Origin of the sequence: Pseudomonas sp. NLJ1, assembly GCF_049486705.1 — a bacterium.
Classification (GTDB): Bacteria; Pseudomonadota; Gammaproteobacteria; order Pseudomonadales; family Pseudomonadaceae; genus Aquipseudomonas; species Aquipseudomonas inefficax.
Genome location: NZ_CP137735.1, coordinates 56008 through 168887 on the forward strand (window position 1 = coordinate 56008; position 112880 = coordinate 168887).

A 112880-nucleotide genomic window follows, 5' to 3' on the forward strand; every position below is an offset into this window, starting at 1 on the left:
CCTGCCATTGGGCACCCTGCCCGAAGGCCTGGACCGCAGCGGCCTGCTGCAACTGCTGCAAGGCCACGCGCTAGGGGCGCAGAGCCTGGTCGGGCGCTATGGCCATTGAACCAAGCGGTACAGGAACAATTGATCACCGCCATAGCATTTATCCATTGAATGGCTCAGCCGAACTGAAGTAAGCTCGGGCTCATTCACTGGAGAGCAACATGCCGAAACACACCCGCAACCACGCCAACCACACCGGTCGCACCCTGCGCCCTGTGCTGGCCGTTGCCGGCTGCGTGGCACCTGCCAGCTATTACTTCGGGTATTGGTTTAGCCACTAGGCGCCGATACCCACACGGCGCCCACCTTCGAGGGGCCGCCGAACATGAGAATACTCAAACCCCCGGTCGGCTCCCCGACCGGGGGTTTTGCTTTTCAGGCCTTTGAACAACACCGATTCACATTGAGGACAGATTCATGAACTACGCCACCTATTACTACGCCAACACCTTCGCCTGGCGATTTAGCCAATCCCGTTCGGGCCAGCCTGCCGCCTCCGTTCGGTCTTGCACAGGTGGCAATGCAGCAACCAATACGAATTCAACGATCTGTCGAACACCTCGATAGGGCCGACCACGCGGGCCAGAACCCGCCGTCCGCCCAGGGAAAAACGCCATGCAAGCTTCCAGCCTCGCCCTGACCCAGCCGCAAGCAGCCAACACCACCGTCAGCCAGCGCCTGCCCAGCCCGCACCTGCTCAAGCAGCAAATGCCGCTGTCGAGCGAACTTACCCAGCAAGTCCATGCCCACCGCCAGGCCATCCGCGACATCCTCGAAGGCCGCGACCAGCGCCTGCTGGTGATCGTTGGCCCGTGCTCGATCCACGACCCGCGCTCGGCCCTGGAATACGCCGACCGCCTGGCCGCCCTCAGCCGCGAAGTCGACGACAAGCTGCTGTTGGTGATGCGCGCCTACGTCGAAAAACCCCGCACCACGGTCGGCTGGAAAGGCCTGGCCTACGACCCGCACCTCGATGGCAGCGACGACATGCACGCCGGCATCGCCCTGTCCCGCGGGCTGATGCTGAACATGATCGAACGCGGCCTGCCGGTCGCCACCGAATTGCTGCAGCCAATGGCCGCCGGCTACTTCGATGACCTTCTGGCCTGGGCCGCGATTGGTGCGCGCACTACCGAGTCGCAAATCCACCGCGAAATGGTCAGTGGCCTGGAGTTGCCGGTCGGCTTCAAGAACGGCACCGACGGTGGCATCGCCATCGCCAGCGACGCCATGCGCAGCGCCGCCCATCCGCACCGCCACTTCGGCATGGATGCGCAAGGCTACCCGGCCATCATCGAGACCTTGGGCAACGCGGACACCCACCTGGTGCTGCGCGGCGGCCACAAGGGCCCGAACTTTGACGCCGACAGCATCGCCATGGCCCGGCAGGCGCTGGCCAAGGCCGGGTTGCAGGCGCGGATCATGGTCGATTGCAGCCATGCCAACAGCGGCAAGGACCCGGCGCGCCAGCCGGCGGTATTCAACGATGTGCTGGAGCAGCGCCTGGCTGGCGACCGCTCGATCGTCGGGGTGATGATCGAAGGGCACCTGTTCGACGGCTGCCAGGTGCTGGGCAAGGGCGCGCTGAAATACGGCGTGTCGATCACCGACGGTTGCCTGGGCTGGGCCTCGACCGAAACCCTGTTGCGCGAGGCGGCACAAAAACTCTAGGCAGCGGGTTGCAAGCCTGGCGAGACATACCCCGGACAAGTGCGCTAGGCTTGCCTTTTTTACCCCAAGGAGCAGTATCCATGGCCCGTGCAACCGCCCGCCACATCCTGGTCAGCAGCGAAGACAAATGCAACGAACTGAAAGCCCAGATCGAAGCAGGCGCCGACTTCGCTGAAATCGCCAAAGCCAACTCCACCTGCCCGTCCAGCCGCCAGGGCGGTGACCTGGGCTCGTTCGGCCCAGGCCAGATGGTCAAGGAATTCGATACCGTGGTGTTCAGCGCCCCGGTCAATACCGTGCAAGGCCCGGTGAAGACCCAGTTCGGCTACCACTTGCTGGAAGTGACCAGCCGCCAGGACTAAGTCCGCGCAGCCGATGAAATCCCTTGTGGGAGCGGGTTTACCCGCGAATGCGCCTGATCAGGCAACGGCGTTGCATGGACGGACGCATTCGCGGGTAAACCCGCTCCCACAGGTCTTGTGTTGGCTGTTTTTGCTTTGCATTGGCGTCAACGCCGACGCCGCCTCCACCCACGCCCTCACAGTCTACGGCGAAGCCCCCCGCTACAACGCCAGCTTCCAGCATTTCGACTACGTCAACCCCGACGCCCCCAAAGGTGGCATCCTGCGCCGTTCGGCCATCGAGATCGGCCAGTTCGACCATATTCTGCCGTACATCGACAAAGGCATCGGTGTCAGCGAGGTCGATGGCCTGCTGTACGCACCACTGGCGGTGCGCTCGTTCGATGAACCCTACACCGTCTACGGCCTGATCGCCCGGCGCATGGAGCGCGGTCCGGAGGATGCCTGGTTGCGGTTCGAGATCGACCCGCGCGCCACATTCGCCGATGGCAAGCCAGTGCGCGCCGAGGACGTACGCTTTACCTTCGAGCTGCTGATGAGCAAGGGCAGCCTCAAGTACCGCACCCAGTTCGCCGATGTTGCCGCCGTTATCGTGGAAAGCCCGCACAGCGTGCGCTTCGACTTCAAGCCCGACCACGGCCGCACCCTGCCGCTGGACCTCGCCAGCCTGCCGGTACTGCCCGAGCACGACTGGCAGCAGCGCGATTTCGCCAACGGCGCCGGCTTCGACAAGCCGGTCGGCAGCGGGCCGTACCGTATCGGGCGCATCGACAACGGCCGCAGCATCACCTTCGAGCGCGACGCCAACTGGTGGGCGCGCAATCTTCCGGTCAGCCGTGGCCGCTACAATTTCGCCAAGCTGCGCATCGAGTACTTCGGTGATACCGAAGTGGCGCGACAGGTGCTCAAGGGCGGCGGCTACGATTACAACCGCGAATTCTCCGCCACCGCCTACACCCTGGGCTACAACGGCGCGCAACTGGACGACGGGCGCCTGCAGCGCGCCCACCTGGGCCCGGCCAAACCGCAGGTGGCCCAGGGCTTCGTGTTCAACCTCGACCGGCCGCAGTTCAAGGACCGCCGCGTGCGCCAGGCGCTGGGCATGCTGTGGGACTACGAATGGAGCAACCGGCAGATGATGCGCAACATGTACATCCGCCAGCAGAGCGTGTTCTCCAATACCCCGCTGGCTGCCCGCCAACTGCCGGATGCCGGCGAGTTGAAACTGCTCGAACCTTTGCGCGGCAAGGTGCCGGACGAAGTCTTCAGTACCGTGTTCACCGCCCCGGTCACCGATGGCTCGGGGATCGTCCGCAAGCAACAGCTGGAGGCACTGGCGCTGCTCGAACAAGCCGGCTGGCGCCCCGAGGGCGACCGCCTGGTAAACAGCCAGGGCACGCCGCTGGCGTTCACCTTCCTCAACGGCCAGGCAGGCATGGAGCGCCTGTTGCTGCCGTGGAAGCGCAACCTGGCACAGATTGGCGTGACACTGGACATCCGCAACGTCGATTCGGCCCAGTACGTCAACCGCCTGATGGCACGTGACTACGACATGATCGTGACCGGCTACCCGGTCACCCTGTCGCCCGGCGCCGAGCTGTACAACTATTTTGGCTCGGCAGCAGCCCACGACCCTGGTTCGAACAACCTGATGGTGCTGCAGGACCCCGCCGTGGACCACCTGATCGACGGCCTGGTGCGCGCCGACAGCCAGGCCGACATGCTGCACCACGCCCATGCCCTGGACCGGGTGCTGCAATGGAACTACTACTGGATCCCCAACTACTACCCACCCGGCAGCTCCACCGCCTGGTGGAACCGCTTCGGCCTGCCCAAGGTCCAGGCTGCCTATGACGAAGGCCTGGACACCTGGTGGGAAGTCAGCCCCACCGCGCTGACCAACGCGCAAATGGCCGAACGCCGGAAGTCCTCGCCATGACCACCTACATCCTGCGCCGCCTGTTGCTGATCATCCCGACCCTGCTGGCGATCCTGCTGGTCAACTTCGCCATAGTCCAGGCTGCACCGGGCGGCCCGGTGGAACAGGCGGTGGCACGCCTGCAAGGCATCGGCGGCGGCGCTCCTGGTGCCCGGGCCGAGGTGGTGCACGGCGAGTCACGAGCCACCCGTGGCCTGGACCCGAAACTGATCGAGGAAATCAAGCGCCAGTACGGCTTCGACAAGTCCGCCCCCGAGCGCCTGTGGTTGATGCTGGGCCAGTACGCCCGGCTGGACTTCGGCAACAGCTTCTTCCGCGGCGCCAAGGTCACCGACCTGATCCTCGACAAGTTGCCGGTCACCCTGTCGCTGGGCTTCTGGGCCACGCTGATCACCTACCTGGTGTCGATCCCGCTGGGCATCCGCAAGGCGGTGCGCCATGGCAGCCGCTTCGATGCCTGGAGCAGCGCGCTGATCGTGGTCGGCTATGCCCTGCCCTCGTTCCTGTTCGCCCTGTTGCTGATCGTGCTGTTCGCCGGCGGCACCTCGCTCAGCTGGTTCCCGGTGCGCGGCCTGGTCTCGGACAACTTCGACGAGCTCAGCCTGCTGGGCAAGGTCGCCGACTACTTCTGGCACCTGGTGCTGCCGGTCGGCGCCCTGGTGATCGGCGGCTTCGCCACCCTGACGCTGCTGACCAAGAACGCCTTCCTCGACGAGATTTCCCGGCAATACGTGGTTACCGCCCGCGCCAAGGGCCTGAGCGAGCGCCGGGTGCTGTATGGCCACGTGCTGCGCAATGCCATGCTGCTGGTGGTGGCCGGGTTGCCGCAGGCGTTGATCACGGTGTTCTTCGCCGGCTCGTTGCTGATCGAGGTGATCTTCTCGCTCGATGGCCTGGGCCGCATGAGTTACGAGGCGGCCGTGTCGCGGGATTACCCGGTGGTGTTCGGCACGCTGTTCATCTTCACCCTGGCGGGCCTGCTGATCCGCCTGATCGGTGACCTGTCGTACACCCTGCTCGACCCGCGTATCGACTTCGACACGAGGGCACACTGATGCTTTCGCCGATCTCGCGTCGCCGCCTGCAACGCTTTCGCCGCAACCGCCTTGGCTGGGTTTCGCTGTGGCTGTTCGCCGCCCTGCTGCTGCTGAGCCTGTGTGCCGAGCTGGTGGCCAACGACAAACCGCTGCTGCTGGGCTACAAGGGCGACCTGTACGTGCCGGCGCTCAAGCGCTACACCGAGCAGCAGTTCGGCGGCCAGCTGCCGTTCCAGCCTGATTACCGCAGCGCCTACGTACGCCAGCTGATCGAGCAGCAAGATGGCTGGATGCTGTTCGCACCGATCCCGTTCAGCGCCGATACCCCCAACTACGACCTGCAGGTGCCCACCCCCAGCCCGCCGAGCGCAAGCAACTGGCTGGGCACCGACGACCAGGGCCGCGACGTGCTGGCCCGGGTGCTGTATGGCATGCGGGTATCCTTGCTGTTCGCCTTCGCCCTGACCGTGGTCAGCGTGCTGATCGGGGTGGTGGCCGGTGCCCTGCAAGGCTATCACGGCGGCTGGGTCGATCTGGTCGGCCAGCGCCTGCTGGAAGTGTGGTCGGGGTTGCCGGTGCTGTACCTGCTGATCATCCTCAGCGGCTTCGTCGAGCCGGACTTCTGGTGGCTGCTGGGGATCATGGCGCTGTTCTCCTGGCTGACCCTGGTCGATGTGGTACGCGCCGAGTTCCTGCGCGGTCGCAACCTGGAGTACGTGAAGGCCGCAAGGGCGCTGGGGTTGCCAGACAGCCAGGTGATGCTGCGGCACATCCTGCCCAATGCCATGAACGCAACGCTGACCTATGTGCCGTTCATGCTGACCGGGGCGATCACCACCCTGACTGCACTGGATTTTCTCGGTTTCGGCATGCCGGCCGGGAGTGCTTCGCTGGGTGAGCTGGTGACCCAGGGCAAACAGCACCTGGAGGCGCCATGGCTGGGCTTTACCGCGTTCTTTGCGCTGGCGGTGATCCTGTCGCTGCTGGTGTTTATCGGGGATGCCTTGCGCGAGGCGTTCGACCCCAGGGGATAGGTTTTCAGGTCTGGCCTCTTCGCGGGCTTGCCCGCTCCCACAGGTACCCCGCAGTCCTCAGGATTTGTGGTGACCCTGTGGGAGCGGGCAAGCCCGCGAAGAGGCCGGCCCTGCTTTTACAGATTTCAGGATTTCTACCCATGCACGACAGCGACAGCCTCAAGGACTACCCCCAGGTACGGCAACTGGCCATTCGCTCGCTGTTCGAGATCATCGAACAGTCCAGCGAAGGCACGGTGATCGTCGACCGCCAGGCGCGCATCGTCTGGATGAACGAACGCTACGCCCGGCGCTTTGGCCTGGCCGACGCCGCCAGTGCCATCGGCCAGCCGTGCGAGGCGGTGATCCCGGGCAGCCTGATGCGCGAGGTGGTGAGCAATGGTCGGCCGATCCTGCTGGACATGCTCGACACCCCGAACGAGCCGCTGGTGGTAATGCGCCTGCCCATCCACGACGACCAGGGTGCGCTGATCGGCGCCATCGGCTTTGCCCTGTTCGATGAGTTGCGCAGCCTGTCGCCGCTGCTCAAGCGCTACTCCAGCATGCAGCAGGAACTGGCCTCGACCCGCTCGCAGTTGCGCGCCCGCCAGGCCAAGTACAGCTTCGCCCAGTTTGTCGGCAGTAGCGCCACCAGCCTGGAGGCCAAGCGCCGCGCCCGGCGTGGTGCAAGCAGTGATTCGCCGGTGTTGCTGCTGGGCGAAACCGGCACCGGCAAGGAGCTGCTGGCCCATGCCATCCATGCGGCGTCGGCGCGGGCCCACAAGGCGTTTGTCAGCATCAACAGTGCGGCAATTCCCGAGACACTGCTGGAAGCCGAGTTCTTCGGCACCGCCCCCGGCGCCTTTACCGGCGCCGACCGCAAGGGCCGCAGCGGCAAGCTGCAGCTGGCCGAAGGCGGCACGCTGTTCCTCGACGAGATCGGCGACATGCCGCTGGCCCTGCAGAGCAAGCTGCTGCGGGTGTTGCAGGAGAAGGAGTACGAGCCGGTAGGCTCGAACCAGATGCTGCGCAGTGATGTGCGCATCATTGCCGCCACCTCCATGGACCTGCAGGCGGCCATCGCCCGCGGGGCATTCCGCGCCGACCTGTATTACCGGCTGAATGTGCTGCCGATCGAGGTGCCGCCCCTGCGGCAGCGGCTGGAAGACCTGCCGGCGCTGTGCGAGGCCATCCTGGGCGAACTGGGCAGCCAGTATGAGCTTGAGGCCGAAGCGCAGCAGCTATTGGCGCGGCATGCATGGCCGGGGAACATTCGCGAACTGCGCAATGTGCTGGAGCGGGCCACGCTGCTGGCGGATCAGCCGCGGCTGGGGGTGGCGGATCTACGGGCGGCATTGGGGCCGTTAAGCCCGGTGGCGGGTGAACCTGTGCGGCAGACTTACCGTGAGGCCTGTGAGGCATTTGAGCGCGAGCTGATTGCCGGGGCACTGGCCGAACATGGGGGAAATGTGCCGGAAGCTGCATCGGCGTTAGGCCTCGGGCGCTCGACGCTGTACAAGAAGATGGTAGCGCTCGGTCTCTAATTGGAGACTTATGTTTCCGTTTTGAGATTGCCGCGAGGGCTTCGCCCTCGATCGCGACACAAGGCCGCTCCTACAGGAGATCGCGGTGCACTTGTAGGAGCGGCCTTGTGTCGCGATGGGCCGCAAAGCGGCCCCGAAATCTCAAAACAGAGACAAAAAATCAGAAAAAAACAAAATACCCATATAAATCAACAAGTTAAAAACTGGCACGATTCCCGCTATCTCCTGCTCACCGATAAAAACAAGACTCACCCAGGAGACCCACCCGATGACCGTGCTCATCGCCCTCGCCGCTCTGGCCCTGCTGATGCTGGCTGCCTACCGCGGCTACAGCGTAATCCTCTTCGCCCCCATCGCCGCCCTCGGTGCGGTACTGCTCACCGACCCGTCCGCCGTGGCCCCCGCATTCACCGGGGTGTTCATGGAGAAAATGGTCGGTTTCATCAAGCTCTACTTCCCGGTGTTCCTGCTGGGGGCCGTGTTCGGCAAACTGATCGAACTGTCCGGCTTCTCGCGCTCGATCGTCGCTGCCGCCATTCGCGTGCTCGGCACCCGCCAGGCGATGCTGGTTATCGTGCTGGTCTGTGCCCTGCTCACCTACGGCGGCGTGTCGCTGTTCGTGGTGGTGTTCGCGGTGTACCCGTTCGCCGCCGAAATGTTCCGCCAGAGCAACATCCCCAAGCGCCTGATCCCGGCAACCATTGCCCTGGGCGCCTTCTCGTTCACCATGGACGCCTTGCCCGGCACACCGCAGATCCAGAACATCATCCCCAGCACCTTCTTCAACACCACCGCCTGGGCCGCGCCCTGGCTGGGCCTGATCGGCACGCTGTTCGTGTTCTGCGCCGGCATGGCCTACCTGCAGCGCCAGCGCAACAAGGCCCAGCGCGCCGGCGAAGGCTATGGCAGCGACTTGCGCAACGAACCGGAAACCGCTGCCGACCTGGCGCTGCCCAACCCGTGGCTGGCCCTGTCGCCGCTGCTGCTGGTGGGGGTGATGAACTTGCTGTTCACCCACTGGATCCCGCAATGGTATGGCCCCAGCCACAGCCTGCAACTGCCCGGCATGAGCACGCCGGTGCAAAGCGATGTGGCCAAGCTCACGGCCATCTGGGCTGTGCAGGCGGCGTTGCTGGTGGGCATCCTGATGGTGCTGGTGTGTGCCTTCGGCGCCATCCGTACCCGCCTGGCCGAAGGCACCAAGAGCGCCGTGGGCGGTGCCTTGCTGGCGGCCATGAACACCGCCTCGGAATACGGTTTTGGCGCGGTGATCGCATCGCTGCCGGGCTTTCTGGTATTGGCCGACGCCCTGCGCGGCATCCCCAACCCACTGGTCAACGAAGCCATCACTGTGACCCTGCTGGCTGGTATCACCGGCTCGGCCTCGGGCGGCATGAGCATCGCCCTGGCGGCCATGGGCGACAGCTTCATCGCCGCCGCCAACGCCGCCAACATCCCGCTCGAAGTGCTGCACCGGGTGGCCGCGATGGCCAGCGGTGGCATGGACACCCTGCCACACAACGGTGCGGTCATCACCCTGCTGGCCGTGACCGGGCTGACCCACCGCGAGGCCTACAAGGACATTTTCGGTATTACCCTGATCAAGACCCTGGCGGTGTTCGTGGTCATTGCCACGTTCTACGCCACCGGCATCGTCTAAGGAGCTTTGCATGACCCTCAAAGGCAAGACCGCACTCGTCACCGGTTCCACCAGCGGCATTGGCCTGGGCATTGCCCAGGTGCTGGCCCGCGCAGGCGCCAACATCGTGCTCAACGGCTTCGGCGACCCAGCCCCGGCGCTGGCCGAGATCGCCCGGCACGGGGGGAAGGCAGTCCATCACCCGGCCGACCTGTCGGACGTGGCCCAGATCGAAGCGCTGTTCGCCCTGGCCGAGCGCGAGTTCGGCGGCGTCGACATCCTGGTCAACAACGCCGGGATCCAGCACGTGGCGCCGGTGGAGCAGTTTCCGCTGGAGAGCTGGGACAAGATCATCGCCCTCAACCTGTCGGCCGTGTTCCACGGTACGCGCCTGGCCCTGCCCGGCATGCGCGCGCGCAACTGGGGGCGCATCATCAACATCGCCTCGGTGCATGGCCTGGTCGGCTCCACCGGCAAGGCGGCCTATGTGGCGGCCAAGCACGGCGTGGTCGGCCTGACCAAGGTGGTAGGCCTGGAAACCGCCACCAGCAACGTCACCTGCAATGCCATCTGCCCTGGCTGGGTGTTGACCCCGCTGGTGCAGAAGCAGATCGACGATCGTGCTGCCAACGGTGGCGATCCGCTGCAAGCACAGCACGATCTGCTGGCAGAAAAACAGCCATCGCTGGCCTTCGTCACCCCCGAACACCTGGGTGAGCTGGTACTATTCCTGTGCAGCGAGGCCGGTAGCCAGGTTCGCGGTGCCGCCTGGAACGTCGATGGTGGCTGGTTGGCCCAGTGACGGGCGGCCTGGGCCTGGCGACGGTCTTGCATTCGTTTATCTGCAAGGAGGCCCTATGCGCCCAACCCCGATGACCGCGATCCTGGCCCTGACCCTGGCTGCCGCCGCACCCGCGATGGCAGCCAGCCTGAAGGACGTCGCGCCCTACCCCGAGGCGGAAAAAGGCTTCATCCGGCAGGTCATCCACCTGCCGGCCCAGGCTGATGAATCGGCCTATCAACTGGAAATCCTCGCCGGCAAGACCCTGAAGGTGGACTGCAATCGCCAGCGCCTGGGCGGCAGCCTGGAGGAACGTACCCTGGAAGGCTGGGGCTACAGCTACTACCGCCTGGACAAGGTCAGCGGCCCGGCCAGCACACTGATGGCCTGCCCCGATGGCAAGAAGACCGAGGCCTTCGTGCCGGTGGTCGGTGAAGGCTTCATGCTGCGCTACAACAGCAAGCTGCCGGTGGTGGTGTATGTGCCCAAGGATGTCGAAGTGCGCTATCGCGTCTGGACCGCGTCGCAGGACGTGCAAAAGGCTAAAGTAGAGTAAACGGCGCGGCATTCTGTGCCGCGCAGAGCCGTTCGCGATTCTTGTAGGAGCGGCCTTGTGTCGCGATAGGGCCGCAGCGCGGCCCCAGGATTTCAGCGTTACAGCAGAAATTGCCGGGGCTGCTTTGCAGCCCGATCGCGACACAAGGCCGCTCCTACAGAGGAAGGCCTACATCCGGCAGCAACAGGAGGTTCGGCATGAACGATGTGCTCTGGCGCCCCTCCACGGCGCAGATCGAGGCCAGCCGGATGGATGCCTTCCGCCGCCGGGTCAACCTGCGCTACAACCTGCAACTCGACGACTACCAGGCGCTGCACCGCTGGAGCATCGAGCAGCGCCCTGCCTTTTGGCAAACCCTTGCCGACTATTTCCACGTTCACTGGCATACCCCGCCGAGCCAGGTGCTCAGCGAAGGGCCGCAGATGCCCGATGCCCGGTGGTTCACCAACGCCACCCTCAACTTCGCCGAACACCTGCTGCGCCGCCGCGACGACCGCCCGGCCCTGGTCGCAGTGCGCGAAGACGGCCAACGCCAGCTGTTCACCCATGCCCAGCTGGCCGCCCAGGTAGCTGGCCTGCAAACAGCCTTCAAGGCCGCCGGCATCGTCCCCGGCGACCGGGTAGCCGCCGTCATGCCCAATACCTGGCAGACGCTGGTGGCCATGCTTGCCTGCACCAGCCTCGGTGCGGTGTGGTCCAGCTCCTCGCCCGAGTTTGGCGTACATGGCATCATCGACCGCTTCGGTCAGATCGAGCCCAAGCTGCTGATCGCCTGCGCCGGATACCAGTACGCCGGCAAGGCCATCGACCAGGTGGAAAAGGTCAACCAGGTGTGCGCGCAACTGCCCGGGCTGGAACGGCTGATCGTGGTGCCCCATACCCGCAGCGGGACGCGCGCCGACGAGTTCCAGGCCGCCAACGTCAGCCTGTGGGACGAGTTCTTTCAGCCCGGCGGTGAACCCCGCTTCACCCCGCTGCCCTTCGATCACCCGCTGTACATCCTGTATTCCAGTGGCACCACCGGCGTACCCAAGTGCATCGTCCACCGCGCTGGCGGCGTGTTGTTGCAACACCTGAAGGAACATGGCCTGCACAACGACCTGAAGGCCGATGACGTGCTGTTCTACTACACCACCTGCGGCTGGATGATGTGGAACTGGCTGGCCAGCGGCCTGGCGGTGGGCGCCACGCTGGTACTGTACGACGGCTCGCCCTTCCATCCCGGCCCCGAGCGGCTGCTGGACCTGATCGACGCCGAAGGCATCCAGGCCTTCGGCACCAGCGCCAAGTACCTGGCGGCGCTGGAGCAGGCGGGCCTGGAGCCTGCGGCAAGCCATCGCCTGGCGCGCTTGCGCCTGCTACTGTCCACCGGCTCGCCGCTGTCGCCACACAGCTACGACTACGTGTACCGCAAGATCAAGGCCGACCTGTGCCTGGCGTCGATGTCCGGCGGCACCGATATCGTCTCCTGCTTCGTGCTGGGCAACCCGACCCTACCAGTGCGCCGTGGCGAGATCCAGTGCAAGGGCCTGGGCATGGCGGTGGAAGTGTGGGACGAGCATGGCCAGCCGGTGCAGGGCGAAAAAGGCGAGCTGGTGTGTACGCGCAACTTCCCGTCCATGCCGCTGGGGTTCTGGAAGGATGCGGACGGCAGTCGATACCACGATGCCTACTTCAGCCAGTTCCCGGGGGTATGGGCCCAGGGCGACTATGCCGAACAGCGTGCCGATGGCGGGCTGGTGATTCATGGCCGCTCCGACGCCGTGCTCAACCCCGGCGGGGTGCGCATTGGCACGGCGGAGATCTACCGCCAGGTAGAAAAGGTCGAGCAGGTGCTGGAAAGCGTGGCCATCGGCCAGGACTGGCAAGGCGATGTGCGGGTGGTGCTGTTCGTTCGCCTGCGTGACGGCCTGCAGCTGGATGAGGCCCTGCGCCAGCACATCCGCCAGGTGATCCGCCAGTACACCACGCCCCGCCATGTACCGGCGGTGATCGCCCAGGTCGATGACATCCCGCGTACCATCAGCGGCAAGCTGGTGGAATTGGCGATTCGCAATGTGGTGCATGGCTTGCCGGTGAAGAATACCGATGCCCTGGCCAACCCCGAGGCGCTGGAGCAGTTCCGGGATCGTGTCGAATTGCGCGGGCCAGCGTAGTCGCAAGGGGCCACTTTGTGGCCCATCGCCGGCAAGCCAGCTCCCACAGGTACAGCGCAGATTTCGAGATTTTCGCCGTCCATGTGGGAGCCGGCTTGCCGGCGATGGGCTGCATAGCAGCCCCAAGTGCTTATTTGGCAGGCATTGGGCATAATGCCGCCATTTTCTCTCCCGAAGCACAGGTACCCCATGAAAGCCCAAGCCCGCCACATCCTGGTCAAGACCGCTGACGAAGCCGAAAAGCTCAAGCAGCGCATCGCCAATGGCGAGGCTTTCGACGTGCTCGCAAAAAAGTTCTCGATCTGCCCTTCGGGCAAGCGCGGCGGCGACCTGGGTGAAATCCGCCCCGGCCAGATGGTCGGCGCCATCGACCAGGTGATCTTCAAGAAACCTCTGCGCGTGGTTCACGGGCCGATCAAGAGCAAGTTCGGCTATCACCTGGTGCAGACCTTCTACCGCGACTAAGCGCGGCGCGCAGCCAGCAGCCCGAGGCCGGCGCAGCCCAGTAGGGAGGCGCTGACCCGGTTGAACAGCCGGCGTGGGCCGGGCTGGCTGAACCAGCGCTGCAGGTACGCCCCCAGGCCGGCGTAGATGGCGATGGCGGCCCATTCCAGCAAAATGAACAGCACACCCAGCCAGAGGAACTGCTCGCTCACCGGGGTGGCGCTGCCGACCGAGACGAACTGCGGCAGGAAGGCGGTGAAGATCAGGATCGCCTTCGGGTTGCCGGCAGCCACCCAGAACTCCTGGCGTACCAGGCGCCAGGTGCCGCGGGGGTGATCACTTGCCACCACCGCCTCGCCCACCGGTGCCCGCCACAGTTGCCAGGCGATATAGAATAGATACGCCGCCCCCACTACCTTGATGGCCAGGAACAGGTATTCGCTGGTGTGCAGCACCACTGCCAGGCCCATGGCCGCCAGGGCGATCATGCCGCTGAAGGCGACGATACGCCCGCCACCGGCCACGCAGGCCGTGCGCAGGCCGTAACGGCTGGCATTGTGCAGCGACAGCAGGTTGTTCGGCCCCGGTGCCATGTTCAGGGCGAAACAGGCGGGGATGAAAAGCAGCAGGCTTGAAAGGTCCATTATTGTTTTCCTTTGGCAACAGGCGTCTATTTCGGCGGGTAGCGGGCCTTGCGGTCAAGTTACAGCCAGCGGAAAAAACTGTATGGTTGCGCGGCGCCTGATAAGCTGCCGGGCATATCGAGGACCCTGTGATGCCCCGTTCCCATGCCGCGCTGTGGCGCGACCCGGCCCTGCCGCATGTCGAAAGCCGCCGCGCCTGCCATAGCCGCGCCTGCTACAAGGCCCACAGCCACCCGACGTTTTCAATCGGTGTGGTGGACGCCGGCCACAGTCATTTCACCGGTGCCGGCAACGGCCAGCAACGCTTGACACCCGGCTCGCTGGTACTGGTCCCGGCCCGCCGGGTACATGCCTGCAACCCCGAGCCCGGGCAAGCGTGGAGCTACCAGATGTTGCATGTGAATGCCGACTGGCTGGCACAGCTGCACCTGGAGTCCGGGCTGGAGGGTGCCGGGCCCGGCGAGCCGGCACGCATCTGCCAGGTGCCGGAGGTGTATCGGCAGTTCTGCGAACTGAACAGTCTGCTGTTCTCCAACGCCAGCAGTGGTGAGAAGGATGCGGCGCTGATTGCCTTTCTGGGTGACCTGGACTTTGCCAGGCACGCGCCGCTGGCACCGGCACCGGCCCTGGGGGCGACCGCGTTGAGTGGGCTGATCGCCCACATCGAAGGCCAGGACCCGGCGCAGTTGAGCCTGGCGGTACTGGCCCGGCAGGCCGGGCTTGGGCGCTACCAGTTGATTCGCGCATTTCGCGCGGCCACCGGGTTTACGCCGCATGCCTACCTGCTCAATGCCCGGGTCAACCGTGGGCGCCAGTTGCTGGGGGAAGGGCAGGCCCTGGCGGAGGTGGCCTATAAGCTCGGGTTTGCCGACCAAAGCCATTTCCAGCGGGTGTTCAAGGCCCACGTGGGGGTGACGCCGGGGCAGTATCGGGGAGATTGAAGGCCTGCGCGGCCTCTGTAGGAGCGGCCTTGTGTCGCGAAAGGGCTGCGCAGCAGCCCCGGCAATCTGTGCTGCGGAGCTGAAAACCTGGGGCCGCTTCGCGCCCCATCGCGACACAAGGCCGCTCCTACAGGGGCCTGCAATATTGTTCAATACGGCATGAGCGCCGAGGGGCAGAGTCAGGCTTTACGCCAGAGCAACCTCACCCAATGCAACAATTCCTGATCATCGCCCTCGCCCACTTCCTTGCCCTGCTCTCTCCCGGCCCGGACTTCTTCCTGGTCGCACGCACCTCGGTCAACGCCGGCTGGCGCATCGCGAGCGGTGCCTGCCTGGGTATCGCCCTGGCCAATGGCGTGTTCATCGCCATGGCTTTCACCGGCCTCTCAGTACTGCAGGAAGGCAGTCTGCTGTTCACCATCCTGCAACTGGCCGGCGCCGGCTACCTGCTGTACATCGGCACCCTGTTCCTGCGCCATGCCGGGCAAACCAGCTTGGGCGCAGTCGCTGGCAAGCAAACAGTTCAAGGGTGGTGGCGGGGATTGGGCATGGGGTTCCTGTCCGGCATTCTCAATCCCAAGAATGCGCTGTTCTATGCCAGCCTGGTCAGCATGGTGGCCACTGCCAGCGTTGCCTGGAAAGCAACCTGTGCCCTGTGGATGTTCGGCATCGTGCTGCTATGGGACCTGCTGGTTGCGATAGCCATCGGCAACCCGCTGGTGCTGCGGCGCTTCGCCCGCTGCCTGCCGAGGCTGGAGCGGGCCTCCGGGGTCATGCTGGTGCTATTGGCTGTGGCACTGTTGTTTCATCTGGCCTGGGGCTGACCAGTTGCAGGGTCCGCATGTCCATCAAGGTGAAATGGCCACTGGCCCAGCCCCCGGTGTCCAGGTGCCAGACGTTGCCCAGCAGCTTGGCCTCCAGTACCGGCGTGTGGCCCACCAACAAGGCACGCAGCCCCTGCACGGGCTGGGTATCGCCTACCTTCAGCCGCCGCCGTGACCATTGGCATACTTCCCGTACCTTGGGGTCGTCATCCAGCTCCAGCCAAGTCCTCAGCACCGTCCAATCGGCATACGGGCTGTCGGCATGCAGCAGGCCTACCAGGCCCGCCGCACTTTCAACTTCTATCGCAATCGGCAGTTGCTCGAAGCGCTCCACGAAACCCAACTGCCGGGCCCGCGGCAGGTCCAGAAACCAGCCGCCGCCAGCGGCGCGATACATTTCCAGGTCGAGCCGCCCGCCGCGAACGCGGGTGATTGCCAGGGCCTCGTGGTTACCTTGCACGGCATGGAACCAGGGCTGCGCCAGCCATTCCAGCGCCGCCTCGCTGTCTGGGCCACGGTCGACCAGGTCACCCACGCTGAACAGCCGGTCCACGGCCGGATCGAACCCCACCGCATCCAGGCATTGCTGCAGGCGCTGGAAATGACCATGGATATCGCCAACCGCAAGGTCACGCCCCCGCAGGTTGGCAATCAGACGCCGAAACCGTGCCATTACAATCTTCCTCTGCCGTAGCGCCATGCCAAGGGTAAAATGGAGGCATGCGCAATCTGCCCCGGAGGTGCATCATGCGTACCACCCTAGTGTGTGCCGTGCTCATGGCGCTGTCACTGGACAGCATGGCACAAGGTACCCCGGCCGCGCAGGTCGAGGTACGTTTCGACCATCCGGAAAAATTCCGCGATGCCAGCCTCGACAGCCACGGGTACGAGCGTGGGGCCGATGCCTATGTGATGAAAACCCTGACCCAGTACCTGCAGAAGCTTGGCCAACGCTACCTGCAACCCGGCCAGCAACTGGTCATCGATATCCGCGACATCGACCTGGCCGGGCGTTTCGAGCCCTGGCACGGCCAGGCCTACGATGTGCGTTTCATGCGTGAAATCACCTGGCCGACCATCGACCTCAGCTACACCCTCAGCCAACCGGGCAAACCCGACCAGCAGGCGCAGGAGCGGGTCAGCGACAAGATGTATCTCAGCCGCCCGGGCCGGGTCACGAGCAGCAGCGACTGGTTGTATGCCGAAAAGGCCATGCTCGACGACTGGTTCCGCCAGCGCTTCGCCGTCCACTCGGCTTCCTGAATATCCCTTCACTGGAACAGGCGATGGTGCCGGTAGTATGCTCGGCCCTTCAACCTGTACCAGGGAAGGGTCATTCATGAAGTCGTGTGCCGTGCAACTGGCATCGCTCAAGGGCGATGTGCAAGCCAACCTCGAACGCCACCTGGCCTGCATCGAACAGGCCGCAGCCCTTGGCGCCGAACTGGTAGTGTTTCCCGAACTGTCGCTGACCGGCTATGAGCCAACCCTCGCGCGCCAGGCCGCCCTGCCAGTCGGTGCGGCGCGGCTGGACCCGCTGCAGGCAGCCTGCGACCGGCTTGGTATCACTGTCGCCGTGGGCCTGCCACTGCCGACACCTGACGGCATCCGTATCGGCATGCCAATTCTCAGCCCTGGGGCACCGCGCCAGGCCTATGCCAAGCAGCGCCTGCATGATGATGAACTGCCCTGGTTCACCCCAGGCGATCAAGCCTTGCTGCTGCAGGTGGGTGCGCACCGGGTAGCGCCTGCGATCTGCTACGAATCGATGTTCATGGCCCATGCCGCAGCCGCGCGGGGACATGGCGCCGACCTGTACTTGATCAGCGTGGCGAAAACCGCCAAGGGCATCCGTGAGGGTTACCAGCACTACTCCGAGGTGGCTCGTGAGCTGGGCATGATGGTGTTGCTGGCCAACTGCGTGGGGCCGGCTGACACCTTCATCGGCGCCGGAGGTTCGGCGGCCTGGGACAGCCAGGGGCGCTTGCTCGCCAGCCTGGACGACCACAGCGAAGGGCTGATCGTGCTGGATACCGCCAACGGCACTGCCATGGCGGTGCCGTTGGCCCTGCAGCCGGCATGATCTATCTGTTTCTGGCGTTGCTGAGCTATGCCTGTACCTACTACCTGACGGGGCTGCTCATCCAGGGGCAACTGGCCGATGTGGCCGAGGGATTGCGCCACCGGCCTGATGCGCCGACACCCGGCGAATACCTGCGCACAGTGAGGCCCCATGCACGCCGGGCCCATCGGCAGTACGCCCTGCTGGCTGGCTCGGCGTTGGCCGTGCTGGTCTGCCTGGCTGCCAGCTGGTTCTGTTGACGCTTACAGGTCCAGTGCCAGGCTTTGCCGGCCCTCCAGCGCCAGCAGGTACTGCTTTGCCGCCAGGCCGCCGGCAAAGCCGGTCAGGCTGCCCGAAGCACCGATCACCCGATGACACGGGGCGATGATCGAGATCGGGTTGCGGCCATTGGCGGCGCCTACCGCACGCACTGCACTGGGGTTGCCGATCTGCCGGGCAATGTCGCTGTAGCTGCGGGTTTCACCGAACGGTATCGCCAACAGCGCGGCCCACACCTGACGCTGGAACTCGGTGCCGGCAAAATCCAGCGCCAGGTCGAAGCACTGGCGTTTGCCAGCAAAGTACTCGCCGAGCTGGCTGGCGGCTTCCCGCAGTACCGGGCACTGGTCATCACGGTGCAGGGCGCCAAGGCGCACACGGTTTTCCCGCTCCTCTTCCCAGAGTACGGCGGCCAGGCATTCGCCACGTGCCACCAGGGTCAAGGTGCCGACGGGCGACTGCATGAAAGTGAATGCGCTGGACATAAGCAGGCTCCTGCCAGGTTGCGATCAACCTACTGTACGCATCCACAGCCCCGCTTGCATCCGCTTTCTTGCTCAGGCAATTGTGCGTAGCCGGTGCCAACCAACGCGTCGCCTGCTTCGCGGGTGAACCCGCTCCCACAGGGAACCCCTCCCGCCGAAAGAATGCGCAATACCTGTGGGAGCGGGCGCGCCCGCGAACACCGGCGTAGCCGGTGCCAGCCACCGTGTCGCCTGCTTCGCGGGCATGCTCGCTCCCACAGGGTGCCCATCAGCCCCAAAAGAGCCTCAATAATAGGTCCGGGGTTGCTCATCAGCCTTGTTCAATACCGTCCCCACCAGGTTCACCCTTGCCAGGTGATGAAGGCAATCCTCAATTTCCTTCCTGTTGTTCATACCGTTGGCCACCACCAGCAGCACACAGTCGAACTTGGGTATCACAGTGATCGCATCGTCAGAACTGAGCAACGGCGGCAAATCGAATATGCAGATGCGCGACTCGTAGCGGTTGCGCAGTTCGCTTATCAGGTTGTTCACTTTGGGCGACGACAGCATTTCGGTAGACAACGGCACCGGTACCCGCGTGGGCAGCACCACGAACCGAGGCAAGGTCGGGTTGACCAGGCAGTCCTGCAGCTCGGCCTTGTCCGTCAGAAACTCGTTCAACGCCTGGTCCATTGGCAGGCCCAGGCTGCTCCCGACCTTGGGCCGACGCAGGTCGAAGTCCACCAGCAACGCGGTCTTGGTGGTGTGGTGGGCGATGCTCATGGCCAGGTTGATCGACAGCACCGTCTTGCCCGCTTCAGGGGTTGGCGAGGTAATGGCCAAGGTTCGCCAGCCATTCTCGTCCATGGTTCTGAGCACTTGCGTGCGCAGCAGGTCGATCGGCCCGTTCATGTTGGAGTTCTTGTTGTAGGCGACGATACGGTGACACTCCAGGTGCTCCGCGCGCAGCGGCACCACCTTGGTGTTCACGTAATCGAACTGGCCAGGCACTTCCGCCAGCGCCGTACCTGGGGCGGGTGACAAGGCCTGCGGAGTACCCGGGGTGACCTGGTGAAGATTATTGCCAACAGCCGACGTGGTCCTGTCCATCACTGCTTACCTATGCAAACCGAGACATGACTTTGAACAACAGCACATCCAGTGGCATGTAGAACACGTGCACCAGCACCACCATGATAGCCGCCAGCGCCAGTGCCGCCAGGATCAGCCAGTTGCGCCAACGCTTGCGCCTGGCCACATCGGCCTTGGTATCGATGTATGGCAGCGCCACCAGCACCCGCCTGCCCAGCAGGTTTTCCAGGGCACCGACGCCGCGAATGCGCTGGTTGAACATTTCCATCAGCATCACCAGCGCACCGCCACCTGCCGGTGCCAGCACCAGGCCCAGCGCCGCGATTTTCTTGCGGTTGGGCTTGATCGGTTTCTCGGGCATCAGCGGTGGCTCCAGCAGTACGAAGCGCTCGGCCTTGTTCTCCTGCTCCAGGCTCTCGGTAATCTTCGCGCCCATTTCCTTGGCGCGGATTTCCTCGTACTTCTTGCGCGCGTTGTCGTGGTCACGCATCAAGGTCACCAGGCCACGCTCGACCTGCGGCGCCTCGAGGATCTCGGCCTCGTAGCCTTCCATCTTGCGGGTCAACTCGCGCTTCTGCTCGGCCAGCGAAGCGATGCGCTCCTGCGTCGCGCTCATCTTGGCGCGCACGCGAGCGACATCGAGGCCGACCGTGGAAGCCGCCGCCGTGCGGTTGCCACTGGCTTCGAGCGCCTGAATCCTGCGCTTGACCGCCACCACATCAGGGTGGGCTTCCTTGTAGCGGCTCAGCAGCCGGGCATACTCGGCCTTCAAGCTGGGCAGGTCCTGGGGCTGGTCGGCACTGGCCGCCCTGGGCCCTTCGCCGACCTTGGTGGCCAGCCCGGCACTGGCCGCGGACAGTTCCAGCTCAAGGTAACGCAATTCTTCCTGGGCGGCCTTGTAGTCACGGTCAACCTCGCGGAACTCCAGCTCCGAGCGTGACAGCATGTTCATGCGCAGGGTCTGGTGCTCGGGCAAGGCATTGGCGTGGGCCTGCTTGAAATCCGCCAGCTGGTTTTCCAGGCTGGCAAGCTCCGCCCCCAGTTTGTTCGCCTCCTGGGTGAGGAACTCGGTGGTTTCATTGGCCCGCTCGGTACGCTGCTTGAGGTTCTCGTTGAGGAACAGCGTCACCAACTCGTCGGCGACTTCCTTGGCCACCTCTGGCTGCTTGTGCTCGAAGGACACATTGAACGCCACGGTCGCCTCGCCGCGCCCGCGTACATAGGTGGTGAGGGTCTCGACCACGACGGCACTGCGCATGTGGTCGATCTTGTCACTATCGCTGAAACGCTTGTCGGGGAACAGGTTGTACTTGTCGATGATGCGCAGCAGGTTCTCGCGGGTCATCACCCGCTGGCGAATCACTTCGATGCGTTCATCGGCAAAGCTGGTGTTGTTGGTCGATACCAGTTCGGGGGAAATCTGCTGCGACTCCACCAGGATGGTACCGGTCGACTGGTAGATCGGCGGCACCATCACTGCGACTGCGACGGTCGCGGCCAGGATGACTACGATGCTCACCCCCAATAACAGGGCCCGGTCCTTGATTATGGCGATGTAATCTCTGAGGGAGAGCTCGTAGTCGGACTTCATGGGGCCACCTGCCTGAAGTTCAGATGTCGGGGTACCTGTACGTCAACGTCAAACCCACGATAGTAGCGTTCGCATCGGCTTCGTGATCCTGCTGCCGTTCTTTGTACATCAGCGACAGGCGCAGGTCCCAGTACGGCGAAAACTGGCGGCTGGCCCACACGCTGTAGGTCTGCAGGGTGTTGGGGGTCTGCCCTTTGCTGTCTTGCCAGGCAGCGTCCGTACCCACCCGGGTCAGTTCGCTGACGGCGTAACTCCACACACCGCGCACCTGGTCCAGCTCGGCGAAGCCGCCCTCGGCGCTGGCCACAGTGCTGCGTTCGGCGGTGAAGCTGGCGTCGGCACGCGCACCGGTGTACAGCAGCGCAACTCCACCCTCCCCGCGTCGGCCACCCTCGTCGCCGGAAACCTCGGTAACCCCCACATGCGCATCGGCGCTGAGGCGTTCGGAGAACTGGTACTTGACCCCGACCGCCGGGCTGTAGCTGTTGGACGCCGTCGCCGTCTGGTCCTGCTCGGGCTCATAACGCCGGGCGCCGAAGCGGCTGTACAGATCAGCCCGCTCGCTCCAGGCGTAGGTCCAGGTGAACACGTTGCCCAGTTCTTCGTAACCCGTCAGCGTACTGATGTCATAACGGGCACGGTTGTAGGTGGTTTCGTTGCTCAAGGTGCTGCGTTCGGAAACCGCCTGGCTCCAGTTGCCGGTCAGCGTATACAGCTTTTGCGTGCCATCGGTGGTAACCACGCCGGTATCCAGCACCGTTCCCGACAACGTCGAACTTTCGTTGTAACGCGCCAGCAGGCCAAACCGCCCGCGCTCTGTCTGGCGCTGCCAGCCCAGGCTTACGTCGGGGTCCTCACGGTTGTCGACCACCGCGGTGTCGGACGAGCGCAATACATTCATGCCCAGCCCCAACCTCAGTTCGTCCCGGTCGAAGGTACCGATCAGGGTGTAATCCGGCGCGATGATCGTGCGCGTTATGCCCTTTTCACCCGACGACAACAGCAAGGGATTGCTGTCATGTTCGACGGAAGTCGGTACTACCACCGTAGACTGCCAATTTGCTGCCAGGACTGTGTCCGCAAACGGCAACACCAAGATTGCCGTTGCAATGCTAGTTGTTCTGAGAAGAGGCATTAAGTGTTCTTATTAAAGGCAAGATCAAGGAACGACCAGCGTATCGCCAGCCTGCAGTTGGATGTTGGTGGACATATCCCGGCCAGACACCAGGTCTCTATATCGCACGGGCAGGATTTTTTGGGAAGCGCCGGTGCCACGCACCACTTTGATTTCGCTTTCATCGGCAAACTTGTCCAGGCCGCCCGACATGCTCAGGGCCTGCAGCACTGCGGTGGGGCCTGCCATCTGTACCGGCCCGGGCTTGATCACTTTGCCTTGTACATAGACCAGGTTGCCGGCGATGCTCTTGACGACAACGCTGACGTTCGGGTCGGGGAGAAACTTCTCGAGTTTGGCAGCTACCTGTTTTTCAACGGCCGTTACATCCAGCCCGGCAACATCTATGCGCCCGGCCAGGGGGAAAGTGATACTGCCATCGGGAAGTACGGTAGCTTCCTGGCGCAGGCTATCTTCCTGCCACACCGAAACCATCACTACATCGCCGGGGCTGAGCAGGTAGGTAGCACTGTTCGGGTCGGCCTTACCGGCACCAGACCACACCATCAGCATGCAGAACGCGGCAAACATTGAACGCACCATGAGGGTCCCTCCGGCCGAAAAGGCCCGACAAAGAGCACTGAATGAGAACAGCACACCAACTCTCGCTCCGCTTCGCGGCATACGCCAACCGCGCTGGCCTCGATCTTCCGAAGGCCTTGCCTTGACGCTTTGCAGCCTGGGTTGTGCTGCCTGCAACCGTGGACCTGCACGGGCTACTGGCAATATAGCAACGGCTGGGGAATTGACAAGCCAGGCCCCGGGCCGCTGGCGTCAAGGGTAAAAACCCAGGCTGGCGGACTTAGATATTTCTCCTGTTGGCGACTGCCACAAAGCCAACCACAGCAAATGCAAAAAACCACCCTGCGGTTGAAACAGGGATGATACTGTTCTGATTGATATACAAATCCGCCGCACGCGCCGCGCCACTCAACAGCGCCAGCAAAGTCATCGACTTGATAATCAGAGCCGTGCGCATACGCCCTCCTTTAAAGAGGAAGATCAACTATTTGTTGGCGTGGTGTTCGGGAGTTGTTTCACTGTTGAATTGAGCTTATGAACACAATGACATCGCGTCAATGATTCGACACTATAATAAAATTCAATGAGCATCGGGCAGCATCGTCAAAATATCGACGCACATGTCGAGCATAGCCCGCTGCCTTGGTGGCGCCAAAGTTTCATCGCTGAGAAAAGCAAGGCTGCGGGGCACTTCAGCGCCCCGGCGCCTTATTCGTCTGCGTGGTGTACCACGACCAGCAACTGCGCCGGCAGCGGCCCCACCGACCTTAGCCGGTGTGGTGTCTGGGCATTGAAATGCAAGGCATCACCTTGCTCCAGCAGCACCCGCTCGCTCATGAAGTCCACTTCCACCTGGCCGACATGGACGAACAGGAATTCTTCACCCAGGTGTTCCTTGAATGTGGGGTCGCTGAATTCGGTGGGCGGCTGGATCAGGAACGGCAGCAGGCTGCGCTGCCCGACCTGGCTGGTGAGGGCAGCGTACCCCGGCCCTGCCCCATCCCCCACCAGGGCCTGGCGCTCGCCATGGCGCACCAGGCTGTAGCGGCTCTTGCCGGTCTGCTCTTCGGCGAACAGTTCTTCGACATTGACATTCAGTGCCCGCGCCAGCTTCAGCGCGGCGGCGATCGAGGGGGTATTCAGGCCGCGTTCGACCTTGGACAGGTAACTCTTGGTCATGCCGGTCTTGTCGGCCAGCAGCTCCAGGGTCATCCCCAGTTTCTTTCGCAGCAGTTTCAATCGGATAGACATGTGACGCGGGTTTCCCAGGCGAAGGCAGCCTGGTAATGATACGTGGACTGCTCAGGAAATGCTGGGGCTGCTGCGCTGAGTCTTGTAGGAGCGGCCTTGTGTCGCGATAGGGCTGCAGAGCAGCCCCGGCAATTTGTGCACTATTGCTGAAATCCTGGGGCCGCTTTGCGGCCCTATCGCGACACAAGGCCGCTCCTACAAAAAAAACCAGGCAGGCCCAGGGTTACGGCATCACCGGTGGCAGGTACTGCAACGTCGTACCCAATGCCCACAGCAACACCAGCACCAGCGGCACGTGCACCAGCAACTGCACGAACGAGAAGCCGATCAGGTCGCGCGCCTTGAGCCCCAGCACCCCCAGCAGCGGCAGCATGTAGAACGGGTTGATCAGGTTCGGCAAGGCTTCGGCGGCGTTGTAGATCTGCACGGCCCAGCCCAGGTGGTATTGCAGGTCATTGGCCACCAGCATCACGTAAGGTGCCTCGATGATCCACTTGCCACCACCCGACGGGATGAAGAAGCCCAGCACCGCCGAATACACGCCCATCAGCACGGCATAGGTGTCATGAGTGGCGATCTGGGTGAAGAACAGTGAAATGTGGTGGGCCAGGGTCTGCTCGTCGACGCCCTTAACCTGGGTGAGAATGGCAGCGATCGAACCATACAGCGGGAACTGGATCAGCACCCCGGTGGTGGTCGGAACCGCGCGCGCCACTGCATCGAGGAAGCTGCGCGGGCGCCAGTGCAGCAAGGCACCGAGCATGATGAACAACAGGTTGTAAGTGTTCAGCCCGGAAATGGCAGTAATCGCCGGTTTGGTGGCGAACTCCTGGTACAGCCAGCCGGCGGCCAGGGCCACCAGCAGCAGGATCAGGATGGGGCTGTGTTCCAGCCACTCGCCCGGGCGGGTGCGCTGGGGTGCCGGTGGCGCGGTGAAGCTGGGGTCTACCCCGCAGTCCTGGGCGCTGCGCGCGCTGTTCGGGCCCGGGGCCGTGGCGTAGGCGATCACCAGCGAGACCACTACCAATGCCGCCAGCATCACGCCGGACTGCCAGAGAAAGATGGTTTCGGTGAACGGGATTACCCCGGTAATCGACAGGATCGACGGTGGCAGGCTCGCCGGGTTGGCCTGCAGTTGCGCGGCCGATGAAGACAGGCCCAGCGCCCACACCGCGCCCAGGCCCAGGTAGGCGGCAGCGCCGGCTGCGCGGTAGTCCATCTTCAGTTCGGTGCGCCGAGCCAGGGCCCGCACCAGCAGGCCGCCAAACACCAGCGACAAGCCCCAGTTGAGCAGCGATGCCAGCATCGAGATCAGCGCCACCCAGCACACTGCCGAACGGCCATTGCCGGGGATGCGCGCCAGGCGGTCGATCAGACGCGCGGCAGGCGGCGAGCTGGCCACCACATAGCCGCCGATGACCACGAAGGCCATCTGCATGGTGAACGGGATCAGGCTCCAGAAGCCATCGCCAAAGGCCTTGGCAGTGTCGGTCGGCTTGGCGCCCATGGCCAGGGCGCCGATGCACACCAGCAGCACCGCCAGGGCGGCAAACACCCAGGAATCGGGGAACCAGCGTTCGGCCCAGTTGGAGCAGCGCAAGGCAAAGCGGGCGGAGCGGCTGTCTTGGATTTCAGCGGCCACAGTTCAATTCCTTTTATTGGTTTTATGGGGGGAAGCAGTACTGCCAGATAACGCAAAAACCCTGTGGGAGCGGGTTTACCCGCGAATGCGGCGGTGAATGTACCGACGCATTCGCGGGTGAACCCGCTCCCACAGGGATTGTGGTAATGCCTTAGAAAGTCATTTCCTTCACATCATCCGGCACGATCAGTTTGCCGGCGGTTTTCTCGATGATTTCCTCGACGCTCACCCCGGGCGCGGTCTCGCGCAGGATGAAGGCGCCGTCTTCGATTTCCAGGTAGGCCAGGTCGGTCAGCACCTTGCGGATGCAGCCAGCGCCGGTCAATGGCAGGCTGCACTGTGGCAGCAGCTTGGACTCGCCATCCTTGGACGCGTGGGTCATGGTAACGATGATGTTCTCGGCGCCGGCCACCAGGTCCATGGCACCACCCATCCCCTTCACCAGCTTGCCCGGGATCATCCACGAGGCGATGTTGCCTTGCACATCCACTTCGAATGCGCCGAGCACGGTCAGGTCGACATGGCCGCCACGGATCATGCCGAACGACTGTGCCGAATCGAAGATAGAAGCACCGCGGCGGGCGGTGACGGTCTGCTTGCCGGCGTTGATCATGTCGGCATCGATGGTGCTTTCGGTGGGGAATTCGCCCATGCCGAGCAGGCCGTTTTCCGATTGCAGCATCACATCCATGTCGGCGGGTACGTAGTTGGCCACCAGGGTCGGAATGCCGATACCCAGGTTGACGTAGTAGCCGTCCTTCAGTTCACGGGCAACGCGTTGTGCCATCTGTTCGCGGGTCAGTGCCATGGTCAGGATCTCTTTGTTGTTCTGGTAGATGGCGCTCAGGCCTTGACGGTGCGCTTTTCGATACGCTTTTCGAAGGTGCCGACGATGACGCGGTCCACATAGATGCCCGGGGTATGGATCTCGCTGGGCAGCAGCACACCAGGTTCGACGATCTCTTCCACTTCGACCACGGTGATCTTGCCGGCGGTGGCCGCCAGCGGGTTGAAGTTTTGCGCGGTGTTGCGGTACACCACGTTGCCGTAGTGGTCGGCCTTCCAGCCCTTGACGATGGCGAAGTCGCCGGTGATGGATTCTTCGAGGATGTACTTGCGGCCGTTGAATTCGCGCACTTCCTTGCCGTCGGCAACCGGGGTGCCGTAGCCGGTGGCCGTGTAGAAGGCCGGGATGCCGGCGCCACCGGCGCGCATTTTCTCGGCGAGGGTGCCTTGCGGGGTCAGTTCCACTTCCAGCTCGCCGCTCAGCAACTGGCGTTCGAACTCGGCGTTCTCGCCCACGTAGGAAGCGACCATCTTGCGAATCTGCCGGTCTTCCAGCAGCACGCCCAGGCCAAAGCCATCGACACCGCAGTTGTTGGAAACCACGGTCAGGCCCTTGACGCCACGGCGCTTGATTTCGCTGATAAGGTTTTCAGGGATGCCGCACAGGCCGAAACCACCAGCCAGTACCGTCATGTTGTCGGTCAGGCCTTCGAGGGCCTGTTCATAGGTTGCAACGCGCTTGTCCAGTCCGGCCATGCTGATCCGCCTTTTGTAGTTGTTGAACCGACGAGGCTGTCGGTGAGCGTGTGGGGACATCTTCACCGCAAGCGACTGATTTGTTAATTTTGTTTTCATCATCGATTGATAACTTTTGCAAAACAACCAGAAGGCCTGTCATGAACGTCAAGCAACTGCGCGCCTTTGTCGCTGTGGCCAAGTACCAGAGCTTCGCCCAGGCCGGTGAACACCTGCATGTCTCGCAACCGGCCCTGAGCCTGACCATCAAGGCCCTGGAAGAAAACCTTGGCGGCGCCCTGCTGAGCCGCACCACGCGCAGCGTCAGCCTGACTGCCGAGGGCGAGGTGCTGCTGCCGCTGGCGCGGCGCCTGCTGGCCGACTGGGACGACACCGAAGAAATGCTGCGCCAGCGTTTCACCCTGCAACTGGGCCGGGTTTCGGTGGCGGCCATGCCGGCCTTTGCCGGCAACCTGCTGCCCCATTCGCTGAAGGTCTTTCGCCAGCGTTACCCGAAGGTCAACGTCACGGTGCACGATGTGATCAACGAACAGGTACAGGAACTGGTGCGCCATCGCCGCGTCGAACTGGGCATCGGCTTCGAACCGGACAACATCGATGGCCTGGATTTCCACCCGTTGTACATGGACCGCTTCGTCGCCGTGGTGCCCGCCGATTCGTCCTTGGCTCAGCTGCCCCAGGTCAGCTGGGCCCAGTTGCTGGCCGAAGACTTCGTGGCCCTGCAGCGGCCTTCGGCGGTGCGCCTGCTGATGGAGCAGAACGTGGCCGCCCGCCACGGCAAACTGGCGGTGGCTTTCGAGAGCCACCAGCTGACGACCATCGGCCGCATGGTTGCCAGTGGCCTGGGGGTCAGTGCCGTGCCTGCGCTGTGCATCAACCAGATGCAAGAGCTGGGCGCTCGCTGCGTAACCCTGGTCGAGCCCACGGTCGAGCGCCGCATCGGCGTGATCGCCCTCAGCGAACACAAGCTGTCCACGGCGGCGCAAGCGCTGCTTGAGGTTCTGCTTTCCAATACCCGCATCCCGGAGGTGACATGCGTTACGTGAAACTGGCAGGTTCGAGCGTTCCGGCCATTGGCCAGGGCACCTGGTACATGGGGGAGGATCCGGCCCGCAAGGCGGCCGAGGTGGCGGCCCTGCAACAAGGCATCGAACTTGGCCTGAACTTGATCGATACCGCCGAGATGTATGGCGAAGGTGGTGCCGAACAAGTGGTCGGCCAGGCCATTGCGGGGCGCCGCGACCAGGTGTTCCTGGTCAGCAAGGTGTACCCGCACAATGCCAGCCGGCGCGGTATGGCGACGGCCTGCGAGCGCAGCCTCGCTCGCCTGGGCACCGACTGTATCGACCTGTACCTGCTGCACTGGCGTGGCCAGCACCCACTGGAGGAAACCGTCGAGGCCTTCGAGCGCTTGCGCGAGCAAGGCAAGATCAAGCGCTGGGGTGTTTCCAATTTCGACGTCGACGACCTGCGCGAACTGCACAACCCCGATTGCGACACCAATCAGGTGCTGTACAACCCGGCCCAGCGTGGCATCGAATTCGACCTGTTGCCGTGGTGCGAAAAGCGCGCGCTGCCGACCATGGCCTACTGCCCGCTGGCCCAGGCCGGGCGCCTGCTGCAGCACCCGGTGCTGGCGGAAATCGCCGAGCGCCATGGCGCCACGGCGGCTCAGGTCTGCCTGGCCTGGGTGACCCGTGATGACGGGGTGATAGCCATCCCCAAGGCCGTGACGCCCGAGCATGTGCGGTTGAATGCGGCTGCAGGTTCGCTGACCTTGACCAGCGAAGACCTGCGGGCAATCGACCGGGCGTTCCCGGCGCCGACACGCAAGCAGCGGTTGGCGATGGTGTAGCGACTGGCACGAAATCGCTTTTTTGTGGGAGCGGGCGTGCCCGCGAACACCGGCAAAGCCGGTGCCATGCACCGCGTGGGCTGCTTCGCGGGCTTGCCCGCTCCCACAAGGGCCCGCGCAAAAACCAGGATTTTGCGTGAGGTGCCAGTGATCAATGGAAATCCCGGCTGCGTACGTCCAGCCCTTGCAACAACGGGCTCACATCCTCCAGCCGCCGTGCTATCAGATGACGCACGCCCTTCTCCTGCTCCAGCCGCCCGCTGACCTTTAGCAACTGCGATCCCACCAGCGCCCGCCGCTGCCGTTCGGCAAGCTCCCGCCACACCACTACATTGACCATACCGTGCTCGTCCTCCAGGGTGACGAAGGTCACCCCACTGGCGGTCTGAGGCCGCTGGCGGCCCACCACCAGCCCGGCCACGGCAATGTTGTCACCATGCCCGACATCCTGCAGCTCGCGCGAACTGCGACAGCCCAGCGCCCGCAGGCGTGGGCGCAACAAGGTCAAGGGATGCGGCCCAAGCGTGGTACCCAAGGTCTGGTAATCGGCCATCAGGTCCTCGGCCACGCTGGGGACAGGCAGTGCAACGGTGCTTTCCGGCAAGGCATCCACGTCGGCGAACAAAGGCAGTTGCGGCTGCACCGCCGCCACCTGCCAGCGCGCCTGGTGCCGGTCGCTGGCCAAGGCGCGCAGCGCGCCGGCATCGGCCAGGTGGGCGCGGGCACGTGGATCGAGCCCGGCACGCAGGCACAGGTCTTCGACATCGCGCCATGGCCGCTGCGCCCTCGCCTGCTCCAGGCGCCTGACGTCGGCCTCAGCAAGGCCGCGCACCAGGCGCAAGCCCATGCGAATGGCCAGGGCCTCTCCAGGCTCAGGCTCGAGCGTGCAGTCCCAGTCACTGTGGCATACATCGACCGGCCTGACCTCGATGCCCTGGCGTCGGGCCTCTTGCAGCAACTGGTCAGGGCTATAGAAGCCCATGGGCCAGCTGTTGACCAGCGCGCAGGTGAAAATCGCCGGTTCATGGCACTTGAGCCAGCTGCTGGCATAACACAACAAGGCAAAGCTGGCCGCGTGCGATTCCGGAAAGCCATAGCTGCCAAAGCCCTTGATCTGCTCGAAGATACGCTCGGCAAACGCCAGGTCGTAACCATTGCGCAACATGCCCTGCACCAGCCGCTCGCGGTGCGGCTCCAGGCCGCCGTGGCGCTTCCAGGCGGCCATGCTGCGACGCAACTGGTCGGCCTCGCCCGGGGTGTAGTCGGCCGCGACCATTGCCAGTTCCATCACTTGCTCCTGGAACAGCGGCACGCCCAAAGTGCGCTCGAACACTGCCTTCAGTTGCGGCGAGGGGTACGTCACCGGCTCCTGCTTCAGCCGCCGGCGCAGGTAAGGGTGGACCATGTCGCCCTGGATCGGCCCGGGGCGGACGATGGCCACCTCGATGACCAGGTCGTAGAATTTTGTGGGCTGCAGCCGCGGCAACATGGCCATTTGCGCGCGGGACTCGATCTGGAACACGCCCATGGTCTCGGCACGGCTGATCATTTCGTAGGTGGCCCGGTCTTCGCCGGGAATGGTTGCCAGGGTCAGGTGACGACCACGGTGGCGTTGCAGCAGGTCGAAGCAACGGCGCAAGGCGCTGAGCATGCCCAGCGCCAGTACATCGACCTTGAGCAGGCCGAGCATGTCCAGGTCGTCCTTGTCCCACTGGATCACCGTGCGCTCCGGCATCGCGGCATTCTCCACCGGTACCAGTTCGTCCAGGGGTTGCTGCGAGATGACGAAACCGCCCGGGTGCTGTGACAGGTGCCGAGGGAAGCCGATCAGTTCACCGGCCAGCACCAGCACCCGGCGCAGCGAAGGGCTGCCCGCCTCGAAACCGGCCTCGGCCAGGCGCTGGTCATCGGGTATGCGATCGCTCCAGCGGCCACAGCATTTGGCCAGGGCGTCCACCTGGTCGGCGGGCAGCCCCAGCACCCGTGCCACATCCCGCACCGCACCGGCGGCATGGTAGGTATTGACCACCGCCGTGAGCGCCGCCCGGTGCCGGCCATAGCGACGGAATACATACTGGATCACCTCCTCGCGCCGGTCGTGCTCGAAGTCCACATCGATGTCCGGCGGCTCGTTGCGCTCGCGCGACAGGAAGCGCTCGAACAACAGGTGGTGTTCCATGGGGTCGAGCTCGGTGATGCCCAGCACGAAGCACACCACCGAGTTGGCAGCCGACCCCCGCCCCTGGCACAGAATGCGCTGGCTGCGGGCGAAGGCGACGATGTCATGCACCGTCAGGAAGTAGCTTTCGTAGCCCAGCTCCTCGATCAGCGCCAGCTCCCTGGCCAGCGCATCCCGCACCTTGCTGCTCGGCCCGCCTGGCCAGCGCAACGGCAAACCCTGCTGGCACAATTCGCGCAACCAGCTTGCCGGGGTATGCCCCTGGGGCACCAGTTCGCATGGATACTGATATTTCAATTCGCTCAGTTCGAACTGGCAGCGTGCAGCGATGGCCAGGGTCTCGGCCAGCAGGTCGGCGGGATAGAGTTCGCCCAGTTGCGCCTGGCTGCGCAGGTGCCGCTCGCCATTGGCAAACAGGAAACGCCCGGCCTCGGCCACCCGGCAGTGCTGGCGAATGGCGGTCATGCAATCCTGCAAGGCGCGGCGACCGCGCACGTGCATGTGCACGTCGCCACAGGCCACGGCGCGGATGCCGACCCTGGCCGCCAGGCCGCGCAAGCGTTCAAGGCGCAAGGTATCGTCACTGCCGCGGTGCAGGTGCACGGCCAGCCACAGGCGCTCGCCGAACAGGCCATGCAGCCATTGCCCGGGGGTGGCATCACCGCTGTCATCGGCCACCCACAATGCCAGCAGGCCCTGATGGTGCTGCTGCAGGTCATCGCGAAACAGTTGGTAGTCGCCCTTCTGCGCCCGCCGCCGGGCCCGGGTGATCAGCGCGCACAGGTTCTGGTAGCCGGCCAGGTCCTGCACCAGCAGCACCAGCCTGGGGCCGTCCTGCAACTGCACTTCACTGCCCACGATCAGCCGCAGCTGGTGTTCCTTTGCCGCCTGCCAGGCACGGACGATGCCGGCCAGGGTGCATTCGTCGGTGATCGCCAGAGCCTGGTAGCCCTGTTCCCGCGCGCGCCGGAACAGCTCGTCGGCGCTCGACGCGCCGCGCTGGAAGCTGAAGTTGGACAGGCAATGCAGCTCGGCATAACCCGGGGTATTCATGCGAACCAGCCCTGCAGCCACAACGGGCCGGCCTTGCCAAGGTCGCGGTAGGCCCAGCCGCGCAGGCCGTCACGGGTTTCGATGCGGTAATAGTCGCGGCGCACATCGCCGCCATCCCACCAGCCCGATTCGATGCGCTCGGCATGGCCCTGCACGCGATAGCCGGTCTCGTCCAGTGCCACAGGGGCCGACAGCAGCCAGCCAGGGCGGCTGCCTGGGGCGACCGGCATGTTGCCCTGGGCGCCCTGCTCTCCCGCTTGCCAGGCATGTTCGGGACGATGATCGGCTGCCGCGCTCAGGCCCTTGACCGCCTCATCGCCCAAGCGGGCGCGCAGCCGTTCGCGCAATTGTTCCCAAGGTTGCGCCTGTTGCGCACGCGGGTCGAACAATGCCTGGTGTTGCGGCACGAAGGGTGGCAGGTCCTCGGCAACCAGCCGCAGGTTGCGCACCGGTGCGGCAATGCGCAGCGGCTCCAGGCGCCCGCGCGCCAGTTCGAACAGCATCGCGGCATCGCGTTCGGCGGCCAGCAGGCCTACCTTCAGCACGGTATCCGGCCCTTCGGCGTGCTCCAGGTGCAGGCAGAAACGCTGCACGCCACAGTCACGCCCGGCGAGGAACGCGGCAAGGTCGTTGAGCATGCGCCGCAGCGGGAACAGCAGGGCCTGGTGTGATTCGACATCGAAATTCAGCTCCAGCCGGGTCTCGAACCGGTCCGGTGGCTGGTAGAAGCCCAGCCCCAGGTTGCGCAGGCCGAGCAACTGGTCAAGGTGCAGCTGCACCTGGGCCGCAAAGCGCCTGGCCAGGCTGTCGCGGGGCAAGGCCAGCACCTGGCCCAACTGGCGCAGGCCCATGCGGGCAAAGGCCTCGGCAGCCTGCGCAGGCAGGCCGATACGCTCGATGGGCATGCCCAGCAGCGCCGCACGGGTGGCATCGGCGTCACTCACGGCCAGGCCATCGTGAGCGTTGGCAAGCATGCGCGCCGCCACCGGGTTGCTGGCCAGGACGATGCGTTGGCGCAAGCCCAGTTCCGCCAGTTCCTGGCGCAGGCGTGCCTCGAACAGCGGCCAGGGGCCGAACAGTTGCAGGCTGGAGCCCACCTCCAGCAACAGCGCCCGTGGATAGTGCAGGCTGACCTGGGCACTGAAGCGGTAGGCCCAGGCTGCCAGCAACTGTTGCACCTGGTCGATGCGCCTGGGGTCGGCTTCGACGCAGCTGAAGCCATCGGCCAGCGCACGCGCCGCTGTCAGGGTTTGCCCGGCCCGCAGGCCGAGCGCGGCCGCCGCCGGGTTGACCGCCTGCAGTACGCGTCGCTGGGTCGGCCCGGCAAGCAGCACCAGAGGGCTATCGGGGTCGTCACGCTCACGCAGGACCGTGTCCAGCGCCAGCTGAGGGAACAGGATGCAGGCCCAGAGCATGTTGCATCAACCCCGCCCCGGGCAGGCGATGGGCAGCGCCGGTGGCATGCCGCCACGGCTTTTCAGCACGCGCCATTGTGCCGGACGGGTGTCGACGGCAATGCGCAAGGCTGCGGGTGAAGGGTTGTGCGCCGCCTGTTGCGGACGGCAGGCGAAGGCCAGCGCCTGGCCGGTTTCGGCAGCCACCTGCAGGCGCCGCAGGGCGCGGTCATCGGCACGTTCCGGCCAGCACAGCACCGCCGCACAACTGCCGGAGCGCAGGCACTGCTCGGCGGCCCACAGGGCATCGGCAGGTTCGGCGTCCACCTGTACCAGCCAGCGCAGGTCCACCCCCGCGGCCTGCCAGGCCGGGGCGTAAGGAATGAATGGCGGTGCCACCAGCACGATTCGACTGGTTTCAGCGCTCAAGCGGGCCAGGGTTGGCCACAGCAATTGCAATTCGCCACAGCCGGGGCTGGCCAGCAACAGTTCGCTGAGGGCCGCCGCCGGCCAGCCGCCTTCCGGCAGGCATTGATCAAGGGCTGCATGGCCGGTGGGCTGCAGGCCGAGCGGCCGCGCCTGGGCCTGCCGACCGCGCCATACCCGGCGCTGGTCGAGCAACCTGTCGAGGTCGACCACCGCGCCCATCAGTCACGCCTCAGCAAGCCGCAGAACACGCCTTCGATGAAGAACTCCTGTTCAGGCCGCACATCGATGGGCGCATAGGCCGGGTTGCGTGGCAACAGCCGGTAATTGCCACCTTGGCGCTGCAGGCGCTTGATGGTCACCTCGCCGTCCAGGCGCGCGACCACGATCTGGCCATCGCGAGCGTCGGCCTGCTGGAGGATGCCGACCAGGTCGCCGTCGAAAATGCCATCGTCGATCATCGAGTCGCCACGCACCTTCAGCAGGTAGTCGGGGGTACGACGGAACAGGCTGGGGTCGAGCAGCAACTGCTCGTGAATGTCGAGGTCCGGGCCGATGGGGGCGCCTGCCGCCACCTGGCCCAGCACCGGCACTTCGAGGATTTCCGGGCGGCGCAGCGGCTCGGCCAGGCGAATGCCGCGCGCCTGGTTCGGCGTGACATCGATGTAGCCGGCCTGGCACAGGGCGGTGATGTGCTTGCGCGCCACGCTGCGCGAGGCAAACCCGAAGCGCGTGGCGATATCGGCCAGGCTCGGCGGCTGGCCTTGGTCGGCGATGCGCTCACGGATGAACTCGAAGATGGCGCGACGTTTTGGGGTGAGATTGTCCATGGGGTACATTTGTACTCTTTTCGGAGCACGCTGAACAGCCCCCTTCGTCGTCGGCTATAAGGCGAAGTGACAGGCAGCGATTAAAGGTCCAGGGCACCACCGAGCAAGGCGCCGAGCATGGCTGCAGCATCAGCGCGTTGCTCGTCCAGCAGACACAGCGGGAGGCCTTGCCAGGCCAGCTGCGATGCGGTCAGCCCCTCGCCCATCAAGGCCAGCGGACACGTGATGCCCATCTGCAACAAACGCAGGCGCTTGGCCAAGGCGGGGCTCACCTGCGCCTGAACCTTGATCACCAGTGCCGCAGGCTGCATCGCCGCACACAGTATGGGCAGCTCTTCCAGCGGCTGCCCGCAACCAAGCACTTCGATGCGTTGCTGCTCGCCGCTCAACAGCAGGCCGGCGCACAACAGCTGCAGTTCGGCTTGCCCCTCGCTGCCCGCCAGCAGTACGCGCGGAGCATCGGCCTGGTTCATCTGCAGGCGCAGCAGCAGGCGGGCGCGCAGGAACATGTCCAGAAACAACCATTGGCTCCGCTGGCCTGGCGCAGTGCCTGCAGCCAGGTCATGCCAGACCGGCATCAACACTTCACGCAGCGCGGTGCCCTTGGGCAAGATCGTGAACAACTGCCCATGGATGCTTTCCAGCGCTTGCGTATCAAATGCCTTGGTTGCGCGCACCACGGCGGCGCGCCAATCGTCAAAGGCCGAGTGCTGCTGCCCGGATGCCTCTGGCTGGCCTGCGAGAATATCGCCCACCTTGCTGATGGGCACGCCGCTGGCGGTCCAGCGCAGGATGTCGCGTATGCGCTGGACATCCCAGGCCGTATACAGGCGATGGCCACCCTCGGTGCGCTGCGGGCTGATCAACCCATGGCGCCGCTCCCAGGCACGCAAGGTCACCGGATTGATGCCGGTCAGGCTGACCACATCGCGCATGGGGAGCAAATCGGCTGGGGTGGCGTCAGTCATAACAAGGGTTTATCCAGGTGGTTGCACATTCTAAACCCATCGGCACCTTCTGCGGCGAGCCTGCTTGGTTCATCATGCAACAAACGGCGCCGAAACCTTCTGCCCGGAGGCCAAGCTGCGCACATCGCATACGAAATGCCTGTAGGTGGCCCTATGATCAACGCAAAACTCCTGCAACTGATGGTCGAGCATTCCAACGAGGGCATCGTCGTCGCCGAGCAGGAAGGCAATGACAGCATCCTTATCTACGTCAACCCTGCCTTCGAGCGACTGACTGGCTACAGCGCCGAGGACATCCTCTATCAGGACTGCCGTTTTCTCCAGGGCGAGGATCATGACCAAGCAGCCCTCGCAACCATCCGCGAGGCGATCCGTGAAGGCCGCCCTTGCTGCCAGGTGCTGCGCAACTACCGCAAGGACGGCAGCCTGTTCTGGAACGAGTTATCCATTACGCCGGTGCGTAACGAGGCCGACCAGCTGACCTACTACATCGGTATCCAGCGCGACGTCACAGCGCAGGTCTTTGCCGAAGAAAAGGTCCGCGAGCTGGAGGCCGAAGTGGCGGAACTGCGCCGGCAACTGGGCCAGGCCGGGCGCTGAAAAAACCTGTACAAGAATGTTGACTTGTATAGATTTACGCTTAGGCTTCAGTTATACCTGTACAGCAAGTCATTTTTGTACAGGATTTTCTGGAGCTCAGCATGTCCGCGTACTTACAGCAATTCGCCGAATGCTTCGCCAGCCTCGACGGGAGTAACCTCGACACCCTTGAAAAGCTGTACAGCGAGGACATCACGTTCCGCGATCCGCTGCACCAGATACAGGGGCTGCCAGCCCTGCGGGCGTACTTCGCGCAGTTGTACGCCAACTCACACGATATCCGCTATGCCTTCTCCAGCATCGACGAAGTGATGCCTGGCCAGGGTTACCTGCGTTGGACCCTGCAGTTCCGGCACCCACGCCTGTCCCGCGGCCAGCAGCTCACCCTGCAAGGGTGCAGTTACTTGCAATGGCATGACCGGGTCCATTTTCACCAGGACTATTTCGACGCTGCAGCCCTGCTTTACGAACATGTCCCGCTCATGGGCGGTGCCATCCGCTGGCTCAAAGGCAGGCTCGCATGAGCCGCTGCTGGCTGACTGGCGCAAGCAGCGGTATCGGCGCCGCACTTGCGCAACACCTGCTGGAACAAGGCCATCAGGTTGCTCTGGGCGCAAGGCATGCCGATCGTCTTGCGCCGCTGGCTGAGCGCTTTCCCGGGCAGGTAATGCTGGCCGTTGGCGATCTTGACGACCCTGTGCAGGTAGCCGCCATCGCAACCCGTATCGAGCAGGCCTGGGGAGCACTGGACAGGGTGATTCTAAATGCGGGCACCTGCGAGTACCTGGAGCCTGGCCATTTCGACCCGGCCTTGGTCGAGCGCGTGATCCGTACCAACGTCCTGAGTGTCAGCCACTGCATGGCCGCCGCCCTGCCCTTGCTCCGCGCCGGCCATCGCCCGCATCTTGTGGTGATGGGCAGTTCGGTGACCTGGCTGGCCTTGCCCCGCGCCGGCGCCTATGGCGCATCCAAGGCAGCCCTGCGTTACCTGGTGGAGTCACAGCGCATCGACCTGGCCCGCGAGGGCATCGCTGTCACCCTCGTCAACCCAGGCTTTGTCGACACACCACTGACCCGCCGCAACGATTTCCCCATGCCACAGCTCTGGTCGGCGCAGCGCGCCGCCAGGCACATTGCCAAGCGCCTGCCCGAACGCCCGCTGGAAATCAGTTTCCCTTGGCTTTTCACCCTGGTACTGCGCCTGCTCGGCGCACTGCCGGCGCGATTTCGCCTGGCGCTGGGGCAACGCCTTGCCCGTCATGAACAGGAATGATGACCCATGCGCATAGCCATTATCGGCAGCGGCATCGCAGGTCTGTCCTGCGCTCACCTGCTGTCACGCAAGCACGAAATCACAGTGTTCGAGGCCGAGCAATGGATTGGCGGCCATACGCATACCGTCGATGTGGCCTGGCAGGGCGAACACCATGCGATAGACACCGGCTTCATCGTTTTCAACGACTGGACCTACCCACACTTCATCCGCTTGCTCGACCAACTGCAGGTCGCCTCGCGGCCGACCGAGATGAGTTTCTCCGTGCATGACCCGGTCACTGGCCTGGAATACAACGGTCACGACCTGAACACGCTGTTCGCGCAACGTCGCAACCTGGTGTCCCCAGGCTTCTGGGGCATGCTTCGGGACATTCTGCGTTTCAATCGCCAGGTGCTCACCGACCTGGATAACCAGCGTATCGATGCCAACGCTACCTTGGGTGCCTACCTTCAGGCGCAGCGCTATGGGCAGCGCTTCATCGACCATTACATCGTGCCGATGGGGTCAGCGATCTGGTCGATGTCGCGCGCCGACATGCTCGGTTTCCCCCTCGCGTTCTTTGTGCGGTTCTGTCGTAACCACGGTTTGTTGTCGGTCAACCAGCGCCCACAGTGGCGCGTGCTTGAAGGCGGTTCGCGCAGCTATGTCGGGCCGCTGTGCCGACCATTCGTTGAACGCATCCGCCTCAACTGCAAGGTTTACCAGGTCCGCCGCGACGAAGGTGGCGTCACCCTGGTGAGTGCTGCCGGCACCGAACGTTTCGACAATGTAGTGTTCGCCTGCCACAGCGACCAGGCCCTGGCACTGCTGGAAAGCCCGAGCATGCAGGAGCGGGCCGTGCTTGGCGCCATCGGCTATGCCAGCAACGACGTGGTGCTGCATACCGATACCCGTCTGCTACCCCGCCGCAGGAACGCCTGGGCCAGCTGGAACTACCGCCTCGGCGGCCCGGAGCAGGCCCCTGCCGCGCTGACCTACAACATGAACATCCTGCAAGGTATCCAGTCGTCGACAACCTTCTGCGTGAGCCTCAACCAGACCGCGCTGGTGGATCCGGCGCAGGTCATCGCCCGCTTCCGCTACGACCACCCGCAGTACAGCCTTGCCGCGTCCGCTGCGCAGGCGCGTCAGGCGCAACTGCAAGGCCGTCAACACAGTTACTTCTGTGGCGCCTATTGGGGCAATGGCTTCCACGAGGACGGGGTGGTCAGTGCGCTGAAGGTGGCCGCGCATTTCGGAGAACGACTGTGAACAGCAGCCTGTGCCTGGGCTGGGTCAGCCACCGGCGCGTGGCGCCGCGGCCCCACGCGTTCCGCTACCGCATCGGTATGTTCTACCTGGACCTGGACGAGCAAACGTGGCTGATGGGCCTGTCACGCTGGCTGGGGCGCTGGCGCCTGGCGCCGCTGAGCTGGCGCCAGACCGACTACCTGCCAGCGCAGACCCGCCGGGGCGAGACGCTGGCCCAGGCTGCACGCTTGCTGGTGCGCAAGGCCACGGGCCAGTTACCTGAAGGCCCGGTGCACCTGCTCACGCAACTGCGCTGCTGGGGGCTGTCGTTCAACCCGGTGAGCTTCTATTTCTGCCATGACCGCGACGGCCACCTGACGGCGATTCTCCTGGAGGTGCGAAACACCCCGTGGCGTGAGCGCTACCACTACGTGCTGCCGGTACAAGGGAACCTGGCCAGGCCCTTCAGCGTCGCCAAGGCCTTCCATGTATCGCCGTTCATGCCACTGAACATGGACTACCGCCTGAGTTTCTGCCTGGACGCGGACCATGTACGCATCCACATGGAGAACTGGCAAGGCGGTCGCAAGCTGTTCGAGGCCAACCTGGCCTTGCACCGCCGGCCGCTGAACAGAGCGGCCCTGAACCGATACATCCTGGCCTTCCCCTGGATGAGCCTGCGCACCCTCTCGGCCATTTACTGGCAAGCGCTACGCCTGTTGTGCAAACGCACCCCCATTCATGACCACACCGCCAGCCAGGGGAACCTGGCGCTCGGCCAAACCTGCGAGGATCTTGATGATGCCGAATCCCACCTTGAGCGTTAGCAAGTTCGCAGGCCTTGCGCCATTGCTTGGCGGGCTGGCGCGAAGCGCTGTGCTTGCCCAGCTGGGCAAGCTGCGCCAGGGCCATCTGCGCCTGCTCAGCCACGGGCAGCAATGGAGTTTCGGCGATGCCGACAGCCCCTTGCAGGCCGAGATGGAGATCCTCGATGACGCCGCCTGGGGCCTGATCGCCGGCAACGGCTCGATCGGTGCTGGCGAAGCTTACATCCACGGCTATTGGCGAAGCCCCGAGCTGGCGTTGGTGACTCGCCTGTTCGCTGCCAACCTTGAAGCACTCGATGCGCTTGAAGGTGGCCTGGCCCGCTTCGGCCGGCCTGCCCTGCGCCTGCTGCACCGGCTCAACAGGAACAGCCGGCGCGGCGCCCGGCGCAATATCCTGGCGCATTACGACTTGGGCAATGCCCTGTTCGAACGGCTGCTGGACCCGACCATGATGTATTCGGCAGCGCAATTCGAGCACCCCGGGCAGAGCCTGGAGCAGGCCCAGTTGCACAAGCTGGAGCGCATCTGCCAGAAGCTCGAACTGCGCCCTGACGACCACTTGCTGGAGGTTGGCTGCGGATGGGGCAGCCTGGCAATCCACGCCGCTACCCAGTATGGCTGCAGGGTCACCACTACGACGCTCTCGGCGGCGCAGTACTGCCATACCCTGGAACGCGTTCAGGCCCTGGGGCTGGAGCACCGTGTGAAAGTGCTTCGCGAAGACTACCGCGACCTTCGCGGCAGCTTCGACAAACTGGTTTCGATCGAGATGATCGAAGCTGTCGGCCATCGTTACCTGCCAGTGTACTTCCGCCGGTGTGCCTCGCTACTCAAGCCCGAAGGCCTGATGCTGTTGCAAGCGATCACCATCCGTGACCAGCGCTATGCCCAGGCACGGCGGTCAGTCGACTTCATTCAGCGCTACATTTTCCCGGGTGGCGCCCTGCCTTCGCTGAGCGTATTGCTCGACACCGCCAGCCGGCACACCGCACTCAATCTCATGCACATGGAAGATTTTGGCCTGGACTATGCCCACACCCTGCGGCACTGGCGAAAAAACCTGCGCCAGGCACGCTCAGAGCTGGCCGACCTTGGCTATGACGACAGGTTCCAGCGCTTGTGGGAATTCTACCTGTGTTACTGCCAAGGTGGTTTCGAGGAGCGCACCATCGGCGTTGCCCACCTGCTCTGGGCAGCGCCCCAGGCACGGCGCTCGCCCTTGCCTGACAGTGCCTGATGCCCGGCCGCTGGCTGGTCGCCAATGCCCTCTGGTTACAGGCCGGCTGGTGGGCCTGCGTGCTGGGCGCCGAACGCCCCTGGCTGTTGCTGCTGGTGATTCCGGGCCTGGCCATGCACCTGCACCTGTGCCCGGACGCCAATACCGAGGCCAAGGCGCTGTTGCGGGTAACGTTGGCTGGATGCGTGCTCGATAGCGTGCTGGGCACGCTGGGCGTGTTCGGCTTCGGCACCTGGCCACTGCCGCCTTGGCTCGCACTGCTGTGGCTGGTGCTGGCCAGCGGCATGCGCCACAGCCTGGCATGGGCCGGCAGGCATTGGCGCCGTGGTGCACTGCTGGGCGCCCTGGGCGGACCACTGGCCTATATAGGCGGCGCCAGGCTGACGGATGTCGCCTTGCCTTTGGGCCCGATGGAAACCGGCCTGCTACTGGTGCCGATTTGGGCCTGCGCCCTGCCGCTGCTTGTGCGCCTGGCGGCAAAAGGCTGATGCCTGCCAGATAGTGAACGGGGGCGGCTGCGCAGCCCATCGCCGGCAAGCCTGGCTCCCACCTCGACCGCGCCGGCCTCAAGCCATGTGCAAATATCTGTAGGAGCGGCCTTGTGTCGCGATGGGGCGCGAAGTGGCCCCAGGTTTTCAGCTTTGCACCAAAGATTGTCGGGGCCGCTGCGCGGCCCATCGCGACACAAGGCCGCTCCTACAAGGGCCAGTACTGGCTGAAGAGATATTCAAGACAGCTGCTCTCCCACTTCCACCGCGCCGGCCGCAAACCATGCCAGCGATGAGGCCCTGGCTGGCAGCACACGGCTGCCACAGGGACAGCGAAGACGTGAGGACGATGCGGTCGAGGTGGGAGCCTGGCTTGCCGGCGATGGCCGCGAAGCTGCCCCAGCACTGGCAAACGGTTTTTTATACCTCCTGCGCCGCATCGAGCAGTGCCAGAAGTGACTGGCCACGCTGCCATACCGCATCGCGACGGCTGGCCGACATGCTGTCGAGACTACGATAGACCAGCGCCAGACGCGGGTTGGCCGAAAGCAGGGTGCGATGGCGAATGAGAAAATGCCAGTACAAGGCATTGAACGGGCAGGCATTCTCCTCGACCAGCTGATCGACCCTGTAACTGCAAGCCTTGCAGTGATCGGACATGCGCTGGATGTAACGACCACTGGCGCAATAGGGTTTGGAGCCCAGATAGCCGCCATCGGCGTGCATCACCATGCCAAGCGTGTTGGGCAACTCGACCCAGTCGAAGGCATCCATGTACACCGCCAGGTACCACTCGCAAATCGCCGAAGGCACGACGCCGGCGAGCAAGGCGAAGTTGCCGGTAACCATCAGTCGCTGGATATGGTGCGCATAGCCCAGTCGCAGGGTCTGTCCGATGGCTTGTTCCATGCAGCGCATGCGGGTGCGCCCGGTCCAGTAGAACGCCGGCAACGCCCGCTCGTTGCCCAGATGATTGAGCCCGGCGTACGCCGGCATGCGCAACCAATAGATGCCTCGCACATACTCGCGCCAGCCGATCAACTGGCGGATGAAGCCCTCCGCAGCATTGAGCGGCACCCGCCCCTCGCGCCAGGCCTGGTCGACCTCATTGCACAGACAACGCACGTCCAGAAGGCCGATATTGAGTGCCGCACTGATACGCGCATGGAACAGATACGGCTCGCCCTCCGCCATCGCGTCCTGGTAGTCACCAAAAGCCGCCAGGCCGAAATCCAGAAAATGCTGCCAGAGTTGTTGCGCCTCGGCATGCGTCACGGGGTAGTCGAAGCCGTCGATGGCCCCGTAGTGGTCGCGAAAGCGCTGGCGCACCAGGGCTACCACCGCTGCGGTGATCCCGTCCTGCGCGAAATGCGCAGCAAACGGCCCACGCAGCTTGCGGGGTAACGCCTTGCGATTGTCGCCATCAAAATTCCAGGCGCCACCCGCCGGCCGGCCGTCAGTTTCCATAAGCAGGCCGGTTCGCTTGCGCATGCCACGGTAGAAGTGCTCCATACGCAGCTGGCGACGCTCCCGAGCCCAGCGCGCGAAGGCTTCGCGAGAGCACAGAAAACGTGTGTCCCGATGCCATACAAGCGGTAATGCAGCATCGCGCAACGCCTGCTCCAGGCGCCACTCACCGCACTCGGTGAGGTGGATGTGCGTGGCCCCCAAGGCGTGATGCCAGCGCTGCAATTCGCCAACGATGCTACCGCTGTTGCCGTCAGCGTCGAGCTCCACATAATGCACTCGCCAACCGCGCTCACGCAGTGCCTGGGCGAAGTGACGCATGGCGCTGAATATCAGTACGATCTTCAGCGGATGATGCGGCACATACCGGGCTTCCTCCTGAACTTCCGCCATCAGCACCGCATCGCGGGCAGGGTCGAGAGCGGCCAGGCTTGCCAGGTCGAACGACAGCTGGTCACCCAGCACCAGGCCCAGGCGCATCGCTCGTGCTACCAATCGCGAGTCAGCGTCACACGCAGCGGCGCATCAGGGCCGTCACGGTGCACGCATATTTCATCCTGCACCACCTGCGGTACCAGCCGTTCAGGTTCCTTTGCTTCGCCGGTCGAGACCAGTTGGACACGCGCGATCAGATTCATGGTTTACCCTCTAGCAGACGCTGGCGCAGTTGTGGATCCCTGGCTCGCGGATCAAGCCAGATGGCAAAGAATGCCCGGGCAAACACCGGGTCGGCGATTGCGCGGCTGAGTTTGCCATCGACATAGAAGCGGCAGCCCTGCCCCGGCAGGTACAAGCCGGTGATGTGCATGCCAGGACGCACATCCACAAATGCCTGCTCCATTGCCGCGCTCCACGCCGCGCGCCGCTGCGGCGTCACGCTATCGGCATCCAGGCGGCGCATTTCCTCGAGGCTGGTCTGTACCAGCATGTCCTTGGACAATGCCCGGTGATAGACGAGCTCCAAGGCAAAAGGTCGGTTCCAGTCCTGAACCGGGCCCGCTGCCCATAACTGGGCGGTGTAAAGCCGCAGGCCAAACCAGGTGAACTCACCGACACCCAGCCGTTGTGCCCCCGGCAGCTCGGTTCGCCAGCCCGCCGTGGTCGACAGGGCAGTCAGTAGCAGGCATAGGCCGGTCCAACGAGCAAGACGCGCCATACAGACCCTCAAGCGCCGCTAAATACTGTACGATATTATCATTATGTACAGATATTTGATGGCATTGCATAGATTTTGAGGTGTGCATCTGGATGACTGAATGGTGACCACGCCTGCAAGTGTGAATCTTGTGGTTCAGCATCTCGCCAACAGTGCGGCGTAAATGCGCCCTCACAGCAGGCGCCTGCCGCCAATCAAGCGCGATCTCGTATCTAATGATCTTGCACAACCTGATCAGGCTGCATGCCCATACTCGCGAGAAAAACATCGGTATCCTGATTGGTCCGCAGGCAGACCACGCGACAGCCCGATGGGGCCGTCGCCACGAGTCGCTTCATCGCCTCGCGAGACGAGGTTTTCGTCCGCCACATGAACCTGAAAAACTCCGGCAAGTTGGCCAGTAATTCCGGGCAGTTGTCCGGCAAGTCAGGCCGGGGTCGACCGCGGTTCAACATCGTTCTGAGGAGAACGCGCCAGAAGCGAAGCGGCGCCGAGCGATCAATCCATATCAACATGTCAGCGCGGGCGAGCCGGTTGTTCCAGGTCGTCGAATGCCCGCCTTCGAAGATCCAGCGCTCACGGGCCTCAATCTCATGACAAAGACGCGTTTTCTCGTCCCGGCTCCGCTCCACCCACCCTGGCTGCCAATGAATCGTGTCGATATGCACAACTGGCAGGCCTGTGCGCTCGCCAAGCTTGCGCGCCAGGGTACTTTTCCCAGACCCTGGCTGACCAATGATCATCACCCGTTGCATTGAAGCTCCCTCTAGCCATGCCTGCTGAATTTCGGGCGCGCGATTCTACGGCAATGGGCAACGCGGTCAACTGCAAGTGTGCTATGGCCGGGCATCAGACTACATGGCGCTAACGTCCGCCATGGGGCGTTAGCAGCCATTCGCGACTGACCGCTAACGACCCATTGCGGACGTCCGTCAGAGACTGCTTTCGGCTCATACCCGTCGTTCAGAAGGGGCCGCAAAGGCCTGAAACAGACTGTAGGCAATACTAGGGCGGTCTCTGAAGTACTGCGTTTGCATGTTGAGTCATAGGTCATCACGTTTTAGCGGCAGGTTTGAGTCGGAAGCTGACGCCCATACGGTTAAAAGCGTTCATTGCGGCAATGGCCGCTGTCAGGTCGACAAGGTCCTTTTCGGCAAACATTGCCGATGCTGCTGCGTAAGCTTCGTCGGATACATGTGTCTCGCTTACCCGCGTGACTTCTTCTGCCCAGGCCAATGCTGAGCGCTCCTGATCCGAGAACAAATAGTGCGCTTCATGCCATACTGGTACTAACAGCACTTTGTCCACTGAAATACCTGCTTTGATCAGATCGCGTGAGTGCAGATCGATGCAATGGGCGCAGCCGTTGATTTGAGACACCCTGAGAAACACGAGGTGAATCAACGGGGCTGGCAAATTTGTCGCGGTGGTCACGAAATGATGCAGCCCGCCAAGGGCCTTGGCTGCACCAGGCGAAGCTTCAAACCAATTGAGTCGACTCATGATTTCTTTTCCTGTCTTTGAGCAATGAAGAGGGTGACATGCGGATTGCCGCTTGACGGCACACCGCCCAGCTAATGTGCAAACCTATACGCTTGAATTCGATGATGTTCTTAAAGCGGGCTGCAGACTTGATCCACTCCATGGCTATCCCTACCAAAGAACGTCTGCACCTCACCGTACCCTGTTTCCCTCCCAGTATTCAGTGACTCCACACCCTTGGCGGTACCTTCAACGGTGAAGTAGTACACGTGATTGAGACCGATGGTGGCGAGGACGGCGGACAGGTAGGGTCGCAGAAAGTCGGGTTGACGGGCATGCTGGCCGCTGATGTAGCCCCCGCAAGCTATTGCGACGTAAACCGGACGATCCGTCAGCGATCCGACTTTGCCTTTGGCGGTGCCCAGAAACGTTTTGCCCACGCGTACCACCTGGTCGATCCACATCTTGAGTGGGGCGGGCACGCTGTAGTTGTGCATCGGCGTGGCAATCAGCAGTACGTCGCATGCCTGCAGTTGGTCGATCAACTCGTCGGAACGGCTCAACGTACCCTCCTGACCGCTTGCTATGACTACGCGCTGATTGGCTAACGCCTGGGCGTAAGGCGCATCGACTGGGGCCAAGGAGTTGAGGTCTAAATCGGTCAACTGGATACCCCTTCTGCCGGCCTGACTGGCCAAGGCAAACAGGATCTGCTGGGACAGTTTCAGACTTTCCGAATCCTCTGCATTGGGGCTGGCGACCAGGCGAAGAATGCGCAAAGGAGCAAGTGGCTGTTGTGACGATGTCATGAGGTTCGCCTCCTTGGATGTGCGTGCGGGTTATGGCGTATCGAACTGTTTCTGAAAGCGCAGTGCACCCGTCAACAGGCCTTCACGGAAGTAGAAGCGTTGCGCGCGGGCGTTGGCCAAACCCGTGTCGAGCACCAGGCGTGCACAACCGCTGGCGCGGGCCAGTCGCTCCAAGGCTTGCAATAAGCGCGAGCCCCACTGACCTCCCCGCTGAGCCTCGGCGGTTACAAGGTCATCGACATACAGGAATGCGCCGTAGACCAGGTTTTCCTGTAAGCGGTAACCAGCCAGTGCCACAAGAACGCCTAAGTCATAAGCACCAATCAGGCGATAGCCTTCAACGCGCATACGCTCGATGCGGCTGACGAAGTCAGCTTCGCTCGTCAGATGAGGGCGCAATTGCTGCATTACCGGGAATGCGCTGCAGAGGTCATGGGTGCTGTCCAGGGGGCGCAGGGACGTGTCGGCCAGGTCGAGCACGCTGGGTATGAAGTTGTGCAAAGGGGATGTCATGGGAGTTGCCCTCATGAGTAGGTGATGGCGCTATATTGGACTACCATTGACCCACTTGATTGAGCCAAGAAATGGGATATGAACTAGGCCATGATGACCTCCCCCAAGCCGCCTTTTGCTCCCTTGGAAGAGCAGTCTGCCTTGCCTCTGTATCGTCAACTGTACGACCGCGTACTGGCCGCCGTTGCCGCAGGCACGTTGTCCCCCGGTGACCGCTTGCCGTCGGCGCGCGCCATGGCCAAGGAGCTGGGGGTGGCCCGTGGCACCGTCGAATTGGCCTATTCGCTGCTGGCCAGCGAGGGTTACCTCCTGGCGCTCGGGCAGAAAGGCACCGTAATCAATCCTGAACTGCAGAAGCCCGTGTCGGAGGCCACCGCATTACCAGTCAGCAGCCAAGTGATCGAAGACGCACCTGATTCGCTCTGGCGTCCACCGCAGCTGTTGCCGTTCCAGATGGGGGTACCGGCGCTGGATGCATTTCCGCGCAAGATATGGGCGCGTCTCGGTGCTCGGTATCTCCGTGGGATGCGTCTTGGAGATCTGGACTATCCGGCACCCCACGGCCTGGCAGCGTTGCGCAGCGCCATTGCTTCGTATCTGCAGGTGTCCCGAGGTATCGATTGCGGTGCCCATCAGGTGTTTATCACCAGCGGTTGGCGCAATAGCCTGTCCTTAGTCGCACATACCCTGTTGCAGCCAGGCGAGTGCGCCTGGGTGGAAGACCCGGGCTATCCCACTACGCGCCAGGTGCTTCGCCAGTTCGGCCTGGACCTGGAAGCGGTGCCGGTTGATGCCGAAGGCATGAACGTAGAACACGCCATCGCGGGTTCTCGGACTGCTCAGGTCGTCATGGTGACACCAGGGCATCAGAGCCCGCTGTCGATGGCACTGTCGCTGCCACGCCGGCAACTGCTACTCGATTGGGCTGCCCGCACCGGTGGCTGGATTGTCGAGGACGATTACGACGGCGAGTACCGCTACGTCAGCCGTCCACTTCCAGCGCTGGCCAGCTTGGATCGCCATGGGCGCGTGCTGTATGCCGGCACCTTCAGCAAGGTGCTGTTTCCCGGTATTCGCCTGGCTTATCTGGTGGTGCCGCAGGCGCAGGTGGCAGCGTTCGAGCGCGTCGGCCGGGCCTTGTTTGCTGCCGGGTCACCGTCAATTACCCAGGCTTTGGTGGCGGAGTTCGTTGCCGAGGGACACTTCGCTCGGCATATCCAACGCATGCGCCGCCTCTACAACGAGCGACGGGCATTGACCATCGAAGCACTGGACCGGAGTTTGCCGAAGGGTCTGCAGGTGGAACGCTCGCCAGGCGGCATGCACTTAGTACTGCGTTTGCCGGAGGACGTAAGCGACACCGCCCTGGCCGAGCAGGTGCTGGCCAGGGGTATGTCGGTACAAGCGTTGTCGCGCTGGGCTGCGTCATCGCAGCGTCAGTCAGGTCTGCTCCTGAGTTTTACCAACTGCGCCACGACGGCTCCAGGCGAGCAGCTTGGCGCGTTGATCAGCAAGTTACTCAGTTGAGGTTGGCCTTGTTCAGGCCGAACAGCTCATCGGACGAGCCGGGGATCGCCTGGAAGGCCACATTGAGGCGATTCCAGCCATTGATGGCGACGATTAGGAACGACAAATCCGACAGCTCCTGCTCGGAAAACTGCTCAAGCGCACTCGCATACAGGCTGTTGGAGATACCATGAGGCGGCAGTTGGGTTAGGGCTTCAGTCCACTCCAGCGCCGCCCGCTCTACTGGCGAAAACAGCCCTGACTCACGCCATACGGCCACGTGGTGAAGACGCAGCTCGCGCTCGCCATGGATCTTGGCCTCTTTCACATGCATATCCACGCAGAACGCACAGCCGTTGAGCTGCGAAGCGCGCAACATGATCAGGTGGGCAAGATCGGCCAGTGGCGGTTTCTTGCTCAGTTGTAGGGTGAGTTCCACCAGTTTGTTGGACGCTTGGGGAGACAGCTTGAAGTAATCAAGGCGGTTGTTCATGGGTAGTTGCTCGCAGTGGGTGGAGTTTGTTGGAGCCCACTGTAGCAACGCTTGGAATAGCCCCACAGGGCCAAGATGGTAGCTTCGAACTAGGCCATGTCTGTATCGAAGTACGCCATGAACACCCATCGAGCGGTATGGTCGAAGGGGCGCTATAGGCCGTTCATTGCCCTCCGCGAATGGCCGCAATGGGTCGAAAGCAGCCCGTCGCGAATGACTGCTTGCGCCCTTGCGGCCCCTCAGGAAAGATAGCAATCGGCCACTAGTTGACGCTGCCCCTTGCTGGCTCACTGCGAAGTGCGGTCCAGGCCAGAGCGGCGATCCAGGCGACGGAAACGCCGTAATTGAGTCGCTGGTACAGGCCAAACCCGTGACCGTCACTGAATGCCTTGGCCATCAATGCAACAGTCGCGAGAGCAAGGATTACACAGAGTGCCGAGAACCATTTGAACCCGGTCGATGACAGCAGTCTCTTGCTCAAGAAAAACCACAGACCGCTAGCCATCGTCAGCGAAAGAAACATCACCATTCCGGCAATGTTGTGTAGCTGTTGAGAAGGTGAAGGCTGCGCAGGTACGCATCCCGCATCACAGGAGAAGAAACCTGTGGCGAAACTAGCCAAGCCGTGGAGCAATATGAACGCGGCGCTGACCAGAGCCAAACGCGAACCTGCGTACCGCCGCGCCAGACCCAAAGCGAAAAGCCCGAACAGTACCCCCAAGGGAAAATTGTTCACCCATGCAGAATAGCTGTGGGTGGGAGCCCCAACCGCTCCTAGCTGGCTCATCGCCTGTTCGAAGTGGCTGTAACCGGGGTAGCCAAACGAGGTAAGCAACACTCCAGCGAAGAGCCAGAATGGAATCAGTAGCCCCAAGCTCAGCAATCTCTGGTCAGTGGTATCCACGGCACAGCTCTCCTTGGTCATGGCAGTGATCGATCCGTCTCTCACGAAATGCCTGATTCTAGAGGGGCCGCCGGCCGATGCGCCATCGATTTTCTTGCAAAACAGCTTGCGCATGCGTCACCTGTAGCCGCCTTGATCCATGGATGCCATCCAGGCCCCGACGCCTGCCCAGAACCTCCGTGCTGCTTGCCTCGAAACAGCCGCACGCCATCAGTGCTTTGCCGAAGCGGCCCAGGAGTGTCTGGTGCTGAAACGAGTTTTACTCCAGCCTCACCCAACCACAGGCGCATGCTCGGCAATCAACTCGATTATCCAGTCGATAAACACCCGCACCTTTGCACTGACATGGCGATTCGGCGGGAATGCCAGATACATCGGCATTGGCGCCATCCGCCAGTCTTCAAACAGCGGCAGCAGCTCGCCGTTGGCCAGGTGCGGCTTGGCCATGTATTGCGGTAGCCAGATTACACCCAGGCCAGCCAGGCCGGCGGCAAGGTACGCATTACCGTCGTCGACCGTCAGCTGCGAGCGGCCCTGGGCTTCCATGCGCTCCTCACCCCGCTGCATCGCGTAGGGCAAGGCCTTGCCTGTACGGAACCAGAGGAAGCCGACGGTGGTGTGTCGGCTTTCCTCGAGCTCACGGGGGTGCAGCGGCGTACCGAAGCGGTGCAAATAGCCGGGCGCGGCATAGATGCCAAGCTCCAGATCGCCCACATGCCTTGCCACCAGGGATTGATCGGTGATCTCGCCGCCACGCACCACGCAGTCGACGTTCTCACCAATGATGTCGACAATGCGATCGCTGGCGCCCACGGTCAGCTGAATTTCTGGATAACGTGCAAAGAACCCCGGCAAGGCCGGTATGAGCAGCATCCGCGCCAGTGGGCTGGGTACATCCACTCGCAGCCGCCCGCGCGGTGCCATCGACGCGCTGGACAAGCTGGTCTCGGCGTCGTCAATGTCGCCAAGTAGCCGGACGACGCGTTCGTAATAGGCCGCACCGTCGGCAGTGACATTGACCTTGCGTGTGGTGCGGTTGAGCAACCGCACACGCAGCCTCGCTTCAAGTTGCTGAACGAGCTGCGTCACGGTGGTCTTGCTCATGTGCAGTGTGGCTGCCGCCTTGGTGAAGCTGCCTGTTTCCACCACGCGGACAAATGCCTGCATTGCATCGAAACGGTCCATCCCACGCCTCGCTCGTGCCTGGATTGTCTGGATTATACAAACAGTCATGACCAGCGCTGCCCGTTTATTCAGGTCGGTGGCCTTTCTTATAGTGGCTTCACCATAAACACCGGGCCGCCAGGGCCCCGAACGAGGTATGCAATGTCCAGCAAACGTGATGTCGTTTTCCCGCCTGACCGCCATGCATTGTATGAGCTCCACCGCTACTCGCCGGCGATTCGCTCCAACGGTTTTCTGTTCGTATCCGGCCAAGTCGGTAGCCGCAAGGACGGCTCGGCCGAGCCGGACCTCGCGGCGCAGGTTCGCATGGCCTTCGCCAACCTCAACGCGATCCTGGCCGAAGCCGGCAGTAGTTTCGAGGATGTGGTTGACACGACCATCTTCATGGTCGACCCCGACTCGAAATTCGAAACCATCTGGGAGGTGGCAGCCGAATATTGGGGCGAGGCGCCCTATCCGACGGTAACCGCCATCGGCGTGACCTGGCTGTCCGGCTTCGACTTCGAGATCAAGGTGATCGCGAAACTACCGCAATGATGCCGAAGGCTATATGGCGCGCAGGCGCCTATTCCGAGTTCGAGTACAGCTCTGCCAAGGCTGCCGTACTCCAGTACACTTGGGAGGTCGCGAAGTTCACGTGACGCCAACGGCAAAAGAATCTTCCTTCTGGCCCGCCCACGATTTCTGGACCTGGATACCCAATGCTGACTGCCCTGCTGTTCGACCTGGACGGAACCCTCACCGACACTGACACCTTGCACCTGCAGGCCTTTCGCCAACTGCTGCACGAGCATGACGGCCGCGAGCTGAGCCAGGCGCAGTTCGATGCCCAGGTCAGCGGCCGCGCCAATGGCGAGCTGTTCGCAGAGCTGTTTGCCGGTGCCAGCGCCGAGCAGTGCCAGGTGCTGGCCGACCGCAAGGAGGCGCTGTTCCGCGACATGTCGCCGTCTCTGGAGCCAATGCCGGGCCTTGTGCGCCTGCTGGAACATGCCCGGGCTCGCAACATCGGCATGTGCGTGGTGACCAATGCGCCACGGCTGAACGCCGAGCACATGTTGAACGCCATGGGCCTGGGCCAGCGCTTCGCGCATGTGCTGGTGGCCGAGGAACTGGCACGGCCCAAGCCAGACCCGTTGCCCTACCTGACCGGGTTGCAGCGGCTAGGTGCCGAGGCCGGGCAGGCACTGGCCTTCGAGGATTCGCTGCCGGGGGTGACGGCAGCGCGTGGCGCGGGGATCTTTACCGTGGGCGTGGCCACTACGCAGACGCCGGAGCGGTTGCTGGCGGCGGGGGCCGGGTTGGTGATCGATGATTTCAACGACCCAGCGTTGTGGACGTTGATCGGATCCATGCAATGAGCATACGGGGCCGCTTCGCGCCCCATCGCCGGCAAGCCAGCTCCCACCTCGACCGCATCGGCCTCAAGCCATGCGCCATCCCTGTGGGAGCTGGCTTGCCGGCTATGGGCTGCGAAGCGGCCCCAAAATTTCAAGGCAATATGCATGCCCCTGCCATTGTGCACACCCAGGTAACCCATGCTGATCGACGAAGAACTGACCCTCAAGAAGCTGGAAACCTTCCTCGCCTTCATGCGCACCGGCAACCTCGGCCGCGCCGCTGTCGAGCTGGCCACCAGCGCCGTCAGCGTGCACCGCGCCATCCACTCGCTGGAAAGCGCACTACGCTGCCCGCTATTCAAGCATGAAGGCCGCCAGCTGATCCCGCTGGAAAGCGCCTACGTGCTGGAAAAGAAAGCCCGCCAGCTGATCCAGGACGCCGAGCAGATGGTCCGTCAGACCCGCGAGGCAGCTGGTTTCTATGCCGAACGCTTCCGCCTGGGCGCGCTCTACTCACTGACGGTGAAAACCGTACCCAAGCTGGTCATGGGCCTGAAGCTGCGTCGCAGCGAACTCAACATCGACCTGACCCTGGGCTCCAACGTCGACTTGCTGCAGCGCCTGAAGAACCACGAGCTGGAGGCCATCCTCGTGTCGCTCGACGAAAGCGTCAGCGACCCAGCCTGCGAGCAGCTGCCGCTGTTCTCCGACGACATCTTCCTCGCCGCGCCCATCGATTCGCCCTTCGCCGAGCAGGCCGAGGTGGATCTGGCCGACCTGGCCGACTCCACCTTCATCACCCTGACCCAGGGCTTCGCCACCCACCGCGATGGCGCACGGGTGTTCCAGCAGGCCGGCTTCGAACCCAAGGTGGCCATGCAGGTGAACGATATCTTCACCCTGCTGAGCATGGTCAGCTCGGGCGTGGGCTTTGCCCTGCTGCCAGGGCGTATCGCGGCGGTGTACGAAAACCGGGTCAGGCTGATTGCCCTGAAGCCGCAATATCGCTTGCAGCAGCATATCGGTGTGGTGTTCCTCAAGGCGCGGGAGCGGGAACCGAATTTGCTGGCGTTGCTGGCAGAGTGCCGGATGTACAGCCTGGAGCGTTGAGGGGCCTCGGAACACAGCCTCTTTTGTTGTTTGCTGCACTGGCCTCTTCGCGGGTAAACCCGCTCCCACAGGTACCGAGCCAGCCTCGGGCAATCCACTTTCACTGTGGGAGCGGGTTCACCCGCGAAGAGGCCGGTACAGTCTGACTCAAACCACCAAGGCCCGCTGCACCTCCCCCACCGTGGTCGCCAGGCTGTTCAGGTGCAGGTTCAACACCCGTTCCACCGGTGCCTGGTCCAGCGGCCAGTGCAAGGCAATGCTCCCGGCCAGGCGCCCTTCGGCATGCACCGGCAGGGCAATCGCGCGGATCAGGAACGGCAAGCGCACCGGGTACTCCCAGTGCCCTTCGGTGCGCTGGCCGAATCCCTGGTTCGCTTCCGCCTCGATGTCGCGCAGCACCGTCTCGTCGCCCACCCGCTCATGGGCCGCCAGGCGCTGCACTTCATCGACCGCCAACTCACCCAGGCACGCCCGCCCCATCGCCGAATGGAACAGGCTGGCATGATGGCCGACGATCTGACAGGTGTGCGGGTAGCGCTTGCGCAATACCTGGGGAATGGCGCTTTCCATCACCTCCAGCCGTTCGCCGTCGAAACACGACAGGTCGGCCACCAGCCCGGTGCGCTCGCTCAACTCCAGCAACATGGGCGCGGCATGTTCCACCAGGCGCCGCTTGAAACGCAGCTGGCGGTCACCGAACAGGCGCCGCGCGCACAGCCGGTAACGCCGGTCGCTGAGGCCGCGGTAGACCCAGCCCTGCTCCTGCAAGGTGGCGAGCATGCGCGACACCGTGGCCTTGGGCAGCGCCGTCAGGTAATGCAGCTCTTCCAGGCCCAGCGCCTGGTGTTCTCCCAGCAGGTCGACGATGGCCAGCGCCCGCTCCACCGAACGCACGCCGCCACTGTCTGCCGTGATGCCCATGAGTGTGACCTCCCTGTAGCTGGATGGTCAGGATAGCCAGCAAGATCCGCGCCTGCCCAGCAGTTTCATGGCGCTTGCAGGCTCCCGGGTGGGCGCCGCGCTACCCAACGGGTGAGCTGTTCATGGGCATGGGCCAGCTGCAGCACCGCATGGTCGGCCTGGGCCGGGCCGATGATCTGCAGGCCCGTGGGCAACCCTGCAGCATTGAAACCGACCGGTACGCTGATGCTCGGCAAGCCGGCCAGGGTCGGCCCTATCACCACTTCCATCCAGCGGTGATAGGTGTCCATCGTCCGCCCCCCGACCACCGTTGGCCAAGGTTGCCGTGCATCGAAAGGGAACACCTGGGCCGATGGCAACAGCAGGTAATCGTAACGCTCGAACAGCTTGCCCAGCGCCCGGTACCAGTCGCTGCGTACCACTGATGCCTGGTACACCGCCGCCGCGCTCAGTTGCAGGCCACCCTCCACCTCCCACTGCGCCTCGGGCTTGAGCAGCGCGCGCTTGCCGGGGTCGGCATAGGCCGCAGCGAGGTTGCCGTGCACCAGGAAGTGGCGATGGGTCAGCCAGCACTGCCACAAACGCGCCATGTCGAACGCCGGCTGGCAGGCCTCGACCCGGCAGCCCAATTCGATGAAGTCCGCCAGGGCCGCTTCGCACAGGCTCAGCACCCCGTCATCCATCGCCAGGTAACCGTCGTAGTCGCCCAACCAGCCGACCCGCACGCCGCGGAAATCGCGCTGCAAACCGGCGGCAAAATCGCGCCGGCCCTCGCTCAGCGACAGCGGCGCCCGCGCATCGAAGCCTGCCTGGGTCGACAATAACCGCGCCACATCCACCACGCTGCGGCCCATCGGCCCCTCGGTGGCCAGTTGCTGCACGAACAGTTCCGGCGCCGGCCCGTGTGGTACGCGGCCCTGCGACGGGCGCAGGCCATACACGTTGTTGAACGCCGCCGGGTTGCGTAGCGAGCCCATCATGTCGCTGCCGTCGGCGACCGGCAGCAGGCGCATGGCCAGCGCCGCCGCCGCTCCGCCGCTGCTGCCTCCGGCCACCTTGCCCGGGTCGTAGGCATTGGTGGTGGTGCCGAACAGGGTGTTGTAGGTCTGCGAACCAAGGCCGAATTCCGGCACATTGCTCTTGCCCACGATCAGCGCACCACTGGCCCGCACACGCGCCACACTGATCGCATCCTGCTCGGGCACCTGCTCGGCGAACAGCGGCGAGCCCAAGGTGGTGCGCAGCCCGGCAGTGGCGGCCAGGTCCTTGATAGCCTGGGGCATGCCATGCATCCAGCCGCGCGAGTGGCCACGGCCCAGCTCGCGGTCACGCTCATCGGCCTCGGCCAGCAACGCCTCGGCCGGGCGCAGCGACACCAGCGCATTGACCTGCGGGTTGAAGCGTTCGATATGCGTCAGATAAGCCTGCATCACCTCCCGGCACGACATCTGGCGCGCATGGATGGCCCGGGACAATGCCTCGGCATCGAGGGCAACGATGGGGTCGATGGCTAGCGGCATCACGGTTTCACTCCAAGGTTGAAAGCGGCAGGCTTGCCCGCACGTGGGGCTTCTTTCAGGCAATAGGTGCCCAGCAGTGTCAGCAGGCAGGCGAACAGCACATAGAACGATGGCGCCACCGGGGTACCGAGCACCTTGCTCAGCCAGGTGACAATCAACGGGGCGAAGCCGCCGAACACCATCACCGCCACGTTGTAGGCCACCGACACACCGGTGGAACGCACCTCGACCGGGAACTGCTCGGCCAAGGCCGTGGGCGCCGGCCCGAAGAAGCCACCGATGGCGGTGCACAGCAGCAGTTGCATCACCAGCAGCCGCTCCAGCGACGGCGCGGCAGCCACCCACACATACAACGGGTAGACCATGACGAAGAACGCCAGGGTGAAGGCCATCAGCACCGGGCGCCGCCCCAGCCGGTCAGACAACGCCCCGGACAGTGGAATCACCACGGTCATCAACCCCACGGCAAGCATCTGCACCAGCAGCACCTGGTCCAGCGGCAGCCCCAGGTTCTTGTGAGCGAAGGTCGGCATGTTCACCAGCACCACATAGAACGACACCGTCGCGCCACAGGCCAGGCCCATCGATACCAACAGGCTGCGCCGATGCTCACGCAGCACCTGCCACAGGCTGGGCGACTGGCCCTTGGCCTGGCGGCGCGCCTCGATGAATTCCTCGGGCTCCTCCATGTGCTTGCGAATCCACAGCCCCACCGGGCCGATCAGCAGGCCAAGCACGAACGGGATACGCCAGCCCCAGCTGTCCAGCGCCGCAGGCGTGCACAGGTGGGTGACCAGGGCCACCATCGCCGCCCCGGAGAACACCGCCAGGCACTGCCCCACCAACTGCCACGAGCCATACAGGCCCTTGCGGTGGGCCGGCGCGCTCTCCACCAGGAAGGCCGTGGCGCTGGCGTACTCGCCGCCAGTGGCAAAACCCTGCAGCATGCGCGCCACCACGATCAGCATCGGCGCGGCCATGCCGATGGCCAGGTAGTCGGGGGCAAAGGCGATCATGGCAATGGACACGGTCATCAGCCGGATGATCATCTGCATCGCCGCCTTGCGGCCCTTGCGGTCGGAATACATGCCCAGCAGCACGCCGCCCACCGGGCGCATGAAAAAGCCGACGCCGAAGGTGGCCAGGGCCATCAGCAGCGAGGCGTATTCGTCGTCGGAGGGGAAGAACTGCCGGGCGATGATGCTGGCCAGAAAGCCGTAGACGATGAAGTCATACCACTCCAGGGCGTTGCCGATGACGGCGGCGACCACTTGCCGGGTACGCGACACGCCGGTGCTCGAAGTCTGCATAGGAAACACTCCACACAATGATTGGGTGATCGCCCAGGCGCGGTCGCGCCCGGGTTCCAGCGGCAGTCGTCAAAAGGAAAGGTCAGGCGGGCGCGAGCCAGCGCTCTGCCAGCGCGCCCCAGTAGGCGGCGCCGGTCAGCAGGATGTCGTCGTTGAAGTCGTAGGCCGGGTTGTGCACCATCGGCCGCGATACGCCATTGCCGATGAACAGGTAGGCGCCCGGGCAGCGTTGCAGCATCCAGGCGAAGTCTTCGCTGCCCATCAGCTTGCGGGTGTTGCCATCTACTGCCTCGGCACCGAGCAACTCCACCCCCACCTGCCGGGCGAAGGCGTTTTCCGCAGCGTGGTTGACCAACACCGGATAGGCCGGGCGGTGTTCGATGGTGGCGCGGCAGCCAAAGCTCTCGGCCTGGCCGACGATAATGTCCCGTACCCGCTCCAGGGTCTGCGCCCGTACCTCGGCGTTCAGCGCGCGCAGGCTCAGGCGCAGCAGCGCCTGCTGCGGGATCACGTTGGCCGCTTCGCCGGCCTGCAAGGCGCCGACGGTGACCACGGCCGCCTCCTGCGCATCGATATTGCGCGCCACCACGGTTTGCAGGGCCATCACCACACTGGCCGCCGCCACCAGCGGGTCGACAGTCAGGTGCGGCATCGAGCCATGGCCGCCAACCCCGTCCAGGGTCACCGTGAGCAGGTCTTGCGAAGCCATCATCGGCCCCTCGCGAAAGCCCAGGTGCCCGGCCGGCAGCCCGGGCATGTTGTGCATGCCGAACAGTGCATCGCAAGGGAAGCGCTCCAGCAAACCTTCGGCCAGCATCGCCTCGGCGCCACCCTGGCCCTCCTCGGCCGGCTGGAAGATCAGCGTCAGCGTGCCGTCGAACTGCCGGGTCGCCGCCAGGTAGCGCGCTGCGCCGAGCAGCATGGTGGTATGCCCGTCATGGCCGCAGGCGTGCATGCAGCCTTGGTGCTGGCTGCTGTAGGCGGCGCCGGTGGCCTCGTGTATGGGCAGCGCGTCCATGTCGGCGCGCAGGCCCAGGCGGCGTGGGCTGTTGCCATTGCGCAGTACGCCGACCACGCCGGTCTTGCCGATACCGGTGTGCACTTCATAGCCCCACGTTTCGAGCAGTTGGGCAACCAGTGCCGAAGTGCGGCTTTCTTCGAAACCCAGTTCCGGGTGAGCGTGGATATCGTGACGGATTGCGTGCAGGTCGCTGGCCACATCGTTCAGCCAGGCCAGGATGTGCTGATGTCGGGACATGTAGAGTCTCCTCGCGCGGGTGGTTTCCCGTTCTTGTTGTTCGCCTTGAGGTCACGACGGGTGAGGCAGGTCGTGCTTGGCTGACAGATAAGCGCGAGTGACGGGGGAGCACAATTGAATGTGGTTCCGCTGGGTGGAACTAGTGCAGGGTTTGGAAGCTCCAGTGCTGTGAGATCGAGCACCAAAAAACCCAAACCATACCCTGGCGCCCCCACAGCGCTTTACTGCTACCTTCATCACCGACCCCAGCCAAGGACCGCCCAATGCCTCCACGCCATACGCCCCCAGCCGGCTTCGTCCGCGTCCGTGGCGCCCGCGAGCACAACCTCAAGAACATCGATGTCGATATTCCTCGTGACGCACTGGTGGTGTTCACCGGCGTGTCCGGCTCGGGCAAGTCCTCGCTGGCCTTCTCCACCCTCTACGCCGAAGCCCAGCGGCGTTATTTCGAGTCGGTCGCGCCCTATGCCCGGCGCCTGATCGACCAGGTCGGGGTGCCGGACGTCGACGCCATCGAAGGCCTGCCCCCAGCCGTGGCCCTGCAGCAGCAACGCGGCACGCCGAGTGCACGTTCCTCGGTGGGCAGCGTGACCACCCTGTCCAGTTCCATTCGCATGCTCTACTCCCGCGCCGGCCACTACCCGGCCGGCCAGCCGATGCTGTATGCCGAAGACTTCTCGCCCAACACGCCCCAGGGCGCCTGCCCGGAATGCCATGGCATGGGCCGGGTCTACGAAGTGAACGAAGCGACCATGGTCCCCGACCCGTCGCTGACCATCCGCGAGCGCGCCGTGGCGGCGTGGCCGATGGCCTGGCAGGGGCAGAACCTGCGCGACATCCTGGTGACGCTAGGCTATGACGTCGATACTCCCTGGCGCGACCTGCCACAGGCGCAGCGCGACTGGATCCTGTTCACCGAAGAAACACCCACCGCGCCGGTATACGCCGGGCTGACCCCGGCGCAGACCCGCACCGCCCTCAAGCGCAAGCAGGAGCCCAGCTACCAGGGCACGTTCATGGGTGCCCGGCGTTACGTGCTGCACACCTTCATGCACTCGCAAAGCGCACAGATGCGCAAGCGCGTTGCCCAGTTCATGCGCCCAAGCCCGTGCCCGCTGTGCCAGGGCAAGCGCCTGAAGCGCGAGGCCCTGGGGGTGACCTTCGCCGGGCTGGATATCGCCGAGCTGTCGCACCTGTCGCTGCAGGCGCTGGCCGAGGTATTGCGCAAGGTGGTGGCAGCAGACTACCTGGCACAACAGCAGGACGACCTGACCCTGGAAAAGCGCCTGGCTGCCCAACGCATCGCCAACGAGCTGCTCGAACGCATCGACACCCTGCTGGACCTGGGCCTGGGCTACCTGGCCTTGGAGCGCAGCACCCCGACCCTGTCCTCCGGCGAGCTGCAGCGCCTGCGCCTGGCCACCCAACTGAACTCGCAACTGTTCGGCGTGATCTACGTGCTCGACGAACCTTCGGCCGGTTTGCACCCGGCCGACAGCGAAGCCCTGTTCGAGGCGCTGCAGCGCCTGAAGCATGCTGGCAACTCGGTCTATGTGGTGGAACACGACCTGGACACCATGCGCCGCGCCGACTGGCTGGTGGATGTTGGGCCTGCCGCTGGCGAGCATGGTGGCACCATCCTCTACAGCGGGCCGCCCGAGGGCCTGGCCCAGGTCGAGCAGTCGAGCACCCGGGCCTACCTGTTCAGTGCCCCGGCCCAGACCACGCGCACGCCACGCCAGGCCCACGACTGGCTGAAGCTCGAAGGCATCAGCCGCAACAACCTGAACAACCTGAGTGCCGAATTCCCGCTGGGCTGCTTTACCGCCGTTACCGGCATTTCCGGTTCGGGCAAGTCGAGCCTGGTCAGCCAGGCGCTGCTGGACCTGGTGGGTGCACACCTGGGCCATGCCGCACAGCGCAACGAGCCCGAAGAACAGAGCCTGGAAGATGAGCCAGAACAGGCCAGCGGCGGGCATGTGAGCGCTGGCCTTGGCAGCATCAGGCGCCTGGTGCAGGTCGACCAGAAGCCGATCGGCCGAACACCACGCTCCAACCTGGCCACCTACACCGGCCTGTTCGACCATGTGCGCAAGCTGTTCGCCGCCACCGAACAGGCCAAGGCACAAGGCTTCGATGCCGGGCGTTTCTCCTTCAACGTTGCCAAGGGGCGCTGCGAGAACTGCGAGGGCGAAGGCTTCGTCAGTGTCGAGTTGCTGTTCATGCCCAGCGTCTATGCGCCCTGCCCGACCTGCCATGGCGCCCGCTACAACCCGGCAACCCTGGCGGTGACCTGGCAAGGCATGAACATTGCGCAGGTGCTGCAGTTGACGGTCGACCAGGCCCTGAAGGTGTTCGCCGAACAGCCAGCGGCGCGGCGCTGCCTGCAGGTACTGCAAGACATCGGCCTGGGCTATCTGCGTCTGGGCCAGCCGGCCACCGAACTGTCCGGCGGCGAGGCGCAGCGCATCAAGCTGGCCACCGAGCTGCAGCGCATGGCCCGCGGGGCAACACTGTATGTACTGGACGAGCCTACCAACGGCTTGCACCCGCAGGACATCGACCGGCTGCTGGTGCAGCTCAACCGCCTGGTCGATGGCGGGCACAGCGTGGTGGTGGTCGAGCATGACATGCGAGTGGTCGCGCAGAGCGACTGGGTGATCGACATCGGGCCTGGGGCCGGGGATGCCGGGGGCCAGGTGGTGGTCAGCGGGACGCCGCAGGTGGTGGCCGGGTGTGCGGAAAGCCGCACTGCGGAGTTTCTGGCGAAGGCCTTGTAGCGCCTGCACTGGCCCCTTCGCGGGTAAACCCGCTCCCACAGGTATTGCACAGCTGCAAGATCAGTGGTGAACCTCTGGCAACCACAGGTACTGCACAGCCTGCAAGATCTGTGGTGACGCTGTGGGAGCGGGTTTACCCGCGAAGAGGCCGGTGCAGGCTGTAAATTGTTTTTTTGCAATGGCCGCTGAAGTACAGTCTGCCCCATGGACAAATACGCCCCACGCCAGTGGCTCCCCCACGAAAAACCCAGCCTGCCGGGCTCCCCCTCCACGCCCCTGCACACGCCCGCCAAACGCCTGGCCTACGGCATGGTCGGGCTGCTGGTGGCTATCACCGGTGGCCTGGGCAACGCGCTGGTCACCGCCAACCTTGTGTTCCTGCAAGGTGCGTTGGGCGCAACCACGGCGGAGATGGCCTGGCTGCCGGCCGCCTACGTAATGACCAATGTGTCCATCAACCTGCTGCTGGTGAAGTTTCGCCAGCAGTTCGGCCTGCGCGCGTTCACCGAGGTGTTCCTGGTGCTCTATGCCCTGGTCACCTTCGCCCACCTGCTGGTCAACGACCTCAACTCGGCCATCGCCGTACGGGCGGCCCACGGCATGGTCGGCGCCGCGCTCAGCTCGCTGGGGCTGTACTACATGATCCAGGCGTTCCCGGCGCAATGGCGGCTGAAGGCGATGGTGCTTGGCCTGGGCGCCTCGCAACTGGCGTTGCCGCTGGCGCGGATCTTCTCCGAAGACCTGCTGCAGATCGCCGAATGGCGCGGCCTGTACCTGTTCGAACTGGGCCTGGCGCTGGCCGCGTTGGGCTGCGTGCTGCTGCTCAAGCTGCCCCCCGGTGACCGCTTCAAGACCTTCGAGCCGCTGGACTTCCTCACCTTCTCGCTGATGGCCAGCGGCACTGCACTGCTTTGCGCCGTGCTGTCACTCGGGCGTATCGACTGGTGGCTGGAGGCGCCCTGGATCGGCATGGCCCTGGCGGCCTCGATCGGGCTGATCTTCAGCGGCCTGGCCATCGAGCACAACCGCCAGAACCCGTTGCTGATGACCCGCTGGCTGGGTAGCGGAGCGATCATTCGCCTGGCCCTGTGCGTGGTGCTGATCCGCATGGTCACCTCGGAGCAGTCCACCGGGGCGGTCGGCTTCCTGCAGGCGCTTAACCTGGGCAGCGAGCAGATGCGTACGCTGTACGCGGTCATGCTGCTGGGCGCGGTGGCCGGCCTGGCCAGCAGTGCCCTCACCATCAACCCCAATCATCTGGTGATTCCGCTGTTGATCTCGCTGCTGGCCATGGCCACAGGCGCCTTCATGGACAGCAGTTCGAGCAACCTCACCCGCCCGGCGCAGATGTACCTCAGCCAGTTCCTGCTGGCGTTCGGCAGCACCTTCTTCCTCGGCCCGTCCATGGCCCTTGGCATCAGCCATGTGCGCGCCAACCCGCGCAACCTGGTGAGTTTCTCGGTGCTGTTCGGCATCTGCAACAACCTCGGCGGCCTGATTGGCGCGGCGCTGCTGGGCACCTTCCAGACCTGGCGGGAAAAATTCCATTCCAGTCACCTGATGGACCGCCTCAGCTACCTGGAACCGTTGGTCACGGCCCGCGTGCAAAGTGGCGGTGCCGGCTACGGCGGCATCATTGCCGACCCAGCCCTGCGCAGCGAAGCCGGCATGCGCCTGCTGGCCAGTGCCGCCACCCGCGAGGCGAATATCATGGCCTACAACGATGTGTTCGTACTGATCGGCAGCATCGCTATCCTGACCATGGTCTGGATCTGCATCCGCAGCACCTGGCTCTGGCACACCAGACGCCGGGCCGTTTCCCCTGAATCCAACCCCGGCGCGCCCACCCGATGACCGACGACACCCGCACCACGACCACCACTGCCATCGCCGAAACCCCGGAAGGCGCCACGCCGCCCAGCGAGCCGACCAGCCCGGTGCGCTCGCGGCGGGTGCGTATCCTGTCGTCGATCAGCTTCGCCTGCGTAGCCCTGGCCGGCATCCTGCTGGTGCTGTATGCCTGGCGCCTGCCGCCATTCGGCAGTGCCATCGAAAGCACCGAAAACGCCCTGGTGCGCGGCCAGGTGACCATCATCGGGCCGCAGCTGAGCGGCTATATTGTCGATGTGCCGGTGCATGACTTCCAGTTCGTCAAGGCCGGCGACCTGCTGGTGCAACTGGACGACCGCATCTACAAGCAACGCCTGGCCCAGGCCATCGCCCAACTGCAGCAACAACAGGCGGCCCTGGCCAACAACCTGCAACAGCGTAAAAGTGCCGAAGCCACCATTGCCCAGCGCCAGGCCGCCATTGGCGATGCCACTGCCCAGGCAGCCAAGGCCAGGGCCGACTTCAGCCGCAACCAGGCGCTGGTCAGCGATGGCTCGGTGTCGCGCCGCGACCTGGACCTGGCCCGAGCCAGCGAAGCCGCAGCGGTCGCCAGCCTGGCCCAGGCCAAGGCGGCGCTGGAAATCGCCCGCCAGGACCGCGAAACCGTGGTGGTCAACCGGGCCGCGCTGGAGGCCTCGGTGGAAAACGCCAAGGCCGCCGTGGAGCTGGCCCGCATCGACCTCGACAACACCCGCGTCACCGCCCCGCGCGACGGCCAGCTGGGGCAGATCGGCACGCGCCTTGGGGCCTATGTCAATTCTGGCGCGCAGTTGATGGCGCTGGTGCCCGACACCCTGTGGGTGATCGCCAACATGAAGGAAACCCAGATGGCGAATGTGCGCATTGGCCAACCGGCAAGTTTCACCGTGGATGCGCTGAACCACCTGAAGCTACATGGGCACGTGCAGCAGATCTCGCCGGCCACCGGCTCGGAGTTCGCCTTGCTGCAGGCGGACAACGCCACCGGCAACTTCGTCAAGATTGCCCAGCGCATACCGGTGCGGATCACCGTGGATGCCGGGCAGCCAGAGGCCAAGCACTTGCGGCCAGGGATGTCGGTGGTGGTCAGTATCGATACGCACAGCCAGGATTGATGTTGTTGCCACTGGCCTCTTCGCGGGTAAACCCGCTCCCACAGGTTCAGCACAGGTCTTGAAAGCTGTGCATGCCTGTGAGAGCGGGTTTACCCGCGAAGAGGCCAGCGAAGCACATGCAGAGATGCCGTCTTGCCATGATTGCGCCGCTCTAGCCCGTAGGTTCTAATCGCGCACGACCCCGTTTGCCTTTGCCACTCAAGGAAGTGTCACCATGTACAGGAAGATCGTGCCGCTGGCGCTGTTGGCAACCCTGGCCGGTTGCTCGAACAGCGAGGACATCAGCGAGGCCAGTTTCCAGAAGGCCGCCCAGGCCTACCTCGATACCCAGTACCCGCACTGCTTCGTCATCAGTTCATTCCCCACCAGAACCCAGGACTTCGACGTCCATGGCACCAACAAGGCGTTGCATGCCCTGGCCCAGGTAGGTGTGGTCAGCGAAAAGGAGATCTCGCGTACCGAAGTGCCCGCCCGCCTGTGGCAAGCGGCACGCACGGACATCTATTACGCCTATGACCTCACCGACGAAGGCCGAAAGTATTACAAGGCAGATAACGGGCTGTGCTTCGGCAAGGCTCAGGTCACCGCGATCGAGCAGTTCAGTGAGCCGAGCGAGGTGACCGGGCAGAAGATGTCGAATGTGACCTATGCCTACAAGATCACCGGGTTACCGGCGTGGGCGGCCAATGAACAAGTGAAGGCCAGCATTGCCGAACTGGGCAAGGCGGTGGCCAGCAATGACGCGCCGCTCAAGGAAACCCGAGCGATGGTGCTGACCAGCCAGGGGTGGCGGTTGCAGGAGAAATAGCCGTTTGCCGGGCATGCCTCCCCACCGGGTTGGTTGATGCTGGACCTTGTAGATACTCTGTTGGCGGTCAAGCTTTTCTGAGGTGTTCAGAGCTGAAAAGCTTGGCCGTATCAAATGGCTCATCCCCGCGCATGCATGCCCAGATGCCTGTCAGGTACTTGCGCATGACAGCAGCGATAGCCTGCATTTTCTTCTTGCCCCTGTTGACCAACGACTCGTAAAAAGCCTTCGCATAAGGGTCGCAGCGCACTGCGGTCAAGGCAGGCATGTACATGGCTGCCCGTAGATAAGCATTCCCACTTTTGCCGAGTCTGCCGGGCTTATCAATGCTCGTTCCCGATTGGGTCTGTCGAACATCGAGACCCGCGTGGCGAGCTACCTGCGAGGACTTGAGTATTTGAGGAAGGATGGTCAGTTCAGCCAATGCCGCAAGTGCCGAGACTTCTCCCATCCCAGGCCCTGCGAGCAGCTGCTTGTACTGCCGAGTAAGCGTCGGACACTGGGCGACCAGCTCGCGGCCCGCCTTACGAAAGCGCTCAATTCGATTATCCAGTGAAGCAATCGCTTCCTCCTGATCCTCGATCAGCATCGACACGGTTGTAGCGGTCGCCTGCAATGCATGCAGTTCGTTCTTCGCCCTTGTACGATGCCCCACCAAACGATTGATGTGTCGCCCCAGAGCCCTCAGCTCAAGCTGCACAAGGCTTGGAGGTGTCCACAAGCGCGGTGTCATACGCTCGCCGTACTCGGACAGCAGTTGAGCATCTATTGCATCGGTCTTGCTGTTCACCAGCATTAGTTTGGCGAAATTGTGGAAGCTCTTGGGGTTGATCACGGATACAGGGAGGTCAGCCGCATGTAGCTCAAGGGCCAAGTCCAGGTAATAGATTCCGGTCGCCTCCATCACGATCGACTTGGGTTTGAGTGCCAGCAGCTTTTTCACCGCAGCCTTACGGCCTGCAGGGGTTTGAGCGATATCCCACTGTCCGGCCGGACGCCCATCTTTACGCACCCCAACGACCGAAGTACGTGAGCCGATATCGACGCCAACCCAGACACTCATTTCTTCCCTCTCCAAGCGAGTTAGGTAACAATGGCCTCCGGTTCCCCGACCTCGAACTTCATGCTGCTGCAACCTTGTAATGCGAAGTCCGACTTGTCGGCTTCTCGATACTCTTCGCAGTGGGCAATGAGGCGGGGGGCCTCTCTACATACAAGGTCAGGGGCAATGCCTGCCTTCAGGAGCGATCGGCCTCCCCGGAAGTGCTTCTTCAGCCCGACGAGAATAACCTCTCCCGCTAGGCCAGACACAACATACAAGGAGCGGCCTTGTGTCGCGAAAGGGCTGCAAGGCAGCCCCAGCAATTTGTGCATCTGTGCTGATGCCTTGGGGCTGCTTTGCAGCCCTTTCGCGACACAAGGCCGCTCCTACACTAGTCCGCGCAGGTCAGAAGTTGATGCAAGGAGGCTGGCAATGGCTTACATCCACCAGGCGAGCACCACCGGCAACCAGGCAAACGACAGCACCGTGGAACACATCACCAGGTTCGCCACTTGCTCCGGCTCGCGGTTGGCGCGCACCGCCATCAGGTAGTTGAACACCGCCACCGGCATCGCCGACTGCACCACCAGCACCGCACGCTCCAGGCTGGCCATGCCCAGCGCCGCCCCCACAGCCCAGCCCACGGCAGCGCCCAGGCCAATGCGCAAACCGCCCAGCAGCATGCCGCTGCCCACATGGCGCAGGCGAATGCTGGCCAGCGACACGCCCAGTGTCAGCAACATCAGCGGGATGGTCATGCCGCCCAGCAGGTCTGCCGTATTGGCCAGCCAGCGCGGCAACTCGAAATCGAGAAAGATGATCGGCATGGCGCCGGCCAGGCTGATCACGATGGGGTTGCGCAGCAGTGCCTTGAACGAAGCCGCAGTACCGGAAATGGCCATGCCGAGGGTGAACTGCACGATCGACAGGGTCAGGAAGAACGCCACCGCCAGGGCCAGGCCGTGTTCGCCAAAGGCATACAGGCTGATTGGCAGGCCCATGTTGCCGGTGTTGGGGAACATGAACGCCGGCAGCAGCACACGCCAGTGCAGGCCCGAGGCGCGGCACACCAGCAAGCCGGCCAGGGCCATGCCCAGGGTGCACAACAGGCAGGCCATGGCCATGCTGGTGAAGGCGTTCGGGTCCAGTTCGGTGCGGCTGAGCGTGGACAGCACCAGCGACGGGGTGCCGACGGTCATCACCACCCGGGCGATGAATTCGGTGGGGTAGTCCAGGCCCTTGCGGGCCCAGGCATAGCCAATGCCGGCGACGATGAAAACCGGGGCCAGGACGGCGAACAGCGAAGCGAACATGGTGGCCTTCCTTGGAAGTGGGCCCCGCATTATGCCGCAGACTGCGGCGTCTCGTCGCACACCCAGGCCCCTTGGGCAAAACCGCGCAAGCCCGTAGAATCGCGCTTCCTTTTCGCCCGTCGCCTTGAACGGTGGCAACCGGCAGCGTCGCATCCAGCCCAGGCACATCCGTGCAGCCCCTCGGCCCCGTTCGGGTCGAGCCGGCGTGCGCGTCCGAAAAGGCGCTCATTCCGCTCATCCAACTAGAGGTACATATGTCTCCGCGTTTGCTGGCCATGGCGCTGGCGCCCCTGCTCGGGCTGTTCATCATTGCCTTGGGCAACGGCTTCATGTCTTCCCTTACCACCCTGCGCCTGGGCGCTGCCGGCGAGTCAGCCACCACCATCGGTGTGGTCTCCTCGACCTACTTCATCGGCCTGACCCTGGGTGCCATCTTCAACGACCGGCTGATCCTGCGCATCGGCCATATCCGCGCCTACACCAGCTTCGCCTCGCTGATCGCCGTGACCATCCTGCTGCAAGGCCTGTTCTACGACGTCACCTGGTGGTCGGTGCTGCGCCTGATCAACGGCTGGGCGGCGGTGGGCGTGTTCCTGGTGATCGAAAGCTGGCTGCTGCTGGCCGGTGACGCCAAGATCCGCGGCCGCCTGCTGGCGCTGTACATGATCGCCTTCTATGGCGCCGGGGTCATCGCCCAGGCCGGCCTTGGCGAAATCACCCACATGGGTGACACCGCACCGTTCATGCTGGCCGGCGTGCTCGCCGCCCTGTCGGTACTGCCCATCGTGATCCTGCCACGGGTGTCACCGCTGCTGGATCAGGTCGAACCGCTCAAGCCGCGCCAGTTGCTGGGCGTTGCGCCATCAGGCCTGGTCGGCTGCTTCGGTTCGGGTGTGGCCATTGCCGGCATCTACGCCCTGTTGCCGCTGTACCTGCAGCGCATCGGCCTGGATGTGGGTGAGGTCGGCAACATGATGGCCTGGGTGATTCTGGGTGCCATGCTGCTGCAATACCCGGTCGGGCGCTGGTCCGACCGCAAGGACCGCCAGGATGTGCTGATCGCCCTGGCCGCGCTGTGCGTGCTTCTGTCGCTGGTCACGGTGTTCCTGCCGTCGGACTCGATCCTGCTGCCGGCGATGCTGTTCCTGCTGGGCGGTGGCGTGTTCACCCTGTACCCGGTGGCGGTCAGCCATGCTGCCGATCGGGCACCATCGGATGCACTGGTGCCAATGATCCAGGGCCTGCTGCTGATCAACTCGCTGGGTTCGGCCATGGCGCCGGTGGCGATTTCGCCGATGATGACCGAGTTTGGCGAGGCCGGGTTGTTCTGGGCCTTTGCCGTGGTCAATCTGGCCATGGTGTGCTTCTTCATGTGGCGCCGTGGCAAGCGCCCGGCGGCAGAACACCCGGCGCCGTTCACCGCTTCGACCACCTTCTCGCCGACTGGTGCCGAGCTGCGTGTGACCGAAGACCTGATGCATGCGGCGCAGGAGCACCCGCCGCTGGAGCCGCTGGAGGCTGCTGCGCCAGTGCAGGCGCAGCGTTCAGAATCGCATTGACTCCGGGGGCTGCCTTGCAGCCCTTTCCGACCGGTCCGGCGCCCCGGCAAGGCCGCTCCCACAGCGCCCCCACCATCTGAAGAAATGCACCGTGCCTGTGGGAGCGGGCGCGCCCGCGAACACCGGCGCAGCCGGTGTCTACCGCGTCGCCTGCTTCGCGGGCATGCCCGCTCCCACAGAGCTCCCCCATCAGCTGAAGGAATGCGCCGTATCTGTGGGAGCGGCTTTAGCCGCGAACACCGGCGCAGCCGGTGCCATCTACCGCGTCGCCTGCTTCGCGGGCATGCCCGCTCCCACAGAGCTCCCCCGTCAGCTGAAGGGATGCACCGTACCTGTGGGAGCGGCTTTAGCCGCGAACACCGGCGCAGCCGGTGTCTACCGCGTCGCCTGCTTCGCGGGCATGCCCGCTCCCACAGAGCTCCCCCATCAGCTGAAGGAATGCGCCGTATCTGTGGGAGCGGCTTTAGCCGCGAACACCGGCGCAGCCGGTGCCATGCGCCGTGTTGGATTCTTCGCGGGTAAACCCGCTCCCACAGAGTCCCCCGTCAGCTGAAGGGATGCACCGTACCTGTGGGAGCGGCTTTAGCCGCGAACACCGGCGCAGCCGGTGCCATCCACCGCGTCGCCTGCTTCGCGGGCATGCCCACTCCCACAGAGCTCCCCCATCAGCTGAAGGAATGCGCCGTATCTGTGGGAGCGGCTTTAGCCGCGAACACCGGCGCAGCCGGTGCCATGCGCCGTGTTGGATTCTTCGCGGGTAAACCCGCTCCCACAGAGCTCCCCCATCAGCTGAAGGAATGCGCCGTATCTGTGGGAGCGGCTTTAGCCGCGAACACCGGCGCAGCCGGTGCCATGCGCCGTGTTGGATTCTTCGCGGGTAAACCCGCTCCCACAGAGCTCCCCCATCAGCTGAAGGAATGCGCCGTATCTGTGGGAGCGGCTTTAGCCGCGAACACCGGCGCAGCCGGTGCCATCCACCGCGTCGCCTGCTTCGCGGGCATGCCCACTCCCCACAGGGGCCCCGCAGGCCTGTGAATCTGGCGTCAGCCATTCACCAGGTTGGCCGGGCGCTCACCAGCCAGGGCACTGAGCAGGTTGTCCACCGCACAGCGCGCCATGGCCTGGCGGGTTTCTTCGGTCGCAGAGCCGATATGCGGGGTCGCCACCACGTTGTCCAGTTGCAACAACGGCGATTGCGCCGACAACGGCTCCTGCGTGAATACATCCAGGCCGGCGCCGCGTATGCGTCGGGCACGCAACGCTTCGATCAGCGCCGGCTCATCCACCACGCGCCCACGGGAAATGTTCACCAGGATTGCCTGTGGTTTCATCAGCGCCAGCTCCCGCGCGCCGATCAGGCCTTCGGTGCTGGCACTGAGCGGCACGGTCAGGCAAACGAAATCTGCCTGCTGCAACAGCTCGTCCAGGCTGCACTGACGCGCAGCATGGCGCGCCTCCACCTCAGGCTTGGCACGCTGGCTGTGATACAGCACACGCATGCCGAAGCCAGCCGCGGCGCGCCGGGCCAGGGCCTCGCCGATGCGGCCCATGCCGACGATGCCCAGTGTCTTGCCGTGCACATCGCTACCGAAATGCGCTGGGCCAAGGTTGGCCTGCCAGTGGCCGTCTCGCACCCAGTTCGCCAGTTCCACAACCCGTCTGGCGGTGGCCAGGATCAAGGCAAAGCCGGTATCGGCGGTGGTTTCGGTCAGCACATCCGGCGTGTTGGTCAACATCACGCCGCGCCGGCTGAGTTCGGCGATGTCGTAGTTGTCCACCCCGACCGAAACGCTGGACACCACTTCAAGCTGTGGCGCCAGGTCGAGCAGGCTGGCGTCCAGGCGCAGGCTGGCCCCCAGCAGCCCGTGCGCGCCGGGCAAAGCATCGCGCAGGCGGGCCAGGCCATCGGGCCCGGAGGTATCCACCCAGGTCACCTCGACGCGTTCTTGCAGGCGTGCCATCAAGTCGTCGGACAGGCGTTTGTACAGCACGATTCGCTTCTTCATTGCACAGGCTCCTAATGGTTCATGGCCAGACGCGAGTTGCCGCGCTTGGCCCGGCCAGATGTCTGGGAAGTATTGAGTGCGGCGGTAAGCGCCACTGCGGTCAGCAGCGCACCGCACATGAACAGGTAGGAGGCACCGGGCCCGCCGGTGACGCCATTGAGGTAACCCACCAGCCACGAGCCACCGAACGAGCCCAGCGCACCCATGCTGTTGATCAGCGCCATGGCACCGCCCGCGACGTTGGCCGGCAGGATCTCGGGCACGATCGCGAAGAACGGGCCATAGGGTGCGTACATGCAGGCGCCGGCGACCACCAGCAACGCGTACGACAGCCAGAAGTGCTCGCTGCCCAGGGCGTAGGAGCCATAGAACGCCACGGCGGCGATCAACAGTGGCGGCCAGACGAAGCGCTTGCGCTTCTGCAGCCGGTCAGATGCCCACGACACACCGACCATGCCCAGCACCGCCGCCAGGTAAGGGACCGACGACAGCCAGCCGGCCTGCACGATGTCGAGGTTGGCCGCCTGCTTGAGAATCGACGGCAACCACAGCACGAAGCCATACACACCAATGCTCCAGCAGAAATACTGCAGCGAAAGGATGATCACCTGCGGCGAGCGGAACGCCTCGCGGTAGTTCTTCACTGGCTTTATGCCTTGCTGCTCGGCAGCCAGCGCCTGCTCCAGGGCGGCCTTTTCCTGCTCGCTCAGCCAGTTCACCTGGGCCGGGCGGTCATCCACCAGGCGCCACCAGAAGAACGCCCAGATGACGGCGGGCAGGCCTTCGATGATGAACATCCAGCGCCAGTCGTAATGCTTGACGAGGTAACCCGACACCACCGACATCCACAGGATGGTCACCGGGTTGCCGAGGATCAGGAAGGTATTGGCGCGCGAACGTTCGGCGCGGGTGAACCAGTGGCACAGGTACACCAGCATGGCCGGCATCACCGCCGCCTCCACCACCCCGAGCAGGAAGCGGATGCCGATCAGCATGTAGACGTTGCTGACCACGCCAGTGAGCGTGGCAAGGCCACCCCAGAGGATCAGGCAGACAAAGATCAGCTTCTTCACGCTGCGCTTTTCGGCGTAGATGGCGCCAGGCACCTGGAAGAAGAAGTAACCAAGGAAGAACAGTGCCCCCAGCAGCGAAGACAGTGCGGGGGTGATGTGCAGGTCTTCAGCCATGCCGGAAGCGGCGGCGAACCCGTAGTTGGCGCGGTCCAGGTACGCCAGGCTATAGGTGAAGAACACGATCGGGATGATGTACCACCAGCGGCGAGGTGCCAGGCCTTGGCTTTGCATGGTTCGTTTCTCCTGAGCTTGTTGTTTTTGTTGCAACAGGTGTTTCGGGATCAAGTTTTCACGCGCTTCTGCGCAGGTCGTGGGCTTGCAGCTCATGGCGCAGCGGCAGCCCTTCCATGTCGCCACGCGACTGCACGGCGCGGCTGCCGCACCAGTTGCCACGCGCCACTGCCTCGGCTACCGGGTGGCCCTCCAGCAGCGCACTGAGCACGCCGACGGCAAAGGCATCGCCGGCGCCAACGGTGTCTACTACCCGGCTGACCGGTACTGATGCCACCTGGCCCTCGCCCTTGGCGCTGCGGAAGTAGGCACCGGCGTCGCCCAGCTTGATCACCACCAGTTCCACCCCTTGGTCGAGGTAGAACGCGGCGATGTCTGCCGGGGTGTGCTGGCCGGTCAGCAGGCGGCCCTCTTCCAGGCCTGGCAGCACCCAGTCGGCCTTGGCCGCCAGGGCATTGACTTCGCGCACCATGCTGCTTTGGTCAGGCCACAGCGAGGGGCGCAGGTTGGGGTCGAAGGAGATGCTGCGCCCGGCGGCACGCATTGCATCCATCAACGCATGGGACAGCGCCCGGCAGCCCTCCGACAGCGCCGGCGGGATGCCGGTGGCGTGCAAGTGGCGGGCTTGCACAAAGCCCGGGCGCAGCAGCGCCGGCGACAGCTGGCTGGCTGCCGAACCACGGCGGAAGTACTCCACCGCCGGGTCGCTGCCGTCATCGCAGCGGGCCTTGAGCTGGAAGCCGGTGGGGTAGCTGGCATCCACCTCGACACCGGAGCAGTCCAGGCCTTCGCGGCGCAGGCTATCGAGCACGAAACGGCCCAGCGAATCGTCGCCCACCCGGCTCAGCCAGCGAACCTTGAAGCCCAGCCGCGCCAAGCCGATGGCCACGTTACTGTCGGCGCCGGCAATGCGCTTGCCGAACTGGCCGACACTGGCCAGGTCGCCGGCCTGCTCGGCGACGAACATGGCCATGGTCTCGCCGAAACACAACACGTCATGTTCATGCATGGCTCAGCTCCTCACTCGATACGCCCTGCCCCAGCGCCGCCAGGTCGCGCACCTGGTCACGGGTCAGCGCCAGCAGATCGTCGCTCACCAACGGGTACTCGACAGCACGCGCCACGCCGGGGGTGAACTCGGCCATCAGCTCAGCCCATTCCTGCAGGTCCGCGGTCGCTGGCGGGACGGCTACCAGGCGGCCATCGGGCCGGCGCTGCACGGCCTTGCAGTGCACATAGCGCACCCAGCGGCCAAGCTGGCGTGCGGCGTGCCGGGCAGGCTCGCCCTGCCACTGCCAGTTACCGATGTCGAAGGTCATGCCCAGGGTCAGCCCGAGCTCGTCGGCGCGCTGGAAAAACTGCTGCAGGGGTTCAATTCGCCCACCTTGGGTGGTCTGGTCGTTCTCCACCAGCAGCAACGGCCCGTGCACCGGTAACAGCGTCGCCAAGGCCGCGACGTCACAGCCGGCGTGGTAGTGGCCCAGGGAAACCTTGAGCGCTACCGCGCCAAGGGCTCGGGCGGTTTGCAGTTTGTGCGCCAATTGCGGGTCAGGCACGCCTTGTGCGGTCCACAATTCGAGGGGCGTGGAGTACAGGCACTCCAGTCCCTGTGCGGCAATGGCTGCAGCCAGCACCGCGGTGTCCGGCGCCTGGGTGAACAGCTCTTCGCGCAGTTCCACGCGGGTGACGCCGGCGGCAGCCAGCAGGCCAAGGAAGTGCTCCTGGCCACGCTGCCGGACAAAGTCGGCGCCGTAGCTGGAGAGGCTGATGGAAACGGGGTTCGAGTGCATTGTTGTTGTCCTTTTGAAACCGGTTTCATTTTTGCTGACAACAGGCAGGCAGGGAGGTGCCTGCCTGTGATTACTGTGGCTGGGTTGAACCTCGGATGATCAGCTCGGCCTTGAAGTCGATGCGCCGGGCTGCCCCGCTGTCGCCGCGCAGGCGGCCAAGCAGGCTCTCGAATGCTGCCACGCCGATTCGCTCGGTGGGCTGGGCCAGTGCAGTGATGCCAGTGCCGACCAAGGGGTACCAGTCGAGGTCGTCGAGGGCGATCAGCCCGACGTCCGCGAACAGATTGCACCCTGTCTGGTGCAGGGCCCGGCTCACGGCCAGGGTGGCGACACCGTTGAAGGTGAAGATGGCCTGCGGGCCATGGCCCCTGCCGGCGAGGAACGAAGCCAGCTGGTCATCCAGCCCGGGGCCGACTTCCAGCACCTGCTGGCGCATGCCATGGCGACGGCTGACCGACGTGCCGAACGCCTGTACCCGCTCCAGGCGCGAGCTGGTGCCATCGAGCGGCTCGGTGACCGCCATGATGTCGCGGTAGCCTTGCGCCTGCAGGTGGTCCAGGGCCTGCTCGACCGCGTCGGCATTGTCCAGGCCCACCAGGTCGACATTCAGTTCGGGCAACTGGCGATCGACCAGCACCATGGGAATGTCGCGCTGCAGGTGGAGCAATTCGCCGGGGTGATGGCCAAGCGTGTTCACGATCAGCCCTTCGACGTTGTAGGACTGCAGGGCCACCAGGTGGTGACGCTCCTGCTCGTCGTCGCGGTTGGTGTTGCAAACCACCAGGCTGTAGCCGTGCTGGCGGCAGGCAGTTTCCACGCCATGCATCACGGCCACTGAATAGGGGTTGAGGATATCGGCTACCAGCATGCCGATCAGGCGCGTCTGGCCGCGCTTCAGACCACGGGCCATCTGGTTGGGGCGGTAACCGAGGCGCTCGATGACCTCTTCCAGGCGCTTGGCTGTGGCTTCGGCGAGCAACTGGCGATCACCCCCGATGTAACGGGAGACGGTGGCCTTGGAAACGCCAGCGACACGCGCTACTTCGCTGATGGTGACCCGTTCGCGGGCATGGGCAGGCGCGTCGGTCATGGGCTGTCCTTATGATTGTTGTGATAGCGATGAAACCGGTTTCAATACAGCAAAATCACACGCGTTCGTCAACATGCCGTTGGTCGGGAGTGCGATATTCATGCGTAGTAAATGCAGTAAAAATACGCTTTAACTAACTGATAAATATAGAAAGTAAACGAGAAACCCTGTGGGAGCGGGTTCACCCGCGAATGCGATGGCGAATGTGCCGACGCATTCGCGGGTAAACCCGCTCCCACAGTGGATTGGGGGTTGCAGACAGAGGGATGCAGTTAACGGAGGGATTTCACATCATCGGCGGTGACGGCATCCCCTTGGTTACCCCAACTGGTGCGAATGAAGTTCACCACCTCGGCAACCTCTTGGTCACTCAGCCGCCAGCCGAACGCCGGCATGGTGAAGTTCGACGGTGCCGCGTGCGTCGCCGGCACTGTGCCCCCCGCCAATACCACGTGGATAAGCGATGTGGCATTCGTCGTCTGCACCACCGGGTTACCGGCCAGGGCCGGGAACACGCGGGTATAGCCCTGGCCATCGGTACGGTGGCAGGCTGCGCAGTTGTCGATGTACACCGCCGCCCCGGGCTTGCTGTCGTCGCCCTTCCACAGGGCATCCGCCACCTGTTTGTCGTACACGTGCGGCCGGTCGTCAGGGTTGCTTGGCGGCAGCGTCTTCAAATAGCGGGCGATAGCAGTCAGGTCGGCATCGCTCAGGTGTTGCATGCTGTGCTCGACCACGTCGCTCATGCCACCAAACACGGCGCTGCGGTCGCTACGACCAGTCTTCAGAAACTGCACCAGCTGCTCTTCGCTCCAGCTACCGAGGCCGTCCTTGTGGTCACCACGCAGGTTCTTGGCAATCCAGCCTTCCAGCGGTGCACTGCCAGCCAGAAACTGCTCGCCATCCTGTGGGCTCAGTGCCTTTTCCTGCATGGTCAGCGCCCGCGGCGTATGGCACGCACCACAGTGCCCCAGGCCCTCGACCAGGTAGGCACCGCGGTTGACCACCGGGTCGGCCGCCGCCGATGCCTGCCAGGGCTTGGCCTCTGGCGCGAACAACCCGCGCCAGATCGCCAGCGGCCAGCGCATGCTCAATGGCCAGGGGATGTCGCTGGCCTTGTTCGGCTGTTCGACCGGTTCCACGCCCTTCATGAAGTAGGCATACAGCGCCTGCATGTCCTGCTCGCTGACACGCGCATAGGACGGGTATGGCATGGCCGGATACAGGGTGCTGCCGTCCTTGCCGATGCCCTTGCGCACCGCCTGGTCGAAGTCTTCGAAGCTGTACTGGCCGATACCACTGGCCGCCGGCGTAATGTTGGTTGAGTACACCGTGCCGATCGGTGTTTCCATCGGCAGCCCACCGGCGAATGGCTTGCCGCCTTCGGCGGTATGGCAGGCGACGCAGTCGCCGGCGCGGGCCAGGTACTCGCCCTGACGCACCTGCGCATCGTCATTTGGCGCAGCCTGTGCAGCCACGCTGGCACCCAGCAGGGTTGCGATCAACATTGTCTTCATGCGCATCGCTCCTCAAGCCTGAACCAGCGGACCAGGGTTTTTCAGGTATTGCTCGCGGATGGCGCGGGCCGACCAGTAAGTCAGCGCAGCCACCAGCCCGGTCGGGTTGTAACCCAGCCCCTGAGGGAACGCCGAAGCCCCTGGAACGAACACGTTGTGCACGTCCCAGCTCTGCAGATAGCGGTTCAACGCACTGGTTTTCGGGTCGGTGCCCATGATCGCGCCACCGTTCAGGTGGGTGGTCTGGTAGCTGGCAGTGTTGAAGTGGTCCTTGACCTTCTTGCCCAGCACGGCAATAGCCTTGGGGTTCATCGCCTGGGCGATCTTGCTGAGCTTGTCGACCATGAACTGGTTCATCCTGATGTCGTTTTCCTGCCAGTCGAAGGTCATGCGCAACAGCGGCTGGCCGTAGGCGTCGCGGTAGGTCGGGTCGAGGTCCAGGTAGTTGCCGCGGTAGGACTGGTGAGCGCCGTGGGCGTCCATCGACACCTGGTGGGTGTAGTAGTCGGCGGTGGCCTTCTTCCAGGCGCTGCCCCAGGCCGGTGTGCCCGGCGGGGTCGCGCCACCGGCAATCGGCCGCGTGCCGGCCTGGTTCACCCACATCGGCGAACCGCCGACGAAACCGTGCGGGCCATGGTCGAAGTTGTCGGCGTTGAAATCATCGATGGCGATACCGTTGCCACCGGCGCCGATGAAGTTGTTGGTGTAGGTGTCCTTGTCGAAGAACGCCTTGACCGTGCCCATGTTCTGGTAGGCGAAGTTACGCCCGACCACACCTTCGTTCTTGATGGGGTCGTAGGGTTTGCCGATGCCGGACAGCAGCATCAGGCGCACGTTGTTGAACTGGAACGCCGCCAGGATCACCAGGTCCGCCGGCTGCTCCACTTCCCGCCCCTGGGCGTCGATGTAGGTCACCCCGGTGGCCTTGCGCTTGCTGTCATCCAGGTTCACCCGCAGCACATGGGCGTTGGGCCGCAATTCGAAGTTCGGCACCTGGCGCAGCGCCGGCAGGATGTTCACGTTGGGCGAGGCCTTGGAATACATGTAACACACGTAGCCACTGCAGAAGCCGCAGAAGTTGCACGGCCCCATCTGCGCCCCGTAGGGGTTGGTGTAAGAGCCGGAGGTGTTGGCCGAGGGCAAGTTGTAGGGCTTGTAGCCCAGGCTGGCCGCCGCCTTTTCGAACAGCCTGGCCGACACCACGTTTTTCTGCGAAGGCAGCGGGAACGGGCTGGAACGGTCCGGCGCATAGGGGTTGCCGCCCTTCCCTTCGCCAACGACCTGGCCATTGACGGTCCACGCCTGGCCAGAGGTACCGAATACCTTTTCGGCGAAGTCGAAATGCGGTTCCAGTTCTTCGTAGCTGACCCCGAAGTCCTGGATAGTCATGTCTTCAGGGATGAACTTGCGCCCGTAGCGTTCTTCGTAGTGGCTGCGCATGCGCAGCTCCATCGGGTCCACCCGGAAGTGCACGCCAGACCAGTGCAGGCCTGCGCCACCTACACCTTTGCCCGGCAGGAAGGCACCGAGCTGGCGATTGGGCAGTGCCACGTCGTTCATGCCATGGCGGATGGTGACGGTTTCCTTCGACACATCGACGAACAGCTTCTTGCGCACGCTGTAGGTCAGCTCGTCGATCACCTGCGGGTAGCTGCCTTCCGGGTAGGTGTCCTGCATCGGCCCCCGCTCCAGGGCCACTACCTGTAGCCCGGCTTCGGTCAGTTCCTTGGCCATGATCGCCCCGGCCCAGCCAAAGCCCACGATTACCGCGTCCACTTTCTTCATCACGGTCGCCATGCCTCAGGCCCTCTCGCCACGGATCGAAACAGCCGGGAACGGGTAAGGCTCGTTGCGCTCGACCCAATCCATGAAATCGGCGCGGGCGCCGGGGAAGCCGATCTGGGTCCAGCCGACCATGCCTTTGTTGCCGCCATGGATCGGGTCGCAGAAGAACCCTTCACGGGTGTTCTGCACCAGCAAGCTGAAGAACACCTTGGCCGGCACGGTGTCGAAAACCAGCTCTCCAGACTCGACCTTGCTGAGAACGTGGTCCCGGGTAGCGCTATCTTGCGCAGCAAAAACTTGCCCGGAATTGGCCTTGCACCAGCCGTCCACGGCGGCGATGCCCAGGCGGTAGATCTGTTGCGGGCTGAGTTGCAGCTGGTAACCCAGTTCAGGCGCGGCGTCGGCCTTGAACGGGCCTTGCATGTACCACTGCGCGCCGGTTGCGTAGGGGGTATTCATCTGCCGGTCGATGAATTCCGCAGCGCCGGCTTCAAGTGCGCCAGGGCCAAGCTCGTCGGCCGGGATGATGCGCGAGACGGCTGCCTGCACGAAAGCCCACTCCTCGGCAGTGAAGAATGTCGGCTGGTAGTTGCCCGCTGGTGGCGTTGCCGGCACTTTGGGTTCATGTTGCGGGGCCGCAAGCAGCTGACCGGCACCCACGCCAAGCCCCGTGCTGGCCACGGTGACCACGGGGATCAGGGTCAAGGTCTTGCGCAGAAAATCCCTGCGCGGGTTGTCTGGGGCATGCTCAGGCATTGCGAATCCTCATCGGCTGTGTGCGGCCTTGAAAAGCGCCATCTGGTTTTCAATACGGGGGTGGTCTTGATGGGCCATCAAGAAAACAGCCGGATAATCTAGCGTGTTCAGAAATGTTTTGAAACCGGTTTCATGCCGTACTTGCCTGTCATTAAGGATGCCCCTAAGCCTTTGCATCCAGCCAAGGTATTTTTCACACTCAGCACGCCTTGAGCTGCATCTTCAGATTCTAAATGCACAAAAGAAGAAAATTCCTACGATCGCATCGGACGTTTCGGGATTCCCGATAGATTGATTCCTGGTTTAGGTTCGGGCTTCAGCCAAATGCCTGCGACATCCGCATGGATACTTCATGCCACTACGCAGCAATGGCGCGCCGACAAACGAGGATTACGGATGTCCAATGAGCCCGATGTATCTGTAAAAGCAGTACACAGGAAGAAAAAACCGGTCCTGCTGGAGGATATCCAAGGGAGCCAGCAACCTCGCTCCAGCACCGGACCTGGGCACGCTATGGATCTTCCTGGCTACCCGGCCGACCCCGGCTTCCAGCTTCGCGGCGGCTTCGCCAACCTGATGCTTGACGCGGCCAACCCGCTGTTCGGCCTGGCCATTCGCCTGCAAACGCTGGATGACCTACCCAACATCGAACAGGTGCACAAGGCCCTGCAGATCCAGGTCAGCGCCATCCGCGACGAAATACAGCAGCACGGTTACTCCACTGTGCACCTCGAAGCTTTTTCCTATGCCTTGTGTCTTTATCTGGACGAGACCGTGATGAGCCGCCCCTGGGGGAACAATTCATGCTGGAGCCACGAACCGCTGCTCAGCATCTTCCATGACGAAACCCAGGGTGGCGAGAAGATCTTCGTGTTGCTGGAGCGCTTGATGCAGTCGCCCAAGGAGTTCCAGGATGTGCTGGAGTTCCTGTACTTCTGCTTTTGCCTGGGCCTGAAGGGCAAGTACGCCCTGGACCCGAAGTGCGATGAAATCATCAATGCCCTGATCTCGCGAATGCACAAGGTCATTCGTGAACTGCGCGGCCCCACGCCGCAATTCGCGGGCGATCCGTATACCAACGTGGTCCACCGTCCCCACCGCATGCTGCGCCGGGAATGGCCCTGGTGGAGCCCGTTGGTGATCTCCGCCATCGCCATGGTCTGCGCCTACTGCTACTACAGCTACCGCCTGAGCTTGATTACCGCCGAAGTGCTGGAGTCGCTCAACGGCATTCTGCAGCAGTAGCAGGGGGGATCCGCATGCCTGGCCAATCCGATTTGCGCTTCACCTTCCAGCCGCTGGCTGGCCAGAGTGACTTCGAAGTGGTTTCGTTCGAACTCGACGAAATGATCAGCTCACCGTTCCAGCTGAAGCTGGAATTGATCAGTTTTGAAGACGAGGTCGACTTCGGCCAGTTGCTCGACAAACCGGTGCTGTTCACGATCTGGCGCGGTGAGCGCCCCCTGCGCTACGTGCATGGCCTGGTCAGCAGCTTCAGCCAGGGCGAGACGGGGTTTTATCGCACCCGTTACCGCGCCCTGGTCGAGCCCGTGCTGGCCCGTGCCGGCTTGCGCTCGAACTGGCGCATCTTCCAGCAGAAAACCGTACCGCAGATTCTCGAACTGATGCTCAGGCGCCAGGGCATTGCCCGTTTCGAAATCAAGAGCATGGGCGAGCACCAGGTGCGCGAGTTCTGCGTACAGGCCGGTGAAACGGACCTCGACTTCATCGCCCGCCTGGCGGGTGAAGAGGGTTTTGTCTATCGCTTCGAGCACACACCGAAACACCACCTGCTGGTCATCACCGACCGGCTGCTGGCGCTGGGGCAGATCAGCCGAGGCGCGATCAAGGCCGACGACGAGGATGAAGACTTCTTCGATGAAGACGACATCGGCCCCGACCAGGTGCTGTACCGCGCCAACAGCGGTGGTGACCAGGCCAGGCCTTGCCTGCGCCGCCTGCGTTACAGCGAACAGGTGCGCACCGCACGCCAGGTGCAGCGGGACTACACCTTCACCAACCCGCAATACCGGCAGGAACACCGCGCAAGTGACAGTGGCATCACCCATCAGTCCCGGGACTATGAGCGCTTCGACTACCCCGGCCGCTACAAGCGCGATGCGGTCGGTGTGCCCTTCACCGCTACCCGCCTGACGGCCCTGCGCCATGACGCCCGTATTGCCGAAGTCGAGGGTGACGATGTACGCCTGCAACCGGGGCTGAGCTTTACCCTCATCGAGCATCCGCGCAAAGACCTAAACGCCCATTGGCGTGTAATGCGTGTTCATCACGAGGGCAGCCAGTTCACCAGCCTGCAAGAAGAAGCTGCCGGGGCCGAACAAGGAACGCGCTACTCACAGGAAGCCGTGCTGGTGCCCGGTCGGATCGAATGGCGTCCGGCGCCATTGCCCAAACCACGCATCGACGGCCCGCACATGGCCACGGTCGTCGGGCCGCCCGGGGAAGAGATCTACTGCGACGAGTGGGGCCGGGTCAAGGTGAGCTTCCCCTGGGACCGGGAGAGCGAGAACAACGAGTTCAGCTCCTGCTGGGTGCGTGTGTCACAGGGCTGGGCCGGCGGTAGCTGGGGCTCGATGGCTATCCCACGCATCGGCCAGGACGTGATCATCCAGTACGTCAACGCCGACCCCGACCAGCCGATGATCACCGGGCGTACCTATTGCGGAAACCAGCTGCCGCCGTACGACCTGCCCGAACACAAGACCCGCATGACCATCAAGAGCCAGACCCACAAGGGCGATGGCTTCAACGAGCTGCGCTTCGAGGACGAACTGGGACGACAGGAAGTCTTCATCCACGCAGAAAGAGACCAGAACAACATCGTCAAACACGATGAAACCACGCAAGTCGGGAACGACCGCACCGAGCGTGTCGAGAAGGATGAGACCCTTTCGATTGGCCAGGACCGTCGGGAAGAGATTGCCCGGGACGAGTCCGTCAATATCGGCCAGGACCGGGCCCACGAAATCGGCAATGACGATACCCTGACCATTGGCCGGAACCATACCATTATCACTGGCCAGGACCGCATCGAACAGGTCGGCAACCACCGCCAGGACGTCACCAAAGCCAATCACACGATAGAAATCGGTGGTCACTTGGAACAGAGCGTGGCCGGTCACAATACCTTGCAGGCCGGGGAAGCCATCCGCCACACAACCAAGGTCTATGACATCCAGGTCAGCGAAAGCCTGACTATCAGGAGTCCGGCCGGGTTGCTGCGCATAGATGGTGCCGGTATCACGTTGGACGGACTAGCACTGGCCTTAAAGGGTCCTGTCAGTCAGCAGGCCAAATGCAGCCAGCGCATGACATCGACCTTCGGCGTACCAGAGCCTGGCGAGCCCATTTGCTTGAGCTGCTTGCTGAAAGCGATTGCGGACGGCCACAACATGATTCGCATGGAAGGAACAAGCTGATGCCAAGCCCATTTATCAGGACTGTGGTGGAGGTGCTGCGCACCTCCGACCGCTATCGTCTGAGCGCGATCGTGGAAATGGCCAGCCTGTCACCCGGCGTGCAGGAAAAGTTGACCCGGCACTATGAGGACCGCTGCTGGCCGCTGCTGCAACAAACCCAGCTCCACAATCTGCGAACAGCAGGCCCTTGGCTATTCGGATCGCGGCCAGGCTCCGATGTGTCGGCCCAGTACGATTTTCAATGGCAACTCGAACAGCTTGCTTCGGGCGCGGTTTGCGGCTGGATCGTCAGCGCGTTACCAACTGCCCAACTTGCCCGGCATCTGAGCCACGCCAACATCGTGACGGGAGCTGACGGCCATTTGTACCTCCTGCGCTTCCACAACGCTGCAGCTTTGCGAGTGCTGGATACATATCGTGAGCTGCCAGGGATAAGCGAATGGTTGGCTCCCATCCATCACTGGTGGTCACCTGTAGCGCACCCGAACAAGCGGTTGTGGCTACAAGTATCCGGTGCTGATCAGCCTCCGTCCCTGCACCTCCCACAAATCACGCTAAACGAAGACTGTTGGGCTGAATTGGCGGGAGACCCGCTGAGCTATCAACTTGCCGAGCTGATCAAGGACGAGCCGTCCTGTGCAGCCTTGGCCACTGCTTGCCATGGAACACGGGTTGGTCTCATCCAGCACTACCTAGATCAGGCGCGCGAGCAAGGTTTGGACCGTGAGGAAGACCTCATCAGCTATGTGCTCATACTGGCTCGCCACGGCGAACAACTCAGTAGCTCACAAGCCTGGCAGGACGCGATTGTTGCAACGCGCGAACAGCAGACATCCCTGATGGACAACGTGCAGCGACGCCTGCACGCCAATAATTGAGGTACACAGCCATGGACTCGGTCACCGAAACCCTCGAACTTTGCAGACGCATCACCACCGGCTACCGCCCTGCACTGCGCAACAGCCCTGTCGCGGATTGCACCCGCCGTTTCGAACTGCTGCCCCTGCGCTACGCCGCCGTCGGTGGCAACCCGGCACAACGCGCCCGCTTGCCCAAATTGCCGGGCTACCTCAGCCCCTTTCAAGATGTCGGCGAGCTGACCCATTCTGACTATGCCATCCGCCCTTTGCGCGAAGGCTTTCTCTACCTGCTGATCAAGCGTCACAGCGAACCGGCCTATCAATGGCACAGCCAGTACCGCGTTGCACCCAACGGCTCGCTGCTGTACATCCGCGCCGACGCGCCTTGGGAATCCGCTCCCAACGCCGCCAACCTAGAGGAGATCATTCGCGGCTTTGGCTGGACTATCACTCTTTACGATCTGGATGACATCCAAGAACTGCGCCCTTTGTTCAGCCCTTCCCCACTGACCCCACGCATGCTCGACAACTATCGCCTACTTGAGGACGAGTATCGCAGTAGTCTACCGGCCATCGATATCGCCCAATTCATCCAGCCCTCCGATGCGCCGCCGCAAAACCATGTACTCAAGCACGATCAGCTTGGTTGGGTCGCCGACTTCAAAGCCCAGGAGGATTCAGACCTGAAAGCGCTGCTGGACATGCAGCCCTTCAACAACGATCAGATCGTCTCGCCACACGCGTCACGACAAGCCTTGGCACCGTTGGTTAACCAAACCAAACCCCGCGGCGCCGCAATCGTCATCGAAGACGCCATCGGTATCACCCAGGAGCTCAATGCCTGGCGCAATGCTGCCGTCGACGACGTAAAGACCAAGTGGCTGCGGCACTCCGTAGAACCAGGCGTGGACAACGAGCGAAGACTGCTAATCGCACAATCGTTCCTGGAGATCGAAAAGCTCTACCCGCAGATGATGGCCGACCGGATCGTCAAGCGCGAAGTCATGGCCGAGACCATTCGCAACCAGCCGGCTACGCCGGTGGAGTTCTATGCATTTTCTGATCGGGCTAGGCAACAGGCCGATGCGCATGATGAGAGGATGAGACCACAGCTTGAGAAGTTCGAGCGCGACGTCCGCGCCAAGGTCCAGTCCCGTCAGGATAGCGGTGAATTCAGCAAGAAGTTCGACCAGAAATACGGCCATCTGGTCGATCGGCAGGCGATGCACGATCAGCTGGAAAGTTTCGAGCAGGCCATGCAACAGGCCCAACAGGAGACAGAGGATCGGGCCAAGGATCATGCCCGCTGGTTGATCAGTGAACGCCTGCTACAGGCCTTGGACCGTTACGACAATGCCGACCTGATCAATGGCCTAGCCTTTGCCGAACAGACCGGCCAGTGCGTGATCGGCATGGAGCTCAGTGAATGGGGAACGACCGTGCTGGACCACTGGTGGCGCAGTGACGTTGCTGATCGGAGCAACCTGGCGATACGGGGTATCACGTACAACCAGGATGACATTCGTGATGCGCTCGCGACGCTGCGGGAAGCGGCCATGGCCAAACCACCGTCGGAATCATGGTTTGTGCTGCGTGAGTCACTTGTCCGGCAAGCACACATTGCGGCGAATGCTTTCGGGCGCGCCAACGCTTTATATGAAGAACTGCAGAACAGAAACAGCCACGCTAGCATCGGTCTATACGCCTGGTACGTGGCACTGGGCCGACAGGTACTGCGTACCGGAGCCCCCAACAGTATGGACCGTGCCCTGCACCATGGCCTGCGCCTGACGCTGTTTGCTTCGGTACATGAGACAGCTGTCGACATACGCCTAAGTGATGCGGCTCGTAGCGGGCAGCCATTGAATCCGCAGCGCAGCGCTGGCCAGGCAGGACGTTACTTGGACCAGGCCTGGGCCGAAGGATTGATGCAAGCCAATAAGAGCGACTTCTACAAAGTACGTGTCTCCAGTCTTGTATGCCTGCTGGAAGGGATGCTGATGGCGTTCAAGGCCCGCGAACTGCCTGGCAGTGATGTACGGATTAAGACCGAACTCATGGCAGCCGCCATGACCACGGCTGCGGCGGGTTTCGAGATTGGGGCCAGCTATGTGGAACAGGTGGTGACGCGTTACGGCGCAAATAGCGTGACCGGTAGAGGTGCAGTTGCGACCTTGGGGAGGCTGAAACTCTGGGGCGCCGGATTAGCGGGGATGGGTGGGTTCGTACTGGCTTGGTGGGACTTCGCCGACGGGGTAAAAAGTCACACTCAACCTAGTGCCTCAACGAAATCGTGGACATTGAGTGGGGCCTATTTTACGCGCGCACTGGCTACACTCGCTTTATCTGTCGGAGAATTGGGAACTGCCATAGGAATAGCTAAGCCCCTCTTCGATCGCCTCACGATCAATAACCAGAGCAAACTCATACGTCTTGTAGGGCGATCATTAAGCAGCCTGGCTACTAGACTGGGCACGCAGGCGGCTCGTTTGCTGTTAACCAAATTAATTTTAGGAGCGTTCTGGGTAGGCTTGCTCCTAACTACCATCATTTTCTTGCTCGAGGACGATGCGCTGGAAAAGTGGTGCAAGCGAAGCAGCTATCGTTTGGATAAAAGCTCTAAACCTTACGATGAACGAGAAGAGTTAGCAGCCCTGCACTCAGCTTTCAGCGAGGTCCTTTGATGTATCTTATCGAGCGGGGGCTGTGGGAGATGGCAATTGAATCAAAAGCGAAGCGTAAGGTATTTGACGCGCAGAGAAGCTTGATTGAAAAGCGAGCTGACAAGGATTCCAATGAAAATGACATGAGCAAACAAATACACTTCAACAGTGTCAGCGAAAAACCCAATGCACGCGGCCCGATATTTTCTTTTAACGATACATATATGGAAATGCGCTGTGGCGGGTCAGAAGAAAAACGCGGCATCATCACTATAATGACGCTTGGCAGTTTAGTTCCGATGACTTACGCATGGCTGAAGATAACATTGAGCTCCGTCTACACCAACATAACTCAACCCGACTTCCTTTCTGTGTTCTCGGTCCTTTTCAGCACATACATGCTATCAATAGGCGGAGCCGTTTATTATTTTTATGCCAAATACGGATTTCGTTTTACGCGACTAGAAATGCTTACCAGTCGCCACTTGCTCATTCGCTTCAATCGAAAAACCCAGCAAGTTCACCTCCATAGACCAAGCTGCTGCGGCGGTATAGCTACATTCCCCTGGAGAACAACCGGAAGCACAGGCGTCAAACCCGAAGACGACTCCCTCAGCGCGGGCATGAGGCTGTGCCTGGTCTGGCACCCCAGCCACACCGGCCTCCCTCACATGGAAATGGCCCTACTCGGCAAGCAAGGCCAAGGCGGTAGTGAACTTCGGGACGAGTGGGAATTCATTCGCCGCTATATGGAAGATGGCCCACATGCCGTCCCCCGTCCCCGTCTGAGCACCCAACTCCCCTCGCTCGTCCAGGCATTCGGTGCCCAGTTCGAAGGATTGGGTCGCTTCTTCCGGAAAAGCAGCTGGCTGTTCAAAGTCGTCCTGCTCTTGGTTTGTCCCGCCTTCGTCATCATCGGAACCGGCCATTGGCTGAGCCTGCTGTTGTGCTGGCGACCGCGCTGGCCGAAGGTGATCCGCGAAGCTGGAATGCCCGGCAAGCCCGTTCCAGCGGTGACAACGCTGAGCGACTACCCACCTGCGATCCAGGAGCGCCTGCTCGCCAATGCCGATCGCTGGCATCTCAAACCCGGCAAGCGTTCAGAGAAAAAGCCACGCAAATTACGTACGCCGAGATCGAAGGTGTAGCGACCGAGTAGCTGATGCTACGAATGGGTCGGCACCACCTGCCCCAGTCCCCAACCTTGGGGGCACGGTGCCCAACGGCAAATACTTGCCAAGGCCTTCGCAAGAGAATTGGATCCCTTGCCCTGTAAGGGCTACAGCATGTTTTTCCCGGCTTGGCACGCCTATTGCCGATCTCCTGCCAGACGCCCCAAGTCCATGGGCCCGTTTGCAGGAGGAAATGACTCATGCACCGACCGATACCCCACCCGCTGGCAGTGGCGATTTTCGCCGGCATGCTCCAGCTCCCGGCGCAGGCTGCCTTGAACGCTGTCGACCCTGGCGCCTATGTTCCCGCCAACGGCGGGTTCCCCGCCTGGTACCAGGACAGCCATGGTCGTACCCTCGACCTGTGCCTGACCAAGGCCGTCAGCTCGCGGGTGCCTGGCGCGCCCGGCGCACCGTCGTACATGTGCACGCTGCTGCCTACCCCCGGCGTGTTCGACGATACCCAACCCATCGTCTTCCCCACCAACTTCCCTGACGAGGCGTTCTGGTTCACCGCCGATGCCGCCATCGTCGACGCCACCCGCGGCATCGACCTCAGCTACGGCACCGCCATCGAAGCGGCCTTTGCCGCTGAAGAACCGGTCGACGGCGACCAGGTCAGCTTCGCCCGGGTGCGTATCCGGGTCGATGTACCAACCGCCGGCACCTATGTGGTCACTCACCCATACGGCGTTGACGTGTTCGACGTACCTGCGGGCGGGCGCCGGGCAATCAACATGACTCGCGACATCGGCATTGCCGGCGCTGGCGACTTCACTGGCGCCCTGAAAGGCGATGTCGGGCCATTCCTGCGCAGCGTCAACGGCCCCTACACCGAAGGCAGCGAGCGCTTCATCGGCGACCCGAACCTGGAAGAACGGGTGACCGGCAGCCCGTTCAATACCAACTACGTACGCATCGAAGGCCCCGGTGGCATCGACCTGCGCACCGAGCTGTTCGCGGTCTCGGGCAAGCTTTCCGAAGTGGCCCTGCCAACCCCGCTGATGCCGCAACGCAGTACCTACTCGCGGCATACCGAGAACGGCGACCTGCACGCGCAGCAGGACATCTTCGTGATGGCCCCACCGCCACCGGCCAGCGTCGCCCTGACCAGCCAGACACCAAACCTGAACCTCACCGAGGCCAACGGTACCGGTGCCTGGTACGCCCAGTCGGTGCTCGACCCGGCCGCCGGGTCGATCCTGACGCTGACCGCCGACAACAGCGTGGCGATCCCTACCAGCAGCCTGACCACCGCCAACGTGCCGCTGACCGACCTGGTTACCATCACCCAGGCTCAGTACCGCCTGTCCACCGGCGAGCTGACCCTGGTGGCCAGCACCAGCGACGAAACCACGCCGCCAGTGCTCACCGCACATACCGGCAACGGCGCGCTGATCGGCAATCTGAGCGGCACTGGCGCCGTGAAGACGCTGAGCACCAGCCTGTCACCCATCCCGCCGGCCAAGGTGCAGGTCACCAGTACCAACGGCGGTAGCGACACCGAAGACGTGGTGCTGGTGCCATGAACAGACAAAGGCTCAGCCTTCAAGGAGGCAGCATGAACACTTGGTCGCGCCGTGCGCTGTTGGCCGCCGGTCTCTCCCTTACCGTTACCAGCGCCGCGTTTGCCGCGCTGTCCGATGTCGACCCGGGGCCCTACACCTTCGCCACCGGTGGCTATCCGATGTGGTACAAGGACAGCCTCGACCAGTCCCTGGAGCTGTGCCAGTCCCGTGCCACCAGTACACGTGCGCCGGGCGCGCCAGGGGCACCAGCCTACATGTGTACCCTGCTACCCGAGCCTGGCATCTATGACGATGCCCTGCCGCTGGTGTTCCCGGACAACTGGCCGCCAGAGATGTTCTGGTTCCTGGCTGAAACCGACATCCCACAGGTGGGCAACAGCGGCTATGAGCTGGAGGTTTATGTAGCCGGGGTGGAGGCAGCCTTCGCCGCCGAAAACCCGGTCGATGGTGACCAGCAAAGCTTCGCCCGGATCCGTATCCGTGCTTCGGTCCCAAGCACCGGTACCTACACCATCACCCACCCTTACGGGGTGGAGACGGTCAACGTCACCACGCCAGGCCGACGGGCAATCAACATCACCCGCGACATCGGCATCGGCGCACCGGGCAACTTCCGGGGCGCGCTGGCGGGGGCGATCGGCCCCTGGCTGAAGGGTGTTGGTGGGCCTTATACCGCGGTCAACCCCGATACCGGCGCCATCGAAACCTACATCGGCGACCCCAATATCACCGAAGCGGTGACCGGCAGCCCCTTCAACACCAACTTCGTGCGCATCCAAGGCCCCGCTGGCACCATCCAGACCAACACCTTCACCGTTTCCGGCAAGGTACTGGACCAACGTGCCCAGACCCCGGTCAGCCTGGAGCGCGCCACCTATTCGCGCAATGCCACCGGCACCCGTACGGAAGTATTCGCAAAGGCGCCTAGCGCAGCCAGCTTGTGCATGCGCAATGGCATCGCCCTGGTCGGCACCCCGCCTTCGCCGTGCCAGTACACCCTCACCACCGACAACAACGGGCTGTTCTTCCACCAGCAGCTCAGCCAGGAAGCACCGCCTGCGGTGGTGGTGGTCACCGCCAGCGACAACGCCGGCGGAACCCAGCCGACCGCGCTGTCGAGCAAGCTCACCGACGTGGTCAAGGTCAGCACCGCACGCTACGACTGGGCCAACAAGCGCCTGCTGATCGAGGCCAGTTCCAGTGACGAGGTAGCGGTCCCCGACCTGCTCGCCCAGGGCTATGGTCGCCTGTCCAAGGCGGGCACGCTGCAGAGCCTGACCGTCAACGACGTGCCGCAGCCACCAGCCACCATCACGGTCAAATCGGCACGTGGTGGCAGCGATGTCGAACCGGTGGTCGTGGTCGGCAACGCGCCGGTCGAGGCGGCCAACCAGCCACCGCTGGCCCAGGCCGATATCGGCAGCACCAGCGTCGGCATCCCGATCACCCTCAACCTGCTGCAGAACGACAGCGACCCGGATGGCAACGTGCCGCTGACCATCAGCGACCTGACCCAGCCCGGTACAGGCCTTGGCGGCGTGGTGATGAACGGCACCACCTCGGTCACCTACACCCCGCCAGCCGGGGCCACGCAACCCGTGGTGGCCACCTTCAGTTACCGGGCGGTGGACGCCAAGGGCCTGAAGTCGGAACCGGCCACGGTCACCGTCAACGTAGCACCTAACCGGGCCCCAACCGCCAACCCGGAAACCGTCGCTACCCTGGGCGTGCCATTGACCATCAACGTGCTGGCCAACGACACCGATCCGGAAGGCAACCTGCCGCTGACTGTCCCCGCTGCCTCCCTTACCCAGCCGGCTGCCGGCCGGGGCACCGTCAGCACCGACGGCACCGCAGTGACCTACACCCCACCGGCCACGGTGACCTCGGCCTTCACTACCACCTTCACCTACCAGGCTCGTGACTCGCTGGGGGCCCTGTCCAACTCCGGCACGGTTACCGTCAACGTGTCACCACGGCCTGCCGCCGAAACCTTCACGGTCACGGCTGCCACGGTCACGGCACGCTCCAACAACCGTTACAACTGGGACCTCAGCGGCACCTCGTCGGTCACCACCGGCAACACCGTCACCGTGCGGGTAACCACCACTACCGGCGTGCAGACCCTTGGCACTGCCACGGTAGCGCTGACCGGCCGCTGGCGACTGGCGGTGAGCAATAGCACCACGATCATCCCGACTGCGGCACCGACGGCGACGATCACCACCAGCCAGGGCACCACACGCACCGTCAACGTAACCGTGCAGTAAAGGCCGGAGGTTGCAATGAAATGCCTGTATTCCCTGCTGCTCGGCCTGGCCCTGGCGGGCCAGGCCTGCTGGGCCGAGGACCTGCTGGACAATGCCGACCTCGCGCCCGGCAACGACCTCGGCGAACCGGTGATCATCCGCCTGCTGCCGGCCGGCGCCGGCCAGGCTGCGGTGGTCGAGCAGCAAGGCGCGGGCAACCGCGCCGCCCTCGACCAGAACGGCCAGGCCCTGCTGGGCCGCATCGTCCAGGCCGGTGGCGCGCAAGAAGCGTACATCTTGCAGGAAGGTAGTGACCTGATGGCCATCATCAGCCAACAGGGAAATGGCAACACCGCGTCGATCCGCCAGACCGGCAGCAGCAACAGCGCGGCCATCGAGCAGATCGGCAACGACAACAGCGCCAGCATCGTGCAGGCGGGCACAGGCCTCACCAGCTCCGTGACCCAGGCCGGCAATGGCCAGCACGTTCAGATCACCCAATACCGATAGACCTGGAGGCACCCCCATGTACAAGCTCGCTCCGTTAAGTGCCGCCATCGTCCTGGCCCTTGCAGGTCAGGCCATGGCTGCTGACAGCACCTCGTCGCAGACCCAGGACGGCAAGGAAAACATCGCCGAGGTCAGCCAGTCACTGGCGCCATTCGCCTCGGCCACCCAGACCCAGACCGGCAAGGGCAACAACCACCTTGCGGTGCAGTCGGAGAGCACCAGCGATATCCAGCAGAGCGCCAACGGCCAGTACAACGCAGGCTACGCCGACCAGCTGTTCGAGAACGGCAGCCAGATCACCCAGCATGCCGGTGGCAGCTACAACGATGCATTCGCCAGCCAGTCGCTGGGCCTGGGCAACCAAGCGTTGCAAACCCAGCAAGGCGCCGAAAACGCCTCGACCGTGTGGCAGGACAGCCAGGAAGGCAGCAAGGCCACCACCTGGCAATCCGGCCAGCGCAACGAAGCCTTCATCGAGCAGACCTTTGGTGGCAGCAACAACCGCAGCAGCATCAACCAGGTCGGCCAGGACAACTACGCCGCCGCCGAGCACCTGAACTACGTCGATGGCGATATCCAGGTCTACCAGGAGGGCAAGGGCAACTGGGCGTATGGCGACCAGCGCGACGGCACCGGCGGCGCCATCGGCATTGGCCAGTACGGTGGCGGCAACTCGGTGGAAGTGTGGCAGGACAACCAGACCGCCAGCCAGGCATCGGTGACCCAGTCCGGCCAGCTGAACGAAGGCTATATCGACCAGAGCTTCGGCACCAACAACACGGTCAGCCTGTCGCAACAGGGCACGGCCAACGCCAGCTGGTCGGACCAGTTCGAAACCAACAACTCGACCACCACCATCACCCAGACCGGTAGCAACAACCTGCATTTCACCTACCAGAACGGTGAAAACCTCAACCTGACCATCAACACCAAGGGCAATGGCAACAGCGTCACCGCCAGCAACTGGAAAGGCGCCAAGATGGGCGGCCAGTTCGGTACCAACCAGAACGCCACCATCAACCAGAACGGCAATGGCAACGGCGTCAACCTGACCCAGAACGGTGACAACCAACTGGCGACGCTGACCCAGAAAGGCACCGGCAACCAGATGGAGACCAAGCAGACCGACATGAACAACGAGCTGTACTTCGAGCAGAACGGCACTGACAACATCCTGATCGCCGACCAGCGTGGCACCGAAAACTATGCCTATGGCAACAGCCAGGGCAACGGCAACGTCATCAACCTGGACCAGTCCGGCTACAGCAACCAGAGCTACACCAATCAGCTGTACGGTGGCGGCAACGAAGCCAATATCAAGCAGGTTGACAGCTACAACATCGCCTACGTGACCCAGGGAGGCCAGGGCAACAAGGCGTATGTCGACCAGAGCGGTGTCACCCAGACCGCGACCATTACCCAGCTGGGTAGCGCGAACGTGGCCACTGTGACCCAGCAATAGATCGCTCCCCCCTTGAACCGCGGTGCTCCTCTCCCTGGTGCCGCGGTTCCTTTTTATTCCTGTCAGAACGGCGTTTTCTTGCCGACCTGTTCGCGGGCACGCCCGCTCCCACAGGTACCCCACTGCCATCAAAGCCTGCGCCAACCCTGTGGGAGCGGGCATGCCCGCGAATAGGCCAAACCTGCCAAGCGCATTACAATGGTCCCCAGCCAAAGCCGATACCCAATCCCATGATCCAGTCCGACCTCGACCTGTTCGGCTCCCAGCCGCAACGCCTGGCCAGCCACACCGTGCTGCTGCCCGGCTTCGCCCTGGCCGAGATCGAGGCCGTGCTCGATGCCCTGCGCCCGGTGCTGCGTGCCGCGCCGTTCCGGCACATGCATACCCCGGGTGGCCTGCGCATGGCGGTAGGGCTGACCAACTGCGGCACGTTGGGTTGGGTCAGTGATGAACACGGCTACCGCTACAGCCCCAGCGACCCGCTCAGTGGCAAACCCTGGCCCGCCCTGCCCCCGGTGTTGCTCGAGCTGGCCGCCCGCGCCGCTGCCATGGCCGGGTTCGACGGTTTCGTACCGGATGCCTGCCTGGTCAACCACTACCTGCCGGGCACCCGCCTGAGCCTGCACCAGGACCGTGACGAGCAGGACTTCGGCCAGCCGATCGTGTCGGTTTCGCTGGGCTTGCCGGCGGTGTTCCTGTTCGGTGGATTGCAGCGCGCCGACAAGACCCAGCGCATCCCGCTGAACCATGGCGATGTGCTGGTCTGGGGCGGCGAAGACCGCTTGCGCTTTCACGGCGTGCTCCCGATCAAGCCTGGCGTGCATCCGCGCCTGGGTGAACGGCGGATCAACCTGACCTTGCGCAAGGCCGGTGGCTGAACCGGACCAACGGCCGGCCACCCGGCGCAAAAAATGATGAACGCGCATGAAACGCGTTGAACATCTTGGCCAGGCAAGCTTCAAACGATAAGCCACGCCTTCTTCAGCCTGGAGCTCGCCATGCCCTGCCAGCCCTGTTTCCCGCCCCCTCACAGCGGAGCCGCGCGCCGATGAAAATGCCCTGCCGCGCGCCCAATGCCTCAGTACAACTCGATTACGTACGCGATACCCTGTTCGGCCCGGTGGCACAAAGCGTGGAGTGCCAATGCCAGCTCGCGGCCCTCAACCTGCAAGGCCGCCCAGGCCTGCGCCTGCACATTTGCCCGCCGCTGCCCGACAAGGTCGACCGTGCCCACAGCGTGGCCTTCGTCTGGGACGGGCGCAGCTACCACGGTGTGGTCCGCGATCAAGGCAAATGCGGTGATGGCGGCCTGAACCTGCTGCTGGAACTGCTGTAAGACGATCAACGGCGATCAACCCGGCTGAACCCGCACGGCGCGGCATGTCTCCATAGCAAAAGGGCCCAGACCTGCCGGAAAACGGAGAACGCCAATGAACAGCCCGTTGCTCAAGCTCTTCACTCACCCCGCCGACGCCTGGCTGGAAATTCGTCGGGCCGAGGAAGACCACCCGCAGCAATATCTGCCGCGCCTGCTGGCCCTGGCCTTGATCCCCGCGGTGTGCCTGTTCGTCGGCACCACCACCTTTGGCTGGAGCCTGGCGGCCGAGGAACGCGTACGCCTGAGCATGGCCAGCGCAGCGCAACTGGCGGGCCTGCTGTATGCCACCACGGTCGTCGGGGTGATGTTGATGGGCATGATGATCCGCTGGATGTCGCGCGGTTTCGATGCACAGCCCAGCCTCAACCAGTGCATCGGCTTTGCCGCCTACTGCGCCACGCCTTGGTTCTTTGCCGGGGTGGTCGGCCTGCTGCCGATCCGCTGGCTGGCGCTGGCGGCACTGCTGGCAGCCTCGGCGTATGCCAGCGTGTTGCTGTATGGTGGGTTGCAGACCTTCCTGAGACTGAAGAAGGAACAGGCCATGCTGTTCGCAACCTGCGTGTGGGGGGTGGGGTTACTGCTGCTGGTGACCATCCTGGTGGCGATGATCCTGTTCTGGTTCAACGGCCTGATGCCGGAATATGTGCGCCCGGCCAGCCTGGGCTGACCGGGGCGCGGCAGACGCCTCAGGCGATCGCCTTGAGTGGCGCCGGGTGGCTGTCACGCAGCGCATGCAGCTGCCCCACCAGGTTGACCAGGTCGCGGCAACTGTTGAGGCTTTGCAGGGGGACTCCGCTCAGGGTCACGCCCTCCTCGAGACTCTGGCCCTGACCCAGGCGGATGGTCAGGTTGGCGCCGTCCGTGCAGCTGACTTCACAACGGTCGGGCAGGCAGGCCTGCTCGATCATCTGCCGCATTTCTAGCATCGAAACTCCTATCAACGACATGGTACGACCCTCTCTTTGGGATGGCCTGTTGTGTGAGTACGCCTTTGTCGGGCGAGGCGCCAATTGATATTGCGCATGCCGGGGCAGGCATCCATGCGCCTGGGCAATGAGCATGCAGCGAATCCTCTAGCACCTTAGTGGAAGATTGCCTGGGCAGGCCGCGCGTTCGAACGCACTGGCAGACTTAGCGACGAGCGGTCCCGACAGGCCCCAGCGATGCCCAAAGATGCTGCGCCGCATAGGCCCGCCACGGTCGCCAGGCCAGGGATCGTTGCGCCAGTTGGGCGTCGTCGCCTTCGAGCAGGCGCAACGCCTTGATCAGCGCCACGTCGCCCAGCGGCAAGGCATCGGCCGCGCCGGCCTGGCGCAACGCCAGGTAATGCGCGCTCCACGGGCCGATACCTTTGATCTGGCACAGGTTGCGCAGCAGTTCATCCAGCACTTGCCCGCGGCGGAGCAACCCCGGCTCGGCGAGCAATGCATTGGCCAGCGTACCCAGAGTGGCGGCGCGCGCCCGCGGCATGCCCATGCCAACGAACTGCGCAGCCGCCAATACCGGTAACGCCGGGAACACGTGGCTCAGGCCCGGTGCGGGCAAACGCAAGGGCACGCCATAGCGGTGCACCAGGCGGCCGGCCAAGGTAATGGCCCCGGCCACACTGACCTGCTGGCCCAGCACAGTGCGCATGGCCTGCTCGCAAGCGTCCCAGCCTTGCGGCACGCGCAGGCCGGGGCGTTCCTGTAGCAGGCGGGCCATCAGTGGATCGCGAGACAGTTCGGCAGTGATGCGCGCGGGGTCGGCATCGAGGTCGAAGAACCGCCTCAGCCTTGCGATCAGGCCGGGCAGCGCGCGGGTCGGGACGCCTTCAAGGCAGACCCGCAGGTACTGGCTGCCCGAAGGGGTAGCGTGCAACACGGCGTGGCGGCCGGCAGTTACCAAGGTACGGCGGTAGGTGCCGTCGAGACAGGTCTCGATGCCGGGGATGCAGCGGGCAGAGAGGAAGGCCAGGGTCGAGGGCCAGTGGTAAGGGGCATGGTAGCGCAGCCACAGGGTGTGGCGGCCAGGGGTGGGCAATGATCGGCGCACGGCGTGCAAGGGGGTGAGCTTGGGCATGGGGTGATCATGCCAGTAATGCCAATAGTTTCAATCCGGACGTGGCTTTTGAGTGCTGGGGGCGCTTTGCGCCTCTATCGCGACACAAGGCCGCTCCTACAAGGGGTTGTGCTTCCCTGTAGGAGCGGCCTTGTGTCGCGATAGGGCTGCAACGCAGCCCCAGCTTTTTCAGGCAAGGATCAATGCGCCGCACCGTCCCGTGCATCCTGCATCTGCCCGAACCGCCCGGCATGGAAGTCGTCGAACGACTCGGCAATTTCTGCCTGGCTGTTCATCACGAACGGGCCATAACCCACGATCGGCTCGTCGATCGGTTCACCGCTGAGCAACAGCAGGCTGGCGCCTTCCAGTGCTTCGACGGCTACATCCTCACCGGCGCGGTCAAGTAGCACCAGGCTCGATGGGCCGGCTTCGCGCTCGCCGTTGATCCGCACGTTGCCGCGCAACACCACCAGCGCCGCATTGCGCCCGGCGGCAACCGGCAACTGCAAGGCTGCACCGGCATTCAGGCGCAGGTCCCAGACATCCATGGCGGTAAAGGTCTGCGCCGGCCCTGAATGCCCACGATAGTCACCGGCAATCACTCGCAGGCTGCCGCCCTCGCCCTCCAGCGCCACCACCGGGATGTCCTCGGCCAGCAGCGTCTGGTAGCCAGCCGCTGCGCGCTTGTCCCGGGCCGGCAGGTTGACCCACAGCTGCACCATCTCCAGGGTACCGCCAGTGCGGGCGAAGCCTGGGGAATGGAACTCTTCATGGATGATGCCATTGGCAGCAGTCATCCACTGCACGTCACCTGGGCCGATCAAGCCGCCAGCGCCGGTGGAGTCACGGTGCTCCAGTTCGCCCTGGTAAACGATGGTCACGGTTTCGAAACCGCGGTGCGGATGCTGGCCAACGCCACGCCGCGCACTGGTGGGGGTGAAGTCGTGAGGGCCGGCATAGTCCAGCAGCAGGAACGGGCTGATCTTGCTGGCCAGGTTGTCGTAGGTGAACAGGCTGCGCACCGGAAACCCATCACCTACCCAGTGGGCGTGAGGGCTGCGGTGAATACCCAGAATCGTTTTCATGAGAAGGCTCCTCTCTTGGTTGAGATAACCTTATCAATGATGCCAATCAGGCGGTAGCAGGCTTGTTTGGCATTCATCGTTCCACCCATGGAACAGTCAGCCTTGCAAGAAACCGAGCACCTGTTCGGCAGCCATGACCGGGTCTTCCTGCATGAAACAATGCCCGCCGGCAACCTGCCTGCCGCTGACATGAGGGTTGAGCGCCGCCAGGCGGTTCACCGAATGGGGCACGAAGGGGTAAGTGTGCTCGCCGTAAAGCACCCGCGTGGGCGTGCGGATCGCCGCCAGGCTCGCCCACATGCGTTTGGGGAACGAACTGAAGATTTCCACTTCGCGGCTGGGCCGGCACTTGAGCACCACCGCTTCGCCACAGTCACCGATGGCATGCTCTACGTAGGCCCGCAACGCCTCATCGGTCCAGCCCTTGAAGATACCCCGCCCATGCAGCGAAGCCAGGGCTGCCTCGCGGTCGGGCCAGTGGCTGCGACGGGTGGCAGCCTTGCGCGCCAGCGTATGACGCTGGTGCAAGCCGACCAGAGCCGCCACGCCCATCACACCCAGCATGCGCCGGCTGAACAGTACCGGGTCAAGCAGCACGGCACGCGTGAACAGTTGCGGCTCACTGGCCAGGATCAGGCCGGTGAGCACGCCACCGAAGCTGTGCCCGACGGCAAAGCGCGGCACGTCGCCATACTCGCCTCGCCCGGCTGCGAAAGCGTCCACCGCCAGCGCAGCGGTCCGGTTCCAGCCACGAAACACCCCACCATGGTCGCTGTCACCATGGCCCTGGACATCGCTGAGCCACAGGTCGAAATGTTCGCCCAGCCGCATCAGCAATGGCTGGTAGGCCAGGCAGCAGAAGCCGTTGCCGTGCAGGAAATGCAGCAACGGCTTGCCACTGGCCGGGGTTCGCCAGCCCCGCAGGGTGAAACCTTCGGCGCATTCGTGGGACCAGGGGATCAACTGCATCGGCTTACTGTACTCGCGGGGTCAGGAAAATGCCGATTCTACAAACAGCAGCGGGTACAGTGAAATCACCAGCAACAAGGCCATCAGGACATTGAACAGCATCAGCCAACGCGGGTTCTGCAACAGGTTGCGCAGGGCACTGCCAAACATCACCCATACCCCAACGCTCGGCAGGTTGACCAGGGCGAACAAGGCGGCAATGACAATGACGTTGGTCACATAGCCTTGCGCCGGCGTGTAGGTGGTGATTGCCCCCACTGCCATCACCCAGGCCTTGGGGTTGACCCACTGGAATGCCGCCGCGCCCCAGAAGCCCAGCGGTTTGCGGGCACTGGACGAAGCGGTGCCGACCGCCCCGGAGGTGGCGATTTTCCAGGCCAGGTACAGCAGGTAGGCGGCGCCGGTGTAGCGCAATACCGTGTACAGCACCGGCCAGGCCTTGAACACCTCCCCCAGGCCCAGGCCAACGGCCAGCACCATGACCATGAAACCGACGCTGATACCCATGGCGTGGGGAATGGAGCGGCGCACGCCGAAATTGACACCCGAGGCCAACAGCATGGTGTTGTTGGGGCCAGGAGTGATGGAAGACACGAAGGCGAACAGCACGAAGGCGGTCAGCAGGTCGGCAGAGGCAAGCATGGCAGGCATTCCACTTTCGTTATGGGTGCTGTCACACTAACGGAGTCCCCTCCTCTACAACCGGTACAGTTTCACTAAATTGTGTAGATACACATCGCTGTACCGCTACTCCCAGACCAAGGAAGCCGTCACCATGAGCCTCACCATTCGCCCTGCCGTTCGCAACGATGCCGAGCAGATCCTGGCCTTCATCACCGAACTGGCTGAGTACGAACGCGCCCGCCACGAGGTAATCGCCAGCGTTGCCGATATCGAGCACAGCCTTTTCGACGAGGGCAGCACCGTGCACAGCCTGATTTGCGAACGCGATGGCCGGGCAATCGGATTCGCCGTGTATTTCTATAGCTACTCGACCTGGCTAGGCCGCAACGGTATCTACCTGGAAGACCTGTACATCACTCCTGAGCAACGCGGCGACGGCGCCGGCCGGCAGTTGCTGCAGCACATTGCCCGCGAGGCGGTGGCGAACAAGTGTGGGCGGCTGGAATGGAGCGTGCTGGACTGGAACGAGCCGGCGATCGGCTTTTACCAGAAGCTGGGTGCCGAGCCGCAGGATGAGTGGGTGCGTTACCGGCTGGATGGGGACAAGCTGGCGGCGTTTGCCCGGGGCTGACCGGGAGCGCTTTGCGTCCGCTTCACAATCCCTGTGGGTGCGGAGTAGCCGAGGCGCCGGCAAACTCGATTCTGGCAATTGACGGCAGCCCCGCCCCATGGTCTCCTTATGCCTCGCGTTCAGGTGCCCCCAATGGGGGTGAAACGGGAAACCGGTGCGTCCCAGGCCCTCCAGCAGGGCCGGACAAGGCCGGTGCTGCCCCCGCAACGGTAAGCGAGCGAAGCGTCTGTACCACTGTGCCCGATCACCCGGCATGGGAAGGTGACGCCTTCCAGGAGCCTGGCTCCTCCTCGCAAGCCCGGAGACCGGCCTGGCGTTCATGAACACCCCGCGGTGGGCGGGCGCTGTTGCATTCCCCTGGGCTGCCACGCTCGGGGCTGCCGCGCTTGCCCGTTGCCCACAAAAAGCAGAGGAACGCGTCATGCCCGTCACCAGCGCCAAGCAACACAGCATTACTACCCCCGTTACCCTCAGCCAGCGTGTCGTCATCGCCGTCGGCGCCAGCCTGCTGGGCTTGTGCCTGGTGTACTTCGCTGGCTTCTCGCACATCGAGGCCGTGCACAACGCCGCCCACGACACCCGCCACAGCGCCGCCTTCCCCTGCCACTGAGTACGCCCGATGATCACACGCATTGCCCGTACCGCGGGCTTCAGCGGGTTGCTGGCGGCCTTGCTGCTGACCCTGCTGCAAAGCTTCTGGGTCGCCCCGCTGATTCTCGAGGCAGAAACCTACGAGTCCGCAGCCCCGGTCGGCCAGCACGAGCATGCCGGCGAAGTGGCAGCCCATGAACACAGCGCCGAAGCCTGGTCGCCGGAAGACGGCTGGCAGCGGGTGCTGTCCACCACTGGCGGCAACCTGGTGGTCGCGGTCGGCTTCGCCCTGATCCTCACCGCCCTGTACAGCCTGCGCGAACCCAAGCGTGCCGGCACCGGTGCACTATGGGGCCTGGCCGGCTTCGCAGTGTTCTGCCTGGCCCCGACCCTGGGCCTGCCGCCGGAACTGCCAGGTACTGCCGCCGCCGACCTGGGGCAACGCCAGGCCTGGTGGGTCGGCACCGCCAGCGCCACCGCGCTGGGCCTGGCCCTGCTGGTGTTCGCCCGCCACTGGTTGCTCAAGGCATTTGGCGCCGTGTTGCTGGTCATTCCTCATGTGATCGGTGCGCCGCAACCCGAGGTGCACGAAAGCCTTGCCCCCGCAGCGTTGGAAACCCAGTTCAAAGTGGCCTCCTGGCTGACCAACGCCGCCTTCTGGCTGGCCCTGGGCCTGCTCAGCGCCTGGCTGTTCCGGCGCTCCAATCAGGCCTGATGCCTGCCTTTTACGCTGGCTTCGGCTGCCGCCGGGGTTGCCCGGCGGATACGCTGGAAACATTGCTACGCCAGGCCCTGGCCAACCAGGGCCTGGCGTTGGCCGACCTGCAAGGCATCGCCAGCATCAGCCTGAAGGCCGACGAACCCGGTTTGCAGCAATTGGCTGAACGCCTCGACCTGCCCTTGGTGCTGTACGATACCGCGCAGTTGCAACCTTACGAACCCCAGCTCAGCCACCGCTCCGCCACGGCCCATGCTCACAGTGGCTGCTGGGGTGTGGCAGAGAGTGCGGCACTGGCCCTGGCCTGCCAGCGGGTTGGCACTGCCAGGTTGCTGCTGAAACGCCAGATACTGGGCCCGGCTACCCTCGCCCTGGCCTGTTGAACGCTTCCTCCCCCTCTTTCTCGCAAGGACTTTCCATGACGGTCTACTTCATCGGCGCCGGCCCCGGCGACCCGGAACTGATCACTATCAAGGGCCAACGGCTGATCCGCCAGTGCCCGGTGATCATCTATGCCGGTTCGCTGGTGCCGGCCGCCGTGCTCGAGGGGCACCAGGCCGAGACCGTGATCAACAGCGCCGAGCTGCATCTGGAACAGATCATTGCCGCCATGCGCAGCGCGCATGAACAAGGCCAGGATGTGGCCCGGGTACACAGTGGCGACCCCAGCCTGTACGGCGCCATCGGCGAGCAGATCCGCCACCTGCAAGCGCTGGGCATCGATTACCAGATCATCCCCGGGGTCACCGCCACGGCGGCTAGCGCCGCCCTGCTCGGCTGCGAACTGACCCTGCCCCAGGTAGCGCAGACCGTCATCCTCACCCGCTATGGCGACAGTTCGCCCATGCCGCCCGGCGAGCAACTGGGCGAGCTGGCGCGCCATGGCAGCACCTTGGCGATTCACCTGGGGGTCAAGCACCTGTCGCGTATCGTCGATGAGCTGCTGCCGCACTACGGCGCGCACTGCCCGGTGGCGGTGGTGCATCGTGCTACCTGGCCGGACCAGGACTGGGTGCGCGGTACCCTCGGCGATATCGTGGAACGCGTCGCGGCCAAGGATTTCCGGCGCACGGCGCTGATCCTTGTGGGCCATGTGCTGGGCGACACACCGTTTGCCGAGTCGGCCTTGTATCGCGCCGGGCACGCCCACCTGTATCGGCCTGGCGACTGAGCATTGCCAGGTTCGCCGCAGGCGTAGCAGACTCCGGTTTCCCGCCTGCAAACAGGAGTCATGCCCATGCTGGACCTACGCCCAAACTGCGAGTGCTGCGATACCGACCTGCCGGGTGACAGCCCCGATGCGCTGATCTGTTCCTTCGAATGCACCTTCTGCCGCACCTGCGCCGAAACACGTTTCCAGGGCCGCTGCCCGAACTGCACCGGCCAGCTGGTGGCACGCCCGACACGGGTCGGCCAGGCACTGGCCAACAACCCCGCCTCAACCCAGCGCGTGAGCAAATCACACTCCGCCTGCGCATGACGACTACAAAAACAGGCATCGCCGCTTTGCCAGGGTGATGTCTTTCCCACTTTTTGTAGGACTTTTCAACAGCAAGCACGTGGACTTTCAACACTTCTATACTCGGCATTACCAAATTTCGGGAATGGTCGTATCGTGCAGCGCTTCCGATAACCCCACTTGCAGACGTATTCCTGAGTGATCCAGGAAGCGGACCACATCCTCACAGGAGTTTTCTTCATGACTACCGTGCTGATCGTCGACGACCACCCCATCGTCCGGCTGTCCTTGCGCATGTTGCTCGAACGCGAGCGCTTCCGTGTTGTCGGCGAGGTCGGCAATGGCAGCGAGGTGGCGCAGGTGGCCCGCGACCTGCGACCGGATGTGGTAATTCTCGACATCGGCCTGCCCGGCCTGGATGGCATGGAAGTGATAAAGCGCCTGCAATGCCTGGAGCCGGCGCCCAAGATCATGGTGCTGACCGGCCAGGCCACCGATCTGTATGTGCGGCGCTGCCTGGATGCTGGCATCGGCGCTTTTGTCACCAAGGAAGAAGACCACGAGGCGTTGCTGTTTGCCCTTAAAGCGCTCGTCAAGGGCTACTCGACCTTCCCGCAGATGTCGGTCAATAGCAACTCGCTGGAAAGCGAGCCAGTGCGCCTGTCCAGCCTGTCCAACCGGGAAATGGAGGTGCTGCGGCGCCTGGCGCGCGGCGAGAACAACAAGAATATCGGCACCTGCATGAACCTCAGCGCCAAGACCATAAGCACCTACCGGGGCCGCATCATGGAAAAGCTCAAGACCGAATCACTGGTTGAAATGGTCGACCTGGCCAAGCGCAACAGCGTCTACTGAGCGCTCGATGACAATGAAGCGCCTGCTGGCAAGCGCCCTGCTGGTCATCGGCCTGGCCGGTTCCGGCGCGCTGCTGGCAAACAGCGAACCTCGCCAATTGCTGGCACGCTCGGTCAGCGCCGCGGCCCCGCTTGCGCTGTCCAGCGAAGAGCGGCATTGGCTACAGCAACGCCAGCACCTGGTACTTGGCAGTTCGCGCCCCGACTACCCGCCGCTGGAGATCAATGTCAGCCAGCACGACTACGAAGGCCTCAGCGCCGATTACGCTGGCATCATCGCAGAACAGCTGGGTACCACCATCGAAGTACGACGCTTCGACAGCCGCCACGAAGCCATCGCTGCGCTACGCGACGGCCGTATCGACCTGCTGGGCAGCTCCAACGCCTTCGAGGCAGCGGATGCCCAGCTCAGCCTCAGTTCAAGCTACGCCGACGATCTGCCAGTCATCGTCACCCGCGAGGGGCGCAGCCTGAAGAACACCCCCGACCTCGCCGGCCTGCGCCTGGCCATGGTCGATCATTACCTGCCGGCCAGCAGCGTCCGCAGCCTGTACCCCAAGGCACAATTGAGCCTGTATCGCTCGACCCTGGCCGGGTTGGCCGCCGTCGAACTGGGCGAGGCAGACGCCTACCTGGGCGATGCCATCAGTACCGACTTCGCGATCGGCAAGAGTTACCAGGGCACACTGAAGATCGACCACTTCTGTCAGGTTGCCCCCGGCACGTTCGCCTTTGCCATGGCCAGCGACAACCCGCGTCTGCAGCAGTTGGTCGACAAGGCGCTGGCGCGTATCAGCGAAAGCGAACGCCTGAATATCCTGCGCCGCTGGAGCAGCGGCAACACCAGCCTGCTGCTGCAGCGCCACCTCACCGCGCTGACCGCCGAAGAAGAAGCCTGGATCGCCGCCAACCCCAACGTCAGCGTGCTGGTCAACACTTCACTGGCACCGCTTACCTTCAATGACACCCAGCACCGTCCCAGCGGCATCACCCTCGAGTTGCTCAAGCAGATCTCGTTGCGCACGGGGCTGCATTTCAAGCCGGTCGAAAGCCCGTCGGCGCAGGCAATGATCGAGCGCCTGGCGCGCGGGGATGCGCAGATGATCGGCGCATTGGGTTACAGCACAGACCGTTCGAAACAACTGCGCTATACCCGCCCCTACCTGGTCAGCCCGCGAGTGCTGGTCACCCGTGGCGACAATGCATCACCGCCGCAGGCCATGGCGCTGGATGGCATGCGCATCGCCGTGGTACGCGGTTCGCCGCAACGGGCCGTGCTGCAACAACGCTACCCGCAGGCCAGGATGGTCGAGGTGGACAACCCGCTCGGCCTGATGGAGGCCGTGGCCAACGGTGCCGCCGACGTCGCCCTGAGCAGCCATATCAATGCCGCCTACTACATCAGCCATGTGTTCAAGGACCGCCTGCGCATTGCCAGCGTGCTCGACGACGACCCGGCCATCGCCGCCTTCGCCGTGGCCGCGGACCAGCCACAGCTGCAGGCAATCCTCGACAAGGCGCTGCTGAGCATTCCACCCGAAGAGCTGGACCAGTTGATCAACCGCTGGCGCACCACCACCCTGGTCAGTGACAGCCCTTGGCGCGACTACCGCACGCTGGCCTTGCAAGTGCTGGTGCTGTCGGCCTTGCTGCTGGCCGGGGTGGTGTTCTGGAACAGCTACCTGCGCAAGCTGATCAACCAGCGCACCGAGGCCCAGCATGCCCTGCAAGCGCAACTTGCGCTTAGCCGCGGCCTGCTTGAACAGCTGCGCCAGGCCAAGGACGACGCCGAACAGGCCAGCCAGACCAAAAGCACCTTCCTGGCCACCATGAGCCATGAAATCCGTACCCCGATGAATGCCGTGATCGGCCTGCTGGAGTTGGCCCTGGAAGACAGCCGCGGCGGCCGCTGCGACACCCAGACCCTGCAGACCGCCCACGATTCGGCCATTGGCCTGCTTGAGCTGATCGGCGATATTCTCGACATTTCCCGTATCGAATCCGGGCATATCACCCTGCAGCCAGTGCCCACCAACCTGGTAGAGCTGGTACGCGCCACCGTGCGGGTATTCGAAGGCAATGCAAGGGCCAAAGGCCTGCACCTGCACAGCGAACTGCCCGCTGCGCCGGTGTGGGTGCTGGCTGATCCACTGCGCCTCAAGCAGGTCTTGTCCAATCTTATCAGCAACGCCATCAAGTTCACCGACAGCGGTGAAGTCCAGGCCAGCCTGCTACTGCCCTCGCCCACCGACACTGACAGCCTGGCAGTAGAGCTGAGTGTGCGAGACACCGGCATCGGCATCAGCCCTGCCGACCAGGCCCGGCTGTTCAATACCTTCGTCCAGGCCGACGGCCCCCGGGCACGCCAGGGCGCCGGCCTGGGACTGGTCATCAGCCGCACGCTGGCCGAGTTGATGGGCGGTACCTTGAACTTGCAGAGCGTCGAAGGCCTTGGCACCAAGGTGCAGGTCAGCCTGCAGCTGCCCGCCTGCGCTGCACCGGTGCAGGCCGACCAGCACGACCCTGTGCTGGAAAAAAGCAGCGGCCCTTTGAACATACTGGTGGTCGACGACTACCCCGCCAACCTGCTGCTGCTGGAGCGGCAACTGCATACCCTGGGGCATCGGGTCACGCTGGCGGAAAACGGGGAAATCGCGCTGGCACGCTGGCAGGCTGCGCGCTTTGACCTGGTGATCACCGACTGCAGCATGCCGGTCATGGACGGCCACGAACTGACCCGCCGTATCCGCAGCCTCGAGGGCGAACGCGGCCTGGCGGCATGCCGTATTCTCGGCGTCACCGCCAACGCCCAGGCCGAGGAGCGTGCCCGCTGCCTGGCCAGCGGCATGGACGAATGCCTGTTCAAACCGATTGGTCTGCGTACGCTCAAGACCCACCTTCCCCACGCTCAACCCCGGCAACAGCCGCCAGCGCGGCGCGCCAGCGGGTTCAACCTGGGCGAGTTGCGCCACCTGACCCAGGACGACGAACAACTGACTCGACATTTGCTGGAACAGTTGTCAAAAAGCGTCAGCGAAGACCTGGGCTCCTTGCGTGCACTGACGGCAGACGCCCCCGACGAGGCGGTGCGTGCCCTGGCTCACCGGATCAAGGGCGGTGCGAAGATGCTCAAGGTACGCACGCTGGTCAACGATTGCGAAGCCATCGAGCAGGCCCACGAGCAAGGTCTGCCGACGGTTGACCTGCGCCTGCAATTGCAGGCCAGCCTTCAGACCCTGTTGGACGAGTTGGGCGATGCGCTCAATGCAATTGCAGCGTCGAACTGATCTGGCTGATGGCGTTTACCACGTGCCGTGAACCCTGCTGAATTTCCATGATGACCGTGCCGGCCTCGTTGGCCAGCGCCACACCATGGCCGGTACGCTTCAGGCTCGACTGCATGCTGGCCACGGCCAGCAGCGACAGGTCGTGGTTCTGTCGCACCACATCGACGATCTCCAGGGTGGCCTTGCTGGTTCGCGCCGCCAGGTTGCGCACCTCGTCGGCCACAACGGCAAAACCGCGCCCGTGCTCGCCAGCGCGAGCCGCCTCGATGGCCGCGTTCAAAGCCAGCAAGTTGGTCTGGTCGGCAATGCCACGGATGGTCAGCACGATCTGCCCGATCACATCCGACTGCTTGCTCACCGCATCGATGCTGCGTGCCGCGTCGTTGAGCTCATGGGAAATCTGCTCGATCACCTGTACCGCCTGCTGTACCACCTCGGTACCCTTGCGCGCGCAGGCATCGGTCTGCACCGAACTGGCATGGGCGGCATCGGCAGCGCTTTGCTGGGTGCTGACCTGGCGGGTGATGTCGCTGGCGAACTTCACTACCTTGTACAAGCGGCCCTTGCTGTCGAAGATCGGGTTGTAGGAAGCCTCCAGATAGACCGTCCGGCCATGTTTGTCGACGCGCTCGAAACGGTGCGAATGGTATTCGCCGCGGTTGAGCGAAGCCCAGAATTCGCGGTAGTCGGCTGATTCGCGCTCATGCGCGAGGCAGAACAGCCCATGATGGCGGCCAACCACCTCCTCCAGACGATAGCCCATAGTGTCGAGGAAGTTCTGGTTGGCCTTGATCACCCGGCCTTGCGGGGTGAATTCGATCACCGCCATGGAGCGGCTGATGGCTTTGAGCAGGCTTTCGCTCTCGTGCTCCTCCATCACTCGCTGGCTGATGTCGGATGCCACCTTGATCACGCTGGTGACCTGGCGCTGTTCGTCCATTACCGGCATGTAGCTGGCTTCCAGCCAGACCTCGCGGCCGGCCTTGTCGATGCGCTCGAAGGTACCGCTGATGGCCTTGCCCTGCCCCAGTTCACGCCACAGTTGCTGGTATTCGGCGCTCTTCGCGTAGCCCGGATCGCAGAACAGCCGATGGTGCTTGCCGCGCAACTCCTCGGCGCTGTAGCCCATGGCCTGGCAGAAGCGCTCATTGGCATCGAGGATCGTGCCGTCGGGGGTGAACTCGATCATTGCCATGGAGCGGCTGATCGCCGCCAGCTTGGCCTGCAAGCTGGCCAAGGCCTCATGACTGCGCTGGATTTCGACCAGATCGGACTTGCGGTGGAAATCGAACATGACGCCGGGCTCCTGTATGCGCGGTGTCCTGAGCATAGATCGCCGTTAGCGCCATGCAAGCACAGTGCTATCACCTTGTAATTATTGCATTCGTAGTACGGAGCGCGCTTCTTGACCGGGATGGGCAAGCGCCCGGGCTCAGGAACTCTCCCGCACCATCAACTCGAAGCCCAGGTCCTGCTGCGCATTCGGTACCCGCTTGCCATCGAGCAACGCCAGCAGCGCCTGCGCCGCACCGCGCCCTACGGCGGCCCGAGGCGTGCGAATCGAGGTCAGCCGCGGCACCATGTGCGCCGAAGCTGGCAGGTCGTTGAAACCGACCATCGCCACCTGCCGAGGCACCTCCACCCCTTGGCGCAATGCCTGCAGCACCGCGCCCTGGGCCAGGTCGTCGTTGCAGAAGAAGATACCGTCCACATCCGGCGCCTGCTGCAACAGCTGGCTGAACAACGCGCTGCCCAAGGCAATCGAAGACGGCTCCGGCGCCAGCACTTCCAGCTCGGCCGCCTGCAAGCCGGCCTCGGCCAACGCCTGGCGGAACCCTTCGGCACGCTGCATCACCCGAGGGTCGAGCTGGGCGGCAATGAACGCCAGGCGCTTGCGCCCGCGCTCGATCAGGTGGCGGGCCGCGGCACGCCCGGCCTGCTGCTGCGAGAAGCCGACCGACAACGCCCCGGCCTCGCCATTCAGTTCCATCATGTGCACACAGGGTACGCCACTGGCCGCCAGCATCTGCCGCGATGCCTCGCTGCGCTCGAAACCGGTCAACAGCATGCCGCAGGGCTGGTAGGCCAGGTAATTGCGGATGAGGTTCTCTTCTTCGGCAAGATCGTAGTGATAGTTGCCAATCAGCACCTCGAGCCCGCGTGGGCGCATGACCTCATGAATGGCTTCCAGGGTGTCGATGAACAACTGGTTGGACAGCGACGGGATCAATACCACCACCGACTGGCTGCGCGCCGACGCCAGGGCGCGAGCTGCCGGGTTGGCCACATAGCCGAGGCTGGCCGCGGCAGCAACGACCTTTTCCACCAGCGCCGGCGCAACCGTGCTCACCCCACGCAGGGCGCGCGAGGCGGTAATCGGGGAAACCCCGGAAAGCCTGGCGACTTCTGCCAGGGTGGGACGACCTGTGGTACGGGAGCCGGTGCGAGACATGGATGTTGTAATTTTACTACTTGCAAGGAGAGGGAACGGCCACTAAGGTAGCGCTGTCTCAGGACGCAGGCAATGTAATCTTTGGTAGCAGCCACCGCGCGCTCGCCGCCAAGCGTCCATACTGCGTAAGGACAAGATCAATAACACCGGGGAGGAGGCTGTTCGTCGACGACGAGACAGCGCTATCTCCCCCGCAGGAGGTACTGATGAATTCTCCCCTGTCCGCCATCGTGGTGATGGGCGTGGCCGGATGCGGCAAAAGCTGCATCGGCGCTGCCATCGCCGCCCGAAGCGGCGGTCGCCTGATCGAAGGCGACGCTTTCCACCCTGCCGAAAACATCCGCAAGATGAGCGCTGGCATCCCCCTGGACGACAGCGACCGTGCTGGCTGGCTGGTGCGTCTTGGTGAGGAGCTGCAAGCCACGACCCAGGCCGGGGAACGTCCAATCCTGACCTGTTCGGCCCTCAAGCGCCGCTATCGCGACTCCCTGCGCGGTGCCATGCCCGGGCTGGTGTTCGTGTTCCTCGAGCTGTCACCCGCCGAGGCGGAAAAACGCGTGCTGGCCCGCCCAGGGCATTTCATGCCGGCGAGCCTCATCGACAGCCAGTTCGCTGCCCTGGAGCCGCCACACGGCGAACCGCTGACTATCGCGCTTGACGCCACCAAGCCCATCGAAGCGCTTGCTGATGAGGTGGACCGCTGGCTAAAGGGCCGCGGTGAGCCGGGCCTGGCACAAACCGCCTGACCCCGGCGGCTTTCTCGGCTCACCCAAGACAGCGCTACCCTGCCCCGCAAGCGCAAGCAAAGTTGCAAAAAAGCTACGCCAAAACAACGATAAGACCGAGGCCTTCAAACCATGTTCGGACTGGCTACTGATACCTTCCTGCTGCTCGACGCGCTGGTTACCATCGTCGGGCTGATCCTGCTGATCACCCATTTCAAAGTCCACCCCTTCGTCGCCCTGACCATCGCGGCCGGCTTCCTTGGTCTGACCTCCGGCATGCCGGTGGCCAAGGTCATGAAGTCGTTCCAGGACGGTTTCGGCGGCGTTCTGGGCTTCGTCGGCATCGTGCTCGCCCTGGGCACCATGCTTGGCAAGCTGATGGCCGACTCCGGAGGGGCCGACCAGATCGCGCAAACGCTCATTCGAGCCTTCGGCAAGAAGAACGTGCACTGGGCGATGATGTTCGCCGCTTTCCTGGTCGGCATCCCGCTGTTCTTCGAGATCGGCTTCGTGCTGCTGATTCCGCTGGTGTTCATCGTCGCCCGGCGCTCAGGCGTGTCGCTGATCAAGATCGGCATTCCGCTGCTGGCCGGCCTGTCGGTGGTGCACGGCCTGGTACCCCCGCACCCGGGCCCGCTGCTGGCGATCGGCATCTTCCACGCCGACATCGGCAAGACCATCTTCTATGGCCTGATCGTGGCGCTGCCTACCGCCATCATCGCCGGTCCGCTGTTCGGTAACTTCATTTCCCGCTACATCCCGGGCACCCCGTCCCAGGAGTTGATGGATCAGATCGCCAAGGAGTCCGACCAGGGCAATTTGCCGAGCTTCACCATCACTCTGATCACCGTGCTGCTGCCGGTGGTGCTGATGCTGCTGAAGACCTTCGCCGACGTGGTACTGCCGGCCGAGCATATCGTGCGCCAGTGGATGGACCTGATCGGCCACCCCATCACCGCCTTGCTCGCTGCCCTGCTGCTGGCCTTCTATACCTTTGGCTCGGCCCGTGGCTTCAACCGCCAGCAGATCATGAAGATGCTCGACCAGAGCCTGGCACCGACTGCGGCGATCGTGCTGATCGTGGGTGCAGGTGGCGGCTTCAAGCAGATGCTGGTAGACACCGGGGTGGGCAACGTGATCGGGCAGATGGCCGTGCAGGCGGAGATTTCGCCCATCATGCTGGCCTGGCTGGTCGCGGCGGTAATCCGCATCGCCACCGGCTCCGCCACGGTTGCCACCATCACCGGCGCGGGCATCGTGGCACCGGTGATCGACCTGGTGCCGGGGGTCAACCGTGAACTGCTGGTGCTGGCCACCGGCGCCGGTTCGTTGATCCTGTCCCATGTCAACGACGCCGGCTTCTGGCTGGTGAAGCAGTACTTCAACATGACCGTGGCGGAAACGTTCAAGACCTGGAGCATGATGGAGACCATCCTGTCGATCGTCGGCATCATCTTCATCATGTTGCTGTCGCTGGTGGTGTAACCGTTGATCGGGGTAATGGCACCTTGAAGCTTCGGGTAGGGCCGAAGGGAAGTATCAGCCCTGCCCGAAGCAAAGGAGTCTGCCATGCCCCGTTCAAGCATCCTGCTGATTGCCCTGCTCGCCGCGCCATTTGCCATGGCTGCCGGCACCGGCCCCACCTACCCCGACGACCCGCACAACCCAGCGCCCAAGCCGGGTGCGGACAGTACCCTCAACCCGATCGAAAAGCCCATGCCGCGGGACACCGACCCGCGCATACAAGGCAACGACCCGGACAGCCCGCCAGCTGAACAGAATGACAACCGGGATTTGCCGGGGATGGATGGCAGTGGTTCGGAAGGTACCGGGCGGCAGGGGGAAGCCGATAATCAGCGTTGATCAATGCCCTCAAATTCTAAAAGTTGCCGCAATCCCTGTAGGAGCGGCCTTGTGTCGCGAAAGGGCCGCAACGCGGCCCCAGGATTGATGCGCAACAGTTGAAATTGCTGGGGCTGCTTTGCAGCCCTTTCGCGACACAAGGCCGCTCCTACAGGTACAGCGACAACCTCGAGGCAATACCGCTCCCGCAAGCCCCTTGCTCACCACTGGCGTTTGTCCGGCCGGGTCAGCCCCAGCTTCTCGATCCGGTACCGCAGCATGTCCCGCGACAGCCCGAGCATGCGAGCCGACTTGGTCACGTTCCAGTCCGTGCGATCCAGGGTCTTGCATACCAGGTCGCGCTCCATGTCCGGCAGGCTGGTGCCGGGCTCGGGTTCGTGCCGGGGCATTTCGAACACTGCAGGCGTCGCCTGCTGCACGAGCGGCTCGTCGATCAGGGTCATGCACAGGTTGAGCTGGTGCGCCTGCACCACCTCGTTCGGTGCCAGCAGCACGGTCTGCTCCAGCATGTTGCGCAGTTCGCGCACATTGCCTGGCCAGCTGTAACCGAGCATCAGGTTTTCCGCCTCGGCGGAAAAGCGCAGGTTCGGCTTGCCATAACGCCGGCCATGATGAGCCAGGAAATGCCGCGCCAGCAGCAGCACGTCCTGCCCGCGGGCGTACAGGCGCGGTACCTTCAGGGCTATGATGCGCAGGCGGAAGAACAGGTCGCGGCGGAACTTGCCCTGTTGCACCATCTGTTCCAGGTTGCAGTTGGTAGCGCTGATCACCCGCAGGTCGACCTTGCGCTCCTTCACCGCGCCGATCCGGCGGATACTGCGGTCTTCCAGCAACTTGAGCAGCTTGGCCTGCAGCACCAGGTCCATCTCGCCAATCTCGTCGAGGAACAAGGTGCCGCCATCGGCAGCCTCCACCAGGCCCACCCGGCGCTCCTTGGCATCGGTAAAGGCGCCTTTCTCGTGGCCGAACAGCTCGGCCTCCAGCAGGTTGGCCGGGATCGAGGCGCAGTTGAATTCGATGAACGGCC

The 112880-nt window shown here is 63.6% G+C and carries 107 protein-coding genes, 1 pseudogene and 1 riboswitch (2 of these 109 only partly in view); of the genes and pseudogenes, 58 read left to right on the forward strand and 50 right to left on the reverse strand.

What is annotated here, in order from left to right:
- From R9B85_RS00290 to R9B85_RS00345, 12 genes are all read left to right on the forward strand, one after another.
- Positions 1-109, forward strand: the final stretch of a protein-coding gene (locus tag R9B85_RS00290; RefSeq protein ID WP_207877849.1) for a YbhB/YbcL family Raf kinase inhibitor-like protein. Its footprint begins 443 nt before the window's first position; 109 of the gene's 552 nt are visible here — the last part of the coding sequence; its start codon lies beyond the left edge, outside the window; it ends in the stop codon at positions 107-109.
- Positions 110-663: 554 nt separating this feature from the next.
- Entirely contained in the window at positions 664-1719 is a 1056-nt protein-coding gene (locus R9B85_RS00295; RefSeq protein WP_207877851.1) for a 3-deoxy-7-phosphoheptulonate synthase, read from the forward strand.
- 80 nt (positions 1720-1799) lie between these two features.
- Positions 1800-2081, forward strand: coding sequence for a peptidylprolyl isomerase (locus tag R9B85_RS00300; RefSeq protein ID WP_003248318.1), 282 nt, complete (start codon positions 1800-1802; stop codon positions 2079-2081).
- A 13-nt stretch (positions 2082-2094) separates the two neighbouring features.
- Positions 2095-4020, forward strand: coding sequence for an extracellular solute-binding protein (locus R9B85_RS00305; protein ID WP_423770714.1), 1926 nt, complete (start codon positions 2095-2097; stop codon positions 4018-4020).
- Complete coding sequence (locus R9B85_RS00310; RefSeq protein ID WP_112253398.1) at positions 4017-5075, forward strand: microcin C ABC transporter permease YejB; 1059 nt, start codon at positions 4017-4019, stop codon at positions 5073-5075. Before R9B85_RS00305 ends, R9B85_RS00310 begins: the two co-directional genes overlap by 4 nt.
- Positions 5075-6091 (forward strand): ABC transporter permease, encoded by a 1017-nt coding sequence (locus R9B85_RS00315; RefSeq protein WP_112253397.1) that lies wholly within the window; start codon positions 5075-5077, stop codon positions 6089-6091. The genes R9B85_RS00310 and R9B85_RS00315 overlap by 1 nt, the downstream gene beginning before the upstream one ends.
- A gap of 140 nt (positions 6092-6231) precedes the next feature.
- Entirely contained in the window at positions 6232-7614 is a 1383-nt protein-coding gene (locus R9B85_RS00320; RefSeq protein WP_207877857.1) for a sigma-54 interaction domain-containing protein, read from the forward strand.
- 268 nt (positions 7615-7882) lie between these two features.
- Positions 7883-9274 carry a GntP family permease gene (locus tag R9B85_RS00325; RefSeq protein WP_112253395.1) on the forward strand — a complete coding sequence of 464 codons (1392 nt, stop codon included), beginning with the start codon at positions 7883-7885 and terminating at the stop codon, positions 9272-9274.
- A gap of 10 nt (positions 9275-9284) precedes the next feature.
- Positions 9285-10055 carry a 3-hydroxybutyrate dehydrogenase gene (hbdH, locus tag R9B85_RS00330; protein ID WP_112253394.1) on the forward strand — a complete coding sequence of 257 codons (771 nt, stop codon included), beginning with the start codon at positions 9285-9287 and terminating at the stop codon, positions 10053-10055.
- 55 nt (positions 10056-10110) lie between these two features.
- Positions 10111-10590, forward strand: a complete 480-nt coding sequence (gene eco / locus R9B85_RS00335) for a serine protease inhibitor ecotin (RefSeq protein WP_112253393.1) — start codon at positions 10111-10113, stop codon at positions 10588-10590.
- 197 nt (positions 10591-10787) lie between these two features.
- Positions 10788-12746, forward strand: coding sequence for an acetoacetate--CoA ligase (locus tag R9B85_RS00340; RefSeq protein WP_112253392.1), 1959 nt, complete (start codon positions 10788-10790; stop codon positions 12744-12746).
- A gap of 189 nt (positions 12747-12935) precedes the next feature.
- On the forward strand, positions 12936-13211 hold the full coding sequence (locus tag R9B85_RS00345; RefSeq protein ID WP_016715601.1) for a peptidylprolyl isomerase: 276 nt from the start codon (positions 12936-12938) through the stop codon (positions 13209-13211).
- Here the strand turns inward: R9B85_RS00345 and R9B85_RS00350 are convergent.
- Positions 13208-13834, reverse strand: a complete 627-nt coding sequence (locus tag R9B85_RS00350; protein ID WP_215520856.1) for a LysE family translocator — start codon at positions 13832-13834, stop codon at positions 13208-13210. The two genes, R9B85_RS00345 and R9B85_RS00350, sit on opposite strands and share 4 nt — an antisense overlap.
- 131 nt (positions 13835-13965) lie before the next feature.
- On the opposite strand from R9B85_RS00350, the gene R9B85_RS00355 reads away from it, so the two are divergent.
- Positions 13966-14775 carry a helix-turn-helix domain-containing protein gene (locus R9B85_RS00355; protein WP_423770715.1) on the forward strand — a complete coding sequence of 270 codons (810 nt, stop codon included), beginning with the start codon at positions 13966-13968 and terminating at the stop codon, positions 14773-14775.
- A 209-nt stretch (positions 14776-14984) separates the two neighbouring features.
- Positions 14985-15599: a LysE family translocator gene (locus R9B85_RS00360; protein WP_207877863.1), complete on the forward strand. Its 615-nt coding sequence runs from the start codon at positions 14985-14987 to the stop codon at positions 15597-15599.
- Here the strand turns inward: R9B85_RS00360 and R9B85_RS00365 are convergent.
- Positions 15547-16272, reverse strand: a complete 726-nt coding sequence (locus R9B85_RS00365) for a metallophosphoesterase (RefSeq protein ID WP_112253388.1) — start codon at positions 16270-16272, stop codon at positions 15547-15549. The two genes, R9B85_RS00360 and R9B85_RS00365, sit on opposite strands and share 53 nt — an antisense overlap.
- Before the next feature lie 74 nt (positions 16273-16346).
- On the opposite strand from R9B85_RS00365, the gene R9B85_RS00370 reads away from it, so the two are divergent.
- The 3 genes from R9B85_RS00370 to R9B85_RS00380 all read left to right on the forward strand — a co-directional run bounded on the left by R9B85_RS00370 (position 16347) and on the right by R9B85_RS00380 (position 17921).
- Positions 16347-16862, forward strand: a complete 516-nt coding sequence (locus R9B85_RS00370; protein WP_423770716.1) for a DUF3016 domain-containing protein — start codon at positions 16347-16349, stop codon at positions 16860-16862.
- Between the two features lie 76 nt (positions 16863-16938).
- Entirely contained in the window at positions 16939-17682 is a 744-nt protein-coding gene (locus tag R9B85_RS00375) for a carbon-nitrogen hydrolase family protein (RefSeq protein WP_112253386.1), read from the forward strand.
- Entirely contained in the window at positions 17679-17921 is a 243-nt protein-coding gene (locus R9B85_RS00380) for a hypothetical protein (RefSeq protein ID WP_112253385.1), read from the forward strand. Before R9B85_RS00375 ends, R9B85_RS00380 begins: the two co-directional genes overlap by 4 nt.
- A gap of 3 nt (positions 17922-17924) precedes the next feature.
- Here the strand turns inward: R9B85_RS00380 and R9B85_RS00385 are convergent, their stop codons facing one another.
- From R9B85_RS00385 to R9B85_RS00430, 10 genes are all read right to left on the reverse strand, one after another.
- Entirely contained in the window at positions 17925-18425 is a 501-nt protein-coding gene (locus tag R9B85_RS00385; protein WP_112253384.1) for a methylated-DNA--[protein]-cysteine S-methyltransferase, read from the reverse strand.
- Positions 18426-18710: 285 nt separating this feature from the next.
- The gene (locus R9B85_RS00390) at positions 18711-19517 is read right to left on the reverse strand and encodes a CpsD/CapB family tyrosine-protein kinase (RefSeq protein WP_423770717.1); all 807 of its coding nucleotides are present in this window, start codon (positions 19515-19517) and stop codon (positions 18711-18713) included.
- Positions 19518-19527: 10 nt separating this feature from the next.
- Complete coding sequence (locus R9B85_RS00395) at positions 19528-21090, reverse strand: GumC family protein (protein WP_207877865.1); 1563 nt, start codon at positions 21088-21090, stop codon at positions 19528-19530.
- A 19-nt stretch (positions 21091-21109) separates the two neighbouring features.
- Positions 21110-22225, reverse strand: coding sequence for a hypothetical protein (locus tag R9B85_RS00400; RefSeq protein WP_112253381.1), 1116 nt, complete (start codon positions 22223-22225; stop codon positions 21110-21112).
- Positions 22226-22249: 24 nt separating this feature from the next.
- Positions 22250-22807, reverse strand: a complete 558-nt coding sequence (locus tag R9B85_RS00405) for a polysaccharide biosynthesis/export family protein (RefSeq protein ID WP_112253380.1) — start codon at positions 22805-22807, stop codon at positions 22250-22252.
- 259 nt (positions 22808-23066) lie between these two features.
- Positions 23067-23243 (reverse strand): EPS-associated small membrane protein EppA, encoded by a 177-nt coding sequence (gene eppA, locus R9B85_RS00410; protein ID WP_181457381.1) that lies wholly within the window; start codon positions 23241-23243, stop codon positions 23067-23069.
- Positions 23244-23494: 251 nt separating this feature from the next.
- Complete coding sequence (locus R9B85_RS00415) at positions 23495-24037, reverse strand: helix-turn-helix domain-containing protein (RefSeq protein WP_112253379.1); 543 nt, start codon at positions 24035-24037, stop codon at positions 23495-23497.
- A 223-nt stretch (positions 24038-24260) separates the two neighbouring features.
- Positions 24261-25679, reverse strand: a complete 1419-nt coding sequence (locus R9B85_RS00420) for a short-chain fatty acid transporter (RefSeq protein WP_013972720.1) — start codon at positions 25677-25679, stop codon at positions 24261-24263.
- Positions 25680-25830: 151 nt separating this feature from the next.
- On the reverse strand, positions 25831-26487 hold the full coding sequence (locus R9B85_RS00425; RefSeq protein ID WP_375149426.1) for a CoA transferase subunit B: 657 nt from the start codon (positions 26485-26487) through the stop codon (positions 25831-25833).
- A 35-nt stretch (positions 26488-26522) separates the two neighbouring features.
- A complete protein-coding gene (locus tag R9B85_RS00430) occupies positions 26523-27221 on the reverse strand; it encodes a CoA transferase subunit A (RefSeq protein WP_015270421.1) in 699 nt (232 codons plus the stop codon).
- A 140-nt stretch (positions 27222-27361) separates the two neighbouring features.
- On the opposite strand from R9B85_RS00430, the gene R9B85_RS00435 reads away from it, so the two are divergent.
- On the forward strand, positions 27362-28267 hold the full coding sequence (locus R9B85_RS00435) for a LysR family transcriptional regulator (RefSeq protein WP_112253376.1): 906 nt from the start codon (positions 27362-27364) through the stop codon (positions 28265-28267).
- Positions 28255-29076 (forward strand): aldo/keto reductase, encoded by an 822-nt coding sequence (locus R9B85_RS00440; protein WP_112253375.1) that lies wholly within the window; start codon positions 28255-28257, stop codon positions 29074-29076. Before R9B85_RS00435 ends, R9B85_RS00440 begins: the two co-directional genes overlap by 13 nt.
- A gap of 151 nt (positions 29077-29227) precedes the next feature.
- On the opposite strand, the gene R9B85_RS00445 is transcribed toward R9B85_RS00440, so the two are convergent.
- The 5 genes from R9B85_RS00445 to R9B85_RS00465 all read right to left on the reverse strand — a co-directional run bounded on the left by R9B85_RS00445 (position 29228) and on the right by R9B85_RS00465 (position 35926).
- Positions 29228-32308, reverse strand: coding sequence for an error-prone DNA polymerase (locus R9B85_RS00445; protein ID WP_423770718.1), 3081 nt, complete (start codon positions 32306-32308; stop codon positions 29228-29230).
- Positions 32305-33723, reverse strand: coding sequence for a Y-family DNA polymerase (locus R9B85_RS00450; RefSeq protein WP_112253373.1), 1419 nt, complete (start codon positions 33721-33723; stop codon positions 32305-32307). The genes R9B85_RS00445 and R9B85_RS00450 overlap by 4 nt, the downstream gene beginning before the upstream one ends.
- 6 nt (positions 33724-33729) lie before the next feature.
- The gene (gene imuA, locus R9B85_RS00455) at positions 33730-34350 is read right to left on the reverse strand and encodes a translesion DNA synthesis-associated protein ImuA (protein ID WP_112253372.1); all 621 of its coding nucleotides are present in this window, start codon (positions 34348-34350) and stop codon (positions 33730-33732) included.
- Positions 34350-34967 (reverse strand): transcriptional repressor LexA, encoded by a 618-nt coding sequence (gene lexA / locus R9B85_RS00460; protein WP_181457380.1) that lies wholly within the window; start codon positions 34965-34967, stop codon positions 34350-34352. Before lexA ends, imuA begins: the two co-directional genes overlap by 1 nt.
- A gap of 71 nt (positions 34968-35038) precedes the next feature.
- Positions 35039-35926, reverse strand: coding sequence for a MerR family transcriptional regulator (locus R9B85_RS00465; RefSeq protein ID WP_207877875.1), 888 nt, complete (start codon positions 35924-35926; stop codon positions 35039-35041).
- Between the two features lie 153 nt (positions 35927-36079).
- Here R9B85_RS00465 and R9B85_RS00470 point away from each other — a divergent pair, with 153 nt between their 5' ends.
- The 7 genes from R9B85_RS00470 (at position 36080) to R9B85_RS00500 (ending at position 41584) form a co-directional block, all read left to right on the forward strand.
- Positions 36080-36526: a PAS domain S-box protein gene (locus tag R9B85_RS00470; protein ID WP_207877877.1), complete on the forward strand. Its 447-nt coding sequence runs from the start codon at positions 36080-36082 to the stop codon at positions 36524-36526.
- A gap of 101 nt (positions 36527-36627) precedes the next feature.
- On the forward strand, positions 36628-37050 hold the full coding sequence (locus R9B85_RS00475) for a nuclear transport factor 2 family protein (protein WP_112253369.1): 423 nt from the start codon (positions 36628-36630) through the stop codon (positions 37048-37050).
- The gene (locus tag R9B85_RS00480) at positions 37047-37799 is read left to right on the forward strand and encodes an SDR family NAD(P)-dependent oxidoreductase (protein ID WP_207877881.1); all 753 of its coding nucleotides are present in this window, start codon (positions 37047-37049) and stop codon (positions 37797-37799) included. The genes R9B85_RS00475 and R9B85_RS00480 overlap by 4 nt, the downstream gene beginning before the upstream one ends.
- A 6-nt stretch (positions 37800-37805) precedes the next feature.
- Positions 37806-39053: an NAD(P)/FAD-dependent oxidoreductase gene (locus R9B85_RS00485; RefSeq protein WP_112253367.1), complete on the forward strand. Its 1248-nt coding sequence runs from the start codon at positions 37806-37808 to the stop codon at positions 39051-39053.
- Positions 39050-39859 carry a DUF1365 domain-containing protein gene (locus R9B85_RS00490; RefSeq protein WP_375149424.1) on the forward strand — a complete coding sequence of 270 codons (810 nt, stop codon included), beginning with the start codon at positions 39050-39052 and terminating at the stop codon, positions 39857-39859. Before R9B85_RS00485 ends, R9B85_RS00490 begins: the two co-directional genes overlap by 4 nt.
- Positions 39834-41096, forward strand: coding sequence for an SAM-dependent methyltransferase (locus tag R9B85_RS00495; RefSeq protein WP_112253365.1), 1263 nt, complete (start codon positions 39834-39836; stop codon positions 41094-41096). Before R9B85_RS00490 ends, R9B85_RS00495 begins: the two co-directional genes overlap by 26 nt.
- The gene (locus tag R9B85_RS00500) at positions 41096-41584 is read left to right on the forward strand and encodes a DUF2878 domain-containing protein (RefSeq protein ID WP_423770719.1); all 489 of its coding nucleotides are present in this window, start codon (positions 41096-41098) and stop codon (positions 41582-41584) included. The genes R9B85_RS00495 and R9B85_RS00500 overlap by 1 nt, the downstream gene beginning before the upstream one ends.
- 420 nt (positions 41585-42004) lie before the next feature.
- Here R9B85_RS00500 and R9B85_RS00505 read toward each other — a convergent pair whose 3' ends face one another.
- The 7 genes from R9B85_RS00505 to R9B85_RS00535 form a co-directional block, all read right to left on the reverse strand.
- The gene (locus R9B85_RS00505; protein WP_207877916.1) at positions 42005-43531 is read right to left on the reverse strand and encodes a cryptochrome/photolyase family protein; all 1527 of its coding nucleotides are present in this window, start codon (positions 43529-43531) and stop codon (positions 42005-42007) included.
- An 8-nt stretch (positions 43532-43539) separates the two neighbouring features.
- Positions 43540-43689 carry a hypothetical protein gene (locus R9B85_RS00510; RefSeq protein WP_423770720.1) on the reverse strand — a complete coding sequence of 50 codons (150 nt, stop codon included), beginning with the start codon at positions 43687-43689 and terminating at the stop codon, positions 43540-43542.
- On the reverse strand, positions 43686-44207 hold the full coding sequence (locus R9B85_RS00515) for a chalcone isomerase family protein (protein WP_112253362.1): 522 nt from the start codon (positions 44205-44207) through the stop codon (positions 43686-43688). The genes R9B85_RS00510 and R9B85_RS00515 overlap by 4 nt, the downstream gene beginning before the upstream one ends.
- Positions 44208-44419: 212 nt before the next feature.
- A complete protein-coding gene (locus R9B85_RS00520; RefSeq protein WP_313854984.1) occupies positions 44420-44962 on the reverse strand; it encodes an AAA family ATPase in 543 nt (180 codons plus the stop codon).
- A gap of 298 nt (positions 44963-45260) precedes the next feature.
- Complete coding sequence (locus R9B85_RS00525) at positions 45261-45710, reverse strand: carboxymuconolactone decarboxylase family protein (protein WP_023532827.1); 450 nt, start codon at positions 45708-45710, stop codon at positions 45261-45263.
- 110 nt (positions 45711-45820) lie between these two features.
- On the reverse strand, positions 45821-46498 hold the full coding sequence (locus tag R9B85_RS00530) for an FMN-dependent NADH-azoreductase (protein ID WP_023532703.1): 678 nt from the start codon (positions 46496-46498) through the stop codon (positions 45821-45823).
- A 30-nt stretch (positions 46499-46528) separates the two neighbouring features.
- Complete coding sequence (locus tag R9B85_RS00535) at positions 46529-47011, reverse strand: GNAT family N-acetyltransferase (RefSeq protein ID WP_023532427.1); 483 nt, start codon at positions 47009-47011, stop codon at positions 46529-46531.
- Between the two features lie 90 nt (positions 47012-47101).
- Here R9B85_RS00535 and R9B85_RS00540 point away from each other — a divergent pair, with 90 nt between their 5' ends.
- Complete coding sequence (locus R9B85_RS00540; protein ID WP_033728313.1) at positions 47102-48538, forward strand: PLP-dependent aminotransferase family protein; 1437 nt, start codon at positions 47102-47104, stop codon at positions 48536-48538.
- On the opposite strand, the gene R9B85_RS00545 is transcribed toward R9B85_RS00540, so the two are convergent.
- The 3 genes from R9B85_RS00545 to R9B85_RS00555 form a co-directional block, all read right to left on the reverse strand.
- A complete protein-coding gene (locus tag R9B85_RS00545; protein WP_023532684.1) occupies positions 48531-49010 on the reverse strand; it encodes a carboxymuconolactone decarboxylase family protein in 480 nt (159 codons plus the stop codon). The two genes, R9B85_RS00540 and R9B85_RS00545, sit on opposite strands and share 8 nt — an antisense overlap.
- 262 nt (positions 49011-49272) lie before the next feature.
- Positions 49273-49935, reverse strand: coding sequence for a DUF998 domain-containing protein (locus R9B85_RS00550; protein ID WP_423771048.1), 663 nt, complete (start codon positions 49933-49935; stop codon positions 49273-49275).
- Positions 49936-50184: 249 nt separating this feature from the next.
- Positions 50185-51099, reverse strand: a complete 915-nt coding sequence (locus tag R9B85_RS00555) for a LysR family transcriptional regulator (RefSeq protein WP_112253359.1) — start codon at positions 51097-51099, stop codon at positions 50185-50187.
- A 141-nt stretch (positions 51100-51240) separates the two neighbouring features.
- Between R9B85_RS00555 and R9B85_RS00560 the strand changes: the two genes are divergently transcribed.
- From R9B85_RS00560 to R9B85_RS00570, 3 genes are all read left to right on the forward strand, one after another.
- Positions 51241-51636 (forward strand): RidA family protein, encoded by a 396-nt coding sequence (locus tag R9B85_RS00560; protein WP_135002736.1) that lies wholly within the window; start codon positions 51241-51243, stop codon positions 51634-51636.
- Between the two features lie 164 nt (positions 51637-51800).
- Positions 51801-52457 (forward strand): HAD family hydrolase, encoded by a 657-nt coding sequence (locus R9B85_RS00565; RefSeq protein WP_207877890.1) that lies wholly within the window; start codon positions 51801-51803, stop codon positions 52455-52457.
- 177 nt (positions 52458-52634) lie between these two features.
- Positions 52635-53546: a LysR family transcriptional regulator gene (locus R9B85_RS00570; protein ID WP_207877892.1), complete on the forward strand. Its 912-nt coding sequence runs from the start codon at positions 52635-52637 to the stop codon at positions 53544-53546.
- A 147-nt stretch (positions 53547-53693) separates the two neighbouring features.
- Here R9B85_RS00570 and R9B85_RS00575 read toward each other — a convergent pair whose 3' ends face one another.
- The 4 genes from R9B85_RS00575 to R9B85_RS00590 form a co-directional block, all read right to left on the reverse strand.
- Complete coding sequence (locus R9B85_RS00575) at positions 53694-54467, reverse strand: IclR family transcriptional regulator (RefSeq protein WP_112253356.1); 774 nt, start codon at positions 54465-54467, stop codon at positions 53694-53696.
- A 65-nt stretch (positions 54468-54532) separates the two neighbouring features.
- A complete protein-coding gene (locus tag R9B85_RS00580; RefSeq protein WP_423770721.1) occupies positions 54533-55990 on the reverse strand; it encodes an amidase in 1458 nt (485 codons plus the stop codon).
- Positions 55987-57297: a citrate-proton symporter gene (locus R9B85_RS00585; protein WP_015270478.1), complete on the reverse strand. Its 1311-nt coding sequence runs from the start codon at positions 57295-57297 to the stop codon at positions 55987-55989. Before R9B85_RS00585 ends, R9B85_RS00580 begins: the two co-directional genes overlap by 4 nt.
- Positions 57298-57379: 82 nt before the next feature.
- A complete protein-coding gene (locus R9B85_RS00590; RefSeq protein ID WP_112253353.1) occupies positions 57380-58555 on the reverse strand; it encodes a M20 aminoacylase family protein in 1176 nt (391 codons plus the stop codon).
- A 263-nt stretch (positions 58556-58818) separates the two neighbouring features.
- On the opposite strand from R9B85_RS00590, the gene R9B85_RS00595 reads away from it, so the two are divergent.
- From R9B85_RS00595 to R9B85_RS00610, 4 genes are all read left to right on the forward strand, one after another.
- Complete coding sequence (locus R9B85_RS00595; protein WP_423770722.1) at positions 58819-61335, forward strand: excinuclease ABC subunit A; 2517 nt, start codon at positions 58819-58821, stop codon at positions 61333-61335.
- Positions 61336-61539: 204 nt separating this feature from the next.
- The gene (locus R9B85_RS00600) at positions 61540-63189 is read left to right on the forward strand and encodes an MFS transporter (RefSeq protein ID WP_252379281.1); all 1650 of its coding nucleotides are present in this window, start codon (positions 61540-61542) and stop codon (positions 63187-63189) included.
- Positions 63186-64319: an HlyD family secretion protein gene (locus tag R9B85_RS00605; RefSeq protein WP_112253350.1), complete on the forward strand. Its 1134-nt coding sequence runs from the start codon at positions 63186-63188 to the stop codon at positions 64317-64319. The genes R9B85_RS00600 and R9B85_RS00605 overlap by 4 nt, the downstream gene beginning before the upstream one ends.
- 214 nt (positions 64320-64533) lie before the next feature.
- Complete coding sequence (locus R9B85_RS00610) at positions 64534-65127, forward strand: hypothetical protein (RefSeq protein ID WP_112253349.1); 594 nt, start codon at positions 64534-64536, stop codon at positions 65125-65127.
- Between the two features lie 67 nt (positions 65128-65194).
- On the opposite strand, the gene R9B85_RS00615 is transcribed toward R9B85_RS00610, so the two are convergent.
- Together R9B85_RS00615 and R9B85_RS00620 are read right to left on the reverse strand one after the other, a co-directional pair.
- Positions 65195-66190, reverse strand: coding sequence for an IS110 family transposase (locus R9B85_RS00615; RefSeq protein WP_085627414.1), 996 nt, complete (start codon positions 66188-66190; stop codon positions 65195-65197).
- 416 nt (positions 66191-66606) lie between these two features.
- Positions 66607-67482: an AEC family transporter gene (locus tag R9B85_RS00620; protein WP_423770723.1), complete on the reverse strand. Its 876-nt coding sequence runs from the start codon at positions 67480-67482 to the stop codon at positions 66607-66609.
- A gap of 254 nt (positions 67483-67736) precedes the next feature.
- On the opposite strand from R9B85_RS00620, the gene R9B85_RS00625 reads away from it, so the two are divergent.
- The gene (locus R9B85_RS00625) at positions 67737-69041 is read left to right on the forward strand and encodes an MFS transporter (protein ID WP_112252442.1); all 1305 of its coding nucleotides are present in this window, start codon (positions 67737-67739) and stop codon (positions 69039-69041) included.
- A 1043-nt stretch (positions 69042-70084) separates the two neighbouring features.
- On the opposite strand, the gene R9B85_RS00630 is transcribed toward R9B85_RS00625, so the two are convergent.
- The 8 genes from R9B85_RS00630 to R9B85_RS00665 form a co-directional block, all read right to left on the reverse strand.
- Positions 70085-71047 (reverse strand): 2-hydroxyacid dehydrogenase, encoded by a 963-nt coding sequence (locus R9B85_RS00630; protein ID WP_252379284.1) that lies wholly within the window; start codon positions 71045-71047, stop codon positions 70085-70087.
- An 11-nt stretch (positions 71048-71058) separates the two neighbouring features.
- Positions 71059-72351, reverse strand: coding sequence for an MFS transporter (locus tag R9B85_RS00635; protein WP_112252444.1), 1293 nt, complete (start codon positions 72349-72351; stop codon positions 71059-71061).
- Positions 72352-72409: 58 nt separating this feature from the next.
- Complete coding sequence (locus R9B85_RS00640) at positions 72410-73360, reverse strand: sugar kinase (RefSeq protein ID WP_112252445.1); 951 nt, start codon at positions 73358-73360, stop codon at positions 72410-72412.
- Positions 73353-74141 carry a TIM barrel protein gene (locus tag R9B85_RS00645; protein ID WP_112252446.1) on the reverse strand — a complete coding sequence of 263 codons (789 nt, stop codon included), beginning with the start codon at positions 74139-74141 and terminating at the stop codon, positions 73353-73355. Before R9B85_RS00645 ends, R9B85_RS00640 begins: the two co-directional genes overlap by 8 nt.
- Positions 74142-74211: 70 nt before the next feature.
- Positions 74212-75231, reverse strand: a complete 1020-nt coding sequence (locus R9B85_RS00650; RefSeq protein WP_112252447.1) for a LacI family DNA-binding transcriptional regulator — start codon at positions 75229-75231, stop codon at positions 74212-74214.
- A 272-nt stretch (positions 75232-75503) separates the two neighbouring features.
- Positions 75504-76748: a cytochrome c gene (locus R9B85_RS00655; RefSeq protein ID WP_112252448.1), complete on the reverse strand. Its 1245-nt coding sequence runs from the start codon at positions 76746-76748 to the stop codon at positions 75504-75506.
- 12 nt (positions 76749-76760) lie between these two features.
- Positions 76761-78545, reverse strand: coding sequence for a GMC family oxidoreductase (locus R9B85_RS00660; protein ID WP_112252449.1), 1785 nt, complete (start codon positions 78543-78545; stop codon positions 76761-76763).
- A 3-nt stretch (positions 78546-78548) separates the two neighbouring features.
- Entirely contained in the window at positions 78549-79289 is a 741-nt protein-coding gene (locus R9B85_RS00665; protein ID WP_207877906.1) for a gluconate 2-dehydrogenase subunit 3 family protein, read from the reverse strand.
- Between the two features lie 396 nt (positions 79290-79685).
- Between R9B85_RS00665 and icmH the strand changes: the two genes are divergently transcribed.
- From icmH to R9B85_RS00725, 12 genes are all read left to right on the forward strand, one after another.
- A complete protein-coding gene (icmH, locus tag R9B85_RS00670; protein WP_423770724.1) occupies positions 79686-80534 on the forward strand; it encodes a type IVB secretion system protein IcmH/DotU in 849 nt (282 codons plus the stop codon).
- A gap of 14 nt (positions 80535-80548) precedes the next feature.
- Complete coding sequence (locus tag R9B85_RS00675; RefSeq protein ID WP_313855055.1) at positions 80549-82729, forward strand: type VI secretion system Vgr family protein; 2181 nt, start codon at positions 80549-80551, stop codon at positions 82727-82729.
- Complete coding sequence (locus R9B85_RS00680; RefSeq protein WP_207878559.1) at positions 82729-83607, forward strand: DUF4123 domain-containing protein; 879 nt, start codon at positions 82729-82731, stop codon at positions 83605-83607. The genes R9B85_RS00675 and R9B85_RS00680 overlap by 1 nt, the downstream gene beginning before the upstream one ends.
- Before the next feature lie 11 nt (positions 83608-83618).
- Entirely contained in the window at positions 83619-86273 is a 2655-nt protein-coding gene (locus R9B85_RS00685) for a T6SS effector BTH_I2691 family protein (RefSeq protein WP_207878557.1), read from the forward strand.
- Entirely contained in the window at positions 86273-87400 is a 1128-nt protein-coding gene (locus R9B85_RS00690; RefSeq protein WP_207878555.1) for a DUF6708 domain-containing protein, read from the forward strand. Before R9B85_RS00685 ends, R9B85_RS00690 begins: the two co-directional genes overlap by 1 nt.
- A gap of 224 nt (positions 87401-87624) precedes the next feature.
- A complete protein-coding gene (locus R9B85_RS00695; RefSeq protein ID WP_112252451.1) occupies positions 87625-88953 on the forward strand; it encodes a hypothetical protein in 1329 nt (442 codons plus the stop codon).
- A gap of 32 nt (positions 88954-88985) precedes the next feature.
- The gene (locus R9B85_RS00700) at positions 88986-91223 is read left to right on the forward strand and encodes an Ig-like domain-containing protein (protein WP_207878553.1); all 2238 of its coding nucleotides are present in this window, start codon (positions 88986-88988) and stop codon (positions 91221-91223) included.
- A gap of 15 nt (positions 91224-91238) precedes the next feature.
- A complete protein-coding gene (locus R9B85_RS00705; protein ID WP_112252452.1) occupies positions 91239-91712 on the forward strand; it encodes a curlin in 474 nt (157 codons plus the stop codon).
- Positions 91713-91728: 16 nt separating this feature from the next.
- Positions 91729-93174 carry a curlin gene (locus R9B85_RS00710; protein WP_423770710.1) on the forward strand — a complete coding sequence of 482 codons (1446 nt, stop codon included), beginning with the start codon at positions 91729-91731 and terminating at the stop codon, positions 93172-93174.
- 230 nt (positions 93175-93404) lie between these two features.
- The gene (gene alkB / locus R9B85_RS00715) at positions 93405-94052 is read left to right on the forward strand and encodes a DNA oxidative demethylase AlkB (RefSeq protein ID WP_112252454.1); all 648 of its coding nucleotides are present in this window, start codon (positions 93405-93407) and stop codon (positions 94050-94052) included.
- Between the two features lie 170 nt (positions 94053-94222).
- Positions 94223-94510, forward strand: a complete 288-nt coding sequence (locus R9B85_RS00720) for a hypothetical protein (protein ID WP_085624798.1) — start codon at positions 94223-94225, stop codon at positions 94508-94510.
- Positions 94511-94604: 94 nt separating this feature from the next.
- Complete coding sequence (locus R9B85_RS00725) at positions 94605-95219, forward strand: Yip1 family protein (protein ID WP_112252455.1); 615 nt, start codon at positions 94605-94607, stop codon at positions 95217-95219.
- Positions 95220-95238: 19 nt separating this feature from the next.
- Here R9B85_RS00725 and R9B85_RS00730 read toward each other — a convergent pair whose 3' ends face one another.
- The 5 genes from R9B85_RS00730 to R9B85_RS00750 form a co-directional block, all read right to left on the reverse strand.
- Positions 95239-95499, reverse strand: a complete 261-nt coding sequence (locus R9B85_RS00730) for a DUF1652 domain-containing protein (RefSeq protein ID WP_112252456.1) — start codon at positions 95497-95499, stop codon at positions 95239-95241.
- Positions 95500-95683: 184 nt separating this feature from the next.
- Positions 95684-96613 (reverse strand): DNA-3-methyladenine glycosylase family protein, encoded by a 930-nt coding sequence (locus R9B85_RS00735; RefSeq protein ID WP_423770711.1) that lies wholly within the window; start codon positions 96611-96613, stop codon positions 95684-95686.
- Positions 96614-96792: 179 nt separating this feature from the next.
- A complete protein-coding gene (locus tag R9B85_RS00740) occupies positions 96793-97680 on the reverse strand; it encodes a pirin family protein (protein ID WP_313855068.1) in 888 nt (295 codons plus the stop codon).
- A gap of 96 nt (positions 97681-97776) precedes the next feature.
- The gene (locus R9B85_RS00745; protein WP_112252459.1) at positions 97777-98649 is read right to left on the reverse strand and encodes an alpha/beta fold hydrolase; all 873 of its coding nucleotides are present in this window, start codon (positions 98647-98649) and stop codon (positions 97777-97779) included.
- A 21-nt stretch (positions 98650-98670) separates the two neighbouring features.
- Positions 98671-99300: a LysE family translocator gene (locus R9B85_RS00750; protein ID WP_423770712.1), complete on the reverse strand. Its 630-nt coding sequence runs from the start codon at positions 99298-99300 to the stop codon at positions 98671-98673.
- Positions 99301-99424: 124 nt separating this feature from the next.
- Between R9B85_RS00750 and R9B85_RS00755 the strand changes: the two genes are divergently transcribed.
- The 8 genes from R9B85_RS00755 to R9B85_RS00790 all read left to right on the forward strand — a co-directional run bounded on the left by R9B85_RS00755 (position 99425) and on the right by R9B85_RS00790 (position 106813).
- Positions 99425-99904 carry a GNAT family N-acetyltransferase gene (locus tag R9B85_RS00755; protein ID WP_112252460.1) on the forward strand — a complete coding sequence of 160 codons (480 nt, stop codon included), beginning with the start codon at positions 99425-99427 and terminating at the stop codon, positions 99902-99904.
- Positions 99905-100008: 104 nt separating this feature from the next.
- Positions 100009-100232, forward strand: a riboswitch (cobalamin riboswitch).
- Between the two features lie 93 nt (positions 100233-100325).
- Positions 100326-100514: a CbtB domain-containing protein gene (locus R9B85_RS00760; RefSeq protein ID WP_025339304.1), complete on the forward strand. Its 189-nt coding sequence runs from the start codon at positions 100326-100328 to the stop codon at positions 100512-100514.
- A gap of 9 nt (positions 100515-100523) precedes the next feature.
- Positions 100524-101210: a CbtA family protein gene (locus R9B85_RS00765; protein WP_112252461.1), complete on the forward strand. Its 687-nt coding sequence runs from the start codon at positions 100524-100526 to the stop codon at positions 101208-101210.
- Positions 101210-101596 carry a cobalamin biosynthesis protein gene (locus R9B85_RS00770; protein WP_207878538.1) on the forward strand — a complete coding sequence of 129 codons (387 nt, stop codon included), beginning with the start codon at positions 101210-101212 and terminating at the stop codon, positions 101594-101596. The genes R9B85_RS00765 and R9B85_RS00770 overlap by 1 nt, the downstream gene beginning before the upstream one ends.
- A 35-nt stretch (positions 101597-101631) precedes the next feature.
- Positions 101632-102384, forward strand: coding sequence for a precorrin-4 C(11)-methyltransferase (cobM, locus tag R9B85_RS00775; RefSeq protein ID WP_112252463.1), 753 nt, complete (start codon positions 101632-101634; stop codon positions 102382-102384).
- A gap of 66 nt (positions 102385-102450) precedes the next feature.
- Positions 102451-102693, forward strand: coding sequence for a DUF1272 domain-containing protein (locus tag R9B85_RS00780; RefSeq protein WP_013972792.1), 243 nt, complete (start codon positions 102451-102453; stop codon positions 102691-102693).
- A gap of 219 nt (positions 102694-102912) precedes the next feature.
- Positions 102913-103527, forward strand: coding sequence for a response regulator transcription factor (locus R9B85_RS00785; RefSeq protein ID WP_015270527.1), 615 nt, complete (start codon positions 102913-102915; stop codon positions 103525-103527).
- A 13-nt stretch (positions 103528-103540) separates the two neighbouring features.
- The gene (locus R9B85_RS00790) at positions 103541-106813 is read left to right on the forward strand and encodes a transporter substrate-binding domain-containing protein (RefSeq protein ID WP_423771049.1); all 3273 of its coding nucleotides are present in this window, start codon (positions 103541-103543) and stop codon (positions 106811-106813) included.
- On the opposite strand, the gene R9B85_RS00795 is transcribed toward R9B85_RS00790, so the two are convergent.
- The 3 genes and pseudogenes from R9B85_RS00795 to R9B85_RS00805 form a co-directional block, all read right to left on the reverse strand.
- Positions 106788-107282: a methyl-accepting chemotaxis protein gene (locus tag R9B85_RS00795; RefSeq protein ID WP_258392824.1), complete on the reverse strand. Its 495-nt coding sequence runs from the start codon at positions 107280-107282 to the stop codon at positions 106788-106790. The genes R9B85_RS00790 and R9B85_RS00795 overlap by 26 nt on opposite strands.
- Before the next feature lie 42 nt (positions 107283-107324).
- Positions 107325-108143, reverse strand: a pseudogene (locus R9B85_RS00800) (PAS domain-containing protein); the annotation flags it as partial.
- Positions 108144-108245: 102 nt separating this feature from the next.
- The gene (locus R9B85_RS00805) at positions 108246-109265 is read right to left on the reverse strand and encodes a LacI family DNA-binding transcriptional regulator (RefSeq protein WP_112252466.1); all 1020 of its coding nucleotides are present in this window, start codon (positions 109263-109265) and stop codon (positions 108246-108248) included.
- Between the two features lie 206 nt (positions 109266-109471).
- Here R9B85_RS00805 and R9B85_RS00810 point away from each other — a divergent pair, with 206 nt between their 5' ends.
- The 3 genes from R9B85_RS00810 (at position 109472) to R9B85_RS00820 (ending at position 111853) form a co-directional block, all read left to right on the forward strand.
- Positions 109472-110011: a gluconokinase gene (locus R9B85_RS00810; RefSeq protein WP_112252467.1), complete on the forward strand. Its 540-nt coding sequence runs from the start codon at positions 109472-109474 to the stop codon at positions 110009-110011.
- Between the two features lie 111 nt (positions 110012-110122).
- Positions 110123-111475, forward strand: a complete 1353-nt coding sequence (locus R9B85_RS00815; RefSeq protein WP_112252468.1) for a GntP family permease — start codon at positions 110123-110125, stop codon at positions 111473-111475.
- A gap of 84 nt (positions 111476-111559) precedes the next feature.
- Positions 111560-111853: a hypothetical protein gene (locus R9B85_RS00820; protein ID WP_112252469.1), complete on the forward strand. Its 294-nt coding sequence runs from the start codon at positions 111560-111562 to the stop codon at positions 111851-111853.
- Between the two features lie 200 nt (positions 111854-112053).
- Here R9B85_RS00820 and R9B85_RS00825 read toward each other — a convergent pair whose 3' ends face one another.
- A protein-coding gene (locus R9B85_RS00825; protein ID WP_112252470.1) for a sigma-54-dependent transcriptional regulator crosses the window boundary here: on the reverse strand, positions 112054-112880 show its 3' portion. The gene runs 601 nt beyond the window's last position; only the last 827 of its 1428 coding nucleotides appear in the window; its start codon lies off the right edge, out of view; the stop codon is at positions 112054-112056.

Excerpts from the sequence above, each read along its gene's own strand:
- R9B85_RS00295 (WP_207877851.1), top strand. The coding sequence starts at position 664 with ATGCAAGCTTCCAGCCTCGCCCTGACCCAGCCGCAAGCAGCCAACACC.
- R9B85_RS00300 (WP_003248318.1), top strand. The coding sequence starts at position 1,800 with ATGGCCCGTGCAACCGCCCGCCACATCCTGGTCAGCAGCGAAGACAAA.
- R9B85_RS00305 (WP_423770714.1), top strand. The coding sequence starts at position 2,095 with ATGAAATCCCTTGTGGGAGCGGGTTTACCCGCGAATGCGCCTGATCAG.
- R9B85_RS00310 (WP_112253398.1), top strand. The coding sequence starts at position 4,017 with ATGACCACCTACATCCTGCGCCGCCTGTTGCTGATCATCCCGACCCTG.
- R9B85_RS00315 (WP_112253397.1), top strand. The coding sequence starts at position 5,075 with ATGCTTTCGCCGATCTCGCGTCGCCGCCTGCAACGCTTTCGCCGCAAC.
- R9B85_RS00320 (WP_207877857.1), top strand. The coding sequence starts at position 6,232 with ATGCACGACAGCGACAGCCTCAAGGACTACCCCCAGGTACGGCAACTG.
- R9B85_RS00325 (WP_112253395.1), top strand. The coding sequence starts at position 7,883 with ATGACCGTGCTCATCGCCCTCGCCGCTCTGGCCCTGCTGATGCTGGCT.
- hbdH (WP_112253394.1), top strand. The coding sequence starts at position 9,285 with ATGACCCTCAAAGGCAAGACCGCACTCGTCACCGGTTCCACCAGCGGC.
- eco (WP_112253393.1), top strand. The coding sequence starts at position 10,111 with ATGCGCCCAACCCCGATGACCGCGATCCTGGCCCTGACCCTGGCTGCC.
- R9B85_RS00340 (WP_112253392.1), top strand. The coding sequence starts at position 10,788 with ATGAACGATGTGCTCTGGCGCCCCTCCACGGCGCAGATCGAGGCCAGC.
- R9B85_RS00345 (WP_016715601.1), top strand. The coding sequence starts at position 12,936 with ATGAAAGCCCAAGCCCGCCACATCCTGGTCAAGACCGCTGACGAAGCC.
- R9B85_RS00350 (WP_215520856.1), bottom strand. The coding sequence starts at position 13,834 with ATGGACCTTTCAAGCCTGCTGCTTTTCATCCCCGCCTGTTTCGCCCTG.
- R9B85_RS00355 (WP_423770715.1), top strand. The coding sequence starts at position 13,966 with ATGCCCCGTTCCCATGCCGCGCTGTGGCGCGACCCGGCCCTGCCGCAT.
- R9B85_RS00360 (WP_207877863.1), top strand. The coding sequence starts at position 14,985 with ATGCAACAATTCCTGATCATCGCCCTCGCCCACTTCCTTGCCCTGCTC.
- R9B85_RS00365 (WP_112253388.1), bottom strand. The coding sequence starts at position 16,272 with ATGGCACGGTTTCGGCGTCTGATTGCCAACCTGCGGGGGCGTGACCTT.
- R9B85_RS00370 (WP_423770716.1), top strand. The coding sequence starts at position 16,347 with ATGCGTACCACCCTAGTGTGTGCCGTGCTCATGGCGCTGTCACTGGAC.
- R9B85_RS00375 (WP_112253386.1), top strand. The coding sequence starts at position 16,939 with ATGAAGTCGTGTGCCGTGCAACTGGCATCGCTCAAGGGCGATGTGCAA.
- R9B85_RS00380 (WP_112253385.1), top strand. The coding sequence starts at position 17,679 with ATGATCTATCTGTTTCTGGCGTTGCTGAGCTATGCCTGTACCTACTAC.
- R9B85_RS00385 (WP_112253384.1), bottom strand. The coding sequence starts at position 18,425 with ATGTCCAGCGCATTCACTTTCATGCAGTCGCCCGTCGGCACCTTGACC.
- R9B85_RS00390 (WP_423770717.1), bottom strand. The coding sequence starts at position 19,517 with ATGGACAGGACCACGTCGGCTGTTGGCAATAATCTTCACCAGGTCACC.
- R9B85_RS00395 (WP_207877865.1), bottom strand. The coding sequence starts at position 21,090 with ATGAAGTCCGACTACGAGCTCTCCCTCAGAGATTACATCGCCATAATC.
- R9B85_RS00400 (WP_112253381.1), bottom strand. The coding sequence starts at position 22,225 with ATGCCTCTTCTCAGAACAACTAGCATTGCAACGGCAATCTTGGTGTTG.
- R9B85_RS00405 (WP_112253380.1), bottom strand. The coding sequence starts at position 22,807 with ATGGTGCGTTCAATGTTTGCCGCGTTCTGCATGCTGATGGTGTGGTCT.
- eppA (WP_181457381.1), bottom strand. The coding sequence starts at position 23,243 with ATGCGCACGGCTCTGATTATCAAGTCGATGACTTTGCTGGCGCTGTTG.
- R9B85_RS00415 (WP_112253379.1), bottom strand. The coding sequence starts at position 24,037 with ATGTCTATCCGATTGAAACTGCTGCGAAAGAAACTGGGGATGACCCTG.
- R9B85_RS00425 (WP_375149426.1), bottom strand. The coding sequence starts at position 26,487 with ATGGCACTGACCCGCGAACAGATGGCACAACGCGTTGCCCGTGAACTG.
- R9B85_RS00430 (WP_015270421.1), bottom strand. The coding sequence starts at position 27,221 with ATGGCCGGACTGGACAAGCGCGTTGCAACCTATGAACAGGCCCTCGAA.
- R9B85_RS00435 (WP_112253376.1), top strand. The coding sequence starts at position 27,362 with ATGAACGTCAAGCAACTGCGCGCCTTTGTCGCTGTGGCCAAGTACCAG.
- R9B85_RS00440 (WP_112253375.1), top strand. The coding sequence starts at position 28,255 with ATGCGTTACGTGAAACTGGCAGGTTCGAGCGTTCCGGCCATTGGCCAG.
- R9B85_RS00445 (WP_423770718.1), bottom strand. The coding sequence starts at position 32,308 with ATGAATACCCCGGGTTATGCCGAGCTGCATTGCCTGTCCAACTTCAGC.
- R9B85_RS00450 (WP_112253373.1), bottom strand. The coding sequence starts at position 33,723 with ATGCTCTGGGCCTGCATCCTGTTCCCTCAGCTGGCGCTGGACACGGTC.
- imuA (WP_112253372.1), bottom strand. The coding sequence starts at position 34,350 with ATGGGCGCGGTGGTCGACCTCGACAGGTTGCTCGACCAGCGCCGGGTA.
- lexA (WP_181457380.1), bottom strand. The coding sequence starts at position 34,967 with ATGTACCCCATGGACAATCTCACCCCAAAACGTCGCGCCATCTTCGAG.
- R9B85_RS00465 (WP_207877875.1), bottom strand. The coding sequence starts at position 35,926 with ATGACTGACGCCACCCCAGCCGATTTGCTCCCCATGCGCGATGTGGTC.
- R9B85_RS00470 (WP_207877877.1), top strand. The coding sequence starts at position 36,080 with ATGATCAACGCAAAACTCCTGCAACTGATGGTCGAGCATTCCAACGAG.
- R9B85_RS00475 (WP_112253369.1), top strand. The coding sequence starts at position 36,628 with ATGTCCGCGTACTTACAGCAATTCGCCGAATGCTTCGCCAGCCTCGAC.
- R9B85_RS00480 (WP_207877881.1), top strand. The coding sequence starts at position 37,047 with ATGAGCCGCTGCTGGCTGACTGGCGCAAGCAGCGGTATCGGCGCCGCA.
- R9B85_RS00485 (WP_112253367.1), top strand. The coding sequence starts at position 37,806 with ATGCGCATAGCCATTATCGGCAGCGGCATCGCAGGTCTGTCCTGCGCT.
- R9B85_RS00495 (WP_112253365.1), top strand. The coding sequence starts at position 39,834 with ATGCCGAATCCCACCTTGAGCGTTAGCAAGTTCGCAGGCCTTGCGCCA.
- R9B85_RS00500 (WP_423770719.1), top strand. The coding sequence starts at position 41,096 with ATGCCCGGCCGCTGGCTGGTCGCCAATGCCCTCTGGTTACAGGCCGGC.
- R9B85_RS00505 (WP_207877916.1), bottom strand. The coding sequence starts at position 43,531 with ATGCGCCTGGGCCTGGTGCTGGGTGACCAGCTGTCGTTCGACCTGGCA.
- R9B85_RS00510 (WP_423770720.1), bottom strand. The coding sequence starts at position 43,689 with ATGAATCTGATCGCGCGTGTCCAACTGGTCTCGACCGGCGAAGCAAAG.
- R9B85_RS00515 (WP_112253362.1), bottom strand. The coding sequence starts at position 44,207 with ATGGCGCGTCTTGCTCGTTGGACCGGCCTATGCCTGCTACTGACTGCC.
- R9B85_RS00520 (WP_313854984.1), bottom strand. The coding sequence starts at position 44,962 with ATGCAACGGGTGATGATCATTGGTCAGCCAGGGTCTGGGAAAAGTACC.
- R9B85_RS00525 (WP_023532827.1), bottom strand. The coding sequence starts at position 45,710 with ATGAGTCGACTCAATTGGTTTGAAGCTTCGCCTGGTGCAGCCAAGGCC.
- R9B85_RS00530 (WP_023532703.1), bottom strand. The coding sequence starts at position 46,498 with ATGACATCGTCACAACAGCCACTTGCTCCTTTGCGCATTCTTCGCCTG.
- R9B85_RS00535 (WP_023532427.1), bottom strand. The coding sequence starts at position 47,011 with ATGACATCCCCTTTGCACAACTTCATACCCAGCGTGCTCGACCTGGCC.
- R9B85_RS00540 (WP_033728313.1), top strand. The coding sequence starts at position 47,102 with ATGATGACCTCCCCCAAGCCGCCTTTTGCTCCCTTGGAAGAGCAGTCT.
- R9B85_RS00545 (WP_023532684.1), bottom strand. The coding sequence starts at position 49,010 with ATGAACAACCGCCTTGATTACTTCAAGCTGTCTCCCCAAGCGTCCAAC.
- R9B85_RS00550 (WP_423771048.1), bottom strand. The coding sequence starts at position 49,935 with ATGACCAAGGAGAGCTGTGCCGTGGATACCACTGACCAGAGATTGCTG.
- R9B85_RS00555 (WP_112253359.1), bottom strand. The coding sequence starts at position 51,099 with ATGGACCGTTTCGATGCAATGCAGGCATTTGTCCGCGTGGTGGAAACA.
- R9B85_RS00560 (WP_135002736.1), top strand. The coding sequence starts at position 51,241 with ATGTCCAGCAAACGTGATGTCGTTTTCCCGCCTGACCGCCATGCATTG.
- R9B85_RS00565 (WP_207877890.1), top strand. The coding sequence starts at position 51,801 with ATGCTGACTGCCCTGCTGTTCGACCTGGACGGAACCCTCACCGACACT.
- R9B85_RS00570 (WP_207877892.1), top strand. The coding sequence starts at position 52,635 with ATGCTGATCGACGAAGAACTGACCCTCAAGAAGCTGGAAACCTTCCTC.
- R9B85_RS00575 (WP_112253356.1), bottom strand. The coding sequence starts at position 54,467 with ATGGGCATCACGGCAGACAGTGGCGGCGTGCGTTCGGTGGAGCGGGCG.
- R9B85_RS00585 (WP_015270478.1), bottom strand. The coding sequence starts at position 57,297 with ATGCAGACTTCGAGCACCGGCGTGTCGCGTACCCGGCAAGTGGTCGCC.
- R9B85_RS00590 (WP_112253353.1), bottom strand. The coding sequence starts at position 58,555 with ATGTCCCGACATCAGCACATCCTGGCCTGGCTGAACGATGTGGCCAGC.
- R9B85_RS00595 (WP_423770722.1), top strand. The coding sequence starts at position 58,819 with ATGCCTCCACGCCATACGCCCCCAGCCGGCTTCGTCCGCGTCCGTGGC.
- R9B85_RS00600 (WP_252379281.1), top strand. The coding sequence starts at position 61,540 with ATGGACAAATACGCCCCACGCCAGTGGCTCCCCCACGAAAAACCCAGC.
- R9B85_RS00605 (WP_112253350.1), top strand. The coding sequence starts at position 63,186 with ATGACCGACGACACCCGCACCACGACCACCACTGCCATCGCCGAAACC.
- R9B85_RS00610 (WP_112253349.1), top strand. The coding sequence starts at position 64,534 with ATGTACAGGAAGATCGTGCCGCTGGCGCTGTTGGCAACCCTGGCCGGT.
- R9B85_RS00615 (WP_085627414.1), bottom strand. The coding sequence starts at position 66,190 with ATGAGTGTCTGGGTTGGCGTCGATATCGGCTCACGTACTTCGGTCGTT.
- R9B85_RS00620 (WP_423770723.1), bottom strand. The coding sequence starts at position 67,482 with ATGTTCGCTTCGCTGTTCGCCGTCCTGGCCCCGGTTTTCATCGTCGCC.
- R9B85_RS00625 (WP_112252442.1), top strand. The coding sequence starts at position 67,737 with ATGTCTCCGCGTTTGCTGGCCATGGCGCTGGCGCCCCTGCTCGGGCTG.
- R9B85_RS00630 (WP_252379284.1), bottom strand. The coding sequence starts at position 71,047 with ATGAAGAAGCGAATCGTGCTGTACAAACGCCTGTCCGACGACTTGATG.
- R9B85_RS00635 (WP_112252444.1), bottom strand. The coding sequence starts at position 72,351 with ATGCAAAGCCAAGGCCTGGCACCTCGCCGCTGGTGGTACATCATCCCG.
- R9B85_RS00640 (WP_112252445.1), bottom strand. The coding sequence starts at position 73,360 with ATGCATGAACATGACGTGTTGTGTTTCGGCGAGACCATGGCCATGTTC.
- R9B85_RS00645 (WP_112252446.1), bottom strand. The coding sequence starts at position 74,141 with ATGCACTCGAACCCCGTTTCCATCAGCCTCTCCAGCTACGGCGCCGAC.
- R9B85_RS00650 (WP_112252447.1), bottom strand. The coding sequence starts at position 75,231 with ATGACCGACGCGCCTGCCCATGCCCGCGAACGGGTCACCATCAGCGAA.
- R9B85_RS00655 (WP_112252448.1), bottom strand. The coding sequence starts at position 76,748 with ATGAAGACAATGTTGATCGCAACCCTGCTGGGTGCCAGCGTGGCTGCA.
- R9B85_RS00660 (WP_112252449.1), bottom strand. The coding sequence starts at position 78,545 with ATGGCGACCGTGATGAAGAAAGTGGACGCGGTAATCGTGGGCTTTGGC.
- R9B85_RS00665 (WP_207877906.1), bottom strand. The coding sequence starts at position 79,289 with ATGCCTGAGCATGCCCCAGACAACCCGCGCAGGGATTTTCTGCGCAAG.
- icmH (WP_423770724.1), top strand. The coding sequence starts at position 79,686 with ATGTCCAATGAGCCCGATGTATCTGTAAAAGCAGTACACAGGAAGAAA.
- R9B85_RS00675 (WP_313855055.1), top strand. The coding sequence starts at position 80,549 with ATGCCTGGCCAATCCGATTTGCGCTTCACCTTCCAGCCGCTGGCTGGC.
- R9B85_RS00680 (WP_207878559.1), top strand. The coding sequence starts at position 82,729 with ATGCCAAGCCCATTTATCAGGACTGTGGTGGAGGTGCTGCGCACCTCC.
- R9B85_RS00685 (WP_207878557.1), top strand. The coding sequence starts at position 83,619 with ATGGACTCGGTCACCGAAACCCTCGAACTTTGCAGACGCATCACCACC.
- R9B85_RS00690 (WP_207878555.1), top strand. The coding sequence starts at position 86,273 with ATGTATCTTATCGAGCGGGGGCTGTGGGAGATGGCAATTGAATCAAAA.
- R9B85_RS00695 (WP_112252451.1), top strand. The coding sequence starts at position 87,625 with ATGCACCGACCGATACCCCACCCGCTGGCAGTGGCGATTTTCGCCGGC.
- R9B85_RS00700 (WP_207878553.1), top strand. The coding sequence starts at position 88,986 with ATGAACACTTGGTCGCGCCGTGCGCTGTTGGCCGCCGGTCTCTCCCTT.
- R9B85_RS00705 (WP_112252452.1), top strand. The coding sequence starts at position 91,239 with ATGAAATGCCTGTATTCCCTGCTGCTCGGCCTGGCCCTGGCGGGCCAG.
- R9B85_RS00710 (WP_423770710.1), top strand. The coding sequence starts at position 91,729 with ATGTACAAGCTCGCTCCGTTAAGTGCCGCCATCGTCCTGGCCCTTGCA.
- alkB (WP_112252454.1), top strand. The coding sequence starts at position 93,405 with ATGATCCAGTCCGACCTCGACCTGTTCGGCTCCCAGCCGCAACGCCTG.
- R9B85_RS00720 (WP_085624798.1), top strand. The coding sequence starts at position 94,223 with ATGAAAATGCCCTGCCGCGCGCCCAATGCCTCAGTACAACTCGATTAC.
- R9B85_RS00725 (WP_112252455.1), top strand. The coding sequence starts at position 94,605 with ATGAACAGCCCGTTGCTCAAGCTCTTCACTCACCCCGCCGACGCCTGG.
- R9B85_RS00730 (WP_112252456.1), bottom strand. The coding sequence starts at position 95,499 with ATGTCGTTGATAGGAGTTTCGATGCTAGAAATGCGGCAGATGATCGAG.
- R9B85_RS00735 (WP_423770711.1), bottom strand. The coding sequence starts at position 96,613 with ATGCCCAAGCTCACCCCCTTGCACGCCGTGCGCCGATCATTGCCCACC.
- R9B85_RS00740 (WP_313855068.1), bottom strand. The coding sequence starts at position 97,680 with ATGAAAACGATTCTGGGTATTCACCGCAGCCCTCACGCCCACTGGGTA.
- R9B85_RS00745 (WP_112252459.1), bottom strand. The coding sequence starts at position 98,649 with ATGCAGTTGATCCCCTGGTCCCACGAATGCGCCGAAGGTTTCACCCTG.
- R9B85_RS00750 (WP_423770712.1), bottom strand. The coding sequence starts at position 99,300 with ATGCCTGCCATGCTTGCCTCTGCCGACCTGCTGACCGCCTTCGTGCTG.
- R9B85_RS00755 (WP_112252460.1), top strand. The coding sequence starts at position 99,425 with ATGAGCCTCACCATTCGCCCTGCCGTTCGCAACGATGCCGAGCAGATC.
- R9B85_RS00760 (WP_025339304.1), top strand. The coding sequence starts at position 100,326 with ATGCCCGTCACCAGCGCCAAGCAACACAGCATTACTACCCCCGTTACC.
- R9B85_RS00765 (WP_112252461.1), top strand. The coding sequence starts at position 100,524 with ATGATCACACGCATTGCCCGTACCGCGGGCTTCAGCGGGTTGCTGGCG.
- R9B85_RS00770 (WP_207878538.1), top strand. The coding sequence starts at position 101,210 with ATGCCTGCCTTTTACGCTGGCTTCGGCTGCCGCCGGGGTTGCCCGGCG.
- cobM (WP_112252463.1), top strand. The coding sequence starts at position 101,632 with ATGACGGTCTACTTCATCGGCGCCGGCCCCGGCGACCCGGAACTGATC.
- R9B85_RS00780 (WP_013972792.1), top strand. The coding sequence starts at position 102,451 with ATGCTGGACCTACGCCCAAACTGCGAGTGCTGCGATACCGACCTGCCG.
- R9B85_RS00785 (WP_015270527.1), top strand. The coding sequence starts at position 102,913 with ATGACTACCGTGCTGATCGTCGACGACCACCCCATCGTCCGGCTGTCC.
- R9B85_RS00790 (WP_423771049.1), top strand. The coding sequence starts at position 103,541 with ATGAAGCGCCTGCTGGCAAGCGCCCTGCTGGTCATCGGCCTGGCCGGT.
- R9B85_RS00805 (WP_112252466.1), bottom strand. The coding sequence starts at position 109,265 with ATGTCTCGCACCGGCTCCCGTACCACAGGTCGTCCCACCCTGGCAGAA.
- R9B85_RS00810 (WP_112252467.1), top strand. The coding sequence starts at position 109,472 with ATGAATTCTCCCCTGTCCGCCATCGTGGTGATGGGCGTGGCCGGATGC.
- R9B85_RS00815 (WP_112252468.1), top strand. The coding sequence starts at position 110,123 with ATGTTCGGACTGGCTACTGATACCTTCCTGCTGCTCGACGCGCTGGTT.
- R9B85_RS00820 (WP_112252469.1), top strand. The coding sequence starts at position 111,560 with ATGCCCCGTTCAAGCATCCTGCTGATTGCCCTGCTCGCCGCGCCATTT.